Below are 114,599 nucleotides of genomic sequence, written 5' to 3' on the forward strand. Positions count from 1 at the left end.
CCGGCAGCAGGGTGGCCTCACGCTTGATTCCCGACACCGACAGCCACAGCGAGCCGACCGCGGCGCCGGCCACGATGGTGACCGCGATCACGCCGGCGAGCAGGCCGATCAGGACGCGGCGCAGCACCCGAACCACCGGACTGCTCGGCCGGTTTCGGGAACAGGCAAGAAGCTCGCTGATGGTCCGATCCCCCCGGTCGGCTCAGTCATGGACGCCGCGGATCCCCTCCCGAAGGATCAGCCGGCCGCCCCAGAGTACACCGCCGGCAAAGGAGTGCCGGCCCCGCCGGCGTCCACGATGCCCGCGACGGCGGCTCAGCCCAGCCAGCGCAGGACGGCGTCCCGGCAGGCGAACAGGTCCCCCACGGGGCAGAACTCGTCGTCTGCGTGCGCCTTCTCCGGATTGCCCGGGCCGAAGTTCACCGCCGGGACGCCGAGCGCCGAGAACCTGGCGACATCGGTCCAGCCGAACTTCGCCGACGGCTCCCCGCCGACGGCGGCCAGGAATGCCGCTGCCGCCGGGCGGTCGAGTCCGGGACGGGCACCCGCAGCCGCATCGGTGAAGGAGAGCTGGTAGCCGTCCAGCACCTGCCGGCAATAGTCCTGGGCCTGCTCGACGCTGCGGTGCGGTGCGAACCGGTAGTTGACGCTGATCGTGCAGCGGTCGGGGATCACGTTGCCGGCGATGCCGCCCTCGATCCCGACCGCGTTCAGCCCCTCGTGGTAGCGCAGGCCGTCCACCACGGGCTGCTCCGGCTGATGATCGCGCAGCCGCGCCAGCACGTCCACGGCGTCGTGGATGGCGTTGTGGCCGGTCCAGGCGCGAGCCGAGTGCGCGGCCCGTCCGGTGGTCGTCACCGTGAACCGCAGGGTCCCCTGGCAGCCGCCCTCGACGCGGGCGCTGGTCGGTTCCATCAGGACGGCGAAGTCGGCGGCGAGCAGCTCGGGCCGGGTGGCGGCGATCCGGGTCAGCGAGTTCGCCGCGGACTCCACCTCCTCGTGGTCGTAGAAGATCCAGGTGAGGTCGCTGGACGGCGTCTCCAGTGCGACCGCGGCGGCCAGCATCACCGCGACCCCGCCCTTCATGTCGCAGGTTCCCCGGCCGTACACCAGGTCCCCCTCGACCCAGGACGGCAGATTGCCGGCCAGCGGCACCGTGTCCAGGTGACCGGCGATGACGATGCGTTCGGCGCGTCCCGAATCGGTCCGCGCGATCACGGTGTCCCCGTCGCGCAGCACGCTCAGGTGTCCGCAAGGGCGCAGCACCTGCTCGATCTGATCGGCTAGCTCGCGCTCGTTGCCGCTGACCGACTCGATGTCGACGATGGCGCGGAACAGGGCGACCAGGTCGCCGCGGGGGTCCAGGGTCATGCGCCGAGCCTAGCGAGGCAGGCCGTCGTCGAGAGTCGCGGCTGAGCAGTGACCAGCTGACTGTCCGGCGCCACCGGTAGGCTGACCGCCATGACCGACACCCGCTCAGCCTGGGGCTGGGGCCTGGCCAGCGTGCATTCCTCCGGACAGGTGCTCGACACCTGGTACCCCGATCCCCGGCTCGGCACCGCCGATCCCGCGACGCCGCCGAAACACCTGGTCGCGGCCCAGGCCGGCGACGAGGCCCGCGGCGTGCGCACCGAGGTGGTGCTGGTCGAGATCGACCTCGACTCGGCGCCGGCGTCCACCCCCGACGCCTATCTGCGGCTGCACCTGCTGAGCGCTCGGCTGGTCCGGCCGCGGGAGCTGAACCTCGACGGCCTGTTCGGGGTGCTGCCCAATGTGGTCTGGACGTCGCTGGGCCCGTGCGCGGTGGAGGGCTTCGAGCAGGTACGGGCCGCACTCAGGGGCAGCCGTGGCCAGGTGACCGTGTTCGGCGTGGACAAATTCCCGCGGATGGTCGACTACGTGGTGCCGTCCGGGGTGCGGATCGCGGACGCCGACCGCGTCCGGCTGGGCGCCCATCTGGCGTCCGGGACGACCGTGATGCACGAGGGCTTCGTGAACTTCAACGCCGGCACCCTGGGCGCGTCGATGGTCGAGGGCCGGATCTCGGCCGGCGTGATCGTCGGCGACGGCAGCGACATCGGCGGCGGGGCGTCCATCATGGGCACGCTGTCCGGCGGCGGCAAAGAGATGGTCACCATCGGCGAACGCTGCCTGCTCGGCGCCGAGTCGGGCCTGGGCATCTCGCTCGGCGACGACTGCACGATCGAGGCCGGGCTGTACGTGACCGCCGGCACCAAGGTCACCCTGCCGGACGGCGCGGTGGTCAAGGCCCGCGAGCTGTCCGGACGCTCGGGGTTGCTCTTCCTGCGCAACTCGGTGACCGGAACCGTGCAGGCGCGACCCAAGTCGGGCGGGTCGTTCGAACTGAACGCCGCGTTGCACGCGAACTGATGCGCCCGAACTGGCCCCGCCTGATCGTGGTCCTGGTCGCGGTGGTGGCCTTGGCCTCCGGCGCGGTGTGGGCCGGCGCGCTGCTCTGGTCGAACGCGACCAAACAGCCGCTGCCGATGGACGACCAGTGCCGGGCCAGCGTCGGCGGGGCCACCGTCACCCTCACCCCAGTGCAGGCAGAGAACGCCGCGGTGATCAGTTCGGTGGCCCTGGCCCGCGAGCTGCCGAGCCGCGCGGTGACGATCGCCCTTGCCACCGCCTATCAGGAGTCGGGCATCCGGAACCTCGACTACGGGCACGCCGACTCGGTCGGATTGTTCCAGCAGCGGCCGAGCAAGGGCTGGGGCACCGTCAAGCAGATCATGGACCCGTACTACTCCGCGGGTAAGTTCTACGACGCCTTGGTGCGGGTGAAGAACTGGCGCACCCGCGATGTTAACGATGTCGCCCAGGCCGTGCAGCGCTCGGCCCACCCCGACGCCTACCGCAAGCACGTCAGCAAGGCGGAGGTGCTGTCCTCGGTGCTCACCGGCCAGAGCCCCGGCGGCTTCAGTTGCACGGTCGGCACCCCGGGCAGGGCGGACGCCGCCGATCTCGCCGCGTTGCTCGGCAAGTCGCTGAAGTCCCGCGCCGAGGTGAGTACCAGCGGGACGAAGGTGGTCGTCGCCGCCGGCAGTGAGGGCCTGGCCTGGGCGGCGGCCAACCTGGCCATCGCCCACGTCGGCGAGTTCTCGATCAGCCGGGTCAGCGTCGGTGCCGGCGACTGGGTGCACGACCCGCACACCCTGGCTGCCTGGACAGGCATCGGCGGCGGTCGCAGCGTCACCATCGCGGTCACGCCGTAGCGACTCGCTGGTCGACCCTGTCGAAACCCGGACCGGTGCCCCCCGGCAAGCGGTTTCGACGCGCGCAACTCGCGGCGGTCGCGTCCGATCAGCGCTTCTCGGTCGCCAGCCGGGCGGCATTCTCGGTCGCCAGCCGGGCGGCAGCTGCGGCGATCCGCTCGTCGGTGGCGGTGAGTCCGACCCGCACGAAATCGCCCGATTCGGGTCCGTAGAAGTCGCCCGGGGCGACCAGGATGCCGCGCTCGGCCAGCCAGTCGACACTGGCCCGACCGGGCTCGCCGCGGGTGCACCACAGGTAGAGCGACCCCTCGGAGTGCACCACCCGGAAGCCGGACGCCTCCAGCGCCGGCCGCAGCAACGCGCGTCGGCGCTGGTATCGCTCGCGTTGATCGGCGACATGCGCGGCGTCACCCAGCAACGCGGCCATCGCCGCCTGCACCGGGGCGGGCACGATGCCGCCGGCGTGCTTGCGCAGTTCCCGCAGCCCGCTGACCAGTTCGGCGTCCCCGGCCACGAAACCGGCCCGGTAGCCGGCCAGGTTGGAGCGCTTGGACAGCGAATGCACCGCCAGCAGGCCGTCCAGCGAGCCACCGTTGATGTCCGGATGCAGTACCGAGACCGGCTCGGCGTCCCAGCCGAACTCGCCGTAGCACTCATCGGAGGCCAGCACCGCACCGCGCTCGCGGCAGTAGCCGACCCAGCCGGCCAGCTGCGCCGCGGTCAGGATCTCGCCGTGCGGGTTGGCCGGCGAGTTGATCCAGACCAGTCCCGGTCGCAGGTCCTCGATCTCGGCCGGGTCGTCGCAGGGCACCACCTCGGTGCCGGCCAGACGTCCGCCCACCTCGTAGGTCGGGTAGGCGATCCGCGGAATGACGATGCTGTCGCCGGCACCGAGACCGAGCAGATGCGGCAACGCCGCCACGATCTCCTTGGTTCCGATCACCGGCAGCACGCCCTCGTCCGCGATCGGCAGGCTGGCCCACCGGTCGGCGAGATAGTTCCGGATCGCCGTCCGCAGCGCCGGCGTCCCCCATACCGTCGGATACCCCGGGGCGTCGGACGCCTCGGCGAGCGCCCGGCGTCCAAGCTCGGGAGTCGGGTCGACCGGCGTCCCTACCGAGAGGTCGACAATGCCGTCCGGGTGCGCCAAGGCACGGGCCTTGGCCCCCGCCAGCGAATCCCAGGGGAAATCCGGCAGGCTACGGTCGCGAAGCTTCACTCGCCCTGCGGCGGTAGGCCGAGCACATGCGGATGATCCGCGTCGATCGGGCCCATCTTCGCCGCACCGCCGGGCGAGCCGACGGTATCGAAGAACTGCACGTTGACGTCGTAGAACACCTTCTGATCGGCCGGCACATCGTCTTCGTAGTAGATGGCCTCGACCGGGCAGACCGGCTCACAGGCGCCGCAGTCCACGCACTCGTCCGGCTGGATGTACAGCATTCGGTTGCCCTCGTAGATGCAATCCACGGGACACTCCTCCACGCAAGCCAGGTCTTTGATATCGACACAGGGCTGCGTGATGATGTACGTCATCTCGATCCTCTCCGAACCTCGTTGAATCGTGGAACACTCTAGCGTGCGCGGCTGGCAGGAGAGGTGGTGCCCATGGACGCCTTGGACCGCTTGAGCCCCCCGCTGCGGCGTGGCGAACGGGTCAGCCTGCGGCTCACCACCCCAGCCACGGACCTGATCGGCTTCGTGGACGCGCTGGACCCGCTCACCCTTGAGGACCGGCACGGACGAATCCACGTCGTCACCCGCGGAACGGTGCTGGCGGCCCGGCGGGTCGGGGCGTCCCTCGGCCGCGACCCGCGCTCGACGCCACGCCCCTTGCTGGACGCCCTCGCTGAGCGGGCAGGCGTCACCGGCGAGCCGGAACTGCACCGGATCAGCGAGGTGTTGGCCGGACTTCCAGCGCCCGTCGAGGTGTTCGCCGGCCGCGGCGAATGGTCGGACGGCGCCCGCCGAGCCCGAGTCGAGGGCGAATGGCTGACCACTGATGTCACCGAGCCCGCACTGCTGGTCGACCTGGCCTGGTGGGCCACCCGGCAGAACGCCCGCAGCATCCAGGTCCGCCGCTGATCATCGGCGGTCGAGCCTGTCGAGACTTCTCTGATGCGGAGCTTCGCCCCATCCCACCATCCGCGCGCGAAGCCGCGGTCAGCCGCTGGCAACGGGTTTCGACAAGCCCAGCCAGCAAAGCGCCGGATTGGCCAGCCGTGACGTCGAAGGTCAATCGGACTTGCGGCGGCTCCAGCCGTAGACCAGGTTCACCAGCACGATCCCGATCCAGACCACCAGCAGCCCGGCAGGCCCGCGGTGCCACTGCCGATCGCGGTGAGCGGGACGCCGACGCCCAGCGACACGATCGCCAGCACGAACACGGTGCGATCCGGACGTGCCTGCGGCGCCGACAGCCCGGCCTGATGGTGTCCCCCGGCGTACGGGGTGGGGAGCTGCGACGACGAGTGCCGTCCGGCGACCGGCCCGGCCATCGGAGCGCCCGGATTGCCGCCCGGGCCATGTGCCGGGGGCTGGCTCCAGAGCTGGTCATTGGTCGGCTCACGAAAGTCCGAGCTACTCATGCCGGCAAGGGTAGCCCGGTGCCGTCGTCCTCACCCGGCCAGCCGGGTCGCCAGCCGGAGCGCGAGGGCCGCTGTGGTCAGGCTCGGATTGGCGGCGGGCGACGCCGGGAACACCGAGTTGTCGCAGGCGTACAGGTTGTCGTAGGCGAAAAACTTCAGGTCGGCGTCCACCACACCGTTCCCGGTGCCCGACATTCGCAGCGTGCCGACCTCGTGCGCGACACCGCCGATGGCGGCGGTCTGCAGGCCGAGGCCGTCCTCGCCGAGTACCGGCTGGGCTCCGATGGCGGCGAAGAACTGGGCGGCCAGCGCGTCGGTCTCGGCCAGCACCGCCGCGGACGGCCCGGCCGGAAACACGGTGACCTGGACGTCGTCGGCCGGATTCCCGCTGACCGCCACCTGGTGGGCGGCGCCGAGGTCGGCGTAGTGCATGAACACCAGTTCGCAGAGCATCCACCCGGCCCGAGCCTCGCGTTCCAGAGCCAGGTGACCGGGGTTGATGAACCGGCCCTGATTGAAGTCGGCACCAAGCTCGACCACGACGGCGTACGGATGGTCGGCCAGCGTGGCTTGCGGGTGCCGCAGCAGCACCTTCGCCGACTGGGTGGCGCTGGCCAGCGGGGACCCCGGCGGCAGGGTGAAGTGCCGGTAGCGGATGGTGTGATCGGTGAGGCCCTTGCCGATCAGCCCGGCGGGGTCGGCGAGCCCGCTCTGCAGGGCGATCTTGGCCGACTCGATGGTGCCGGCGCTGAGCACCACCTGGTTGGCGGCGAAGGTCCGCTCGCGCTGCCCGAGCAGGTCCCACGCGGTGACCCCGGTCACCCGGGCCGGGTTGGCCGGGTCGACGTCCACCCGCCAGACCGCGGTGTTCAGGTTCACCGTCGGCAGCACGTGGCCGGGATCGTCCAACAGCCGGTCCTGCATCAGCAGGTCGGCGGTGGAGAACAGCCCGGCGCCCAGCGACAACTCGGTCGCGCCCTCGTACTGGACGGCCATCCGGGCGTCCTGCGCAGTGAAGCCGGGCATGGCGGCGGCCAGCGCGGCGCGGCTGGCCGCCTGGTACGGGTCGGCGTCCGGCGCGACGCTGCTCATCGCGGCTTCGGCGGCGGCGAAACCCGTGGTCAGCAGGTAGTCGCGGACGGCGTCCGGCCATTTGGTCAGCTCCCACGCGGCCTGCCGCGGGATCAGCCCGCCCCAGAAGATGGAGCGGCCGCCCAGGTTGAAGCCCTGGCCGCCGGCGTAGGTCGAGCCGGGGGTGTTCTGGTAGGCCTCGACCTTGAAGTCCGGCCACAGCGACCAGATGTGCTTGTCGAACTGGCCAACCTTGAGCCGACGCGGCAGGTTCCCGATGTGGGTCGGGAACAGGTACGAGCCGGCCTCCAGCACCAGGACGTCCGCCCCCGCCCCGGCGAGCTGCGAAGCCAGGATTCCGCCGCCCATCCCCGAGCCGACGACGATCACGTCGTAGACGTGGTCGGGGCTCAGGTTGCGGGTGAAGAACCGCTGCGCCACCACCGGGTTCTCGGTGACCAGTTCGTTGGCGGGCGGGAAGAGCCAGCCGCCGTCGATCGTGTCGGCGTAGTCGTGGACGCCGGCCAGGGCCTCGGGCGCCAGGTAGAAGTTCTCGCCCGCCATCCAGCGGCCCGGGGTGAGGACGAATTTGAAGGCGATCCCGCCGGCGAAGGCGGCCTCGTCCAGGTCGAAGGTCCAGGCGCCGTCGGTGTACACGCCGCCGCGATCCAGGTTCCAGTTGGGTCCCCAGCGCATGGTCACCGTCTGGTTGGGCGCGAACTGTTCGGTGACGAGTCGAATGGTGAACATGGGCGCGGTCCTCTCGGGTCGGAGAACCCGACCGGGCGCCCACGCGCTGCCGGCAGTGCGAAGGCACATCGGCGGGCGTGGCGTCGGAACGCTTGAGGCGAGCATTGCGACTGGTGGTTCGAGCGTCAAGAGGTCCGGCCCGGCGATCGTGATACCGGTACCGGCCGGCTTCGAACGATGCGGCCGCTGAGACCACCAGGTACCGGCTCAGACCACGAAGTACAGATCCGTGCGAAGCGTGGCCGGATCGACGGTCGGCGACGGCTCGGACACGTACACCTCGAAGAACGCCGACATCGGCAACCCGCGCTCCAGCATCGCGTTCGCGAGCACGGCCCATGAACTGCTGAGCGTGTCGTAGGAGCCGACGTGAGTCAGTCCGAGCAACTCTCCGCCGGGCAACTCCGACGCCATCACGGTCAGGTCGCCGACCGTCACAGTGTCGGCCAGCGGTTCCGCGACCGGGAAACCGATGTCGAGATCGAAGGTCTCGGTGGGGTCGCCGTTGTAGACGGCGAAGGCCGGTCCATTCACCTGCGCCCCACTGGCGGCCAGGGCCGCGAAGCCGGCGTCGAACAGGCTCGGCAGCTCATCCATCCGGACGCCACGATGCCGCACGATCGCGGCCGGCTGCGCCTCGCGGGTGACGAGGGTCGGTTCGGTGAGGGGTTCGCTGATCTCCATCAACCGATCCTGCCCGCTCGCGTCCCGGTCGTCCACACCCGCAGCGGCGATGCGGCTTCCCTACACTGGCCGCATGCCTCGCATCTCTTCGGTCCTGGTCGGCGTGCTGGCCGGCACCATCGCCCTGGCCGGCTGCAGTCAGGCCGGATTGTCGGAGAACGACGCCTACAAGGTCGGCTGCCCGGCACTCGACGCGGTGGCGGCGTCCGGCTCGGTGGTCGGCAAGGTCGCGCTGGCCGGCCTGGAGCAGCTCCGCGACTCCGGCAACGTGAGCGGCGACGCCAAGAAGTGGGTGGAGACCACGATCACCTTCCTGTCCGACCCCAGCAAGGTCAACGAGTCGGACAAGAAGTTCATCAAGGACGGCTGCGCCAACCACGGTTATCCACTGAAGAACTTCTGAGGTCGCGGATCGCTCGGGACGCGGCTTTGACAAGCAGCGTCACAGGGTCGCGACCCGATCGACCAGCGAAACCGCCGATCAGCGCCTCGCGCGGCGCTCGGCAGCCTCGACGGTGTTGCGGAACAGCATTGCGATGGTGGTCGGGCCGACTCCGCCGATCCGCGGGGTGATCCAGCCGGCCACCTCGTTGCAGGCCTCGTCGACATCGGGCAGCAGCCGTCGCCCCTCGTAGCGGACGCCCCCGCCCACCACCACGGACCCTGGAGTGATGTGCTCCGGCTTCAGGATTCCGGGCACGCCGGCCGCGGCGATGACGATCTCGGCCGCCCGGGTGTAGTCGCCCCAGTTCGCGACGCCGGTGTGCACCACGGTGACGGCGGCATTGCCGCCCGGGCGCTTCAGCGACAGCAGCATCGACAGCGGACGACCCAGGGTGAAACCACGACCCAGCACCACGACATGGCGGCCCGCGACCGGGATCCCGTAGTGCAGCAGCAGCGCCTCGATGCCTGCCGGGGTGCAGGGCAGCGGGCCCTCCATGCCGAGCGCGAGGCGTCCCATGTTGAACGGGTGCGCGCCGTCGGCGTCCTTGTCCGGATCGAGTTCGGCGAGGGCAGCCTCATAGTCGAGATGGGCCGGTATCGGGTGCTGGATGAGGACCGCGTCCACCGTGGCGTCGGCGTTGAAGTCGCGGATCGCGGCGAGCAGGTCGGCCTGGCTGGCGTCCCCGGGCAGCTGGACGTGGCGTCCGCCGAAACCGAGCGAGGCGGCCATCTCCTGCTTCATCCGGATGTAGCCGGCGGACGCCGAGTCCTCGCCGACCAGGATCGTGCCCAGGCCCGGGTTGTGCCCGGCGCCGCGAAGCGCGGCGATCCGCGGCTCGAGGTCGGCGAAGACGGCATCGGCAACCGGCTTGCCCGGCATCAGCACAGCACTCACGAAGAGGCAGCCTATCGCCGCGCGTCCACCGATCGGGCGGGGCAGCACCTCCAGCGACTGGCCCAGCGACCGGAAGAACCGTCCCCAATGATGCGAAGTTCGAACGAAAAGAACCGTCCCCGGTGATGCGAGATTCGAACGAAAAGAACCGTCCCCCGATGTCGCGGTCAGGGTTTCTTGCCGCAGACCACCGGGGTCAGGGTGTTGTACCGCCAGAAGAACGGCTCGGACTTCACCAGCTTCTTGCCCTGGTAGAACAGCCGGTTGAAGCGGACGTCGAAGCCGCTCATCGCGCTCTGTGGGACACAGCCGGGCGACGAGTCGTAGCGGACCGCGCCGGGACCGCGGTAGTTGCTGCGCACCGGGCTGGACGCCTTCACGGTGTAGCGCTTGGTGGACCACACCCGCACCGTCACCGACCCGGTCTGGCCGACCTTGCCGGTCGTCCAGGCTTGCAACAGCACCCCGTGCGGCGAGTCGTTGCGGAACTTCATGTCGACGCTGACCCAGTCCAGGGTGGCCTCCCGGCCCACCGGGTACCGGCTGAAGTAAAGCGAATGCGGCTTGTGATAGATGTCCTCCAGGCCGGCGAAGAAGATGGCGTTGAAGGTGGTCGTCGTCGCCTGGGAGATGCCGCCACCCAGCAGGGTCTTGATCTGCCCGCCCTCGATGCCGCCGCCGGCCATCCAGCCGGCCGCGGCGGTCCGCTTGCCCAGCGTGGCGTTCATGCTGAAGGTCTCGCCGGGCTTGAGGAAGGTGCCGTTGACCAGTCGGGCCGCCTTGCCGATGTTGTTCACCCGGTAGGCCGACCCCGGGTAGTAGGTGGTGAACGTGCCGGTGATCTCCTTCACCCCGAGCGACTTCGCGTCGTCGGTGCTGAACGCCGCTTTCTGGGTGGTGGCCGGCACGGTGATCGACCGTCCGGCCGGCCGGTCCAGGACGCCGAGCGCGGCGGTGGCAAGCGCCGATGGATCGAGCCCGACGCCGTCGGCGGAGGGGATGATCGTCGGCTTGCCGCCGGCCAGGGTGATCACGGCGTCCTTCGGCTGCTTCAGGCCCAGCCCCTTGATCGGCCCGGCGGCCGCCTTGATCAGCTTGCCGGCGTCCAGCCGGGCTTTCAGGGTGCCCTCGGCGGGCTGGAACGAGAGCCCGGCGGCGATCATCCCCGGGCTCAACTCGAACGAACCGGACGCCCCGGTCCGCACGGTGATCGGCGAGGCCAGCGCCTGCCGTCCGATCGTGTCCGCCACCCGATCGGCCTCGGCGGTGCTGATCCGCGGCTCGGTCCGTACGACGACCGCGGACAGCTCAGTGCTGTCGACGAACTGCGCGGCCAGCGCGTCGGCCGTCTGCGGTCGCTGCACGCTCACCCCGGGCGCGCTCTCGGAGCGGACCACCGTCGTCCCCCGCACGCTCAGCCCGGCATCGGTCGGCTCGACGTCACCCTCCTGCGCCAGCTGATCCACCGCCGAGGCCAGCTTGGCGGTGTCCCGGGTGACGACCGGCCGGTGCTCGCCGCCGCCGGTGAGCGCGGCGACGATCGCGATCGGATTCCAGGACCGGCCGGCCCCCGCGTTCGCGACGGTGGCGGCATAGTCGATGCCCAGCCCCAGCTCGGACGCCGTGGTGCGCAGCGTGTGGTCGCCGGCACTCACCTGCAGCGGACGGCTCAACCGGGGGCCCAACTCCGACCGGAGCTTCTCGGCGGCGGCTTCCGCGGACAGCCCGCCGATCGCCACGCCGGCCACCGTGGCGTTGCGCGGGACGTTGTCACCGGCCAGCGCGTAGCCGGCGAGGTAGGCGCCGCCGAGCACGACCACGGCGCCGCCGCTCACCCACAGGGCTCGGCTACGGCCGCGCGTGGAGGGCTGGTCGGAGGATGTGGACACGGGTGCTCCTGACGGTCTGCAACAGGTGTCGGTTCAGTCTAGGGACCCACTGCGCCGGGGCGGGAGAGCTGTCTCGGCGACCCCGCTCGGTACCACCGGCGCGACCGGCCGGGCGGATGTCAGCGGCCCAGGCCGGCGTCCAGTTCGATCGCGAACGGGAGGCTCAGCGCGCCGGCGGCGGCCAGGCCCAACTCGGCCGCGGCCGACTCGATCATCGCGTCGAGGTCGAACCGGCGGGTCGGCAGCGCGATCGAGGTGGACACCTGCTCGCTCGACTCGGCTGGCCGCAGCTGGCTCAGGAAGCCCAGCTTCGACACTGCCCGCACCGTCACATCGCCGGTCTTCACGCCAGCCAGTGCGGCTGCCCGGTCGATGGCCAGCCCCATCCCGCCCAGGTGGTCGACCAGGCCGCGCTCGCGGGCGTCCACGCCGGTCCAGACCCGGCCGCGGGCCAGCGGCTCCAGTTCGTCCAGCAGCATCCGCCGATCGCTCGCGGCCTTGGCCGTGAAGTCGGCGTAGATCTCGTCGAGCCGGCGATGGAGAGCAGCCCACTGCTGCTCGGTGAAGCGGCTGTTCGGCGACAGGTAGGACGCCCAGGCGCCCGAGCTGACATCGGACAACACCAGGCCGAGCTTCTTCTTCAACTCGGTGATCACGAATTTGCCGGCCACCACTCCGATCGATCCGGTCAAAGTGGTGGGCTGCGCAACGATCTCGTCGGCCGGCATCGACACGAAGTAGCCGCCGGACGCCGCCGTGTCGCCCATGCAGGCCACCACCGGGCGGCCTGACTCACGCAGCCGGAGCACCTCGCGCCGGATCGCGTCCGAGGCGACCGCCGAACCGCCCGGCGAGTCGACCCGGAGCACGACCGCCTTCACCGCGGGGTCGGCGGCGGCTGCTCGAAGGTGCGACCCGACCACGGACAGGGCGGCGACCGGCTGGCTGCTGCCCTGCCGCTGCGGGCGTCCGCTGATGATCGGGCCGCGCACCTCGACGACGGCGATCGCGGGTTTGGTACGACTGGCGACCAGCTCGCGGACAGCCGAGGCCTGGACGTGCCGGTGCACGTAGCGCAGGCCGGCCTGCTGCCCGGTCCAGGCCTCCCGAGCGGCGGCGTACGCCTCGTCGCGGTAGCCGACCCGGTCGATCAGCCCGTGCTCCAGGGCCTCCGCCGCGGTGAGCACCCCGGCATCGACGCTGGCCCAGACCTGCTCGGTGGTGCGACCGCGGCGCTGCGCGATCGCGTCGACCGCCCAGTGCGTGATCGAGTTGGTGATCTGCTGCATCATCTCGGTGTTCGCCGGCGAGATCTCGTGGGCGGCATAGGTGTCGCCGGCCGTCTTGTACTCCTTGCGCTGCCCGAACTGGGGCTCGACGCCGAGCTTGTCGAAGCTGCCGCGCAGCAGGGTGATCTGGGCCCGGACGCCGCCGAGGCCGCACTCGCCGGTGGGCTGCACCCAGATCTGGTCGGCGTGCGCGGCGAGCACGTAGGGCAGCAGCGCGGTGCCGAACTCGCCGAACGACTCGGTGTGCGCCCAGACCGGCTTGTGCTCGCCGAAGGCGGCCAGCAGGTCGGCGAGTTCGCAGCACTGTGCCGCGGTGATCTGGCAGGTCCCGATGTGCACCAGCAGCCCGAGCACCGCGGGGTCGGACGCCGACTGCCGCAACCCGTCGCGAAGGGCCCTCATGGTGGGAGCGTTGATCAGCTTCAGCGCCTCCAGCGGGTTGGCGGGAGCGTTGCTGAGCACCGAGTGATCGAGGTCGAGTTCGAGAATCACCTGCTCGCCCACGGCGGACTTGCGCAGCAAAGAGGACAGCTTGCCGAGAGGATCCATGGCGCCAGCGTATGCGGCCGCCGCGCCGTCCCGGCTGCGGCGAACCCTCGGTGCCCGGCGAACTTTCGGTGCCGGCAGACCATGCCGAATCGGTGGTCGCCAGCGCGTCGGGTCCGCTACCCGGCCGCCCGGGGGCCAGCATGATCAGCGTGACTGGACCCAACAGCCCCCGACCCGGACACCGGTGGGGACGTGCGGCCGTGGCATTGGCCGCCGGAACCGCCACCGCGCTCACCGGATGCGCCAAGACCCCGCCGGTGCTCAACCCGCCGGCCAGCGCGGTGCCTGGTTCGCCGTCGGCGTCCCCGGCAGCCAGTGCGCCGGCGTCGCCGTCGGCCACCCCGTCAACCACACCGCAGGAGACCGCGGCGTCCACGCCCGGCGTCAAGGCGACCGGTTCGCTGACCCTGTACACCGAGGCGAGCACGTCGATGACCGGCACCTGCCGGACGGCCGCCGGGGTGCCGACCCTGGCCGTTGCGGACCGGCGCAACGACTTCTTCGGCAGCATCGAGGCCACCCTGCTGTTGTCAGCGCGCCGCACCACGGTGGCGAAGCTGACCATCGAGTTGGGTGAGGACTCCGAGCTGGTCGCCCGGACGCTGAGCTACGACGCCGCCCAGCCCGGCGCCGGCAGCTCGGTCGACCTGACCGGCAAGGGCTCGGCGTTCACGGTGACCGGCAAACTGACCGCCGTCGCGAACGGGCAGCCGGCCGGCACGATTCCGGTCGCGCTCACCATCGAGTGCTCCGGCGACGACTGGTAGCGGACCGTCGGCGGAGGTCGCCACTCACTTGGCGATCGGCACACCGGTCCTGTACTCGGTGGTCGCGTAACCCGCCTTGCTCGCCCGGACGACCACGCTGACCGTCGTGCCCTTGTCCTTGGCGGTCAGCCGGTAGCTGGTCTTGGTGGCTCCCTTGACCAGGCCGGAGCCGCGATACCACTGGTAGGTGACGCTGACCCCGCCCGGCGACCAGGTGCCGGCGTCCACCTTCAAGGTGTGACCGGATTTGCGCGTTCCGGTGACCTTCGGGGCCTTGCCGGTCAGAATCCCCTTGGCCACGTCGGCGGTGGCGACGGAGACCCGGCTCACCGGCTGGGCACCTTTGAGCGAACCGGTCACCCGCACCGTCAGAGATCCGCCGAGGTCGGCCACCGCCGGGAGATAGACCGGTTTGGTGGCGCCCTTGACGGCCTTGCCGTCGCGGTACCACTGGTAGCCCAGCGAGACTCCGGCCGGTCCCCACTCCCCGGGCTTGGCGGTGAGCGCCACCCCCACCCGGGGGGTCCCGACGATGGTCGGAGCTGCCGCCGTGACGAGCCTCGGGACGGCCGCGGTAGCGGCGGAACTGCGGGTCACCGGCCAGTATCCGAGCTTGGCGGAGGTCACCTGCACGGACAGGGTCGAGCCGGCATCGGCCGCGGTGACCGGATAGTTCGGGTCGGTGGCGCCGGCGACCCGGAGGCTGCCCCGGTACCACTGGTAGGCCAGCGTGACCGGCGCCGGCGTCCAGGTGCCGGGCTTCGCGGTCAGCACCTTGCCGACCTCGGGGGTCCCCACGACGGTGGGGGCGGGCGTGGCCGAGAGGTTCAGCCGCGGCACGGTGGCCGTCGCAGCCGACGTCCGCGCGGTGGTTGTGTACATCCGCTTCGTCCCGGTCACCCGGACGCTCAGCGTCAGGCCGGCGTCGGCCTCGGTCACCCGGTGGCTGGATTTGGTCGACCCGGCGACGGGCTGGCCACCCCGGAACCACTGGTAGGACAGCTCGACCGACCCGGGACCCCAGCCGCCGGCGGCGGCGGTGAGGGTCTGCCCGACCACCGCCTTGCCGCTCACCTTGGGATTGGCGCCGTCCACGGTCATGAACAGAGCGGCCCAGGTCCGCGCATCGACGCGTCCGGTCGCCGCCCGGCCCGCGGTCGCCTGGAAGGCCGACACGGCCTCGGCGACCGCGGTGGTGAAGCTGGAGACGACGCCCGCAGGCTGCCCGCCCGCCGCCAGCAACGCGGACAGTGCGAGCACCGCGTCGCCCTTGGCGCCCGGAGCCAGCGCGGGGGCCAGCGCGGTCAAGGTGATCGGACCGGCCTCGCCGTCTGCCTCGAGCCGCATGGCCTTCTGGAACTTCTTCACCGAGGACACCGTCGCGGCGTCGTAGCGTCCGGTGACACCCACCGGGTAGCCGGCCGCCCTGAGCAGGTACTGCAGCGCGGTCACCTTGGCCCCCGAATCCTTGCCGACGAGCACCAGGGTGAGCGCGATGCTGTCGTAGTCGCGCAGGTCGTGCTCGGCGATCAGAGCGGTCAGCTTGGCCGCGTAGGCTGCGGCGTCCTTGCCGTGCTCGACCTTGGCGATGGCGTTGACATAGTCGGGAAGGTCGCCGATCGCCTTGCGGGCCGCGGCATACCCGGAGTCCCGGACGACGGCGGCCGCATGCGCCGCGAACGAGTCGCTGACCGAGTTGTACTTGGCGTAGCTCGCCTTGCCGATGTTGACGCAGCCGGCCTGGAACGCGCTCGCCGCGGAAGCGGCGATGCCGTCCCTGCCGGCGAGCACGAATGACGACGAGCGGCGTAGGCCGGCGTAGTACTTGCGGGTCTTCCAGTAGCGCAGGGTAGTTCGGACGACCCCGTAGGCGCGGCCGCGTGCCTCGATGATCCGCCAGTCGCCGTTGTCGAGCTTCTTGGTGAGAACAGCGACGTGGCCGATTCCGTTCGATCGTGCCGGATTGTTCCGCAGGAAGACCAGGTCCCCGGCCTTCGGCGAGCCCGTCACTCGCTTGGTCACGTTGTACTGCGCGGCGGCCAGGTCGGTGATCCGGTTCCCGGACCGGGCATAGAGCCACTCCACCAGTTCGGAGCAGTCGAATTTGGCGGGATCGGGGTTGCTCACGACGGCTTCGGCACCCAGGACGTACGGCTTGCCGACCTGGTCCTCGGCGAGGTCGGCGAACTGCGCGGCGGTCATCTTGGCGCCGCAAGCCGTGTCGAAGTAGTTGCGGCCCTTCTGCGCCGCCTCCGAGGTGCCCCAGTCGCTGTCGAGGATCGCTTGGGCGATCGAGACCGAGGCAGGGACGCCGTAGGTCCGCTGCGCCTGCTGTGCCGCGGGAGCCACGCGGGCGATGAATGCCTCCTTCGCATTCTTCGAAACCGTGGCCGCATCGACGCCGCTGACACCGAGCAGTGCGCAGGCGGCTACCAGGGCGAACGCGATGGGGGGTGACATCAGCCTGGGAAGATTTCGCACCCTTGTTAGCTACCGAGATCCTTACCGGAAGAGCAACTGAGAACTTGAGGGTTGACATTTCAGGATTCTCGATCAAACCCCTTCTGACTTGGGCTTATACATCTCATTCTCATCGAGTCAGGCATTCAGGCTCGATCGAGGGTTCATACCTTCGACGACGTCCGTCGAGCAAGAATGGCCGAGGTGCGCCTGCCCTTGTCGGCGAGTGAATTACATCGATGACATTTATCACGCGACCCACAAAGCCCTCCTCATGCAAGCGCTGATCAACGCTGAGTTTCGCTGGTTGAGCCGGTCGAAAACCGTTGGCGGAAGGGTCTCGACAAGCTCGACCAGCGATGACCAGCCCTTGTCGATCAGTTCTGCCCTCCCGTCGACGGGAGGGCAGAACTGATCGCGGAGGGCCTAGAGGCCGGTCCGGCGTCCGGGCTGGATCAGCCGAGCAAGGTCTTGGCCTTTGCGACGGCGGCGTCGGCGGTGATGCCGAACTTCTCGAACAGCAGGGCGCCGTCGGCGGAGGCGCCGAAGTGGTCGATGCCGATCGCCTCGGTGTTGCCGCCCAGAAGGTCCTTCCAGCCGACCCGGACGCCGGCCTCGATGACCACCTTGGGGACCTCGGCCGGCAGCACCTCGGCCTGGTAGTCGGCGTCCTGGGCATGGAACCACTCCACGCACGGCAGCGACACCACGCGCGCCGGGATGCCCTCGGCCTCCAGCGCCTCAGCGGCGGCCACCGCGACCTGCAGCTCGGACCCGGTGCCGATCAGCACCACCTCGGGCTCCGCCGAGGCTTCCTTCAGCACGTAGCCGCCCCGCACGGCGTTCTCGGCGCCGGCCAGGCCGGTGCCCTCGCCACGGTCCAGGATCGGCAGGTTCTGCCGGGACAGGATCAGCGCCGCCGGGTGGTTCTTGGTCCGCAGGATCTGCGCCCAGGCGTGCGCGGTCTCGTTGGCGTCACCGGGCCGGACGACGTCCAGGTTCGGGGTCAGCCGCAGCGCCATGATCTGCTCGATCGGTTGGTGCGTCGGGCCGTCCTCGCCGACGCCGATCGAGTCGTGCGTGTAGACGAAGATGGTCGGCACGTGCGACAGCGCCGCCAGCCGCGGGGTGATCCGCATGTAGTCGACGAACGCCAGGAAGGTGCCGCCGTAGACCCGCGACAGGCCGTCCATGGTGATCCCGTTCAGGATGTTGCCCATCGCATGCTCGCGGATGCCGAAATGTAGCGTCCGACCCCCGGGCGCCCCGGTGAACTCGTGACTGGACCGCTCGGCGGGGATGAACGAGTTCACCCCGGCCATGGTGGTGTTGTTCGACCCGGCCAGGTCGGCCGAGCCGCCCCACAGCTCCGGGACAGCGCCCGCGATCGCCGAAAGCACCTTGCCCGAGGCTGCCCGGGTGGCCATCGAGCCAGGCTCGAAGACCGGCAGCGCGGCGTCCAGATCGGCCGGTGCCTCCCGGGCGAGAACCCGGTCGAGCAACTCGGCCTTCTCCGGGTTGGCCGAGCGCCACGCCTCGAAGCGCGGATCCCACTCGGCCCGCAACTCCTTCGCCCGGGCGGCGGAGTTCGCCCGGACCTCATCGACAACCGCGGTGTCGATCGCGAACGGGGTGTCCTCGAAGCCCAGCTCCTGCTTCAGCCCGGTGATCTCCGCGCCACCCAGCTTGGAACCGTGCACCGAGTGGTCACCGGCCTTGGTCGGCAGCGGCCAACCGATGATCGTGGTCACCTTGATGAAGTGCGGCTTGCCGGCGACCGCCCTGGCCCGCTCGAGGACGTCGTAGAGCTCGGCGACCTTCTCCTCGTAGGTGGTGAACCCATTGGTGAAGTCGACGTGGTGGGTGTCCCAGCCGTAGGCGGCGTAACGGGCCTCGACGTCCTCGGAGAAGGCGATCTTGGTGTCGCCCTCGATCGAGATCCGGTTGTCGTCGTAGATCAGGAACAGATTGCCCAGCTCCTGGGTGGCGGCCAGCGAGGACGCCTCACCCGAGACCCCCTCCTGCATGCAGCCGTCACCGGCGATGCAGTACACATCGTGATCGAACACCGACTCACCCGGGGTGGCCGACGGGTCGTAGAGCTCGCGGGAATGCCGGGCGCTCATCGCGAATCCGACAGCGTTCGCGACGCCCGCACCCAGCGGACCGGTGGTGCACTCCACACCCTTGGTGAGGCCGAACTCGGGGTGGCCGGGGGTCAACGAGTCCCAGGTCCGCAGGCTCTCGATGTCGTCCAACTCCAGCCCGAAGCCGTGCAGGTAGAGCTGGGTGTACTGGGTGAGCGAGGAGTGGCCGGCCGACAACACGAACCGGTCACGGCCCAGCCAGCGCGAATCGGACGGGTCCGACTTCATCAGCTTCGCGTAGAGCAGGTAGGCGATCGGAGCCAACGACACCGCCGTACCCGGGTGACCATTGCCGACCTTCTCGACGGCGTCCGCAGCCAGCACGCGGGCGATGTCGACCGCCTTCGCGTCCTGCTCCGTCCAGGTCAGATTGCTCATCAGAACTTCCTCTCGGATGTCGCGCCTCACTGCGCGGGAGACGACGGGATCGAACAGGCCAACCCTATTGGCTGTCCGCCGCGGTTGGGGAGCGGGCGGTCGGCGGTCTCGCATTGGGTGTGAAAAATCACGGAATGAGTGCGTTCGAAGAAGAGTGTTCGTGTCGTGGGACCACGGTCACCCTTCGAGCGCGCGTCCGGTGTGCTCGGGGAGCACCAGAGCAGCCCCGGCGGCCAACAGGAAGGCCACGCCGAAGACGCCGAAGACCAGCACCATCCCGCCGGCGCCGAGCATCAGCGGCACGCTCAGCGGGGCCAGCATGGACGCGATCCGGCCGAAGGCCGCCGCGGCCCCGGTGCCCTTGCCGCGCACCCCGGTCGGGTAGATCTCCGGCCCGACCGCATACAGCGCCCCCCAGGCACCGAGGTTGAAGAAGGAGAGCGTGCAGCCGGTGACGATGATCAGCGTCTCGGTGGTGGCGAACCCGAACGCGGCGGCGGCGACGGCTGAGCCGGCCAGGAACACCGCCAGGGTGAGCCGGCGTCCCCACTTCTCGATCAGCCAGGCGGCGACGGCATAGCCGGGCAGCTGGGCGAGGGTGATGATCAGGGTGAACTCGAACGAGCGGACCAGCGGGAAGCCGCGCTGCACCAGCAGGGTCGGGATCCAGATGAAGGCGCCGTAGTAGGACAGGTTGATGCAGAACCAGACCGCCCACAGCGCCGCGGTCCGGGCGCGGTAGGCCGGTGACCAGATCGAGTCCGTCGGGGTCGCGGCAGCGGGGGCGGCGTCCGGGCTGGCTACCGGCGGGACTCCCGCGGATGCCTCGAAGCCACGGACCGCGTCCTCGGCCTCTGCGATGCGTCCCTTCGACTCCAGGAACCGGACGGATTCCGGCAACCCCCAGCGGATCGCGGCCGCGTAGGCGGTGGGGACGACGCCGACCGCCAGCGCCCAGCGCCAGCCGTCCGGGGAGGACGGGACGACCAGGTAGCCGATCAGCGCCGCGAGGATCCAGCCGATCGCCCAGAAAGCCTCGAGTGCCACCACCACCCGGCCGCGGATGGCTTTGGGTGCGTACTCGCTGACCAGGGTGGACGCGACCGGCAGCTCGGCACCCAGTCCGATGCCGACGATGAAGCGCAGCACGATCAACATCGCCACGCTGCCCACCAGCGCGGACGCCCCGGTGGCGATGCCGTAGACCAGGAGGGTGAGGGCGAAGACCTGGCGGCGTCCGATCCGGTCGGCGAGCAGTCCACCGACCGAGGCGCCGATGGCCATCCCGACGAAGCCGATCGACCCGATCCAGGACAGCGTGCCGGCGTCCAGCTTCCACTGGGCGGCCAGCGCGGCCATCACGAACGAGATCAGCCCGACGTCCATCGCGTCCAGTGCCCAGCCGACACCCGAGCCGAGCAGGAGCTTGCCGTGTTTGCGGGTGAACGGCAGTCGATCCAGTCGTTCCGCGCGGGTCAGCGAGGTCTCGGTGACGGCGTCAGACATTATTTGTCCTCCCTGCCAATAAGCCGGGCTCAGCTTAGTGACCATGCCCCGGCGAGGGAACCACTGCCCCGCCCCCCGAACCCGGGGGACGGTTCTCCCGGTCACCAGGGACGGTTCTTTCGGTCACCGGGGACGGTTCTCCCGGTCACCGGGGACGGTTCTCCCGGTCACCGGGGACGGTTCCTTTGGTCACCGGGGACGGTTCTGCCGGTCACCGGCGACGGTTCTCCCGGTCACCGGGGACGGTTCTCCCGGTCACCGGGGACGGTTCTCCCGGTCACCGGGGACGGTTCTGCCGGTCACCGGCGACGGTTCTCCCGGTCACCAGGGACGGTTCTCCCGGTCACCGGGGACGGTTCCTTTGGTCACCAGGGACGGTTCTGCCGGTCACCGGCGACGGTTCTCCCGGTCACCAGGGACGGTTCTCCCGGTCACCAGGGACGGTTCCTTTGGTCACCAGGGACGGTTCTGCCGGTCACCGGCGACGGTTCTCCCGGTCACCAGGGACGGTTCTCCCGGTCACCAGGGACGGTTCTTCTGGTCACCAGGGACGGTTCTCCCGGTCACCGGGGACGGTTCTTTCGGTCACTCTGCGTTCTCTTGGTCAACAGTTTGGTCACTGGGGACGGTTCTCCGGGTCGCCTGATCGATGTTGGCGGGCATCTATGCAGCCCGGGGCAGGCGTCCGTCGTGACCAAGGAACCGTCCCCGGTGACCGGGAGAACCGTCCCTCCGAGTGCGGCTACGGTGAAACGATGCGGATCCTGGTCACCGGCAGCAACGGGTTCGTCGGGGGTCGGGTGGCCGCGAAGGCCCGGGACCGCGGTTGGCAGGTTGTCGGACTGGGACGCCAACCGCGTCCGGTCGTCGAGGTGGACGGCTACCACCGGCACGACTTGGCCGACCCGTTGCGGCTCGATGAAACCGTGGACGCGGTAGCGCACTGCGCGGCGCTGGCTTCGCCCTGGGCACGACCCGAGGCCTACCGGCGGGCCAACCTGGACGGCACCCGGCACGTCCTGGAGTGGGCCCGCTCCCACGGCGTCCCGCCGGTGCACTACGTGTCGTCGTCGAGTGTCTTCTACACCCGCCAGGACCAGCTCGGGCTCACCGAGGACTCCCCCATTCCGGCCCCCGCGGACCAGATCAACGTCTACTCGCGCAGCAAGCTGGCCGGTGAACGACTGCTCGAGGCGTACGTCGGCGACTGGAGCATTCTGCGACCCCGGGCGGTGTTCGGGCCGGGCGACACGGTGCTGCTGCCACGCGTGGTGACGGCCGCCCGCGCCGGCCGCCTGCCCCTGCTGGTGCGGTCGAATCCGGACCCGGTGCTGACCGACCTGACTCATGTCGATGTGGTCGCCCACTACGTGGTCGAGGCGGTCGCCCGCGGGGTGACCGGCCCGGTCAACCTGACCAACGGAGAACCCGTCGAGTTGTACCCGTTCCTGTTCGGACTACTGGACGACCTGGGCCTGCCGCGTCCGACCCGGCGAGTACCGGTGGGGGTCGCGATGGCGCTGGCCCGGGCGTCCGAGATCGCCTCAGCGACCGTGCTCGGCTACCGCGAACCCCCGATCACCACCTTCGGGGTGTCGATGTTCGCCCACTCCAAGACCTTTGACGTGGCTCGCTGCCGCACCCTGCTCGGGCCGCCGCTGCTCAGCGTCGAGGACGGCCGGCGCGCTCTGGTGGCGTGGTGGCGCGGACGCCGTCGTCCCGCCCAGTGACCGGGAGAACCGTCCCCAGTGACCAAAAGAACCGTCCCCAGTGACCGAAAGAACCGTCCCTAACCTTCGCGGCGAACGCGGCGCCGTTTCGCCGTCGGGCCCTCCACCGGCCAGGGCATGCCGAAGATCTGGGGTACCACCAGGCCACGCGAACGCAGCAGCCCCTGCAGCGCGAGATGTGCGGAGGCCTGGGCGCGCTGCGGGCGCACCGCCAGCCTCAGGGTGCCGTCGACGCGCTGCAGCAGCCGGAAGTCGGCCACCGCGGGAGCACCCAGGATCGCGATCCGGACGAAGTCTGCGAACAGCGGTCTGGTCTCCCCAGTGCCGGCGGCGAACCGCAGCACATCGTCCGCGCGCCCCTCGATCCGCTCGATCGCGGTGAACACCGACCCACACGGGCAACCACCCGGAGCCGGCACCAGCACGTCGCCCAGCCGGTACCGGATGATCGCCTGGGTGCGCCGGTAGAGATCGGTGACGATCGGCGTGAAACGGCCGCTGACTTCGTCGATCACCTCGCGCTCGACGTGCACCAGATCCTCGTTCAGGTGCAGGGTGCCTTGACTGCAGCTGATGCCCAGGAAGCCCTCGGTGGCTTGGTACACCTGCCGCACGCCGACGCCGAAGCCGGCCTCGACCCGCGCCGCCACATCGCTGTCCAGCACGTCGGCGATCGAGTACACGACCGCCGGCCGCAGCTTCCCGGCAGCAACCGAAGAACGGGCGGCCAGGTCGTCGAGCACCTGCGGAGGTGCGGCCAGCACGGTCGGCGCGAAGTCGCTCAAGTGTTCGGCGATGGCGTCCGGGTCGAGCGCCAGGTCGACGTAGCGGAAAGAGATCCGGCCGCCGTCGACCGCCTGGTAGAGCGGTCCTCCCGAGCGCAGCACCAACGCCACCCGGGCTGGTTCGAGCAGGCTGGGCAGCGCCTTGGCGAGCACGGTGCCGGCCCAGCGGGCGCGTTCGGCCGGCGAGGTCAGGAAGACGCCCTGACGCCCGGAGGTGCCCGACGACAGCCCAACGCCGACACCGCTCAGCGCGGCGTCGAAGCTGCGCCCGCTCTCAGCTGCGCGAGCCGCCTCCAGACACTCCTCGAGTCTCAGCCCGCGATCGTTGAGCTGGTCGAAATGCGCCAGCCAGGCGGCCTTGTTGAGCGTCGGAAAGGCGGCCAATGCGGCGTCCGGGACGTCGGCGTAGTACGGGAAGACCCGGCGAGCGCGGCTCAGCACAGACCGGAGCCGACGTCGCTGGTGCCGCTCGAGCGCCGCTCGGGTGGGGAATCGGCGCAGCCGGGTGCCGAGCGCGGCAGCCAGCACCCGCATCCGGTCAGCCATCGGCGCGGACCCGGTCGAGGATGGCCCTGCAGTGCGACGGCACGATCGCCAACTCCGGCCGCTCAGCATGCAACCGGGCCAACTCGCCGACCACCTGCTCGTAGCGAGGGCGATCGCCACGCAGTTGCGGCAGCGGCAGTTCGCCGTGGGTGAAGGCGCGCTCGTTCCACACCGCATCGCCCACCAGCAGAACGCCGTCCGCTCCGGAACCTGGCAACCACAAGCCCAGATGCCCCTCAGTGTGACCCGGCAGCGGGAGCACGAACGCACTGCCGTCGCCGAACAGGTCATGGCCGTTGCGCAGCCGTCCACCCAGCCCCGTCCTGCCGACCGTCAGCTCGGCCAGCGGCAGCAACCGGTCGTCGATGTCGTCGGGCAGCAGCGCCGGCAGGAAGCCGTGCGCCGTGTTCGTCCAGGCCGATCTGTTCCGCCAGCCGGAGCCGAGTGCGCCGTCGCCGACCACCACCCGGGCCTGCGGAAAGTCGCGCAGTCCGGCGACGTGGTCGCCGTGCAGGTGGGACAACACCACCAGCCGCACCTGCTCGGGGCCGATGCCGCGCTCGCGCAGCTGCGTCACCACCGCGTCCGACTCGCCGCAGCTGACCGGCAGCAGCGCGGCATACAGCCGGTACGGCAGCCGCGCCGTCGCGGTGTGGAAGCGGGGCGCGTAGCCGGTGTCGAACAGTGCGACGCCGCCGTCCGGGTGCGGAATGACGGCCACCGCGGACGGGAACTCGATCGGACGCCACGCTCCCCCGCGCCGGACGAATCGTTCCAGCTGCACGCAGTGTCCGGCGACGATCACGTCGATGCCCTTCATCGCCCTCCCTTCGAGGAGTCCGCGCCGCGGTTCGGCGGGTTCCGCCCGCCAAGAATGCCAGGCGTCAGAACCGCAGCACCGCGCCGCCGAACAGCAGACCGGCGCCGGTCCCGATCAGCAGGCACAGCTGCCCCCGTCCCAGCCGTCCGGACGCGACGGCGTGGGCGAGCGCGGTCGGCATCGACGCCGACACCTGGTTGCCGTGCTCGGCCAGGATGTCGACCACCGCCTCACGGCGCACCGGCAGCCGCTCGCGCAGAAACCGCAACCCCAGGCCGGACGCCTGATGCGGGACCACCGCGTCGATCTGGTCAGCGCGGACACCGGCCTCGTCGAGCAGCCCGTCGAGGAAGCCGGGCATCTCCCGGGCGACCAGTTTCATCATCCCCAGGCCGTCCATCGCGAACAGGTAGTCGGACGGGTCCGGCGGAGGGGTGATGGCGTTCCAGCGGGTGCCGCCGGCCGGAATCCGGCACAGCTCGGCAGCGCTCGGATACGCGGTCAGCCGCAGCGCCAGAATCTCCGACGGCCGCTGATCGAGCGGGTCGGGACCGCTCGCGCCGCCCGGGGTTTCGACCCGCCGCTGGTTGAGCTTGTCGAAACCAACCGTCCCAGAGGTCTCGACAAGCTCGACCGACGGCTTGGCCTCGACCGAGTTCTCCAGCAGCACCGCAGCGGCGCCGTCGCCGAACAGCGCACTGGATTCCAGATCGGCATGGTTGAGGCCCTTGGAAGCAATGTCCACCGCGGCGACTGCGACGCGACTCCAGCGCCCAATCGCGATCCCGAAACACGCCTGCTGCAATGCGGTCAGGAAGCCGAGGCAGGACGCGTTCACATCGAACGCCTGGAGCCTCCCGCCGGTGGCACCGAGCCGAGCGGCAGCCAGGATCGCGGTGGTCGGCATCGGCTGCTCGGGCACCACCGAGGCCACGATCAGCGCGTCCAGGTGGTCAGCGTCCCAGTCGGCCCGATCGAGCGCCTCGCGGAGCGCGCCGACGACCATGCCGAGACTGGTTTCGCCCGCACCGACCCAGTGCCGTTCGGCGACTCCCGAACGGGCGAAGGTGAGGCCGGGAGACCGGCCGTGAGCGGCGTCCAGCTCAGCGGAGGTCACCCGCCGCGACGGGGTGTGGCTGCCCACCGAGACAATCCGAACGGGCCAGGACATGGCCGCAAAGCTAGCAGCCGGGCGGTCCGCCCCTTCGTCGAGTCGAGGTGTTACCGATCACATCCCGCGACACAATTTCATCGGACGAAGAGATACCGATTTCCGCGCTCGATGCGCACGCCTGGGCGGCTAAAACGATTCCAATCGAATCGAGCGCGGAAATCGGCACCTCATCGAGAAGAGAGACTCAGGCGGCGTCACCACGGCCGGACGAAAACCGCGAAGCTGCGGGCGGGAACGCGAGCCCAGGCGCCCTCGACCCTCGCGCCCTTCACGATCACGTCGTGCCCGCGCGCCTGCACCGGGTGCAGCACATGCTGGCCGTCCAGCCCGGGCACCGCCAGCCGCACCGGCAGCGGGGTGGCGTTGAAGACGGCGACCAGGCTGCGCCAGTCGTGCTGAGCCGGCTCGCCGACGGTGTCATCGATCCGCATCACGATGACGCCCGGTACTTGATGGGCGGTGTTCGAGACCGGGAAGGTCAGCTTGGTCCGGATCGCGTGCCCCGAGGCCAGCCGGAACAGCCGGGTGGAGGCGCGCAACCGCAGCAGGTCGAGAGCCTGCGCGTGCGCTTCGGCGATGTCGGACGGGGCGGGCTTCAGCGCCGGATCGGCGAGGAAGGGCCGGAAGAAGTCCCACTTGGGACCGTTGTCCACCTCGGGCGGCAGACCGGCCCCGAAGCCGTTGTCGGTCATCGTCCAGTCCAGGAAGTTGAACCAGTCGCCGGAGTTGTAGGAGTTCCGGTCCAGGCTCTTGCTGCGCAGGATGTCGGTCCCGGCATGCCACATCACCGGCCCCTGCCCGAGCGTTGCCAGCGCCAGGCACAGCGTGTTCAGCCGGATCCGGTCGGCCATCGGCACCTCGGCCGGCAGCTTCAGGGTCAGCGCGTCGAACAGGGTCTCGTTGTCGTGAGCGTCGACGTAGCTGATCACCTCGTCCGGCTCGGACGCGTACCCGGCCGGCCCGCCGCTGTAGTCCAATTCGTCGCCGCGGACGAACATCCGCCGGCTGTTGGACGGCAGCCAGTAGTCGCGCAGGTTTCCGGTCAGTCCCAGCTGGATCAGGTCGGTGTCGGCCAGCAGCCGGTCCCGCTGGTGGTAGCCGTCGCCGTTCACCGCCGCCCCGTTGGACGCCGTGAACAGCCCGGTGCCGAAGCCCTGCCCGCGCGGGTCGTGGTCGAACGGGCGTCCGCCGCGGACGGCGTCCCGCAGCCGGTCGTTGAAGGTGCCGATGCCGGTGCCGCCCAGGTTGCCCTGCCGAGCCTGGACGAACCGGGCGTCGTCGGCCACCTCGCCGAAATTCCAGCCTTCGCCGTAAAGCGTCACGGCACGGCCGTCCACGCCGTCGCGTTGGGGCGTCAGGGCGTCGAGCGCGGTCCGCACGGCGATCATGTTGTCCCGGCTGTGGTGGCCCATCAGGTCGAAGCGGAACCCGTCCACCTTGTAGTCGCGGGCCCACAGCAGCACCGAGTCGACCATCAGCTTCTGTGCCATCGCGTGCTCGGTGGCCACGTTCGGGCAGCAGGTCGAATGCTCGGTGTGGCCCAGCGGTGAGAGCCGGTGGTAGTAGCCGGGGACGATCCGGTCGAGCACCGATTTGGTGTTCTGGCCGTAGCTGGCGGTGTGGTTGAAGACCTGGTCGAGCACCACCCGCAGGCCGAGCCCGTGCAGGGCGCCGATCATCGCGCGGAACTCGTGGACGCGTCCGGAACCCTCGGCGCTGGCCAGGCTGGAACAGTAGGAGCCCTCGACGGCCTGGTAGTGCCACGGGTCGTAGCCCCAGTTGTACGGACTGTTGGCGACGGTGAGCGCGATCAGCCGCTGCTGCTGCGGGCTGTCGGCCGGAGCGGCTCGAAGATCGGACTTCGGCGGGCGATGCTGCCGGTCCTTGGCCTCTTCGACGCTGGCGTTGTCGAAGACCGGCAACAGCTGCACCGTGTTCAAACCTGCGTCGGCAAGGCGTTTCAGGTGCCGGGTGCCGAGGCTGTCGCGGGTGAAGGCGAGGAAGCTGCCGCGCTCGTCGGCCGGCACGCTCTTGTCGCTGATCGAGAAATCGCGCACATGCAACTCGTAGATCACCTGGTCGACGGCGTGGCCGAGCCGGGGCTGAGCGGCCTGACACCACTGCGTGGGCGCGAGCTCGGGATCGGCGAGGTCGACGATCACCGAGTGGGTCGAGTTGACGGTGAGCGCAAGCGAGTACGGGTCGGTGACCTGGTTGGTGACGACGCGGCGCCCGCTGGGGGCGTAGACGGTGACCTCCCAGCGGTAACGCGCGGCCGCCCAGTCCGGACTGCCCGAGATCGACCAGCAGCCGTCGGACTCGCGGGCAGCCGGAAGTGCCTGTCCGGGAGCGCGCAGATCGTCGCCCGCGCGCCAGAGCCGCAGCCGGACGTCTCGCGCGGTCGGCGCCCAGAGCCGCAGCGTCGGCGTCCGGTCGCTCCAGCGGAGCCCGAGCTCGGCCCGGGTGGCGGCGGCGTAGATGTCGTCGAGCACGCCGGGCACCTGCAGCGATCCGGCGTTGACCAAGCGTCCGGACGCCTGGTGCAGGCTGAGCACCACCTGGCCGCGCAGGAGCCGCTCGGCCTGGGCGACGGTCTCCGGATCGAGCCGCAGAGCCAGGTAGCCGCGCAGGTGCGGCCGCTCGGCAAGCACATCGGGAGGCAGCCCGTCCGGGTCGAAGCGAACCTCTGCGGTCGCCCAGCTGACCGGCTCACGGGCGGCGGGGTCGATGCCGCCGTCGGGCGAGGCGTGCAGGCACCAGTCGAGTCCGGACGGGTCGACTCCGGTCGGGACACCGTCGACCGGCCAGGCGATCAACTCGCGGCGCACCCAGTGCCCGGGCGCGAGCATCAGATCGGGTGGGCCCAGCAGTCTGCCCATGACAACCTCATCGTCGAGAATCCGAACCCGCTCATCGTGCCTCGTCACGAGCCGACGAGTGGGCCCGCCTCGCCGCCGGGCAGCGACTCAGCGCAGCTGCTGGCCGCGCGCCTTCGCGTCCGCGATCGACTGCGGGGTGGCACCGGGTTCGCCTTCCGGGATCGGGACGACGGCCACCGCGGTGCCGTAGCAGCACACCTCCGAGAACTGGGCCGCGATCTCGCCGGTGTCGAACCGGCAGGCGACGATCGCGTTCGCGCCACGCTGGGTGGCCTGCTCCCACATCCGGGCCATCACCTGCTGCCGCGAGTCGTAGACCAGCTGGGTGTACTCGTTCACCTCGCCGCCGCCGATGGCGCGGAAGCTGGCGACGAAGTTCGCGCCGATGTTGGCGGAGCGTACGGTCATGCCCATGACCTCGCCGAACACGGCTTCGACACGGTAACCGGGGATGTCGTTGGTGGTGACGATCAGCATTGCTTCATCGTATTGCCCGGACGCGCGGAGCGCCGACCCTCCCGAACCCGACCGATCTCAGACTCCGGCGGCTATTTGGTGGCCGACAATGCCTGCATAGGGTGCGAGCATGGCCGAATCGTTGCACATCAGCGCCGGGGACTACTCCGGTGACCTGCCGATCGCGGAGGGCGCGATTCGCGCGACCGGATTGTCCGCCGTCCCGACCGAGCTGGGCCCGCTGACCTCCTACGACCCTGGGTTCGTGAACACGGCGGCCTGCCGGAGCGCAATCACCTACATCGACGGGGACGCCGGCATCCTGGAACACCGGGGTTATCCGATCGAGGAGCTGGCCGAGCACTCGACCTTCCTCGAGGTCGCCTACCTGTTGATCAACGGCGAACTGCCCACGGCGTCCGAGCTCGAGGGCTGGGACGAAGAGGTCAACCGGCACCGACTGGTGCACGAGAACGTGCACGAGATCATCCGGGCGTTCCGCTACGACGCCCACCCGATGGCCAAGCTGATGGCCTCGGTCGCCTCGCTGATGACCTTCTATCCGTCGTCACGGCGGATCTCCGACGCGGAGTCGCGCAAGCTGAACTCTTTCCGGCTGCTCGGCAAGATGCCCACCCTGGCGGCCGCGGCGTTCCGTCATTCGATCGGTCGCCACCCGGTCTATCCCAGCGACGAGCTCGGCTATGTCGAGAACTTCATGGCGATGCTGTTCCAGTCGCAGCAGCGGGTCTGGCGGGCCGATCCGCGGCTGACCCGCGCGCTCGAGGTGCTGTTCATCCTGCACGCCGACCACGAACAGAACTGCTCCACCACCGCGGTGCGCACGGTGGCCTCGTCCGGCAACGATCTCTACACCTCGTGCGGCGCCGGCATCGGCGCCCTGTTCGGGCCGCTGCACGGCGGCGCCAACGAGGCCGTGCTGCGGATGCTGCGCGAGATCGGCAGCCTCGACCGGGTGCCCGAGTTCATCGAGGGGATCAAGGGCGGCAACGGCCGGCTGATGGGCTTCGGCCACCGCGTCTACAAGAATTACGACCCCCGCGCCAAGGTGATCAAGAAGGCCGTCGACGACGTGTTCGAGGTTCGCGGCACCAATCCGCTACTCGACATCGCGCTCGAACTGGAGAAGATCGCGCTCAACGACGAGTACTTCGTCTCGCGCAAGCTCTACCCCAACGTCGACTTCTACTCCGGGCTGATCTACGAGGCGCTCAACTTCCCGAGCGAGATGTTCACCGTACTGTTCGCGGTGCCGCGGACGGCCGGCTGGATCGCCCACTGGCAGGAGCAGCTGACCGACCCGGACCAGCGCATCATCCGGCCCAAGCAGCTCTACACCGGCTCTGATCGTCGCCCCTACCTGCCCGTCGGCGACCGGTGAAGCAGACCTGGGTCACCCCGGTCAGCCTGACCGGCTGGGGCGTCCGGCTGGCGCCGCTGACGTCCGAGCACGCGTCCGGGTTGGCGGCAGCGGCGGCCGACGGCGAACTGTGGACGCTGCGGGTGACGAGCGTGCCGGCGCCGGGCGAGGAGGCGGGCTACATCGCCGAGGCGCTGGCCGCACCGGACCGGGTGCCGTTCGCGGTGCTGCACGACGCCACCGGACTGGTCCTGGGCAGCACCAGCTACCACGACATCGTTGCGGACGTCCGCCGGCTGGAGATCGGCTACACCTGGTACGGACGCAGCGTGCAACGCACCCACGTGAACACGGCCTGCAAACTGCTGCTGCTCAGCCATGCCTTCGAGACCCTGGACGCCGCCGTGGTCGGCTGGCGCACCGACCACGAGAACTACGCCAGCCAGAAGGCGATCGAACGGCTCGGCGCCGAGCGGGACGGCGAACTGCGGCACCACAAGCGGCGTCGCGACGGCTCGGTGCGCAACACGGTGATGTACAGCATGCTGGCCGACGAGTGGCCACCGGTGAAGGAGCGGCTGACCGCCCGGCTGCGGGCATAGCGGGGCCGGCCCGGCCACGCCACTACGCTGTCCCGCGTGGCTTTGACAATCGGCATCGTCGGGCTGCCCAACGCGGGCAAGTCCACCCTGTTCAACGCGCTCACCCGCAACGAGGTGCTGGCGGCGAACTACCCCTTCGCGACCATCGAACCCAACGTGGGGGTGGTCGGGGTGCCGGACGAGCGGCTGCCCCAACTGGCGAAGCAGTTCGGCTCCGAGCGGATCGTGCCGGCGACGGTCAGCTTCGTCGACATCGCCGGCATCGTGAAGGGTGCGTCGGCGGGTGAGGGCATGGGCAACGCGTTCCTGGCCAACATCCGTGAGGCGGACGCGATCTGCCAGGTCACCCGGGTGTTCCGCGACCCGGACGTCACCCACGTCGACGGCGCGGTGAACCCGGGCAACGACATCGACACCATCACCACCGAACTGATCCTGGCCGACCTGCAGACCGTCGAGAAGGCACTCCCCCGGCTGGAGAAGGAAGCCCGGATCAACAAGGACCGCCGCGAGACCCTGGCCGCCGTCCAAGCCGCCCAGCAGGTGCTCGACTCCGGACGCGGCATCTACGCCGCCGGCGTCGACCGGGAACCGCTGCGGGAACTGTTCCTGCTCACCGCCAAGCCCTACATCTACGTCTTCAACTGCGACTCCGACGAACTCACCGACACCGCCCTGCTCGACCGGATGCGCGAACTGGTGGCACCCGCCGAAGCGATCTTCCTGGACGCCAAGATCGAATCCGAGCTGGTCGAGATGGAGCCGGACGAAGCCCGCGAATTCCTGGTCGAGATGGGCATTGACGAGCCCGGCCTGGACGTGCTGGCCCGGGTCGGCTATGAAACCCTCGGCCTGCAAAGCTACCTGACCGCCGGCCCCAAGGAATCCCGGGCCTGGACGATCCGCAAGGGTGCCACCGCCCCTGAGGCCGCCGGGGTGATCCACACCGACTTCCAGAAGGGCTTCATCAAGGCCGAAGTGGTCTCCTTCGACGACCTGATCCGGCTGGGCGGCATGCAGCAGGCAAAGGCGGCCGGCAAGGTCCGGCTGGAGGGCAAGGACTACGTGATGGCGGACGGCGACGTGGTGGAGTTCAGATTTAACGTCTGACGTTATTGACGTGATGCGTTAAGCGCGTCCTGCTGGTTGTGCGATCAGATCGTTCACCGACCGTAACACTGGGAAGATCTGGCGGCGTGAACCGGCGAAGCGCCTGGATATCGTTGTGCACTTCTGGGAGTGGTGGTCGGGTCCGGGTTGGGATGCGCCCGGCCACGCGAGCAGGCCCCGCACCTGATGGGCGACGAGATCACCGAGCGGGAGTTCGTCAGTTGGGTACACACCCATGTGGTCCACCCGGGCCACGGCCTCATCGACTTGGTTGAGCTGGACTACGAGTACGACCCGATCGACTTCCCGACAAGGACCGCGAATCCCCCGAGGCCGAGTCGGTCCGAAGTTGGGTGCGGGACACCACCGGGCGGCTGTTGGCTGAGGGATGAGTGGTCGAGTTCCGCTTCTTTATGTAGCGCGGGTGCTACGATTGGTGCATGAGTGCGATCGAGCCACAGACAGAGAGACTCTCGCAGCGTGAACTACGCAACGAGTCCGGCCGTGTGCTTCGCGCTGTCGGCGAAGGGCAATCGTTCGTGCTGACAAACCGGGGGATCCCTGTCGGACGCATTGTTCCCCTCGATGCGCCCGCACCCACGCTACCGATAGCTCGGGCTGCCAAACGCGTCGGCGGCTGGGCCGCTCTCACGCCGCAGCCAACGGAAAACGATCGCCCGATGTCTCGTATTATTGACGAGTTGCGAGAGGATCGAGGTTGAGCAGCGTTCCGTTGGTCTATGTCGATACGTCCGCTTTCGGGGCGCTTCTCGTGTCACAGGCGCAGACTGAGGCGCTGGTCAAATGGCTGGATGCAGCAAATGTCAGGCTCGTTTCAAGTGATCTGCTTGAAACCGAGTTGCGTCGGATGGCCGTGCGTGAGGGGCGGGATCAGGCAAGAGTCAGTGCGATCCTCGACGGGGTTGCGCTTGCAGCGCTCGACCGGGCGACTTATCGTTCTGCGGGTTTCCTGCCGTTGCCGTACCTGCGCACGCTCGACGCTCTGCATCTGGAGGCGGCCATACGGCTCGATGCTGATGCCATCCTCACCTACGATCACCGGTTGGCTGAAGCGGCTGCAACGACCGGACTCGACGTCATCGCTCCCAGTGCTCCGAATGTCAGCCAACGAGCGAGCTGGTCTTCGACTGGGACGTGTTCCGGCACGCCAGCGCACCGGAGCGGCAACTGATGGTGAACCTCGTCCGCGAAGGCTCCGAGACCGCGGAGCGGCTCGGCCGGCTGAAGGCACAATCCCCACACTGAGTGTGATGCCTGTGTCGGAGAGATCGTTCCTAGGAACGATTGGAGACTGGTACGCAGTGTCATCCGCCGACAGCATGGACAGTGATCGATTCGGCGGGCCGTCCCCGGGTGCCGCCCCCACTCCAACTGTTAGGAGCCTCGCAGTGAGCGACTCGAACTTCACCGTCACCGCCGTCAAGATCCCCGCTGTGGCCTGGGATCTCGCGGCCAACGTGTACTTCCCCGAGGGCCTGGACACGACCGAGAAGCACCCGGTCGTCATCTCCGCTCATCCCACCGGCAGCGTCAAGGAGCAGACCGCGGGCAACATCTACGCCGCCGGCCTGGCCAAGCAGGGCATGGTCGCGATCACGTTCGACGCCAGCTTTCAGGGCGAGAGCGGCGGCGAACCCCGCCTGACCGAGGACCCCTCGTTCCGGACCAGCGATTTCAGCTACGTGATCGACTATCTGGTCGCCCAGCCCTGGGCCGACGAGGAGAAGATCGGCGTTCTCGCCATCTGCGGCGGCGCCGGCTATGCCGTGGCAGCCACGATGATCGACCGCCGGATCAAGGCGCTGACCACGGTGGCCGGCTCGAACGTGGGGCGACTGATGCGCGAGGGCTTCTCCGGGTACGACCCGATCGGCATGCTCGAAGCGGTCGCGGCTCAGCGCACCGCCGAGGCACGCGGCGGCAAGCAGCAGATCAACGACCTGCTGCCGCCGTCGGTCGACGTCGCCAAGGACAACGGTTTGACCGACGTCGACGTCCTCGAGGCGACCGAGTACTACAAGACTGACCGGGGCGCACACGAGAACGGCTGCACCAGCTTCAACTTCGCTCGTCAGGGTGTGTTGGCCACCTGGGACGCCTACGCCCACGCGGAGACCTTCCTGACCCAGCCGCTGCTGGTGGTGGTCGGCGACAAGCCGGGTGCGTTCGCCTCCTACCGGCTGGGCATGGAGCTCTACGGCCGCGCGGCGTCCAAGGACAAGGAACTCAAGGTCCTCGAAGGTGTGACCCACTACGAGTTGTACGACCAGCCGGAGGCGACCGGTGAAGCGCTGAAGGCCGCCATCGCGTTCTTCCACAAGTACCTCTGAGCGACCGACCCGGCTACGGCGGGCCCGCCGCCGGCGGGAGAACCTCGACCTCCAGGGCGTGCTCGGAGAGTGGACGGCCGTGCTCCCACGGACGTTGCTGAACGAGATGCAGGACCACCCGGCCGGGAGCGACGGCGGTGATCAGCAGCCGCTCCGGTGCGCTGGCACCGGCCGGGCGGCGTTCGTCACCGGCTGGGAAGCCGCGGCGCCAGTCCAGCTCGACGATGCCGGCTTCGCCGTCGACGGCGTCACTCCACCGGCAGCCGGCGGTGCCCAGCCCGGGCAGTACGAGTTCGCGCGTCTGCGCTACCTGCAGGGCGATTGCGGCGGGTAGCTCCCCTTCGGCCATCAGGCGCCGTCCAACGAGACGATCGTGGCCGGCTCCCCGGTGAGCACACCCCCGACATTGCCGAAGCCGGACTGCCAGCTGCCGTCCGGTTTCCGCAGCGTGTGCCACGGCTTTCCCGCCGCGGTGCCGAGGACGTGCAGGGTGGCACCGACGTCGGCGCAGGCGATACCGCTGAACGTGCTCCCCTGGCCGGCCCCTGGAAGCTGGCGGAAGTTGCCCCAGGCTCCGGCAGCGGATCGCTCCAGGAGCCACGGTTTGCCCTCGCTTAGCGCCACCAGATTCAGCCGGCCTTCCACCACCGCGGCGCCGACCGCGGTGAAGGCGCCGGGCAGCACCCCGTTCGAGGGACTGATCGGGGCCGGGGCCTTCCAGCTACCGTCCTTGTTGCGGGTGATCAGCCACAGCGTGCCGCCGGCGACGGCAACGACATTGGTCTCGCTGCCGCGCGCCAGGCAGCTCAGCGCGGCGAACGATCCCGCTGCGGTGTTGCTCGCCGCGGCCTTGGTCCAGGCCTGCTGCCAGTCACCCTTGGCCGTCCGCAGGGTGTGCCAGATGGCGCCGCCGGCCAGCGCCGTGACGTGCACGGCATCCCCGACCGCGGCGCAACCGATCGCCGTCCAGGACTTGACCCCGGACGGCAGGGCGGAGGACGGCCGTTCCCAGGTCGCCCAGCCGGCATCGCTGCGTTTGCGGGAATACCACAGCGTGCCGCCGACCAGGCCGAGGACGTGCAGCCGGTTGATGGTCGCGGCCGCAGTCACCGCGGAGAAGTCGCCGGGGTCGCCAGGGCTGCCGGAGTCCAGCCGGACCACCGGCGACAGCCAGCTGCCCGCCTTGCTGCGGGCGGTCTGGAAGACGTTCCCGGCGCCGGCGAGCAGCACCCGCAGCTCGGTCCGGATCAGCGGTGAGGTGATGGTGCCGTTGATCCCCCACATCTCGGCGTCGATGCCGGCGCTGCCGTAGGCGATCCGGAAGTAGCCCTCCTCGCCCCAGCCGGTACCCCAGCTGTTCTTCGCGATCCAGCACTTCTTGGCGTCGTCGTAGCCGATGATGGCGACGCAGTGGCCGCCGATCACCTCCCCGGCGGTCGCGGCCCGGTACTTGTAGATGCCGCCGGTGTAGAAGTAGAAGAAGTCCTCGTAGATGGTGAAGCAGGCGACCAGCGGTCCGACCGTCGACAGGTAGGCCTTCATCGCACTCACCGAGGTCTTGCGGGTGAATCCGGCGAACTTCGTCAGCCGGGATTTCCAGTCGGAGCCACGCCGGCAGGGCTGGGCCTTGTCGGTGTAGGGATAGTTCGCGTCATCGGTGACGCCGGACCGCATCGCGGTCAGTGCCTGGTGCGGCCACCAGCCGCCGTCGGGGCATGGGATGGCGCCGTTGGACGCGCCGAGGCAGTGATACACGTAGGCCTCGGACAGGTTGACCGCCAGCCCCGGCTGCTTGGCTGCGATCCGCACCATCGACTCCAGCACCGCGACGGTGCCGAAGGCGACACACGAGCCACAGCCCGCCTGGTCCTTGATGCTGGTCACGTAGTTGGCTCCGGCGACGTTGCGCCAGTCGTGCCTGGGTGGTGCCGCGGCGGCGGCGGACGGCGCCGCCAGCCGCGCGGTCGCGGCCTGCTCGCGAGCCTGCAGCCGCGCCAGGCCACCGGGCGGGACGGCGCCGAGCCGCGACCGAGCCCGTAGTGACGACAAGCCCGAGTTGGCCGTCTCGCCGGGCCGCCAGCCGATCTCCGAGGCCAGCGCCGCCCCTCGCAGCGTGGCAAGTTCGAGCACCATCGGGCCCACCCTTCCTTTCAGCCAGCCGGCGCCGGCACCCGTCCGAGGCAGTCGGGATTGAAGACCCGCACCGTGCTGGCCGGGTTGTGGCGGAGTGCCTCGGCCGGACGCACCGGGCGGCGGACCAGCTCACCGGCACAGTTCGGGCAGATCATCCGGTGCACGTCGCGGGCGCAGGAGCCGCACCAGGTGCATTCGAAGGTGCAGATGTAGACGTCTGGGTCGGCCACGGCCAGATCCCGGTCGCAGCACTCGCAGTTCGGTCGCAGGTCGAGCACGCGCTCACCGTACCCCGTCCGAGGCGGCACCGGACGGGGTGGGCGACGAGAGCATTCCGGCACCGGACCACGGTGGGCCCGGTGTTGCTTACGCTGAGGGCATGCCGGACCAGAAGGACGACCAGCCCGACCTGGGTCCGGCGATCGACGAGACCGTCGCCGTGCGCGGTGCCGACACCCAGCGGCGCAGGCTCGAGTTCAGCCTGTTCGGGCTTGCCCTGGCGCTGCAGGTGACCGCGATCGTGCTGCGGATGTCGGGCAGTGGTTTCGTCGAGGTGGTGGTCTCGAACTGGGCGGCGATCGGGGCTTACCTGGTCGCCCTCGGCGCGATCTTCGCGCGTTACCGGGGCTGGGACGTCCGCAAGGCCGATCCGCGCAACCACACCTATTACCTGCTGCTCTCGCCGCTGGCCGGCATCGTCGTCGTCGCAATGGTGGGCGCCGACCGGGAATCGGGGTTCACCAACACGGCGGGGCTGGTGCCGGGCCTGATCGCCTCGAGCCTGGCCTGGGGCTGGGCACACAACAGCCGGATGGCGGCCAGGGCCGAGTTCGTCGAGGCAACCGAAACCGCGCGGACCATCTTCTGGGGCTGGAGTTCGATCGCCGTGCTGTCGCTGATCGAGCGGATCACCCACGAGCTGCGCGGCACCCCGTACGTGATTCCCGACCTGGTCTACTCGTTGATCTCGCTAGGCGCCTTCCTGATCCTGGTCTCGACCGGCTACACCCAGTACATCCGGGCTCAGGAGCAACTGCAGCACGGCGTGGATCGTGCTGAACGGCGGCGCAAACACCGACGCCGACGGACGCGCAAGCTACCGATTCCGGAATCTCACCAGGCCCGCTGACCGGGGTCGACGGAACCGGTTCGGGCTCAGGCCTGCGCAATGTCGGTGGCGGCGAAGTCGCGGCCGTTGAACAGCAGTGGCTCACCGCGGGTTACGGCCAACGCGTAGCTGAAAGTGTCTCCGAGATTGAGCCCGGCCGGATGCCGACCCTTGCCGAACCGCCGCCAGGCGGATGCTGCGACTTCGGCCTGGCCCTCGTCGAGGGCAACCACCTCGGCCTCCAGATCAGCGAGCAGTGCGCCCAGATCGGTTGCGGCCTCCGGCCCCTGCCGCGCCTCGACGACGATCAGCGCCTCGGTGAGGCATGCCGCGGACACCGACAGGGTCGGCGCCGCAGCCATCGCCTTCAGGTACCCCTCTGCGTCGGGTTCGCCCAGGATCACCGCAACCAGTGCTGACGTATCGGCGATCATTGCGGCAGCCCGTCGTCGTCGTAGCCCAGAATCTCGTCCACAGACCGGTCGTCGAGAACCGCGCGTTGCCGACCCCGCTCGATGTAGCGCTGCAGATCGCTGGTGCGCCGACCGATCGACGCTTGCCGGCGGACCCGCGCCAGCCGTTCGCCGAGCGCGATCCGCAATGCCACCGTGATGCTCTCGCCGGTCTCCCGGGAGAGCTCACGGGCCAGCGCGTCGGTTGCCGGATCCTTGATGTTGAGCGCCATCCATCCACCCTAACAGGAAGACAGATGCCCCAATGGGAAGAATCTTCAGCCGTCAGATCGCGTGGTTGGCCAGCAGCCGATGGCACGGGTCGACTGACTCCCGTACCGCCTGCAGCCGCCGCCAGGCCAGCGGCGAGTACCCCGCCGAGGTGTCCACGGCGTTGTCGTCGAAGTTCAGGTACCGGCCCGCGTCCGCCCATGGGACGAGCGCCTCGACGGCACGGTCGGCGTCCGCTCGACCCAGCGCGGCCAGGTCGGGCGTCGGGGCGATGGCCAGGAAGAAGCCCAGGTAGTTTCCTGGCAGCCGGGCCAGGGCAGCGTCGCCGGGACGTCCGAGCGCCCCGCCCAGCTGCCGGATCTCAGCGACCAGCAGCGAGCTGCCGGAGTCCGGACCGGCGATCCGCAGCAGCGCGTCGACCGCGTCGGACGGCAACTCGGCCAGCGCCGTCGCGTTCGCCACCGAGGGGGTCGGACCCTCCGGATCCATGTGGATTCGGGTGAGAGCTGCCGCCGGCATCCGTCCGAAAGTGTCCATTTCGGGACCCAGGTCACGCAGCGGGGCGAGCAGTTCGGCGGCCTGCTCATCGGAGCCCAGGACGGCCCCGTCGATCACCACCAGCCGTCGCCCGCTCAGGAACGGCGGCAACTCCGGCAGCGGCGGGAAGCTCATCAACCGCAGGGAGGTGGTGACGGCGTCCGGAGCGGTGCGCGTCCATTCCGCCCAGCGGTGAGTCACCTCCGCGGCCTTCTCGGCCGGCCAGAGCAGCATGCCGGCGTAGACGTCCGCGATCGGCAGCAGCTCGAACTCCAGCGCGGTCACGACGCCGAGGTTGCCGCCGCCACCCTTGAGCGCCCAGAACAGGTCCGGCCGGTGATCGGCGTCGGTGCGCACCAGGCACCCGTCGGCGAGCACCAACTCAGCGGCATGCAGGTGGTGTGCGGCCAGCCCGTGCTGGCGTCCGTACCAGGACAGCCCGCCGCCCAGGGTGTAGCCAGCCACCGCCACATCCGGCGACGAGCCGTGCAGCGCGGCCAGGCCGTGTGGTGCAGCTGCCTCGACCACCGTCTGCCACAGGGTTCCGCCGAGCACCCGGGCAAGCCGGCGCTCGGGGTCGATGCTGACTCCGGTGAACTCGTTGAGCCGGACGAGCACCACGTCGGAAAGGTCAGCGCCGAGGAACGCCCCGGCGCCGTGACCGCTGCTCTGCGGAGCGATCCGCAGCCCGGCCGCGCCGGCGGCACGCACCACGTCGGCGACTTCCTGCGCCGAGTGCGGCACCGCCACGGCGGCCGGCCGCTGGTCGACATGGACGGCCCACGGCGTCCTGGCCAGGTCGTAGCCAGGGTCGCCCGGCAGGTAGACGCGGCCCTCACACAGGCCGCGCAGGACAGTTGCGGGCACCTCGGTCAGCTCACTGGTCATGGATTGTTCCTCCTTGTGGGATACGAGTTCTGCGGTACGGGCGGTCGCCCCCACCGCGATGGTCATGCCCGCCTGGCCGAGCCAGGACACCTCGTGGACGCCGATCGCGGGACGTACCTCGTGCTCGGCGAGGCGCTGGGTCAGCACCTCGGCGGCATCGTCGAAGAGCCGCCGGTTCGTGGTGCTGATACGGATCGCGACCAGATCGGCCGGAGCCAGCCCGGACGCCCCCAGCGCCCGTTCCAGGTTCTCCAGGGCCAGCGCCAACTGGGCGACGTGATCGTCCTCGTGCAGCAGCAGGCCGTCCGCGCCGACCGGCCGCTGCACCGGAATGGTGATCTCTGCCATGGCTCAACCGTGACGTCGGGGACTGACAGGACCCATCCCCGATTGCTGGGGATCGGGCGGCCAGGCGAAGGGGGGCGAGCCGCCCCCAGGGTTCTGGGATTCCGCGGTCGGCGCAGAGGGCGCACAATGGCTGCCATGCCGGGTGGACTGCTGGCCGAACGGGTTCGGCGCGATGTCGAGGTGGTGGCGCACGGGGGGCTCGACCTCGACACCTTCCTGAGTGAGGTGCTGCTCTCATTGCAGCGCGCCGTCCCGTTCGAAGCGGTCTGCTTCGGCACCGTCGACCCGACCACCCGGCTGCTCACCGGCACCCGCAAGTACGGCAGCCTCAAGGGCCGTGACGAGCGCGACCACGACTGGGGCCTGATCGAGTACGGCGACCGCGAGACCACCACCTTCACCGAACTCGCGGACGCCGGACACCGCGCCGCCGGCGTCCACCAGGCCACGTCCGGGCGCCTGGACGAGTCAACCCGGCTGCGCGAACTGATCGGGCCGGCTTACGGCTACGGCGACGAACTCCGGTCGCTGTGCTTCGACCGGGACCATCTCTGGGGCGTCACCGCCTACTTCCGGTCTTCGGACGACCGCCCGTTCGACGCCGGCGAGGTCGCCTTCATGGCGTCGCTGTCGAGTGTGATGGGCGCCGGCGTCCGGGCCGGACTGCTGGCTTCATTGGCGGCGACGGCGCCCTTCGACTCGCCGGTCGGCCCCGCGGTGATGATCGTCGGGGCGGACGACGCCGTCGTCCAGGTGAACTCGGGAGCCGACCGCTGGCTGGCCGAGCTGGCGATGGGTGGCACCGGCACCTCCGCGGCCGGGGTGATCGGTTCCCTGGTCGGCGCCGCCCGGCGGTACGCCCGGGGTGACTGGCCGAGTCCGCCCCGGGCCCGGATCCGGACCGCGAGCGGCCTGTGGCTGGTGCTGCACGCCACCCCACTCAGTCCGCGGGACGGCGTCCAGGGCGATGTGGTGGTGACCATCGAAGAGGCACGGCCGCCGGAGGTCGTCCCGCTGGTGGTCGCCGCGTTCGGGCTCACCGCACGCGAACGGGACGTCGTCGCGCTGGTGCTGCAGGGATTGGACACCAAGGAGATCAGCGGCCAGCTGTACCTGTCCGCCTGGACGGTGCAGGACCACCTGAAGTCGATCTTCGAGAAGGCATCGGTGCGCAGCCGCCGCGAACTGATCGCCCGGGTCTACTTCGACCAGTACGTTCCCCGGCTCAGCACCGGCGTCGGTCCGGGTGGCTGGTTCTCCGCCTGAAGGCGAGCTGATCTGTGTCAGATCGGGCACCGCTAGCGGTGCTCGATCTGACACTCTTCACACTCAAGCGCCGGCGTAGAAGGCGCGCATGGCGTCAGCAAGCCAGCCGGGGTCGCGGACCCCGCACAACTCGCGTGCCGAATGCATGCTGAGCAACGCAATCCCGACGTCGACGGTGCGGATGCCCAGCCGGGTCGCCGACAACGGGCCGATGGTCGACCCGCAGGGCACCGAATTGTTCGAGACGAAGTCCTGGGTCGGGACGCCGGCCGCGGCGCAGGCCCGGCGCCAGACGGCCTCACCCACCGCGTCGGTGGCATAACGCTGGTTGGCGTTGAACTTGATCAGTGGGCCGGCGTTCGGCAGCGGGCGGTGATCGGGGTCGTGCAGCTGCGGATAGTTCGGATGGACGGCGTGGCCGGCATCCGCCGACACCAGCACCGAGCGAGCACGGGCCGCCGCGGCGTCCTGGATGCCCCAACCGAGCGCGTCGGCGATCCGGATGAGCACGGTCTCGAGCAGCGGCCCACTGGCCCCCGTGGCGGTGCCGGAGCCGACCTCTTCGTGGTCGAAACAGGCCAGCACCGTGATCGCGTCGGAGTCGGTGGTGGCGGCCAGCGCGGTCAGCCCGGCGTGCACGCTGGCCAGGTTGTCCAGCCGCGCGGACGCGAACAGGTCTCCGCCCAGCCCGATCCTGGCCGGCGGCTCGGTGACGAAGGCGCACAGGTCGTGGCCGAGCACGTCGCCAGGTCGCAGCCCGGCCAGCGCCGCCACTTCGGCGAGCAGGTCGGCGCCGGGGCGTCCGACCGCGAACACCGGCTGCAGGTGCTGCTGCCGGTCGAGCACCAGCTTCTCGTGGACACTGCGGTCCAGATGCGGGGCGACCTGCGGAATGCGTAGCCACGGCCCGGTCGAGACCAGGGTGCTGGCGCCGTCGGCGGTGACCAGCCGTCCGGCCAGGCCGAACTCGCGATCCAGCCACGAGTTCGGCAGCGGACCTCCGTAGACCTCCATGCCGGCCTGTTGCCAGCCCAGGAACGTCGACGTGGGCCGCGGCTTGAGCACGAAGCCCGGCGAATCGGTGTGCGCGCCGACGATCCGGAACGCTGGCGCCGCCAAGCGTTCGGGGATCCGCCAGGCCAGCACCGAGCCGTCCTTGACCAGCACGTAGCCGCCGGGTAGCGAGCTGAACGGCTCGACCTCGGTGACCTCGACGAAGCCGGACGCCAGCAGCAATTCGGCGGCGCGGTTCGCGGCGTGGAAGGACGACGGGCTGGCTGTCACGAAAGCCGCGAGATCGTCCAGGTGGGCCGATCCATCGCTCGGCCCCGGTCGGTACGAATCCATCTGGACGGTTCCTTCAACTGTGCTGGGTGGCTGCCGGCAGCCTAGCCCGCGCCACGGACCCCGCTGATCGAGCCCGTCCGCGATCCGATTGGGTGCTCACACCGGGTCGGTCACGAGTTTTGTCAGAGCCTCCCGGCAAGATCGTCGGCATGGAGATGGTTGTCCTGGCCCTGGTCGCGGTGATGCTCGGTGGGCTGCTGGGCGGCCTCGTCACCCGAGCGGTGTCGCTGGCCCGGCAGAACACCGACGAGGCTGTGCGCGACGCGGCCGCCGCGACCGCCCGCACCGAGGTCGCCGATGCCCGGCGTGAGGCGTCCGACGCCCGAGCCGAGGCCGCCGATGCCCGAGCCGAAGCGGCTACCGCGCGGGCCGAGCTGGCACGGTCGGGCACCGAGGTGGAACGCGCCCGGGTCGAGGCGGCCGATGCCCGGGCACTCGCCGCCGCCGCCCAGGCCGAGGCGGCCGAAGTATCGGCAAGTCTTGCGGCCGCGCTGGCCCAGCGCGAATCGGCCGTCAAGCGCGCCGATGAGCTGGCCGCCGACCGAGAGTCGCTGATCGCCCAGTTCAAGGTGCTCTCCGCCGAAACGCTGGAACGACAGGGCAAGTCGGCCGACGACAGCGCGGAGAAGCGGCTGCGGGCCACCGAGTTGCTGCTGAAGCCGGTGCACGAGACGCTCGAGGCGTTCCGCGCCCGACTGGGCGAGGTCGAGCAGCAGCGGGCCGTGCTGGCCACCGAACTGGCCAACCAAGTCCGCAACGTGCAGGCCACCGGCGAGCAGTTGCGGCTCGAGACCCGGGCCCTGGTCACCGCCCTGCGCAAGCCGCACGTCCGGGGTAACTGGGGCGAGCAGCAGCTGAAGCGGGTGGTCGAGTTGGCCGGCATGGTCGAGCACTGCGACTTCGTCACCCAGCAGACCACCAGCACCACCGCCGATCAGGTGATCCGGCCCGACCTGAAGGTGCTGCTCGAGGGTGACCGGTTCGTCTGGGTCGATTCCAAGGTGCCGCTGGCCGCCTTCCTCGACGCTAACGAGACCGAAGACGAGAGCACCCGCGAGCAGGCGCTGAAGCAGTTCTCCAAGAATGTTCGCACCCACGTCGACCAGCTGTCCGGCAAGGCCTACTTCAAGTCCGATCTGGGCACGCCCGAGTTCGTGGTGATGTTCGTGCCCAGCGAGGCGCTGGCCGCGGAGGCGCTGAGCCGGCAGCCCGACCTGCACGAGTACGCCTCGCAGCGCAACGTGATCCTGGCCACCCCGACCACCCTGATCGCCCTGCTGCGGGCCGTCGCCTACGGCTGGAAGCAGGCCGCGCTGGCCGAGTCGGCGGCCGAGGTGTCCGAGCTGGCCCGCGAGCTGTACGACCGGCTCGGCACCCTGGGCGGGCACTTCGACCGGGTGGGGCGCTCCCTCTCCGCCTCGGTGTCCGCCTACAACCAGGCGGTCGGATCGATCGAGGGCCGGGTCTTCCCCACCGCCCGCCGGTTGCGCGACCTGCATGTCACCGGGAAGGAGCTGGCTACGGTGAACGCGGTCGATGCCGCCGTCCGCCCGCTGACCGCGCCCGAACTGGTCGAGGACGCCGTCCAGGTCACCCCGATGATCGGCGGACGCGCTGAGGATCCCGAAGGACTGCACCGGCCGCAGCCCGCGCTCGATGAACTGCTCGATGCCGATGTCGCGCCGGCCACCGCGTCTCGGCGCCGCCGGACCGCGGGCTGAATCGCGACCGAGCGGCGAGAATGGTCCGATGAGCGTCACCGCGCACAGCATCAGCACCGGGGTCACCGCACAGAGCATCGACGAGGCGGCCGACCGGCTCGCCGGCGTCATCGTCGAGACCCCGCTGCAGTTCAACAAGCGACTCTCCGACGCCACCGGCGCCCAGGTCTGGCTCAAGCGTGAGGATCTGCAGCCCGTCCGGTCCTACAAAATCCGCGGCGCCTACAACCTGATCAGCCAACTCACCGCTGAGGAACGGGCCGCGGGCGTGGTCTGCGCCAGCGCCGGCAACCACGGCCAAGGCGTCGCCTTCGCCTGTGCCCGGCTCGGCATCGAGGCCAAGATCGTCGTCCCCACCACGACCCCGCGACAGAAGCGGCAGCGGATGCGCCAGCTCGGCGAGGGTTGGACCGAACTGATCGTCCATGGCGAAACCTATGACGAAGCGGCCGCCCGCGCCGACGAGATCGTCGCGACCGAGGGTCGCACGATGGTGTCGGCCTTCGACGACGTCCGCACCATCGCCGGTCAGGGCACGGTTGCCGCCGAGATCGTGCGCCAGTTGGGCCGCGCGCCCGACACCCTGATCGTGCCGGTCGGCGGCGGCGGCATGATCGGCGGCTGCCTGACCTGGTTGGCCGAGCATCATCCGGGCACCAAGGTGGTCGGCGCCGAGCCGTCCGGGGCCGCGTCCATGGCGGTCGCTCTTGAGGCTGGACGCCCCCGCGACCTGGTCAAGCTGGACACCTTCGTTGACGGCGCCGCCGTTCGCCGGGTGGGCGAGCTGACCTTTGACATCGCCCGCCGGCTCAAGCCGCACATGTTCTCGGTACCCGAGGGCCGGATCTGTTCAGAGATGCTGGAGCTCTATCAGGTGGACGGCATCATCGCCGAGCCGGCAGGCGCCCTTGCCAGCGCCGCACTCGGTATCTACAAGCCGTCGCCGGGACGCACGGTGGTAGCCATCGTGTCCGGCGGCAACAACGACCTGTCTCGTTACGCCGAGATCTCTGAACGCGCACTCGTCTACGAGGGCCGCAAGCACTACTTCCTGGTGAACTTCCCGCAGGAACCGGGTGCGCTGCGCCGGTTCCTGGACGATGTGCTCGGGCCCGACGACGACATCACCCTGTTCGAGTACGTGAAGCGCTCCAACCGGGAGACCGGGCCGGCGCTGGTCGGAGTCGAACTCGGCGATCCGGCCGAACTCCAGCGACTGCTGGACCGGATGCGGAATAGCCGCTTGACTGTCGAACGCATCCCACCTGACAGTCCCTTCTACAGATTCCTGGTCTGACATGTACCTTTACGCACCGCCGTCATGGAAGCTCGTCCGCCAGATCGTGCTCGACGCACTCGTGATCGGCTGGTGCTGGGCGTGGTGGGCAATCTCCCGTGCCTCGGACGAGTACGTCCGGCGGCTGGCCGGGCGGGCGCGGGCAGCCGAGGAGTCAACCCGTCAGATCCATACCAGCGTCACCGACGCGGCGGATGCGGTGGGAGCGATCCCGTTCGGGAGTGCCCTGCGCGGGCCGCTGGACGCGATGGCCCGGGCCATCGACCCGCTGGTGGCCAACTCCTCCGGGCTTGCCGCCCAACTGGATTCCCTGGCCGCCGACCTCCGCCTGTGGGGACTGGTCATTCCGGTGCTGCTGGTGGTGCCGTTCTGGATCTGGCACCGGGTGTGCTTCTGGCGCGATTCGGCCGCCGTCGCCGCCCTGATGCGCGCGGGTGCCGACGACGCCGTGCTGGCCCTGCGGGCGCTGGCCAGCCAACCCGTCCGGCGGCTGGCCCCGATCGCCGCCGACCCGGCGGCGGCCTGGCAAACCGGCGATCCCGAGGTGATCGGACGGCTGGCTCACCTCGAGCGGCGAACGCACGGTTGGCCCCGGCCCGCACGAAAGGTGGCCTGAGCGAGTCCCGGCGGAGCGCTGCCCCGCTCAGTAGTCGATGCGCATCCTGGTTCAGGCGCGGGCGCGCATGTCCCTACGCAACTCGGGAGGCAGCGCAAACACCAGGTTTTCCTCGGTGAGCCGTTCCTCGACGGCGGCCGGGTAACCCCGCTCTTCGAGGAAGGCCAGCACACCCTGGACCAGGTCGTCGGGCACCGAGGCTCCGGACGTCACCGCGACACTCTCCACCCCGTCGAGCCAGGATTCGTCGATCTCGCCGGCGTTGTCGACCCGGTAGGACGCCTTGGCACCGGCCTCAAGAGCCACCTCGACCAGCCGCACCGAGTTGGACGAGTTGCGCGAGCCGACGACGATCACCAGGTCGGCGTCCACCGCGATCTGCTTCACCGCCGACTGACGGTTCTGCGTCGCGTAACAGATGTCGTCGCTGGGCGGGTCGATCAGCTGCGGGAACTTCTCCCGCAGCTTGCCGACCGTCTCCCAGGTCTCGTCCACACTGAGCGTGGTCTGCGACAGCCAGGCCAGCTTCGACGGGTCGGCCACCTCGACCTTCGCGACGTCCTCGGGGCGTTCGACCAGCGTGATGTGCTCGGGCGCCTCACCGGCGGTGCCCTCGACCTCTTCATGGCCGGCGTGCCCGATCAGCAGGATCTGCAGGCCCTGGTTGGCGAACCGCCGCGCCTCGTTGTGCACCTTGGTGACCAGCGGGCAGGTGGCGTCGATCGTCTTCAGGCTGCGTTCGGCCGCCTCGGCGTGCACCGCGGGCGACACTCCGTGCGCCGAGAACACCACGGTCGAGCCCTCGGGCACCTCGTCCAGTTCCTCGACGAAGATCGCCCCACGGGCCTCCAGGTCTTCGACCACATGCCGGTTGTGCACGATCTGCTTGCGCACGTAGACCGGCGGACCGTACAGGTCCAGCGCTCGCTCGACGGTGACCACCGCTCGGTCGACGCCGGCGCAGTACCCGCGCGGAGCCGCAACGACGACGCGTTTGGAATCGGTCATGGGGGCCAGTCTATCGATCGCGTCCCGTACCCCCGTCCCCCGCCATCCGCGGTCCACCCCCCTCCCCGCTCGCTCGCCGAACTATCTGGGGCTCGCTGAGTTCAGCGAGCCCCGAATAGTTCAGCGAGCGCGGGAGGCGGTGCGGGTGGACAGCCATGCTGTCGGCGCGGGCCGTTAGGGTCGGGCCATGCCGTTGACCAGCAGCCCGGAACAGCCGCAGCCGCTGCGCGCCATCGTGGCCGCAACCAAGAGTTGGGTCGAGCGGCTCGGCAGCGTCTGGGTGGCCGGGCAGCTGATCGAACTGAAGCGTCGCTCGGGCGCGGCCACCCACTTCCTCACCCTGCGCGACCCGCTCGCCGAGGTGTCGGTCACCCTCACCGCCTCCACCGGAGTCCTGGACGCCGCCGGCCCGGTCGCCGAGGGCATGGAGGTGGTCGCCCTGGTCCGGCCCACGGTGTGGAGTCGCTCGGGGTCGCTGACCTTCGAGTGCGGCGATTTGCGCGCCTCCGGTGAGGGACGGCTGCTCGCCCAGATCGAGCAGCGCAAGCGGATGCTGCAGGCCGAAGGCCTGTTCGACCGGGCGCGCAAACAGCCGCTGCCGTTTCTGCCGAAGACCGTGGGCCTGATCACCGGCGAGGGCAGCGCAGCCGAACGCGACGTTCTGCAGGTGGCCCGCAGGCGTTGGCCCGGCGTCCGGTTCGTGGTCAAGCACGCACTGATGCAGGGCACGTCCTGCGTTGAGCAGGTGCGCGACGCCCTCACCACGCTCGACCGCGATCCCGACGTCCAGGTGATCGTGATCGCCCGTGGCGGCGGCTCGTTGCAGGACCTGCTGCCATTCTCGGACGAGTCCCTGGCCCGCGCCGTCTTCGCCTGCCGGACGCCGGTGGTCAGTGCCATCGGTCACGAGCCCGACACCCCGATCCTCGACCTGGTCGCCGACCTACGGGCCGCCACCCCGACCGACGCCGCCAAGCGGGTGGTTCCCGATGTCGCCGACGAGCGGGCCCGGGTCGTCCAGGCCGGTCAGCGGGTGCGGGCCGCGATGCTGCGGCTTATCGACCGCGAAGCGCACGTGTTGGCCACGATGCGCTCGCGTCCGGTGCTGGCCGACCCGATCGGACCAATGAACGTGCAGGCCGGCCAGGTCCGCGAGCTGCGCGCCCGGGGCGAGCGGGCCGTCCGGGCTCGGTTGCGCGAGGAGGCAGCCTGGGTCGAGCACGCGCTGAGTCGGGTGCGTGCCTTGTCGCCCCGGGCCACCCTGCTGCGCGGCTATGCGATCGTCAGCACCGAGGCCGGTCAGCCGGTCGACTCCACCACGATCGTCTCGCCGGGGGACGCCGTGGTCACCATGCTCGCCGACGGCCTGTTCCGGGCCGAGGTCACCGAAGTCGAAAGCAGGAGGGAATCCGATGGCTGATCAGCCGCAGAGCTACGAACAGGCCCGCCAGCGACTGGTCGAGGTGGTCCAATCCCTTGAGGCCGGCTCGGTCCCATTGTCGAAGGCGATGGAGCTCTGGCAAGAGGGCGAGGCGCTGGCGCGTCGCTGTGAGGAATGGCTGGACGGCGCCCGCGCCACCATCGAGGCGTCTGCCGCCGGATCCCCCGCTGATCGGGCCAACTCCGCGGACTGAGCCACCCCGCTGGTCGAGCTTGTCGAGACCCCCTCCGCTGGTCGAGCTTGTCGAGACCCCTCCGCTTGCGGTCGCCGTGGTCGCCTCTGGTCGCCGCGGTGGTGAGGGATGGCCGCGCCGCCCCCTTACGGCCCGCTGACGCGTGCCTCCAGACGCCCACCTACCTGCCGCGACCATCCCCCACCACCGCTTCAGCGTTGCGTGCGCAGTACTCGATCCGGCGTTGGTTGAGCTTGTCGAAACCCACGCCTCCACATTGGCACCTCGGAGGTCTCGACAGGCTTGACCGGCGTTGGATGAAGGACTCGACCAGCGGTGGCACACCTGTCGTCATGCAGCTGCGCTGCGATACTCGGTGGGTGCATGGACGAACGATCGGCAGCCGGGCTCGCCTGCTGACGATCGGGATCGCGATTGCGGCGGTGATGCTGACCGGGTGCACGGCGGGCTCGACCCCTACAACGATGCCCCCGGCATCGCCCGCGCCGACCACCGTGAGCAGCCCACCGTCGGCAGGTCCGGCGTCCGTTCGGTTCGGCACGACCTACCGCTGGCCGGACGGGCTGTCGATCACGATCGGGAAACCGAAGCGGTTCTGGCCGAGCGGCTGGGTGCGGACGGTCAACAGCTTCAGCCACTACGTGCAACTGAAAGTCACCATTCGCAACGGCACCGCCGCCCGCTTCGACGTCAGCCGGCTGGCGATCACCGCCCGCTCCGGCGGCAAGGACGCCGACGGCGTCCACGACCCCGGGAAGCTGGGCGGTTCGCCGCCGCGCTCGGTTGCCACGGGACGCGCGGTGGCCTACCGGATCGCCTTCGGCGTCCGGAAACCGGCGGACGTCACGATCGCGGTCGTCGCCCGTCCCGGACTCGCACCAGTGCGGGTGACACGGTGAAGGACACCCGCCGGATACTGTGACGCGGTGCCCGAATTGCTCGACCGCGTCCCCGACCTAGTCCTGCTACAACGGCGGACGCTGTGGGTGCTGTCCGCCGGACAGGTGCTGAGCGGGATCAGTTTCGGCGCCACAGTGTCGCTCGGTGCCGTGCTGGCCGCCCGGATCTCCGGCGATGACGGTCTCTCCGGCCTGGCATCGGCGGCGATCACCCTGGGCACCGCACTCACCTCGATGCCGCTCGCCGCATTGGCCGGACGCCGGGGCCGGGGCCTCGCGCTGGCCTCCGGGATGGCGGTCGCACTGCTCGGCGTCGGACTCGTGATCGTGGCTGTGCCCACGGCGTCCTTCGCGATGCTGCTGACCGGCTTCCTGCTGATCGGCGCCGGGCAGGCCGCCAACCTGCAGGCCCGGTTCGCGGCCACCGACCTGGCCACGGACGCCTCCCGTGGCCGCGATCTGTCGATGGTGGTGTGGGCCACCACCATCGGCGCGGTGCTGGGGCCGAATCTGGTCGGTCCGGGTGAGGAACTCGGCGCAATCGTCGGGATGCCGGCGCTCACCGGGCCCTACCTGTTCACCTTGGCCGGGCAACTGGGCGGCATCGTGCTGTACCTGACCGCGCTACGCCCGGACCCACTGCTGCTGGCCCGTGCCGACGCCCTGACCCGGCCGCAGGCGTCCGGTCTGATCGCCCGCCCGGACCGGCCGGTCGCCGCCGGCTACGCCATGCTCACCGTGGTCGGCGCGCACACCGTGATGGTCTCGGTGATGGCGATGACCCCGATCCACCTGCTGCACCACGGGGCGACGCTGACCGTCGTCGGGCTCACCATCAGCCTGCACATCGCCGGCATGTTCGCGCTCTCCCCCGTGTTCGGCATGCTCGCCGACCGCTGGGGACGGCTGCGGACGATCGCGCTCGGCTTCGCCATCCTGGCCGCCAGCGCCGCGGTGATCGCGCTGGGGGCGTCCGACCCGACGTGGGTGACGGTGGCGCTGATCCTGCTCGGACTCGGCTGGAGCGCCGCGACGGTCGCCGGCGCGGCCCTGCTCACCGAGACGTCCGCGGCCGAACTCCGGGTCCGGCGCCAGGGCCGCAACGACGCCGCGATGAGCCTGATGGGTGCCCTGGGCGCGGTCGCCGCCGGCGGCGCGCTCGGCTGGGTCGGTTTCGAAGGGCTGGCCCTGTTCACCCTTCCGGTGATCGTGGTGGTGGTCGTCCTGCTCCCGCTCGGACGCCGCTGAGCATCGTCCCGGTCGAGGCTGGCCGTGACGTCCCCGGTAGTCGGGTTTCGACCCGGCTCAACCAGCGACGGCCACTCGAAGGTGAGCCGAAGCCTCAGTCCTCCAGGGTGGTCAGGTCGCCCTCGTCCTGGCCCAGCGCCCGCGCCTTCAGCACCCGGCGCATGATCTTGCCCGACCGGGTCTTCGGCAGCTTGTCCGGGAAGTCGATGGCGTCCGGCTTCGCGATCGGCGACAGATGGGACGCCACGTGCGCCCGCAGCTGTTCGGCCAGCTCCTGGCTGCCGGCCGCGCCGACCCGCAGGGTGACGAAGGCGTGGATGGCCTGGCCCTTCACCTCGTGCGGCAGCCCGACCACGGCCGCCTCGGTGACGTCCGGGTGCGACACCAGCGCCGACTCCACCTCGGCGGTGCCGAGCCGATGGCCCGACACGTTGATCACGTCGTCGGTGCGGCCGATGATCCAGAAGTAGCCGTCGGCATCGCGGCGGGCGGCGTCCCCGGCCAGATAGACACCCGGGTACTTCGACCAGTAGGTGTCGATGTAGCGCTGATCGTCGCCGTACAGGGTCCGGAACATCGCCGGCCACGGGTTCTTCAGCACCAGGAAGCCCTCGTCGCCGTCCGGCACCTCGTCACCGGCCTCGTTGACGATCGCGGCGTCCTGGCCGAAGAACGGCTTGCCGCCCGAGCCGGGCTTGTGCGGTTCGCCCGGTACCTGGGTGATCTGGAACATGCCGGTCTCGGTCTGCCACCAGGTGTCGATCACCGGGCAGCGCTCCTTGCCGATCACCCGGTGGAACCAGTGCCACGCCTCCGGGTTGATCGGCTCGCCCACCGATCCCAACAGCCGCAACGAGCTCAGGTCGTGCCGATTGGGCCAAGCCTCACCGAACCGCATCAGCGACCGGATGGCGGTCGGCGCGGTGTAGAACTGGGTGATCCCGTAGTACTCGACCAGCTGCCACCAGCGGCTCGGGTAGGGATAGGTCGGGCCGCCCTCGAACATGAACGTGGTGGCGCCGGTGAGCAGCGGCCCGTAGACCAGATAGGAGTGCCCGGTCACCCAGCCCGGGTCCGCGGTGCACCACCAGCGGTCCTCGGGGCGCATGTCGAAGGAGTACTTCAAGGTCGTGTAGGTGCCGACCATGTAGCCGCCATGCGTGTGCAGGATCGCCTTCGGCTTCCCGGTCGAACCCGACGTGTAGAGGATGTACAACGGATGCTCCGAGTCGAGCCGCTCGGTCGGGCAGCTGCCCTTGGCGATCGGCAGCGCCTGCAGGTCGTGGTACCAGTGGTCGCGCAGCGGGTCCATGGTCACCTCGGAGCCGGTGCGCTTCACCACGATCACGTTCTCGACGGTCGGCGAGAACTTCACCGCCTTGTCGACGATCTCTTTCAGCGGGAAGACCTTGCCGTTGATCCACGACCCGTCGGCGGTGATCACCAGCTTCGACTTGGAGTCGTCGATCCGGTCGGTCAGCGCGTCGGAGGAGAACCCGGCGAAGATCACCGAATGGACGGCGCCGATCTTGGCGCAGGCCAGCATCGCGAAGAACACCTCGGGAATGCGCGGCAGGTAAATGGTGACCCGGTCACCCTTGACCACCCCCATCGCCTTGAGCACATTGGCCATCTGGTTGACCTGACGATTCAGCGAGAAATAGCTGAAGGTGCGGTGCTCCTTGCCGTCCTCGCTCTGCCAGATCAGCGCCAGCTTGTTCTTGTTCGGTCCGGTGACGTGCCGGTCGAGGCAGTTGTGCACGATGTTGACCTCGGCGCCGGTGAACCATGTGAAGAACGGCGCGTTCGAGTCGTCGACGACCTTCTCCCAGGGCTTGAACCACTCCAGTTCGCGGGCCCGGTCGGCCCAGAAGCCCGCCGGATCGGCGAGCGCCTCAGCGCGCAGCCGGTCGGGGTCGGGAACGTGCGATTCGGCGGCGATCGACGGATCGGGGTAGACGACGTCGCCTTCGAGCTGTGCCATTGCGGCATCTCCTCCGTTGGAGTCTGGTCGGTCATGGCGAGACTAATCGCGCCGAGCCGCCCGGCGAAAGGGATCCCTCCCAGCTTCGGGCCGGCTCGGGGCTCAGACCGGACAGGGTCAGGCCAAGGTGGTGGCGAACGCCTCCAGCGCCTCGTAGGGCAGGTCGCCGCTGACCACCACCGTGCGTTCCGCGTCGGTGCGGGCCAGCGAACGCGTCCGGTCATCGTCGCTGACGTAGCGCTGCCAGGACGTCCCGCCGAGCGTGCTCTCGCCGTCCGCCGACCCGCCGCGGCTGGCGTCCCGGATCAGCCCCTGGGCGTCGGCGTCGCGCTGGTCGAGCCCGATATACATCCGGTTGGGAGTGAGGAAACCCAACTGCACGGTGTTGCCGACCGCCGCCTTCTGGTCCAGGCCGGGTTCGCCCCGCGGCGTCCACCGCGCCCGGACGGCCGTCCAGGTCGGCGGCAGGTCCTTCGGCGCCAGCACCGGATACGGCGCCTCGGCCCGGGCCTGGGCGATCACCGGCTGCCAGTCGACCGCCCGCGCCTCAGGCTCGGGGATGCGGCTGAACCACAGATAGATCAGGACCACCGGCACCAGCAATGCCGCCACCGCGATCAGCATCTGGGGCACGGTCGGACTCGGACGACGGGCTGCCACCCGCCCATTGTCCACCACTACGCTCACCGTCATGTCCCGGGTCCTGCGCACCGCCGCCACCATCGGCTCGCTGATCGCGGTCAATGCCCTTGCCGGACGGCTGATCACCGGCCCGCTGCGGGATCTGCCGGCCGAGCACCGGCTGAACCACGACCTGCGGCGAGCCGGCGGTACGGCTGCCGCGCGCTGGGCCTCAGCGGTGTCGCGCAGCTCGGACACCTCGCGGGCGGTCGCCGTCGGCCTCGGACTCACCGCCACCTTGCTGGCGCTCGGGCGCCGCCGCGAGGCTGCTGTCCCCGCCTTGGCAATGGGCCTGGCCTCGCTGACCCACGTGGCCAGCTCGACGCTGGTGGGACGCCCGCGGCCCGCGGTTGAGCGGCTCGGCACTCGGCAGCCGACCTCCAGTTTCCCCAGCGGGCACGTCGGCGCGATGACCGCCCTGGCCGTTGTGCTGGGCCGGGCGGCCCGACTCCTGCCGCGGCCGGCTGCCGTCGGCGTCCGCGCCGTCCTGGCCGGCTACCTGGGCATGCTTGGCTGGTCCCGGCTCTACAACGGCCAGCACTACGCCAGCGATGTGCTGGCGGGCTATCTCAACGGCACCGTGTGCGGTGTGATCGCACTGTGTGCCATCCGACCCGCGTCCGACGAATGAGCGAGGTCGTGGCCGGGCCCGGCGGCCTCCCGGCGGCCGCGGTGGTCGCCCGGGCGACGACTCCCGCGGGAGAGATCGCGCTGCGCCGACGCGGCGAGATCGTCGAACTGATCGTCAACGGCGTGTTCGCGATGGACTCCTCCGAGGTGACCAGCGAGATCGCGCTCGCCGACGCCGCCGGCCCGGCCCCCGGGCGGGTACTGGTCGGCGGGCTGGGGCTGGGCTACACCGCGGCCCGGCTGCTGGACAACGGCGTCCGCCGCCTCGATGTCGTGGAACTGGCGGAACCGCTGATCGACTGGGCCGTGGCGGGCATCACCGGCCAGCTCGAGCGGGTCGCTCACGACCCGCGCGTCCAGCTGCATCACGGCGACATCGCCGAGTGGCTGCCGCGTCGCACCGAACTCTTCGACGCGATCCTGCTGGACGTCGACAACGGGCCGGGCTTCTTGATCCACGACCGCAACGCGCGCGTCTACGCCGCCGATTGGTTGCGGACGGCGGCCGAGCGGCTCAGCCCCAACGGGCTGCTGGCGATCTGGTCCGAGGACGCCGCCCCGGAGCTGGGCCGCGCCCTGGCCGGCCTGGGCATCCTGACCGAGACGGTGATCGAGGTGGAACGTGAAGGACGCCGGTTCGGCTACGCGCTCTACCTGCTGCGCCGGACGGCTCCTGCCGGATGACGTGGGCCCGGCCACTGGTGGTCCGTTCCACTAGCGTGAATCCATGACAGCCATCCGTGGAGCCGTGCTCACCGTCTCGGACCGGGCCAGCTCCGGCAGCTACCAGGACCGGTCCGGCCCACTCGCGGTCGAGTTGCTGGCGGGCCACGGCATCGATGCCGGCCTGGCCGTGGTGCCGGACGACCCGGCCGAGATCCGTCGCGGCATCCGGACGGCGATCAAGGGCGGCGCTCGGTTCGTGTTGACCAGCGGTGGCACCGGGATCGGGCCACGCGACGTGACCCCGCAGGTCACCGCCGAGATGCTGACCCTGGCCCTGCCGGGCGTGGTGGACGAGATCCGCCGGCGGAGCGCCGAGCACGTCGCCAGCGCGGTGCTGTCCCGGGCCGAGGCGGGCATCGTCACGTCCAAGAAGCGGCCGGCCGCGTTCGTGGTGAACGCGCCGGGATCGATGGGCGGCGTCCGGGACACGGTCGCCGTCGTCGGCCCGCTGGTCGCCCACATCGTCGATCAGCTGGACGGCGGCGATCACAACCCCTAGCAACGCAGTCACTCACCGCATCCCTAGCGCTGGTTGAGCTCGTCGAAACCCCCTATCGGCCGTTGGCGGTCTCGACGAGCTCGACCAACGAATGCTCGACCAACGGTTCCGGCGAAGTGGTTCAGCGCGTCCAGTCGCCGCTACGCCCGCCCGATTTGGCCACGATCCGGCAGTCGGCGATGGCCGCGGACCGGTCGACTCCCTTCACCATGTCGACGATCGCCAGCGCCGCCACGGTCACCGCGGTGAGCGCCTCCATCTCGACACCGGTCCGGTCGGCGGTCCGGACGGTGGCGGTGATCGCCACCCCGGCATCGGTGATCGCCAGGTCGAGCACGACGCCGTGCACGCCGATGACGTGGGCGAGCGGCAGCAGATCCGGCACCTTCTTGGCGGCCGCGATCCCCGCGACCCGGGCCACCGCCAGCACGTCCCCCTTGGGCACCGTGCCGCTGCGCAACGCCTCGATCACCTCGGCCGAACATCTGACCAGGCCGGTTGCCCGCGCCTCGCGGACGGTGGGCTGCTTGCCGGTGACGTCGACCATCCGCGCCGCGCCGGAGTCGTCCAGATGGGTGAACCGCATCCGCTCACACTGCCATGACTTCGAGCCGATCGCCGACGGCGACGGCCAGCCGGTCCTCCGGCACGATGGCCAGCGCGTCCGCCCGGTGCAGCGACGCCGCCAGATGCGAACCCGACCCCAGCCGATGGGTCAGCCGGACGCCGTCGGTCTCGGTGATCACCGGCACGTACTGGCGCCGGCCGCCGGGCGAGCGCCAGCCGTCCAGCGCCACGGCGAAACGTCGGGCCACCGTCCGCCGAGCCCCGGTCAGCGCGTCCAGCAACGGGCGACCGAGAACGTGGAACGAGACGAAGGAGCTGACCGGATTGCCCGGGAACGCGACCAGCGGGACGCCGTCGATCAGCCCGCAGCCCTGGGGCTTGCCCGGCTGCATGGCAACTGAGCAGAACTCCAGCTCGGCACCGAGCTGCCGCACCGGCTCGTAGACGCCGGCGGAGACTCCCCCGCTGGTGAACACCGCATCGACCCGCGGCAGGTCGGTGAGCAGCCGGGCCAGCGCTCGCGGGTCGTCCCCGCTGCGCGCCACCGTCACCACCTCGGCCCCCGACGCCGCGGCGAGGGCCGCGATCATCAGCGAGTTGGAGTCGGGGATCTCGCCGTCGGCGAGCGGACGCCCGGGCTCGACCAATTCGGCACCGGTGGCAATCACCGCGACCCGCGGGCGGACCCGCACCTGCAGTTCGCCGTACCCGACGCTGGCCGCCGCTGCCACGGCAGCCGGGGTGAGCACCGTGCCGGCCGGCAGGACGAGGTCTCCGGCGGCCAGGTCGTCGGCGGCCCGGCGGACGTGGCGGCCCGGCGGAACCGACTCCAGGATGCGGACCTGCCTGGGCAACGGTGCGACGCCCGCGGGCTGATCGGTGAGCTCGACCTGCACCACGGCGTCGGCGCCGGGCGGAATCCGCCCCCCGGTCATCACCCGAACGGCCAACCCCGGCCCGACCGCGGGAATCTCGCCGGCGACGGCCGCGCTCTCCCCGGCCACCGTCAGGGCGACCGGCGGGCTGTGCACATCGGCGGCCCGGACCGCGAAGCCGTCCATCGCGGAGTTGTCGAACGGCGGGACGGCGAATCGGGCCACCAGATCGGCGGCCAGCACCCGGCCGGACGCCTCGGCCAGCCCGACCCGCTCGACGGCGAGGTCACGTCCGGCGGCCAGTGAGACCACCCGCTCGCGGTACTCCTCGACCGAGACCATCCGCCCACCGCCGGCGGGCCCGGGTTCGGCCGGTGCGCGCGCATCCATGGCTCCACCTTGACCAGCGGAGCGGCCGCCGACCAGCCTGACACGCCGCGGGCACGCCGCGGTTTCCGGAGCGCCGCGATAGGGTGGCCAGGATCGAGGAAGGGAGCAACAGTGGCGACGAGGGTCGGCATCATTCTGGCCGGTGGCACCGGTGCACGGGTGGGACTTTCGATTCCCAAACAGCTCATCAAGATCGCCGGCAAGACCGTAATGGAACACACGATCGAGATTTTCCAGAACTCGGACGCCCTCGATGAGATCTTCGTCCTGATGCATCCCGACCACCTCGACGTCGCCGAGGAGATCGCCGCCAAATACTCCAAGGTGACCAAGATCATCGCCGGCGGCGAAACCCGGAACGAAACCACCCAACGCGCACTCGCGGCGCTGGAGGGCTACCCCGCGGACACCAAGCTGATGACGCACGACGCCGTCCGTCCGTTGCTGGCCGACCGGATCATCAGCGACTGCATCGATGCCCTCGACCGCTACGACGCCGTCGACGTGGCCATCGCCTCGGCCGACACCATCATCGAGGTCGACGACAACCGGGTGATCACCGAAATCCCGCCCCGGCACCGGATGCGACGCGGGCAGACCCCGCAGGCCTTCCGCCTGGGCACCCTGCTCGACGCCTACGAGCGGGCCTGGCAGGATCCCGACTTCGTCGCCACCGACGACTGCACCGTGGTCCTTCGCTACCGTCCCGACAAGCCGATCTACGTGGTCGAAGGCTCCGACCACAATGTGAAGATCACCGAGCCGATCGACATCTTCATCGCCGACAAGCTGTTCCAGATCGGCTCGAGCGCCGCACCCGCGCACACCAAGCCGAGCGAGTACCACACCGCGCTGGCCGGCAAGGTCCTGGTGGTGCTGGGCGGCTCGTACGGCATCGGCGCCGACATCGCCGAACTGGTCGCCGGCTTCGGCGGGACGGCCCATTGCTACAGCCGGTCCGGCACCGGCACCCACGTCGAGCGGGCCGAGGACGTCGAAGCCGCGTTCGCCGACGCGTTCGAGAAGTCCGGACGGATCGACTACATCGTGGTCACCGCCGGCATCCTGAACCGGGGCCGGCTGGCCGACGTGGCCATGGACGACATTCTCAGCGGAATCGGCGTCAATTACCTGGCCCCGGTGTTCGCGGCCCGTTGCGGGCTCAAATATCTCGAACAGACGCACGGACAGTTGCTGTTCTTCACGTCCAGTTCCTATACCCGCGGCCGGGCCTCGTACTCGATGTATTCGTCGGCCAAGGCCGCCGTGGTGAACCTCACCCAGGCCCTTGCCGACGAATGGTCGGACATCGACGTCCGGGTCAACTGCATCAATCCGGAACGCACCTCGACCCCGATGCGGACCAAGGCGTTCGGCGCCGAGCCGGCGGGTTCGCTGCTGTCGTCCAAGGCGGTCGCCCTGACCTCGATCGACGTCCTGTTGTCCAGCCTGACCGGTCACGTGGTGGACGTGCGGCGACTGGACGGCGAGGGTGGCCTGTCGCGCACCGAGCTGGAGGCCCGCCGCATCTCCGAGGCCCTGGCCAAGGCCGAGGCCGGCGAAGGCTTCGATTCCGATTTCTGATCCCGAGGGCAGGCACTGGCCGGAGACTGAGGAGCGTCCACGATGAACCTGAGTGGGGTGCTGCGACCCAAGGTGCTGGAAGCCTTGCTCGCGGTCGTCTGCAACACGCTGGGCGTCATCACCATCCTGGCGGCGATCGTCGCCCCGACCTGGGTGGGCACGCACATCCTGATGTGGGTGCTGGTCATCGCCGTGCTGTGCGGACCGATCCAGGAACTCTGGGAGCCGGTCCGCAGCGGGGGTGCACTCCCGCTGGTGATGGGCACCATGAGCTTCGCCCGGATCGACGTGCTGCTGGCTGCGCTGGTGGTGGACTACTACGGCCGCGGTGTCACCCTGGGGGTGGCGGGCGTCACCCTGGCCTCGTTGTCGATCCTCGCCGAACAGGTCACCCGGCCACTGATCCGCCGGGCCGTCCCGGTGGTGTCGGGGATCTCCGGCTGGGAGGTGCCGGTGCCGTCGCTGCGGCTGGCCAACCTGCTCTACCTGGTCAACCTGTTGGCGATCGTCACCGCGACGCTCTCGTCGACCTTCGACTTCTCGCAGGCCTGGCTGCTGCTGCTGGTCGCGGTCAGCGCCGTGCTCACCTTCGTCCTGCTCGTCCAGGTCGGCCGGTACTACCTGCAGCGGTCGCGCTTCGAGCGGAATCTGCCCGCCATCATGTCGCAACTGGCGCCCGCGTTCGCGTTCCACTGGCATGCTCCGGCCGGCACCGCGTACCAGGCCTCGATGTGGCTGCCGTACCTGGCGCGGCTGGGCACCCCGTACTTCGTCCTGGTCCGGACGGCCGCCAACTTCGAAGAGATCGTCCGGCTGACCGACGCCCCGGTGATCATGCGTGCCGCCCTCACCGATCTCGACGATGTCATTCCCAGCTCCCTGCGGGTGGTGTTCTACGTGAACACAGCGGTGCGCAACTCACACATGATCCGCTTCCCGCACCTGACCCACATCCAGCTCAACCACGGCGACAGCGACAAGATCACCAGCGTCAGCCCGACCTTCCGCCAGTACACCCGCAATTTCGTCGCCGGGCAGGCTGCGATCGACCGCTTCGCCAAGCACGGCGTGGAGGTCCATCCCGACCAGTTCGTGATCGTCGGCCGTCCCCAGCTGGAGGGCATGACGATCGCCACCCGGCCGATCGCGGCGATCGCGGCGCCGACCGTGTTGTACAGCCCGACCTGGTCGGGCTTCTACGAGGACTCCGACTACAGTTCGCTGCGCGCCGGCCCGGAGATCGTTCGCTGGCTCCTGGACCGCGGCTGCACCGTGGTGTTCCGGCCGCACCCGTACGCACGCCGGCATGTCGCCAACGCCAACGCCTGCGACCAGGTGATCGCCATGCTCGCCGAGGACGCCAAGGCCAACGGACGGCAGCATGTCTTCGGACCGGCCGCCGAGACCACGATGTCGGTCGTCGACTGCTTCAACGCGGCGGACGCGATGGTCTCCGACGTGTCCAGCGTGGTGTCGGACTTCCTGTTCTCGGGCAAGCCGTTCGCGATGGCCGCCGTCTCCACCCACGGCCAGGCGTTCCGCGACGAGTTCCCGCTCTCGGCGGCGGCCTATGTGTTCGAGGTGTTCAGAGACGGGCACACCACCTCTCTCGAGGCCGCCCTGGGCGACATGCTCGGCGCCGACACCCTGGCGCCGACCCGGCAACGGCTGCGCACCTACTACCTCAGCGATGCCGACCCCGAGCACTACGCGGAGCGTTTCCTGAGTGCGGCCCGCGGCTTCCTGGTCGAGGACGCCACAACCCCCGCCGGGGACCCGCGTTCGTGACCCGGGGGAAAGAACCCAGACGGCTTCCTGAACCTTAAGAAAGTCTGATAGCCTCCGGCAAATCCTCAGGTTTACCCCCCGAACCCGAGGTTTGCCTTCCGAAGGAGCAGAGCCATGGCTCTTCGCAGACTTGTCAGCGTCCCCCTGCTCACCACGTTCGCACTGGGAGTCGTCGCCGTACCGGCCGGCGTCAGCCCCACGGTGGCGGACGCGGCGGCCAAGTCCTCCGGCGGCCCCGCGCTCCGGGTCGCCAGTTACAACATCCTGTGCTACACCTGCGGCGGCCCGTCCTGGGCATCGCGACGCTCGGCGGTGGCGTCCACGATCCGCAACCAGAAGCCGGACGTCGTCGGCATCCAGGAGGCGTCCCAGGGCAAGATGCCCGGCAAGGACGTGAACCAGTTCATGGATCTGCTGGCGGTGCTCGGCGGACCCTACGCGGCGGCCAACAGCAAGGGCTACAACTGCGTCCGCTCGCACACCCCGAGCAAGTGCGACTACAAGGATCAGGGCGCCAGCCAGGGCACCCGGATCATCTACAACTCCAGCACCGTCAAGCTGCTGGACGAGGGGTCGAGGAAGCTCACCTCCGCCGCCGGAGCCGGCGACCGCTACGTGGTGTGGGCACGGTTCCAGCAGCGCAACAGCGGCGAGAAGTTCCTTTTCGTCAACACTCACCTGGAGCACCGCAAGGGCGGCTCGTACTACGAATTGCGCAAGACCCAGACCAAGCAGGTGCTGGCAACGGTCGCACAGCACCGCGGCTCGCTGCCGGTGGTCCTGGTCGGCGACTGGAACTCGGACAAGTGGGCGAAGCCGTCCAACGCGCCCTCGGACCTGATCCAGAAGGCGGGATTCGTCGACCCGCTCGGGCACGTCTACCGATCCAAGGCGATCGGCAAGAACGCCACCGTCGAGAAGCGGATTCGGACCAACTACTGGAGCGTCAACCATCTCAAGCGGACCGCCCAGCATTACCCGGCGGGCACGAACGGGGTGAACATCGACCAGATCTACGTCAGCAGGATGCGGGTCTCCGAGTTCGAGGTCGTCGTCAAGCTGGACAGCAAGGGCCGGTTCGTCGGAACCATCCCGTCCGACCACAACATGCTCCGGGCGACCGTGCACCTGCCGTAGTCGATCCGCCGCCTCCGCGGGCGGGGTCAATCCTGGCCGAGAACCACCAGGCCGGGCCGGCTCTCCCGGAGCGCGGCGACCTGGTCGGCGTCCACGCCGGTGTCCTGCAGGTCGATCTCGGCCAGCCGTGGCAGCTCGCGCAGGGCGGACAGGTCGCGGACGCGGGTGCCGGCCAGGCTGAGCTCCCGCAGTCCGGTGACGCCGGCGAGCGGCCTCAGGTCGACGACCGGGGTGTTGTCCAGCCGCAACACCTCCAGGCCGGCCAGCCCTTCCAGCGGACCGAGGTCACGCACCGCGCTGTTGAACAGGAAGACCTCCTCGGCCTTCCGGGCTCGTTCGACGCCGTCGATGGATCGCAGCGCCGTGCCCGACAGATCCAGCCGCCGCACGGCGGCGAACCAGGGCAGGTCGACCAATCCGGACAGTGCCGTGATCGGGATGTCGTCCACCGAGAGGGTTGTCAACCGCGACAGGGCGGCCAGCGGGCCGAGATCGGCGACGGACGTGCCGGACAGGTGCAGTTCGGTGAGCTCGGTCAGGCCGGCGATCGGCGACAGATCGGAGACCGGGGTGTGCGCGATGTCCAGCACGCGCAGCGCGGTGAGATCACGAAGTGGTTCGAGGGTGCGCACACCGGTCGCCCGGGCCTTGAGCACCCGCAGCCGCTCGGCGCCCTGCACAGCCGAGAGGTCGTCGACAGCTGTGCCGCTGACGTCGATCTCGCGTAGCTCGGGCAGGCCGCGCAGCGGTGCGAGGTCGTGCACAGGGCGTCCGGGCACCGCGAGAACCTGCAGCGCGGCTGCGGCGGAAAGCGGCCCGAGGTCGAGCGGCAGGCCGCCCGGCGTGCGGTGCGGGTTGGTGTGCCGCAGGCGCAGTTCGCGCAAGCCCGGCAATCCGCGCAGGGGTTCCAGGTCCGGCGGCGAAACATTGACCAGGTCGACAATCTCGGTGTCGGCGGCGAACCGCTCGCCCCCGAAGTCCACACCGCCGGCGGCATCGTCTCGCGACGCGTTGGTGGTGTTCATGGCGGGCTCGGCAGGCTGCGGAAGTGGGCGGCCAGCCAGTCGACCAGGGCCTTGTCCCGCGCGGGGTTCTTGAGCAGTTGACCGTACTTCTTGATCGCCTCCGCAACCATCACATCGGCGGCACCCTTGTCCGAGAATGGCCCGGCCGGAAGGGGTTCGGCGGTCACCAGATTCCCGATCAGACCCATCGCCCGGACGATGCTCTCGATGATCACCACATCCAGCGAGGTGATTCTGGCGTGTGCCGCGGCCTGCTGGTGCACGGTCATGTCGGAGAACCTGGACAGTTCCAGGATGAGCGCCTTGTCCGTGGTGAATGGCGTCGTGTCCTTCTTGGTCAGCCACGACGTGCGCACCCCCCGCACCCACATGTGTGCGTCGGAGGCCGCGTCCCAGGCGTGCTGCAGGTGGTCGCTGGCGATCTTGCGGACGATGTCCAGCCGGGTGACGGCGCCGCCGCCCTTCTTGGTGCCGGGCGTGAAGGTGTGCCCGGCGAACGCGCTCACCCCGAGCAGCCGGCGCGGCAGCTCCTCGTAGTGGGCGGCGTTGTTCACCTTGTCGGCCTCGCTCATGGCCTCGAACGCCGGGGTGCCGTAGTAGCCGAGGTCGTCGACGGATCCGTGACCCAGATGCGACGCCTCGTGCACCAGGGTGGCCTTGCTCTCCGGCGGGTCGGTTCCCTTCACCACCGACGCCAGCAGGTGCATCATCTGGGTCGAATGCTGGGCCCAGCCACCCAGGAAGGTCTCCGGGTCGTCGAGGTTGTAGTCGGTGGTGACGTGCTTGTCCAGGTCCGCGGCCGCAGCGGCCAGGGCGGTGCGGCCGCTGGCATACCGGGCCTTGGCCACGGCGGCCTGCCCGCCGAAGACCGCAGCCAGCCCGGCCGCGTCACCGGACGCCTTGGCCATCAGGTCGCCGGCGTCCTTCATCAACACCTTGAGCTTGGCGGCGTCGGCCTTCTTGATGGTGGTGTGCGCATCCAGCACCGTTTGGTAGATCTGGGTGCGGTCGGCCGGATCGAGGGCCTTGTTGAATGCGGCCTCGCTGATCTTTCCGGGCGCCGGGAAGATCTTCGCTACGAGGGTCGGGACCGGGTCCTTGCTCTTGAGCCGGTTCTCCTTGGCCATCCGGTCCAACAGCTGAGTGACCGCGGTCTTGATCACCGCTTCCGGGATCCGCAGCTTCTTGTCCGTCAGCGCGGCGCGCAGGTCGGCGAACCGAGGCATCCGAGCCCTGACATCGGCAGCGTCCAGCATCGCCAGGCCGCGATGCTGGCGACCGGGCACCACCAGCTCGACGGTCCGCCCCGACCTGGAGGTGACCCCGGTGACGACCGCCTGGTTGCCGGCCAACCGCTGCATGGCCAGGATCGGCGGCGCCTTCTTCCCCCCGGCCGGCGGGGTGCGCCGGGGCGGCCGACGGGGTCGGTCCGAGCCCGGTTCGTGCCGGGGAACGGACGGGTGCACCATGCGACCGACTGTACGAGCCACGATCCCGCCCGCCTAGGAGCCGCTGCGCAGTTGCTGACGCCCGAAAGGGCAGGTTGATGCCGGAACGGGCAGCTCGCCGAGGGCTCGGACGACCGCCTGCCGCCGGGGCGGACCGCCAGTCATCACCCACAGCGGTGGATGCGCACCGCGGGTCGCGGCCCGGGGCACCGACCCGCTCGACCCCGGGAATCGGCGCTGGGTCAGCCGCACAGCCGCTTCGAACGGCTCTCGATGTCGTCCATCGCCTTGTTCAGCGTGGGCAGCTGCTTCAACTGCGCGCGGGTCGCATTCCAGTCGCCGGTGTCGAAGGTGATGATCGCGTCCTTGAGGTAGCGGATCACCTTGGCGTAGCGCGGCCGCAGGTCGGCCGGGGCATGTGCGGACGCGGCGGTGTAGCGCTCCAGCCACTTCGCGAACGTGGCGGAGAGCGAGCCGGGGTCGGGCGACCCCTCGTCGTCGGGCGGGTCCTCGGACGGCCCGCCGCCACGGATGGCCAGGTAGTCGCGGCAGTACGGGGTGAGCTTGCGGGTCGAGGTGGGCGTCGGACGGGCCGAGGGAGAATTGCTCGGTTCCGCGCTCGGGGTGGCTCCGACGGTGGCCGCGGAGGTGCCGGTCGCCGCCGGATCGCCGGCGGACGGCTGTGATCCGCGGACGGACCAGATCACGCCCGCCAGCACGGCCGCCGCAAGCACCGCACCGACCGCGATCCACCACCATGGACGCCGGCGGGGCGGCTTCGACACCGGTTCGTCGACTTCAGACATTGCACCTCCTGGCCATGGTCAGCCTATGCGGCCGGGGAGGCGGCTGCACTCGGGTCGCCGCCCGGGACTGCGAAACAGGTCGCATCCTCCGCTCGACACCTCCCGAGGGAGGTTCGCCGCAGGAGCGACGCGTCCTACCATGAGGACGCACCCCTGACCGCAGACCGAAGGACCCCCGTTGCCTCCCTCAGAGGTCAAGATCTCCGTCGTGATCCCCGCATATCGCTCCGGCGCGGGAATCGATCGAGTGATCGGCTCACTAGACGCACAGACGTTGCCGGCGAGCGAGTTCGAGGTGATCGTGATCGACGACGGTTCGCCCGATGACACCTTCGACCACCTCCGCGCCCTTGCCGCCGGCCGGCCGAACCTGAGGGTCGACCGGATCGAGAACTCGGGCTGGCCCAGCCGGCCGCGCAACATCGGCACCGACCTCGCCCGCGGCGAGTACGTGCTGTACATGGATCACGACGACTCGCTCTATCCGGACGCGCTGCGCCGCGCCTACGAGTACGCCCACGGCGCCGGCTCCGATGTGGTGAACGTCAAGGAGTCGAAGACTTCCGACGCCTGGTGGTGCATGCCGGCGCTGGCCCGCGGCAACGCGCCCGACATCAAAGCCGAGCAGCAGATCGACCGGATGCTGCCGATGGTGCCGCACAAGCTGTATCGCCGCCAGTTCCTGGCCGACCACGCCATCCGGTTCCCCGAGGGCCGGCGGATGCTCTGGGAGGACATCTACTTCAACATCGAGGCCTACGCGAAGGCCGAGCGGGTGTCGGTCCTGGCCGACACCCCGATCTACCTGTGGCACGCCTCGGACAGCAACAACTCCGCCACCTATGGCCCCCGTGACGAGGAGTTCTGGGACCGGCTGGACGATCTGCTGAGGTTCATCGACCGGACGCTCAGCGGACCCGATCTCGAATCGGCGCGCCGGCAGGCGTTGCTGCACCAGTACCGCGGGCGCGTGCTGCGTCGGCTCGGCCGGGCGCTCAAGGACGCCGCGCCGGAGGTGGCCGAGCGGGCGATCCGGCGCGCCCGCGACATCCAGGACCAGTTCATCGATCCGGAATGGGAGCTGGCCCTAGGGGTGTTCGAGTGGCCTCGCGCCCAGCTGTTGCGGGCCGGACGGGCCGACCTGCTGGCCCTGCTGCACTCCCACTACGCCCAGATCAAGGGCCGGACGACCGCCACCCGGGTGGGCTGGCGCGACGGTCTGCTCGAGCTGGACCTGGTGGCCCGCTGGCTGGACGCCGAGGGGAACCCCCTGCGCTTGGGCCACCTGGACGGACGGCTGCTGCTCAGGCTCCCGGAGGCGCTGGCCGAAGCTCTGCCGGCCGAGCGCCTCGACGTGACCGACGCGGTCAGCCGGTTCGTGCTGCGGGTCGCGGTGAAGGCCCGCGCCGAGAAGATCACCTGGCAGCTGTTCCCGGAGGACTTCGAGGTGTCGGTGGATCCCTTCGAGGACGGCACCGCGGGCCTCAGCGTGCACTCCCGCAACCGATTCGACCCACAGACCTGCGCGCTGGGCGTCCCGGTCGCCGACACGGTCTGGGACGCCGTGGCGGTGTCGCGCTGGGACGGCCTGTCCCAGGCTGGTGCCGTCCGGACCGAGACCGAGCCGCTCCCGGCGCTGCTCAGCGGGCGGCCCGCTGTCGCGTACCGCAACAAGTCCGGGAATCTGAGCATCGACCTGGCCCAGCGGCATCGCAGCGTCGCGCGGGACGGGTTGGCCGAACAGCCGATCGCGGCGCCCGGTGCCAGCTTCGCGCTGCCCGGCGTCCACGTGCACGGCCACACCGATGTCGCGCAGCCGGTGCGGATCGGGGGACGCCTCCAGCAGGGCCGGCTGATCGGCGGCGCGGACGGCGCCCACGTCCGGTTGTCCGGGCCTCCCGGGCCGGGGCCGGTCACCTTCGAGGTCGGGGACGAGAGCTTCCCGTCCGGCCTACGGGTGGCGTCCGACGAATCCGGGCTGAGACTCCTCCCTCAACCGGCCGAGCGAACCTCGGGCGCGGCGGCTTTCCTGCAGCGGGCCGTCAAGAAGCTGCTCAGGCGTCCCGGCAAGGGACAATAGCTCGCCAAAGCGAGCAGGTGCCGGTCGGTTACAATCACAGCCATCAATGCTGTCTTTGTCGGGAGATCACCCATGCCCCAAACTCTGAGGCTGCTGACGGCCGCCCTGACGTTCGCCCTGGTGTGGGCGTCGACGGCATTCCCCGGCTCGGCGGCCGCGCTGCCCGGCCCGGCCGCGCCGGCCATCCTCCGTCCGGCCGACCCCTCGCCGAACAACGCGCCGGCTCCGGTCGCTCCGGACGCGGTGACGACGACCGCGGCCGGCCAGCGGGTGGAGATCTACGGCTCCATCGGCAATCTCGACGGCGATGCCGACTGGCGGCCGATCAACGCCTACGCCTACCTGGTGTCCTCGGTACCCAAGTACCAGCACATCTACTCCACGATCTACAACGCGTACTGGGACGGCCGCATACCGCGGCTCGACCCGGTGACCAACAAGTGGGACGTGTACGACCCCGCCGATGCCGGCGGACCGCCGCTGACCGCACTCTTCGCCCCGACCGCAGCCTTCCGCGATCAGCTCAACCAGTACGACAACGATGCCGATCGCAAGCGGTACATCCACACCATCGGCAACCGGATCACCATTCAGGACGCCCTCAACAACAACAGCAGCCTGGCCACCATGCTCACCAAGGCAGGGGTGATGAAGTTGTGCACCTACGGCAGCGGCTCGTGCCTGTCGCGGGTCAAAGAGGCCTTGTTCCACGACAAATTCGCGCTGTTCTCCCAGGCCAAGGATTCCACCGGCAAGCTCTGGAACAACGTGGTGTGGGTGACCTCGTCCAATCTCAACGGCGCGAGCGGCGGCAACAAATCGAACATCAGCTTCGCGATCTACGGCGACCAGACCGGCTACAACAATCTGCTCAACAATCTCTGGACCCCGAGCATGAATCAGACCGTGACACCGGCCTTCACGGCGGCGGCCAGCGGCGGTTTCGGTTCCTCGTCGACCGACATCGTCTACTATCCGTCGCCCCGCACCACCGACTTCGAGGGCACCCTGCTCGGTACGCAGACCAACTCCAAGCTGGGCGGCAAGAAGAGCGGCTGCAAGGTCTACGTGGTGCATTCGCTGTTCAGCATGGCGCGGCAGAAGGTGGCCGATGCGCTGGCCGCGCTGAAGAAGGACGGTTGCTCGGTGAAGGTGGTGGTCGGTCCCCCGTCGGTTCAGGTGATCACCGACACCTATTTCGCGATGAGCAAGAAGCTGCGCAAGCTGATCGACAACTTCGAGTTCGCCAACGTCCACGACAAGACGGCGACGATCTCGTACACCCTCAACGGCGTGAAGCGGTCCTACGCGTTCGGCGGCTCGGCCAACTTCAACGGCACCAGTCTCAGTGGGGACGAGCTCGCCGTCCGGTTCACCAACGCCGCGGTGGTCCAGGCTGTGGAGGACCGCTCGCAGTTCGTCTACACCTTGGCCAAGGCGGGCACCAAGCGAATCCCCGTGGTCAGTGTCGGCGTCTCGCCGTCGACCGCCATGGTGATGGCCGGCTCGAACATCACGCTCAAGGCCGGTGTGCTGCCGACCAACGCCTCGGTCCGCTCGGTGAACTGGCGTTCCAGCGACACCTCGGTGGCCCGCGTGGACGAGGCGGGCGTGGTCACCACCCTGAAGCCCGGCATCGTGACCATCTCGGCCGTCTCGGTGTCAGGTTCGAAGACCGGTACGGCAACCCTCAACGTCACTCCGGCGGCCGCGCAGATCAACGATTTCGATGGTGACGGTCAGGTCGACACCGCCGTCGTCCGTCCGGGCAGCGATTCGGCCCGTGGCTCCATCGAGATCCGCTACGGCAAGGGCACCACCCAGACCGTCCGGCCCAGCCAGCACGGATTCAACGAGTCGTCGGCGATCCACTACCGACAGGTCGTTGCCGCCGACGTGAATACCGACGGCTACGCCGACCTGGTCGTCGGCGCACCCGCGACGAACTCGGCGACGAGCACCGAGGCCGGCCGGGTCTATGTGATCTACGGCTCGGACGCCGGGCTGCGGACAGACACCATCAAGCGCCTCGACTCGCCGGTCGACTCGGCTCCGGACGCCAGCGGAGCGAACCTGGGCGGTTTCGGCACCTCGGTGGCGGTGGCGAGCACGCCCTATCCGGTGATCCTGGTCGGTGACCCGTGGGCGAAGACCAGCACCGGGCTCGCCGGCGGTCTGGTCCATGGCTTCCCGGTGACCAACGGCAGCTACGGGGACCCGATCGCCATCTCGCAGAACTCCCCCGGCGTCCCAGGTGCCGATGAGGCGGGCGACGCCTTCGGCTACTCGCTCGCCGCCAGCGGCAACAACGCCCTGGTCGGGATTCCGGACGAGGCGATCGGCACCAAGACCAAGGCCGGCTCGGTGCTGCTGTTCCGGTTCACTCAGACCTCGTTCAAGGTGTCCGGATTCGACCAGAACGTGGCCGGCGTGCCGGACTCGGTGGAGACCGGAGACCGCTTCGGGCTGACCTTGTCGATGGCCGGCAACAATGCGGTGATCGGGATCCCCAACGAGGCGGTGGGCAGCAAGCGCGACGCGGGTGCTGTCCAGCCGCTGACGATCACGCCGACGTCGGTGAAATGGCCGGCGTTGATCACCCAGGACACCAGCGGCGTTCCCGGCGGCACCGAGGCCGGGGACCTGTTCGGTCGTTCGGTCCAGGTGGCCCGCCAGTGCTCCGGGAAGCCGTCCTATCTGGTCGGGGTGCCCGGTGAGGACCTGGGCACCGAACTGGATCGTGGCGTAACCCAGTTGATCCCCCAGGGCATCACGTCGAGCTGCAAGGTGATCGAGTACACCAACGGCACCGGACGCCTCGGCGGGCCCGCGCTGGCCGGCGAGCAGGTGCCGACCAGCCTCTCGGTGATCCGCGCCTCGGCCGCCGCCACCACCGACACCCTGGTGATCGGTGGCCGCGACAACCTCCATCTGGTCCGGACGCCGTTCACGACGGTGGCCAGCCGGATTGCGATCTCCGCAGGCAGCTACCTGGTCGGTCCGCTCGGCTGAGTTCGCCAGGCGTCGGATCGATCAGGGTTTCGCTGGTTGAGCTTGTCGAACCCCCGTTGCCAGAGGTCTCGACCAGCTCGACCGACGGTGATCTGCGCGGATCGGCGGCTGAGACTCAGCGCGGCTGTGCGGCGAGCCGCCGGGTGGCTGCGATGAAGGTGGCGGTCGGGCCGTGCGGGTGTTCGCCCAGCACATAGCCGGCGATCGCCGTCCGCCCGGGAAGGCCGGGGTCGTCGCCGAGCGCCAGGTCGATGATCTGGTCGATCTGCTCCGGGGCCGTCAGCAGGTAGTTCGCCGATTGGCTGGGGTAGCGGCGGGCGAATTCTTCGGCCGTGAGTGCCCGCGGATTGCCGGCGATGATCGGCCGGAGCGTCCAGAGGAAATCACTGGCCACGCCGGAAACGTCGGCGATCAGCACATCGGCGGCGTCGAACGCCTCCTGCAGCGGGCGTCCGACCTGGGTGTGGGAGCCGAGATGGTCGCCGCCGCTCTCACTCAGCAGCCGGTCCACCTCGATCCGGGCCGCCCGCATCCCCGGCCGGAGCAACCCGGTCGAGGCGTGCGGCCGGAAGCAGATCCGGACGGCCGGACGGTGCGCCAGCAGCCTGCGGACGATCTCGGGGCCCATCGTCTCCAGCGAGGTGTAGTTGGTCTCGTCGAGGTAGCCCTCGAAAGTGGGCGCGTAAAGCACGGTGGGTGGCTGCTGGCCCAGCGGACCGCGGCGCAGCTGCTCGACCTGGGGGCGTCCGACGATCACGAACCGGTCGGCCGGCAGGTCGACGCCCGCGGCCGCGTACCGGTCGATGGCGGCCTGGCCGGCCACCCAGATCTGGTCGTAGACCCGGGCCATCGGATTGGCGCTCGGGGATTTGTCGCTGTCGCCGTGGCCGAGGAACACGTGCCGCAGGTTCGGGTACCGCTGCAGGTCGATGTTCTTGGCGCTGTTGCCCAGGAAGAAGGCGACCCGCAGGCTCGGCACGATCGCCCGCTCCAGGTTCCGCGAGGTCGGCGCGTACACCACCCGCAACGAGGTGGCTTCCAGCGTCGCGAGGTGACTCGCCTCGCGGACGACGATCAGGCAGCCGTCCGGCAGCGCTTCCAGAGTCGGCAACCACGGCGAGAGCAGGTGCCGGCCCTGCCCCGTTCCGGCGGTGATGTAGACCAGCGCGGTGGGGGCTTCGCGGGTGATGTCGTCGACCAACTGCTGCTCCGCGGACGCCGCCGAGGCGAGCACCCGGCGGGCCCGCAGCAACAGCACCCCGCCGACGGCGACCAGCAGCACGGCCAGCAGGCCGAAGGCGAGCCCGGTGACCCGGTCGGACAGCAGCGTGACCAGGGCCGCGGCGAGCTCGAAGTAGAGCAGCACGACGCCGGCCTCGTAGCCGCGGATCGCGGCGAAGGCCACCGTCGGGGACGGCTGCCGGGCCGCGCCCGGAACGAAACCGGCGAGCGGCTGGCGTGATCCGGCGAAGACGCCGAGCGCTCCGAAGCCCAGCCAGGTCAGCTGGATCAGCGCGACCGCCAGCATCAGCGGGACCAGGGTGTCCGGTTCGGCGCGTGCCGTCACCACGACCAGCAACAGGTCGCGGACCAGCGCGCGCACCTGCCGCGTCCAGCCGGACAGGGTCAGCAGCGTCTCCAGCGGCGAGACGACCCGGGCGGCGGCCCAATCGCCGGCGAGCACCGCCGCGAAGCACAGCACGCCCAGCCACGGCCAGGCGCCGAGTGCCGCGGCCACCAGACCGGCCAGCCCGACCACGGTGAGGGGCAGGTACCAGCCCGCCACCGTGGCTATCCACGGCGCGGGCGGACGGCCCACCGCGCTGCGCAGGGCCTCGGGTTCAGGCCTGGGCAGGTTGCGCGGCACCAGGCCGGCGAGTCGCGCCGACAAGGGGTCCATGGCGTTCATCCGAGGGTCTCCGGCTTCTACTTGCAGACTTCGATGATGCGTTCGGCGATCAGCTCGGCCGCCCGGCCCGACTCCGCCGAGCCGAACTCGCGCAGGTGGAAGCGGGCGGCCGCACGATACTGCTCGGGCTCCCAATCGGCGATCGTGCGGTGCAGATCGGCGTTGGAGCCGGCCAGCGGAAGGCCCCAGCACGCCGGGTCGACATAGAACCCCGGCTGCTGCCTGAGCTGGTCCAGGTCCGGGACGTAGAGCAGGCACGGCTTCCCGGTCAGGATGAAGTCCCAGATGGTCGACGAGTAATCGCTGACCAGGACGTCGGCGAGGCTGAGCAGCTCCTGCATGTCGGGGTAGTCGCTCACCTCCAGCACGCGTCCGCCGGTCGGCGCGGCACGGTCCGGCCCGGTCAGCTTGTGCTGCCGGCGCAGGATCCACCACTCGCCGCCGTAACGGCGCTCCAGGGCTGCGAGCAGGGCGTCCGGATCGAACGGTTCCGCGGGATCGTCGGCGGCGCGCACCGTCGGCGCCACCAGCACCGTCCGTGCGTCGGGAGCCAACCCCAGCCGGTCCCGGGTCCGGGCGTCCACCGCCGAGCGGTCGTGGCTCAACAGCAGGTCGTTGCGGGGCATCCCCACCTCGGCGACCTCTCCGGCATAGCCGAAGGCGCCGCGGACCAGTTCGCGGGTGAACACGGTGGAACTCGACACGAACAGATCGGTCACCTTGGAGCTTCGCCGTTGCTTCAGCCGTAACAGCGGGTCGGCTCCGGGCTGGTCACCGGGCAGCCGCTTGTACGCGCCGCCACCGTGCCAGGTGTTGATCACGAACTGCCGGTCGCCGAAGGGAAACCACATCAGGTAGGCGCCGTTGGACACGACGACCTGGGCGGTGAGCAGTTCCCGGAACGCCGCCGGAGAGCCGTGCGCCACCAGCCGGACGCCGAGATCGGTCAGTTCGGGGTAGGCCTGCGGGTCCTCGACCGCCCAGACCAGGTCGAGGTCCGGATCCAGCGCGCGCAGGGCGAGGAGCACGTACTTGGGATTGCAGGAGAACTCGTGCCGGGCACCGCCGCCGTAGGCGATGAAGGCGACCGTGCGGGAGCGCGGCGGACGAATCCGCCAGGGCAGCGCCGCGACCGACAACACCGGTCCCAGCAGGGCCGTGCCCCCGGTCCGGGCGGCTGCCGCGACCCGTCCGGCCAGCTCCGCCGCGGCCCTCCGCCAATCGTGGCCGGGCCGGGCCGGCCGGATCACTGCCCGCGGGACGCCTCGTAGGCGTCCACCACCTCGGCGGTGGGGCCGTCCATCCGCAGCGTGCCGCCGTGGATCCACAGCGTCCGATCGCAGGTGCTGCGAATCGATCCCATCGAGTGCGACACCAGGAAGATGGTGCCGGCGGCGTCCCGCATCTGCCGGATCCGTTCCTCGCTGCGAGCCCGGAACGCCTTGTCACCCACCGCGAGAGCCTCGTCCACGATCAGGATCTCGTGCTGCTTGGCGGTGGCGATGGAGAACTTCAGCTTGGCCTGCATGCCCGAGGAGTAAGTCCGCATCGGCAGATCGATGAACTCCTCCAGCCCCGCGAACTCGACGATCTCGTCGCGCAGCCGCAGCACCTCGCGCTTGGAGAAGCCCATCGCCAGGCCACCCAGCAGAATGTTGTTCTCGCCGGAGAGGTCGGGCAGCAGGGCGGCGCCGATGCCGAGCAGGTTCGGCCGCGAGGCGGCGTAGACCGCACCCGACTCTGGCGGCGTCAGACCCGTGATCGTCCGCATCAGGGTCGACTTGCCCGAGCCGTTGTGACCGATCACGCCGATCGACTCGTTCTCGTAGGCGGTGAAGGTCAGCCCTTTGAGCGCGTGCACCGTCCGGACGCCGCGGGTCCGGGTGAGCAGTCCCGACCGGCCGGCCGCTCCGGCGGCGCGACCGCCGGCGAAGACCCGGTACCGCACGTGCAGGTCGTCGACGATGACCACCGGCTTGCCGCGGTGCCCCCCGTCCAGCGCGTCAGTCCCGGCCATAGCGCTCCTCGGCGACCCAGAAGAACAGCAGCCCGACGACGAACACCACGACCGACCACAGCCCGAAGAAGACCCAGTACTGCGGTTCGTAGTGGCCCTGGTTCATCAGCAGCCCGCGAGCGATCTGCAACACCTGATAGAGCGGGTGGAAGTCGTAGAGCGCCACCGCCCAGGGGTGATCGCGAAGGATCCGGTCGACCGCGAACAGCACACCCGAGGTGTAGAACAGGATGCGGTTGACGAACGGCAGAATCTGGGTGAGGTCCCGGACGTGCACGGTCAGCCGGGCGGCGATCATCGCGACCCCGGTGTTGAACAGCGTGTACAGCGCCAGCAGCGGGATCATCAGCAGCCAGTCCCAGGCCGGCGGGTGGCCCAGCACCAGCAGCGCCAGCACCATCACCCCGAGCATCGGCACCAGCGCCATGAAGTTCTCCAGCACCACCGCGACCGGCAGGGTCAGCCGCGGGAAGGCCAGCGACTGCACCAGGGCACGGTTACCGGTGATCGACTTGGCTCCGTTGCTCAGCGATTTGGAGAAGAACTCGAACAGGAAGACGCCGATCACCACGAAGGCGGCGTAGTCGGGAGGACGGTTGGCCGCGGTCTGCAGAAGGCCGAAGATCAGGCCGTAGACCACCGCGTTGAGCGACGGCTGCAGCACCAGCCAGAGCAGGCCCAGCCGGTTCCGTTCCTGGCTCGCCTGGATCCGGAACCGGGCCATCGCGATCGGGAAGTCCCGGCGGTCCCAGGACTGCTTGAGATAGCTCCACAGCCGGGGGCGCGCGCCCACTCGATGCAAACCGTGCTGGTCGGCGTAGTCAGCCAGGCTCATCGATGTACGGCTTCCTCTCGCTTCGCGGCACGGCAGTCAAACATCCCGATTCTAGCCACGCTTCAGATCCGGACGTGCGGCGCCCGCGCCCGACTCACCGGGCGCGGGCGCGGATGCTCAGGAGCGGTGCGCCAGGTAGTAGCCGACCAGGGCCTTGGTGGAGGGATCCTGGGCCTCCAGCGCGGCGGCGTCGCCGGCGACTGCGGGCGCGATCTGCAGCGCCAGCTGCTTGCCCAGCTCGACGCCCCACTGATCGAAGCTGTCGATCCCCCAGATCGAGCCCTGGACGAAGGTGATGTGCTCGTACAGGGCGATCAGCTGGCCGACCACCGAGGGGGTCAGCGCCGGCGCCATGATGGACGTGGTGGGCCGGTTGCCCTTGAACACCCGGGCGCTGACGATCGCCTCCGGTGTGCCCTCGGCCCGGACCTCGTCGGCGGTCTTGCCGAAGGCGAGCGCCTTGGTCTGGGCGAAGAAGTTGGCCAGGAACAGTTCGTGGACGTCGGTGCCGCCGTCCGAGATCGGGTGCGCCGGGTTGACCACCGCGATGAAGTCGCCGGGAATCAACTGGGTGCCCTGGTGGATCAGCTGGTAGAACGCGTGCTGGCCGTTGGTGCCCGGCTCGCCCCAGAAGATCTCGCCGGTCTCGGTGGTGACCGGCGAGCCGTCCAGCCGGACGCCCTTGCCGTTGGACTCCATGGTCAGCTGCTGCAGGTAGGCGGCGAACCGGTGCAGGTACTGCGCATACGGCAGGACGGCGTGCGAGGCCGCCTTGAAGAAGTTGACGTACCAGATGTTCAGCAGGCCCATCAGCAGCGGCACGTTGCGGCTCGGCTCGGTGTTGACGAAGTGCTCGTCGATGGCGTGGAAGCCGGCCAGGAAGTCGGCGAAGTTGTCGGGACCCAAGGTCAGCACCAGTGGCAGCCCGACCGCGGAGTCGACCGAGTACCGCCCGCCCACCCAGTTCCAGAAGCCGAACGCGTTGGCCGGGTCGATGCCGAACTGTTCCACCTTGTCCAGCGCGGTCGACACGGCGACGAAGTGCTTGGCGACGGCGTCCGCGCGCTGCTCGTCGGAGCCGTCGATGGCTCCCGATTCGGTCAGCGCGGCCAGCAGCCAGTCGCGGGCCATCCGGGCGTTGGTCAGCGTCTCCAGGGTGGTGAAGGTCTTCGATGCGACGATGAACAGCACGGTTTCCGGATCGACGCCCTTGGTCTTCTCGGCCACGTCGGTGGGGTCGATGTTGGAGATGAACCGGGCCTCGAGTCCGGGCGCCACGTAGGGCTTCAGCGCCTCGTAGACCATCACCGGGCCGAGATCCGATCCGCCGATGCCGATGTTGACGATGGTGCTGATCTTCTTGCCGGTGACACCGAGCCACTCGCCGGAACGGACCCGTTCGGCGAAGGCGTACATGGCGTCCAGCACCTCGTGGACGTCGTCGACCACGTTGACGCCGCCCACTTCGAGGACGTCGCCCTTGGGCCGCCGCAGCGCGGTGTGGAGCACCGAACGGTCCTCGGTCACGTTGATCCGTTCACCGGCGAACATCGCGTCGCGGTGCGCGGCGACCCCGGTCTGTTCGGCCAGCTGGACCAGCGCGTCCAGCACGTCGTCGTCGATCAGGTTCTTCGACAGGTCGACGTGCAGGTCGGCGGCGTCGAAGGAATACCGGGAGGCCCGCTCGGGGTCGGCGGCGAAGGCGCCGCGCAGATCGGGTACCAATCCCTGATGGAGCTGGCTGAGCCGTTGCCAGGCCGGAGTCGTGGTGGGGTCTACGGGAGTCTGCATGGCCGCAGCCTAACCAGCTGACCTATACCGGTCACGCCCACTCGGCCGATCTTCCGGTCGCTGAACCTCAGTGACTCGACGATCGGCCGCGGTGGCCGAGGCTCAGGGCTTCACCGCCACATGGACGTGATCCATGTGGTTCGCCGTGGCGCTGCCCCGGTCGGCCATGTGCCGCCAGGTCGGCCGGTACGGCGTCCAGATCCGCTGCCGGTAGATGATGTGATCGACGCCGAACTCCTTGGCGTGCGCGACCAGGAACGCGGCGATGGAGTTGCCCTGGGACACGTTGGAGTAGGTCATGAAGTCGATGGCCCGGCCGAACTGGTGCACCGACAGGCTGTGTGCCCGCCAGCCGCCGACGTTCTTCACGTTCCAGCGGGCCATCACCGCACGGTAGACCACCATCGCCACCGGCTTGAGGCCGAGCACCGAGCCGGACGGCACCTTGCGCTTGGCTGCCGGGGCCTTGGCGTCGGCCACCTTCTTGGGCGACGGCTTGGTGTTCGCCAGGGCGGTCTTCAGCACCCAGGCCTGCCGGCCCTTGTACTGCACCATCCGGTAGTTCCCGTTCACCTCGGGGGTGACGCTGACCTTGGTCGCGATGGCCAGGCCGGCCAGCTTGTCGGCGCTTGCGGACGCCGCCGCGAGCACCGGCAGCTTGGCCTTGGTGGTGTACATCGTCCGGGTGGGCTTCAGCGCGGGGTTGACCGCATCGGTGGGGGCGGCGGCCACGGCGAGGATGTCCTCGGCGGCGATCTGCGGCCGGTTGGTGTCCCGGGAGACCGAGGCGTCGCGCAGCGACACGTCAGGAGTGGTCACCGGCGCGGCGACCGGGGCCGCGACGGCGGTGCCCGACATCAGCAGCGCACCGGCGGTAGCGGTCACCGCCAGGCCCAGGAATGCGGTGCCGATCCGATCGGTAGCGCTCATCGACCAGGCGCGAGCCATCCCGCGCACGCCTGCGGCGCCGGCTTGATCGGGTGCGTCCAGTTGCGACTCGGCGGCATCTCGGCCACCGGCCCGTCGCGGCTGGTACATAGGGCAGAACCTCCTGAGAAATCTGGGACGGTTTCTAAAGTTAGTCTAAGGATTCGTGGTCCCCCAAATCGGCCCCACTCGTCGCCGGTATGCGGCGATCCTCCGGCAGCCCCCGCGCGACCCGTGGTGCGGTGCCGCAAGCGAGGCTCCCGCCGGGCTCGGCGACCCTGCGATCAGCTGAACCGGTAGCCCTGGCAGCGGTGCCGGAGCTGGGCGAGATCGGGCTCGGCGATGTCGTCGGCCCCGATCGCCGCGGCCGGGCAGACCGCGAGCGCACCGGCGTCCAGCCACATCTCGCACTGGAACCGCTCGAGCCGGCCGGTGGCGATCAGCGGCGCCCCGGCGAACATCCCCAGCAGGGTCCGGGCGTACAGCGAGCCCAGGGCGTCGCACGGGACGACCTGGACGGCCGCGGCGCCGAGGTCGAGCGCCCCGGCCACCTCGGAGGGCGTCAGTCCGCCCAGCACCATCGGGACGGCGCCGGCCGCGTCCAGTAGGCCGGGGGTGGCGAACGGGGCGAGCATCAGGTCGGGCTGGTCGGCGGCAGCGACCGCCACCTGCTCGGGTGTGCGCAGATCCGCCACGCCCAGCCGCACCCGGCGTCCGAACACCTCGCGCAACCGGGTGAGTTCGGCCCGCCGCTCGAACGGCACCGTCCAGGCGTTCAATCCCTCCTGAATCAGCACCTCGCCCGCGGCGAGCTGATCGTCGACGTCTCCGTCCGGCAGTTCCACGATCACCCGGCTGCCCGCGAGCACCTCCAGCCATTCCATGGCCCAAGGTTAGGGTGGCGCCATGGAACTGAGCAGCGCCGCCATCCCAGCCGGCTCGACCATCGAGCCCACCTTCGCCGAGCCGTCCTGCGGCGGGGAGAACATCAGCCCCGACCTGGCGTGGTCGGACGCCCCGGACGGCACCGCCGGCTACGCCGTCACCTGTTTCGACCCGGACGCCCCCACCGGCAGCGGCTGGTGGCACTGGATCGCCTTCGACATCCCCGCCGAGGTCACCCGGCTGGAAGCCGGAGCCCCGCTGCCGGCGCCCGCTCGCGAGTGGACGAACGATTACGGCTACGCCGGTTACGGCGGACCGTGTCCCCCACCCGGCCCGGCGCATCGCTACGTGTTCACCGTCCACGCCCTGGACGTCGACAGGTTGCCGGTGCCGGAGGACGCCACCAGCGCGGTGTGCCGGTTCACCCTGCTGGCGCACGCCATCGGCAGCGCCTCGTTCACGGCGACCTTCGCGGTGCCGCGGTCATGACCGCCGTCCCGCCGGCGCTGCCCGAGGACACCAAGGACTGGACCTGGGTGATCGAGCAGGGCTGTCCCGAATGCGGCTGGACGCCGCCCGGGGCCGCGGAGATCGCCGCTCGCGTGCGGGCCACCATCCCGCGCTGGAAAGCGGTGCTGTGGCGACCCGGGGTCGCTGTCCGGGACCGGGCGGACCGCTGGTCGGCGCTGGAGTACGGCTGCCACGTCCGCGACGTCTGCCGGATCTTCGGTGGCCGGCTGACCCAGCTGCTCACCGAGGACGGCCCCACCTTCGCCAACTGGGACCAGGACGCGGCCGCCCGCGACGGCCGCTACTTCGACCAGGACCCGGTCCGGGTGGCCGGCGAGTACGCGATCGCCGCCGGGGATACCGCGGGACTGTTCGCGGCCGTCCGGCCCGACCAGTGGCAGCGGCCCGGCGCCCGCAGCAACGGATCGGTGTTCACCGTGGCGAGCCTCGGCAGCTACTTCCTGCACGACCTGGAACACCACCTGGCCGACGTCGCGGGCTGAGCGGCTGCGGCTCGGGCCGGTCGAGACGCCCGCGGCCGGCCCTCCACGACGGTGCTACGGTTATTGAGATTTCAAGAAAGGCCTCCCGTGAGCGCACCCCTGCTTCAGGTCATCGTCGCCAGCACCCGGCCCCGCCGGGTCGGCCGGATGGTCGCCGACTACATCGTCGAACGCCTGGCCGAACAGGGCGGCTTCGCAGTCGAGGTGGTCGACCTGGCCGAGGTCGCGCTGCCGTTGCTCGATGAGCCCTACCACCCGCGGCTGGGCCGCTACGAGCACGCCCACACCAAGGCGTGGAGCGCCACCATCAGCCGGGGTGACGCTTACCTGCTGGTGATGCCCGAGTACAACCATTCGTTCACCGCCCCGTTGAAGAATGCGCTCGATTACCTCAACGCCGAGTGGCGTGGCAAGCCGGTCGCGGTCGCCAGCTACGGCGGCATCAGCGGCGGCACCCGGGCGGCGGCGGCGATCACCGAGGTGCTGGTGACGCTCGGCATGGTGGTCTCCAGCGTCGCGGTGGCGATTCCCTCGGTTCAGTCGCATCTCGCCGACGGGCGCTTCGTGGGCTACCCGCAGGCCGACCATGCGATCGACGCGACCCGGTCGGCGCTGCTGAGCCTGCTCGGGCCGCGAAGCGACGCCTGAGCGTGGCCGTCCTCCTCGACCCACCCCGCTGGCCGGCGCACGGCACCGAGTTCGGCCACCTGGTCTCGGACTCCTCCTTGGACGAGTTGCACGCCTTCGCCCAGGCTGCCGGCATTCCGGCCCGTGCCTTCGACCACGACCACTACGACGTCCCACTCGCCCGCTACCGCGACCTGATCGACGCCGGCGCCGTCCCGGTGAGCTCCGGGGAACTGCTCCGCCGGCTGGTCGACTCCGGTCTGCGTGTCCGCCCCAGGGACCGGACGCCGAAGCGCCCGGCCGCGCTCGCGCTGGCCCGGACGGCCTGGCTGGCGACCCTGCCCGAAGCGCCCGAACTCGGCGAGGAGCTGCTGCAGCGCTGGTCGGAGCCGCATCGGCGCTACCACGACGTCCGGCATCTGGCCCAGTGCCTGACCGCGCTGGAGCAGTTGGGTGCCGCGCTGCCCGCCGAGCGCCCGGCTGTGCTGGCCGCCTGGTTCCACGACGCGGTGCACAACGGCGAACCTCGCTCCGACGAAGAGGCGTCCGCCTTGTTGGCTCAGCAGCGGCTCACGCCGCTGATCGGTCCGGACGAGTCCGCCGAGGTGGCCAGGCTGGTCCGGACGACGATCGCCCACGACCCCGAGCCTGGCGACCGGGCCGCCGCGCTGCTGGTGGACGCCGACCTTTCCGTCCTCGGTCAGCTGCGCGGGCGCTACCACGTCTACCTGCGCGATGTCCGCGAGGAGTACGCCCGCTACGACGACGAGGACTTCCGGGCCGGCCGGCTGGCGGTGGTCTCCGGACTGCTGGCCCGGCGCCCGCTGTTCGCCACCGCGACCGGACGCCGGCTGTGGGCGGCCCGCGCCGAGATCAACCTGACCGAGGAACGCAACCGGCTGCTCGGCTGAGGGTCACGATTCCAGCCAGCACTACTCGCAACGGTATTCACGATTGGAGAACGGCTGGAGCATCGGCGTCGCGGATGAAGGGAAATACGCACACGGCATTCTTCGGCTGACGCGAAACCCAGTCGGCGACGGCCGACTCGGCGCGGACGACCTCGACAATTGCGAGATCTCGCCCGTCACCAACCGACCACCCGCTAAAGGAGATCAGGTCCCAATCGTCCGGTATCGTCAAGCTGATCTGATATTGGTATGAGTCCTCTGTAGGTATGCCGACTGAATCTGGGACCGCCGATGGAGTGCCGGGCACTGCCGAATGTTGTATCCATGACGTCACCATCAGCCGATTGCCGACCAGTTCACCTGTCACCGACGCGTAGCAACCGTGCGGCGGCAGCGAGTCGCCGCTCATCAAGACGAGCAACTCGGGCCGCGGAACTTCGCCGCCCTGCGGGTTCGGCGGCAACAATCCCGGGACATCACCGGCGGCAACGACCTCACCGCAGACAGTGGTCAGCCGCACGTCCGTCCGAGCAGTCATCAGGTTACTTCCAATACGGAGAGTCGCCATGGCCGGTTGGGATCAGGCGGCCAAGACGAATAAGTGCATTTGTAGGCGAGCACGACCGGAATGGTCCGCTGCAACTCCGCCCCCATCTGCCGGCACTTGGGCTCAGTCTCGTACCAACCCCACGGATACCAAGCCGAGGCACAGCAAATTCGGTGATGCCGCAGTCGCGGCGGGGTTTCGCCACTGCAACACGGGCCGGCGTGGAAAGCACTACGAGGAGAGTGACAAGCAGGAACAACCACTGCCGCCCGGTTCCCGTCTTCCTCGCCCGAGGCATCACGTTGTCCTGATCAGTGGATCCCACCGTATTCTCCTTCCGTTTCTTCCGTTCCTTCGGACCAGTTGCATTGATAATGACTCCCCAGATCCTGCATGTCAACGGCGGAGCTCACAGAATTCTCGGGTGAAGACCGCGATGCGCAATTCATTCGATCCTGACGGTGCCTGAACCCACCTGCTGGCGCGAGTGCGGCTGGTCACCGCTGAGCCAGCGGACCGGTTGCCCTCGAGGGTGGACGCCGCTCGATCGGCCCTCGGCCCCAACTGCGCGCGTCCAGGAGTCCTGATCCGCGAGACAGACCTCGGTCCAGCTATCTCCCGATCTGTGGCGCGCGTCCCGCGGCGTGCACCCGTTGGTCCCTCCCGGCCCTTCCCACCTATCGTTGCCGCGTGCCACTTCGCCACCTCGTCCGGACTACGGCGATCGGCATCCTGATCGCTCTTGCGGGCTGTGCCGCGGTCCCCGCCGGCGCCCCCTCCCCCGCTGGGACGGCCCCGACCGCGTTCAGCCCGGCGCCGCCGTCGACCCCTGCGCAGTCTTCTGCGCCGCCGTCCACCACCAGCCCAAGCGGCCCCGCGCCGCAGCCGACGGCCACCGGTTCGAGCCGACCCGGGACCGACGCTCCGACACCGAAGCCCAGGGACCGGCGCACGTCCGCCCAACGCAACCGGGCGTTCACCGTGGACGGCATCCCGGTGGTCTCCAAGCAACATCCGATCAATGCCGGCTACCGGCGGAGCAGCATCAGTTCCCCCTATGGCCTGACCCGGGAGACCCAGCGGGCACTGACCCGGATGATCGCGGCCGCGCGTGCCGGCGGCGTCCGGCTCCGGGTCCGCAGCGGCTACCGCAGCTACGCGTTGCAGGCGCAGATCCTGAGCAGCAAGATCCGCGAATACGGCAGTGAGACCCTCGCCCGCCGCTACAACGCGGCCCCGGGCCGCAGCGAGCACCAGACCGGGCTCGCCGTGGACCTGTGGGACGGTGTCACCTGGGGCGTCGGCGTCCGCAACACCAGGGCGGGCAGGTGGCTGTGGGCGAACGCCTGGCGTTACGGCTTCATCCTGCGCTACCCCGCCGGCAAGGAGACGATCACCGGTTACGCCTTCGAGCCGTGGCACTACCGCTACCTCGGCACCGGGCCGGCGAGGGCGTTCGGGCCCAACAGCTACCGCACGCTGGAGGAGTATCTGGGCCTGGCCCCGGCCTGAGAACGTTGGCGAGCCCGGGAAGGACGCCGGGTGCGTTGCTAGGGAACGCGGCCGACCTACCACCCTGCTGCCGGCTCTTGGTTGAGTCACTTCCCAGGCTCAATAGATGTGACTGTAGACGCGCGGCATCGCGTAACCAAGGAAAGCGGACAGACCTTGGCGAACTCACAGGAACCCGGCGACGGGGGCGCAGCTGCCCTGCCCGGATGGCCGCCGCTGGGCTGGCTTCGTGGCCATCATCACTAGTCAGATTAGGAATGTCGGCTGCCAGGCGGACCGGCTGCGTCCACCGTCGGCGACCAGCCCGGACGCCGCCCGGTATCCTGCTCGGACCCGTCCAGCAGGAGTGCCGATGACCAGCGAACCGATTGCGGCCGAGGTGCTGGCCGTGATCGTGGCACTCGTCGACGGCGAGCCGTGCGTGCTGACTCTCCCGGACGGGCAGCGGCTGCCGGCCGGCCCGGTGCTTCCCGGCCATCGATCACTGCAGACCGCGGTCAGGGCCTGGGTCGAGGAGCAGACCGGCCTCAACATCGGGTATCTCGAGCAGCTGTACACCTTCGCCGACCGGGATCGCGAACACGGCGGGACCCGGACCATCTCGGTCTCCTACCTCGGCCTGGTCCGTGGGCTGCGGGTCCGGTCGGGGCAGTGGCGGCGCTGGTACGCGCTCTTCCCCTGGGAGGACCAGCGCGCCGGTGCCGAACTGCTGGCCGGTGCGGTGACGCCGGCGCTGACCTCGTGGGCGCGGCAGGGCGATCGGACCCGGCGGCAACGCTGCGCGGTCACCTTCGGCCTGGACGGCCGCCCCTGGCAACCCGACCTGGCCCTGCAGCGCTACGAGACGCTCTACGAAGCCGGCCTGGTTCCGGAGTCACCACCAGGACAGCGCAGCGAGACCCTGCCGCCCGGGGAGCGGCTGGACGGCGACCACCGCCGCGTCCTCGCCACCGGCATCGCCCGGCTGCGGGCGAAGATCCAGTACCGCCCGGTCGTCTTCGAACTCCTGCCCGCCCAGTTCACCCTCGGCCAGCTGCAGGGGTGTGTCGAGGCGCTGGCCGGACGGGTGGTGCACACCCAGAACTTCCGGCGGCTGGTTGAACAGCAGCAACTCGTCGAGGAGACCGGCGCGCGTGCCGGCACCGGCGGACGTCCGGCCCGGCTCTACCGGTTTCGCCGAGACATCCTGCAGGAACGTCAGGCCGCCGGCACCAAACTGCCCGCACCTCGGAGTCGGTAAGCCCGTCGACTCGTCGCCCGAGCCTGCTTCTCGGCTCGTCGCGCGACCCTCCTCCCGGACACGTCCGGCGATGTCGAGATCGCTCGCCGATGGAGGGCTTCGCCGCGGGATTTCGGGTCCTGACGCGAAATCGGCGAGGTTCCCCCGATCGGACGGCGATGTCGAGATCGCCGAGACCCGGCACCACCGGACGGGGGGTTTGCAGACCCTTTTGCTCATATGTAGCATAAGAGGGCTGCCGCACCGAGGAGGAGCAGATGAGCACCACCCTGATCAGCGCCGAGGACCTCTACCGCCGGGTCGACCACGTCGTCCCGGCCGCCGAGTGGGCGATCATGTCCGACGACGTGAACGCCATCCTGCGGCTCAAGCGCGAGCGGAACGCGGTGATCCTGGCGCACAACTACATGCGTCCGGAGATCTTCCACGGCGTCTCCGACATCGTCGGCGACTCGCTTGCCCTGGCCCGCGAGGCCACCACGGTCGAGGTCGATGTGATCGTGCTGGCCGGCGTCCACTTCATGGCCGAGACGGCCAAGCTGCTCAACCCGTCCAAGACCGTGCTGATCCCCGACCTGCGCTCGGGCTGCTCGCTGGCCGAGTCGATCACCGCCGCGGACGTCCGCGAACTGCGCCGGCAGCACCCCGGCGTCCCGGTGGTCACCTACGTGAACACCTCCGCCGCGGTGAAGGCCGAGAGCGACATTTGCTGCACCTCGGGTAACGCGGTGCGGGTGATCGAGAGCCTGGGCGTGCCCGAAGTCATCATGATCCCCGACCAGTTCCTGGCCGCGAACGTGGCCCGGCAGACCGGGGTGAAGGTGATCACCCACCCGGGCGCCTGCGAGGTGCATGAGCGGTTCACCCCGGCCGACATCCGGCAGATCCGCGCCGACTACGCCGGCGACGTGACCGTGCTGGCCCATCCGGAGTGCCCGCCCGAGGTGGTCGACGAGGCCGACTACGCCGGCTCGACCGCCCAGATGATCGGCTTCGTCGCCGACCGCCGTCCGAAGCGGGTGGCGCTGATCACCGAGTGCTCGATGAGCGACAACGTCGCCCAGGAGTACCCCGAGGTCGAGTTCGTCCGGCCGTGCAATATGTGCCCGCACATGAAGCGCAACACGATGGCCGCGATCCGGCGCGCCCTGGAGACGATGACCCATGAGGTCACCATCGACGCGGCCGTCGCCGACCGGGCCCGGCTGGCGGTCGAGCGGATGCTCGCGGTGGGAGCGAAGTGAGCCGCGAGGTCGTCGTCGACGCCCCGGTGATCATCGGTGGCGGTCTGGCCGGGCTGAGCTGCGCCATCGAACTCGCCCCGGCGCCGTGCCTGGTGCTGTCGGCCGGCGCGCTCAGCACCGGCACGTCGACCGGCTGGGCGCAGGGCGGGGTCGCCGCCGCGGTCGGCCCGGACGACTCCCCCGCCGACCATGCCGCCGACACCCTGGCCGCCGGGGCCGGGCTGTGCGACGAGGACGTGGTTGCGGCGATCACCGCCGCCGGACCGGACGCCATCGACTGGTTGACCCGGCACGGGACGCGCTGGGACCGCAACCCCGACGGCTCGCTGCGGCTCGGTCTCGAAGGTGCCCACGGACGCCGTCGGATCGTCCACGCCGGAGGCGACGGCACGGGTGCCGAACTGCTGCGCACCGTGGTGGACGCCGCCCGCGCGCTGCCGTCGGTGACCGTCTGGGAGCATTCGCCGGCCCGCCGGATCGTGGTCGAGGACGGCCGGGTCGCCGGCGTCGAGGTGGACACCCGCGGCGGTCCGGTACTGGTCCGGACCCGCTCGGTGGTGCTCAGCACCGGCGGGATCGGTGGCCTGTACAGCCACACCACCAACCCGCTGAGCTCGCGCGGGCAGGGCCTGGCGCTGGCCTTCCGGGCCGGTGCGGTGCTGCGCGATCTCGAGATGGTGCAGTTCCATCCGACCGCGCTGGACGTCTCGATCGACCCGATGCCGCTGGTCAGCGAGGCGGTCCGCGGCGAGGGCGCGATCATCGTCAACGAGCGCGGCGAGTGGGTGCTGGCCGACCCGCTGTCGGCCCGCGATGTGGTCTCCCGCGCCGAGTGGGCGCAACTGCGGGCCGGCCACCGGGTGTTCCTGGACGCCCGCAATGCCCCCGGAGAGCGGTTCGCCCAGCTGTTCCCCTCGATCAACGCCACGGCGGTCGCCGCCGGCCTCGACCCGTCCCGCGACCTGTTGCCGGTCCGGCCCGCGGCGCACTACCACATGGGTGGGGTGCTGGTGGACCTGGCCGGGCGGAGCACCGTGCCGGGCCTGTACGCGGCCGGCGAGGTGGCGTCCACCGGGCTGCACGGAGCCAACCGGCTGGCATCCAACTCGCTGCTCGAAGCGGTGGTCTGCGGACGCTGGGTCGGCCAGGAACTGCGCGCGGTCGGCGACCAACCTCTGGCAGAACTGACGCCGCTGATCGAGCGGCCCACGCTGGTCGAGCCGGTCGAGACCCCCTTCGCCCACCAGCCGGGGGTGATCGACCACATCCGCGAGGTCGTCACCGCCGGCGCCGGCGTGCTCCGGGACGCCGCCGGCCTGCGCCGCGCGCTGGCCGAGCTGCGTCCCCACCTGGACGACGACGCCGGACTGGTCGGCTACCTGCTGGCCCATGCCGCGCTCAGCCGCACCGAGTCTCGTGGTGGGCACACCCGCACCGACTACTCCGGCCTGGACGCACCCCGGCACACTCTGGTCTCCGGCGCGGATCTGCCGGGCCTGACCCAGCCGCAGGGAGCGGTGGCGTGAGGGAGCTTCCGCGGCTGCTGATCGAGCCGCTGGTCCGGGCCGCGCTGGCCGAGGACCTGGGCCGGGCCGGGGACCTGACCACCGACAGCATCATCGGCCCGGACGCCATCGCCACCGTGCAACTCGTCGCGCGCGACCCCGGCGTGGTGGCCGGCCTGCCGCTGGCCCGGCTGGCCTGGGAACTCCTCGACCCCCGGATCGAGTGCGAGGTGCACCTGCACGATGGCTCGCGCGTCCAACCGGGCAGCGTGATCGCCACCGTGCGCGGACCGGCCCGCGGGCTGCTCACCGGCGAACGGGTGGCGCTGAACTTCCTCGGCCACCTGTCCGGGGTCGCCACCGGCACCGCGACCATCGCCGACGCGATCGCGCACACCACGACAAAGGTCGCCGACACCCGCAAGACCATCCCCGGGCTGCGGGCGGTGCAGAAGTACGCGGTGGCCTGCGGCGGCGGCTCCAACCATCGCTTCGGCCTGGACGACGCGGTGCTGATCAAGGACAACCACATCGCGGTCGCCGGCGGCGTCCGGGAAGCGGTCGAGGCGGCCCGCGCCCACGTCGGCCACCTGGTGAAGATCGAGGTCGAGGTCGACTCGCTGGCAATGCTGGCCGAACTGCTCGAGGTGGGTGCCGACGTGGTGCTGCTCGACAACATGACCCCGGAGGTGCTGCGCGAAGCGGTGGCGATGGTCGGCGGCCGGATGGTGACCGAGGCGTCCGGCCGGATCACCCCGCGGACCGCGGTACCGATCGCCGAGGCCGGCGTCGACCTGATCAGCGTCGGCTGGCTGACCCATAGCGCGCGGGTGCTGGACATCGGGCTCGACCACGTCCCCCAGCGAGCTGGGCACAGTCGCTGAATCCTTTGCCAGCGCGGCCGCCGGGCTCGGTAGGCTCAGCCAGCGAACCGACGGGTTCCGGTCCGGCACAAGGAGCTGCGGATGGATCAACTCTGGCGTTATCTGTCCGGCATGTTCGAACTCATCGCACGTGCATACCGGCTCGATCCGGCCGCGCTGGGCTGGGTGCGCGATCATCCGTTCGCGATCTGGCTGGCCGTCGGGGTCGCACTGCTGGCCGGCGTCTCGGTGATGGCCGGGCAGGCGGTGATCCTGCTCGTGAACCGGGTCACCGGCTGGCGGTTCGCGGTCGGCCTGCTGCTCAGTGCCACCTGGCTGGTGGTGTTGCACGCGATCGAGTCGGTGGTGCTGTGGGGGCTCGGCCGTGTCGTCAGCGGCGCCGAGGTCTCGTACTCCATCGTGCTGGCCGGCGTGCTGGTCGCCACCGCACCGCAGGTCTGGGGCTTCCTGGCCCTGATCCCCTACCTGGGGACCGCGCTCAGCCGGTTCCTCTCGGCCTGGAGCGCGATCGTGCTGTGGGCGGTCACCGCCGGCACCTTCGAGGTCGGGCGCTGGACGGCACTGGCGTTGGTGGCGGCGTCCTGGCTGGTGATGCATCTGCTCTCCACGCTGTGTGCGCCCTGGGTCTCCCGGGCGATGGCGCGGCTGTTCCAGCGGGTCACCGGACGCCCCTTCCGGGTCTCCGGCGCCGACGTGCTGAACGGACGCCCGATGATCACCTCGGAGGTGGCGGCATGATCCTCGGTGATCTGCTCGTCCTCGTCCTGGCCCTGGTGGTGGTCGCCTTGGTGTTGGCGCCGCTGGAATCGCTGCACTGGTGGGCGACCCGCGAGGTCGAGGAACCCGACACCGGCCCGGCGCCCACCTCGCTCGAACTGGCGGCGTCCGCGCCCGACGTGCTGCCGAAGCGGTTCGTGGTCTATCTATCGGGGATCGGCGCCATCTCGGGCCAGGATGTGCCCGAAGAGGAGACGCCGTTCATCCGCGATCTGCATGAACGGCTGCCCGGATACACGGTGGTCGACGATGTGTTTCCCTATGCGGTGGACAACCGGGGGCTGACCTCGGAGCGGGTGCTGGGCAGACTCTGGCGACACCTGGAACAGCTCCGGTTGAAGAACCCCAACACCCTGCTGGCGGTGCTGATCAACCTGCGCAACCTGATGCAGTTGTTCGTCTGCGCCGACCGGCGCTACGGACCCACCTACAACATGGGCACCGCCCGGGAGATCCATCGTTCGCTGGTGCGGCACGGTCACCGCCCGGGCAGCCCCGACCAGGTGGTGCTGCTGGGCTGGAGCGGCGGCGGCCAGATCGCGCTGGGCGCGACCTGGTACCTGCACGCGCTCGGCCTGCGCACCTCGGTGCTGTCCCTGGGCGGCATGCTGTCGGACGACATCGCGCTGAGCCGGGTGGACCACCTGTGGCACTTGTACGGCACCAAGGACTTCCTGCAGGCCTCCGGCAAGCTGCTGTTCGCCGGGCGCTGGCCGATCTCGAAGGGGTCTCCCTGGAACGAGGCGATGCGGGACGGCACCATCACGATGATCGAACTCGGCCCATACAACCACAACATCAAGGAGCACTACTTCGACTACGAGTCGAAGCTGCCCGACGGCCGCAGCTATGCCGGCAAGGTGATCGACACCATCGAGGACATCCTGGAACACCGGGTGCCCTGAGCGGTCACCGGGGACGGTTCTCCTGGTCACCGGGGACGGTTCCCACGGTCACCAGGGACGGTTCCCACGGTCACCAGGGACGGTTCCCACGGTCACCAGGGACGGTTCCCACGGTCACCAGGGACGGTTCCCACGGTCACCGACTAGCGTGACGGCATGAGCGGCCCCGGCAGCGTGATCGTGGTCGGCGGTGGGCCGGCCGGGATGGTGTGTGGGCTGCTGCTGGCCAGGGCCGGGCTGATCGTGACCGTGCTGGAGAAGCACGACGACTTCTTCCGGGACTTCCGCGGCGACACGGTGCACCCCAGCACGCTCACCCTGTTGGACGAACTGGGCCTCGGCGCCGCGTTCGACCAGGTGCCGTACAGCAAGCTGGAGCAGGTCCGGCTGCCGATCCGGGGTGGTGGTCCGGACGTGGTCGTCTCCGACCTGACCAGGTTGCGGCTCAGCCGCCCCTACATCGCGATGACGCCCCAGTGGGACTTCCTCAATGTGCTCGCGGACGCCGGCCGGGAGGAGCCGACCTTCACCCTGCGGATGGGTACCGAGTTCGTCGAACTGCTCCGTTCCGCGGGCCGGGTGATCGGCGTCCGGTGTCGCGGGAAGGGCGGCGAGGAGGAGTTGCGCGCCGACCTGGTGGTCGGCTGCGACGGCCGCTGGTCCGGCGTCCGGGCGGACGCCAAGCTGGCGTCGATCGAGCTTCCGGTCGGCTTCGACGCCTGGTGGTTCCGGTTGCCCACGGAGGTGAACGTCGGTTCCAGCCTGCTGCCGCGGAGCGCGCCGGGGGCGGTCTTCGTGATGATCCCGCGACGCGGCTATGTGCAGGCGGCCCGGCTGATACCCAAGGGCAGTGACAGCGAACTGCGGGCCGCCGGCATCGACGCCTTCCGGGACACGATCGCGGCGGCGGCGCCCGAGTTGGCCGACGCGGCGTCCGGGCTGCAGTGGGACCAGGTGAAGTTGCTGGATGTACGGGTCGACCGGTTGCGGCGTTGGTGGGCGCCGGGCTTGCTCTGCATCGGGGACGCCGCCCACGCGATGTCGCCGGCCGGCGGCGTCGGGGTCAATCTCGCCGTCCAGGACGGCGTCGCGGCGGCCCGCCTGCTGGCCGCGCCGCTGCGGGGCGGCCGGCTCACCGACGCGCATCTCCAGGCGGTGCAACGGCGCCGCGCCTTCGCGGCCCGTGCCACCCAGGCCGGGCAGCAGCTGGTCCATCGCGGCATCGACGCCCTGCTCACCGGCGGCAGCCCGCTCGAGGTCCCTCGCGGCGCCGCCGCGGTGCTCCGCCGGCTGCCCTGGCTGGCGGCCCTCCCCGCGCAGCTGGTCGGCGTCGGCGTCCGGCCCGAACATGCGCCCTGGTTCGCCCGGCGGTGACCTCGTCGGCGGATCGGCAGGCCGGGTGGCGCCCGCCGGCCACGGCGCCGTGACCGCCTGCGGCTATTGACGTCGTCGCCCCGCGCGGCGTAGATTGCGACCCTCGATTCTCGCGCCGAGAGGAGGCCACCGATGATCAATGACACGACGCTCACAACGGCGTTCGCCGCAGCCGTGCCCACGCTGGCCGCCACACTCGATGCCCGCCCGAACGGCCGCGGTCACGCGCATCGCTGACCTGTTCAGGGGAGAAGTCCGCCCAGTTCCGGCTCAGACCTGAGTCTGATCGGCTGCACCGGGCGACTCCCTTTCCGGATCGCCACGCAACCCACTGACACCCGTCACCCATCCCGCCACGGATCGGCCTTCAGGGCCACCGGCTGAGGATTCCCTGTGCAGGACGCCGCCAACGAGCGGCAGTGCGAGAAAGAACAACCATGACCGTCACCACCGACATCCGTCCGACCATCCGGGACCTCGAGTTCCGCCCGTTGACAATCCCGGCATCCGTGGACGCCCCGGACGCCACCGACTTCCTGGCCATGACCGAGACCCGCAACCGGGTCTATCGCGAGATCAGCGGACATGACGACGACTACTATTCGGCCGAAGCCCTACTGCCGCACTATCTGCCCGACGACTACGAGTTGCGCCTGGTCTGGCTGGCGGTGCTGGAGGGCCGCGTGGTCGGCCGGGTCGGCGTCGATGTCCCCCTGGAGGCTGGGTCGCGGGCCGCGTACTGGCTGGTCGAGTTGCTTCCTGAGGTCTGGGGCCGAGGCATCGGCAGCGCCGCCTACCAGCTCGTCGAGCGGGCCGCCCGCGCCCACGGCCGGACGGTGCTGCAGTCCTGGGCGCAGCACCCGGACGCGCCCGGTGAGCGGCTCGACCCGCCGACCGGGTTCGGATCGATCCCGCTCGACCACGGCGCCCGGTTCTTCCTCCGGCACGGCCATGCCCTCGAACAGATCGAGCGCCGGAGCGTGTTCGATCTCAACGGGTCGTTCGACCAGGTCGAGCGGCTCCTCGGCGAGGCATGCGACGCGTCCGGCGGCTACCGGGTCGTGCAGTGGCTGCTGCCGACCCCGGCGGAGTATGTCGACGGCTACGCCTGGATGAAATCCCGGATGTCCACCGACGTGCCGGCAGCAGCGCTCGAGTTCGACGAGGAGAGCTGGGACGCGGCGCGGATCGCCGTGCACGACGACCGCTACCTCAGCGGTGGGCAGACGGTTCAGGTGACCGCCGCCCAGCACATCGCCACCGGCGAGCTGTGCGGATTCAACGAACTCGTGATCGGTGCTGACCGGAGCCGGGCCACCCACCAGGAGGACACCCTGGTGCTCAAGGAGCATCGCGGCCACAAGCTGGGCTTGCTGGTGAAGTGCGCCGGACTGCTCTCCTGGCGAACCGTGGCGCCGGAGTCGCCACGGGTGGTCACCTACAACGCCGAAGAGAATCGGCCGATGCTGGACATCAACGAGGCCATCGGCTTCGTGCCGGCCAGCTACGAAGGCGCCTGGAAGAAGGTGCTGGAGGCCACCGACGACAGCGGCAGTACCGACTAGAGCGATGCCGGGTGGCTGGGCCGGAGATGTCCGGCTCAGCCGACCGGGCGGGTGATCGCATTCGTGCTCCAAGCGACCACCGGACAGCAGAAGAGCCTCCGACAGGGTCACTATGATCCCTTGTCGGAGGCTCTTGTCTGGTGCGCCTTGTGGGATCCCTTTCCAACCTGAGCGCCGCCGTTCGGCGCGCGGCCGATACCCAACAGGCCACGCGTACACGGGAGTGCGCGCTCGAGACACTCCCTCGGTTCCACGGACCCACCGCAAGCTCAACGAGACCGAGCGGGTAGAGCTGGTGATCCTGTTTGGCAAAGGAGCGTCGTTACACGAACTTGGTCGTCGCTACGGCATCCATCCTCAGACTGCCCAGCAACATCTGCTCCGAGCCGGCGTCGTCGTCGGGCAACTCGGCAGCCGTGTCGACCTGGCCACCCGCCGCGAGATCCTCCAACAGCACCGCACCGGACACAGCGCTCAAGACATCGCGGACAAGGTCGACGTGTCACTCTCAACTGTTGCCCGGATCCTCGGTGTGGCACGGCAGGCAGAGTAACTACCCCTTTGCTCGCCCTGCCCGCGCTTGGTGTGCTTCGATCCGGAGGTCGATTGGCAAGTAGCAGAGTGGTCGCCTGTCGTGACTGCAGCACCGCGGTATCCGTAGCACCTGGCGACGGGCCAACAATCAGGTCCCCGTCGACACTCGAATAGACTCCAGCGAGCCACAGTTGATGCTTAGACAGTGAAAGGCGTCCGCGTTCCGCGTAAAGACGTACGACCCATAGGAGCCTGAGATCGGGAAGACAACTGCTTCATGGATGAGGCACACGAAGGAGGCGACCTGATATACGAGTACCGCCGCCCCTCCATCGTTCTATCACTACGCCGTACGAGATGGGGCCAGCAGACCAGCACAGAGGATTGGCGACAGAGTGGCTGATCTCAATGCGCCCGTAGGTCGGAGCCATCGTGGAGCCTCTGAACTTAATGCCGGCCGAACTGGCTCTCTTCCGTTCGATCACCCGACCGTTGTCGTCTAGCCTTTTGGTTTCAGAGACATTCTTAGTGGTTGAAATAACCTTGCGCCTCCAATCAAAAAACACGCTGGCCCTCGTGCGGTTAGACGCTGAGTAGTATGTCGAGAAGCCACGATTGTCACCCGCGAACCGACCGCCGAAGTTCCAGCCACACAGAAAGGGAGGGAAGGAGACGGAGGCTGGCCCTATGAGCGTACGGTAGCGGACCACCGACTTCGGAAGCGTGGGAAGCGCGTTCGGACGAGCCTCTTTCGCCAAACTTGCTCGATCTGGAAAATCAAAGCTGGCGCCGCTTTGAGTTGAGACTTGCTTCGCGGAACTAGCGTTTCCGCTCACGCACACCCCGGACACCTGATCAGCAGCCCACACTTCCGTACTGTCAGCCAGTGAGTACTCAGCTAGCTGCGAGCCGGACTTCGTCAACATCACCGCGAAAGGAACCACGACACCGACGGATGATGATGTCGTTTCGTCTACGATATCGCCCTCGTCGTCCGACGCATCGGTCGTAGTGCTCTCGTTGAAAGACCGCTGCGCAAGCGCAGGAAACTCGCCTTCCATCTCCTGCGCCCGGGTGCCGACAACTGAGTCCCGCATGCCTCCCCAGACCTGGACAAGGACGCCGCCGGGACCGTCGTAGGTACTGTAAGCCGAGTCGCCAAACCTATAGGCAAGGGATACCGGTGACCCCGCTGAGGTGCGAAGGGTGGGGGTGCCATTGGGTGCAGTGAACACATAGGCACAACTGGACGCAGCAGCCGGGGAGGGGGTACTGAGACATAGCGCAATGATGGACACCGCGCTGATGGCGGCCAGGACTTTTCTCACGAGAGGAACGTAGAGGTGCTTCGTGCTCGTCAGCTAGTAGTGACCGGCACTTCTTAACCTTGCTCTCAGAGTCTGGGCTCGGACCGAGTCTTCTCGCACTATCGAACCTCGCGTAGCCTCGGTACGCTAGAAGCATCGATGCACGGGTATTGCTAGAGAAGGTGAGGCTGATGTCGACGCAAGGCTACGCGAAGTGGGTTGCGATCGTAGGGGTACTTGGACTCACGCTTGCCCTCTTTAACGGGTTGGTCGCATCGTCAGTACCTTGGCTTGTTCTGTATGGCCTTCTGATCGTCCTATGCACCGCGCTGTGGGCTCTGGATGCATGGGAAATTCCTGTAACGATCAGCGTCCACTTTCTCTTGGTGGGAGCTGTCCAGGCAGGGGGAATCTCCTGGATGGAAGATGGAACTACTGCAACTGTTGCAACATACTTTGCGGGCGCCCTCCTTGGTCTTTTGCTATCGGTTCCCATTGCTGGTGTGTGGGTCACGCTCGCTTGGATCGCAAGGTGGCTAGAGCGCCGCGCTTTGCAATCTTGGAGGCAAAGAGTGACTGCCAGTAATCGTGGCTAGCCGCCAAGCTGCTCGCTGAACGGCAAGCAGCCCAGCTCACCACCCTCCTTGGCACCACCGCTCACGAAGCCGACATTGCGGCGTTGCCACGGCTGCGCATTGTCCGTGAAGCCTTGCCGACCAGTGGCCTCAGCTACTGGAACGGGAGGGAATGGATCATCGCGCTGAGCGACAGTGACTCGCTAGCTCGGCAGCGCCACACGCTGCTGCATGAGTTCAAGCACATCATTGACCACGGAGCGGCCGGACGCCTGTACCGCAGCCAATGGGAAGCCGAACGCGCCGCCGACTACTTCGCCGCTTGCGCACTCATGCCAAAACCTGAACTCAAGCGAGTCTTCTGCACCATTACCCAGAGCCTGACGGCCCTGGCTCAACACTTCGGGGTCAGCCAGACCGCTATCCGTGTCCGTCTCGAACAAACCGGGCTGGTTGATCCAGCCAGCTTCACCCGGCAACGCTGCGCCCGGCCAGTCTCCACCCCCTGGCACGAAGAGCAGCGCTTTGTGCCAGTCGCGATGAGGAGAGCGGCGTGACCGCGGAAGCAAGGGCAGAGACGAAAACGGCGGTGCTGTATCTGCGAGTAAGTACCAAGGAGCAAGCCACCAAAGGTGGTGAGAAAGAGGGCTTCTCAATTCCGGCGCAGCGTGAATCCTGCCGACGCAAGGCCGAAGCGCTCGGTGCCACGGTCCTCGGCGAGTACGTGGATGCAGGCGAAAGCGCACGCTCAGCCAACCGTCCGGAACTTCAGCGCATGCTCCGAGACCTCCGCGGGCGGTCGGCCGACTACCTGATTGTGCACAAGGTCGATCGGTTAGCCCGCAATCGCATGGATGATCTCGAGATTCACAGTGCTTTGACTGCCGCCAGCGTCACCCTTGTGTCCTGCAGCGAGAACATCGATGAGACCCCGAGCGGCATGCTGCTGCACGGCATCATGAGTTCCATCGCCGAGTTCTACAGCCGCAACCTCGCAGCCGAAGTCTCCAAAGGTATGGGGCAGAAAGCCAGCGTGGGCGGTACACCCGGTCGCGCACCGATCGGCTACCGCAACGCAGCAGTGCAAGGACCGGATGGCCGTGAGACCCGTGGTGTCGTTTTCGACGACCAACGAGCGCCGCACATCAGGTGGGCGTTCGAGCAGTACGCAACCGGTCAGTGGACTCTGGCATCGCTTGCCAGTGAACTGGTCCAGCGCGGTCTGACCACCGTTCCGAGCCCGAAGCGGCCGGCTAAGCCCGTCCGTTTCACGCAGTTGCACATGATTCTGACCAATCGCTACTACCTCGGTGAGGTCAGCTGGCGAGGTGCCATCTATGAGGGCAAGCATGAGCCACTCGTCAGTGGCCAGGCTTTCGAGGCCGTGCAGGCGGTGTTGGAGTCACATCGCAACGGTGAACGACAGCGCGAACACACGCACTACTTGAAGTCCACCGTGTTCTGCGGTGACTGCGGCGAACGCATGACCGTGACACACGCCACCAACCGCTACGGAACGGTCTACCCCTACTTCGTCTGCCTTGGCCGCCACCAAGAACGCCATCGGTGCGAGCGACAGGCCGTCTTGATCTCAACGCTGGAGACGCTCGTCGAAGAGCTATATGAACGCATTCAGATTCGTCCAGAGCATCGCGCCGCCATCCAAGAGGCCGTCCATGGTCACTTCGCCACCTTTACCCAAGAAGCCGAACAAGACGCGCGCCGCCTCGCCCGCGGCCGGCACCGTCTTCTCGATGAGCGCACCAAGCTGCTGCAGGCGCACTACGCCGGTGCCGTACCGCTTGACCAACTGAAGGAGGAGCAGGACCGGATTGGATCCCGCCTCCGCGTCATTGAGGAGCAAGAACAGGTTGCACGTTCCCGTACTGGTGATCTCGACGCTGCCCTGGCCAAGGCATTGGACCTCCTGGAGCATTGTCACGATGCCTATCTGCGTGCCAGCGACCACGAACGCCGACTGCTGAACCAAGGACTCTTCACGCGCATCTGGGTGCACCGCGACTACACCGAGGCTGAGCTCGCGGAGCCCTTCAATCTGTTGATCCACCCGGACCTTCTCAGACTCCTGACCGGCGAGGGGGAGATGACTCCACTGGCGACGAACCCCCGCGAAGCAAGGTCTCGGCAAGCGGAACCGGTCGAAGCTCGGAGTACGTCCAAAATGAACAAACCTTCACCCGGGGGTGAAGGTTTGAATACGGCAACTTTGGTGCGCGAGAGAGGAGTTGAACCTCCACGTCCTTTCGGACACACGGACCTGAACCGTGCGCGTCTGCCATTCCGCCACTCGCGCGTGTCGCCTCAGGGCGACCCGGAAGAGACTAGCACAGCGGCCGGGGTCCGCTTGACCACCGGCGCTGCCCGCTCCCCTCGACCCGGGCTCTAGACCGCGGACACCGCCACGGGCTCACCCCGGGGCGTTCCACTACTCTGTGCGCTATGGGAGTCTTCGATCGCGTCGAGAAGAAACTGGAGGGCGCCGTCAACGGCGTCTTCGCGCGCGCGTTCAAGGGCGACGTCCAGCCGGTCGAAATCACCGCGCGATTGCAGCGCGAACTCGACTCCGAAGCGAAGCTGCTCACCCGCGAGCGTCGGCTAGTTCCCAATGACTTCACCGTGCGGTTGTCCCGGCATGATCACGACCGGCTCGCGCCGTACTCGAAGATGCTGAACTCCGAAGTCATCCCCCAGCTCAACGAGTACGCCTCGGCCAAGGGCTACATCTTTAACGGCCCGGTCACCATCGACTACGAGTTGGACGCCAGCCTGCCGACCGGCCGGTTCACCGTGCACAGTGCGGCCGTCGCCGGCGTGGACGGCTCGGACGCGTCCGCGACCCAGATCCGACGGGCAGCGCTGGTGCTCGAGGTCAACGGCGTCCGGCACCCGCTGAACCCGCCCGGTCTGGTGATCGGACGCGGCACCGAGGCCGATCTGCGGATCAACGACCCCGGGATCTCCCGCAAGCATGCCCGGATCGTCGTCCAGGGCGAGGGCGCCGACCAGCTGATCGCCATCGAGGACCTGGGCTCCACCAACGGGATCGTGATCGACGGTCACCGCGTCCGGCACGCCGACCTGGCGGCCGGCAGCCGGATCGAGATCGGCTCCACCCGGATGTCCATCACCTCACCGGGCTCTGATGTCTGATCTCGTCGTCCTCGCGCTGAAGCTGCTCTTCCTGGCGCTGCTGTGGCTGTTCGTGCTGTTCGTCGGCAACGTCATCCGCACCGACATGTTCGGCCGCAAGCTGGCCACCGACGATGCCGGTGAACTGCGGCCGGTGCGCGAACTCAAGAAGCAGCAGAAGCGCCGCGCCGCACGTCCGGCGAAGAAGCTGCCGAGCCGGCTGCGGGTCTCCCGCGGCAAGCAGGAGGGGCTGACCCTGCCGTTGGGCGAGGGCATCAAGATCGGCCGGGCGGCCGACTGCCAGCTGATCCTGGACGACGACTACGTCTCCACCCGGCACGCCCAGATCGTCCGCACCGACACCGGCTATCTGGTCGAGGACCTCGGCTCGACCAACGGCACCTATCTCAACAACGAGCGGATCACCGCCGCCACTCCGTTCGGCACCGCCGACACGCTCCGGATCGGGCGCACGCTGATGGTGGTGGAGAAGTAGCCATGGCCCTCACGTTGTCCTATCTGGCCCGCTCCGAGGTCGGCCTGGTCCGCAAGAACAACCAGGACTCGGCCTACGTCTCGCCGACCATGCTGATGGTCGCCGACGGCATGGGCGGAGCCGCCGCCGGGGACTTGGCCTCTGCGGTGGCGATCGGTGAACTGCGCGACGCCGACGGGGACTTCACCGGCGCGGACATGCTCGAGGTGGCGTCCGGGGCGATCGCCGAGGCCAACGACCGGATCCGCGAACTGGTTGCGCACGACCCGTCCCTGGACGGCATGGGCACCACCGTGTGTGGCCTGCTGTTCGACGGCGAACGGCTGGCCATCGCCAACATCGGCGATTCGCGGGCCTACCGGCTGCGCGATGGCCACTTCGAGCGGATCACCCGCGACCACTCCTGGGTCCAGACCCTGGTCGACGACGGCCGGATCACCGAGGCCGAGGCGCTGGTGCACCCGCACCGCTCGCTGATCCTGAAGGTGCTGAACGGCCAGTCCAGCCACCAACCCGATCTGGAGATGGCCGAGATCGCCCTCGGCGACCGTTATCTGATCTGCTCCGACGGCCTGTGCGGCATGGTCACCGACGAGGCCATCGAGCAGGTGCTCGGCGGCGACGACCCCGAGTCGGTCGTCGAGGAACTGATCCGGATCGCCTACGCCGAAGGCGGTCTGGACAACATCACCATCGTCTTGGCCGACGTCGTCGAGGACGCCCCGCCCGGCGAGGTGCTGGTGCTCGGCGCCGCGGCCGAGATCGACACCGAGCTGCCCACCGACGACGTGGCCGAGGACACCCGTCCGTTGCCGGTCGAGGGCGACGAATCCGACCCGAAAGCCGGAGAGCGGGCCGAACTGGCCCGCTACCAGCCGACCACCCGCGGCCGGGCGTCGGCCTGGGTGAAGGTGGTGCTCGGCGTCCTGATCCCGTTGCTCGTCCTCGGCGGCGGCGTCTTCGGCTGGTATTCGTTCACCCAGAGCAAGTACTACGTGGGCGACTCCAACGACCTGGTCGCGGTCTTCCGCGGCGTCCCCGACACCGTGCTCGGGATCAAGCTCGGCACCGTGCTCGAGGTGCACAACACTCACGTCAACGACCTGCCGCTGTTCTATCAGGAGAAGGTGCGGGCGGCGATCCCCGTCAACGACCTGGAGGCCGCCCACACCACCACCGAGGAGTTGCGCGCGATCGCCCAGCGCTGCATCGAGCAGCGCGAGCGGCGAGCCCGGTCCACCGCGACGCCGACCCCGCAGAACCCGGCGGTGAGCCCGACCCCGACGACCACCGCCCCGTCCACCGCGTCCCCGTCGCCCGGCGCGTCACCGACGATCAGCCCGGCGCCGACCGCCGACACCACGCCCAAGGCTCCCGAGGGCTGTTGACCATGGGCGAAGTCGTCGTCTTCCGCAAACGACGCGGAGTCGAACTGGTGATGCTCATCATGGGGATGGGCCTGGCCGTGGGCGGCTACCTGCTGGTGGACGTGAACGCCACCGGCGAGTTGCCCGCCGACTGGTACCGGACGCCGGGGCTGTACGTGCTGCTCGGGCTGGCCGCCCATGCGGTCATCCGCTGGCGGGTGCCCTACGCCGACCCGTTGCTGTTCCCGCTGGTCTACCTGCTGAACGGCCTCGGGCTGGTGATGATCCACCGGCTCGACCTGGGCGGTACCGAACGGACCCACTCGGCCGAACTCCAGCTCACCTGGATGGCCATCTCAATGGCGGTGTTCGCCGCGGTGCTGTTCCTGCTGCGCGACCACCACGTCCTGCAACGCTTCCCCTACCTGACTTTCCTGGCCGGCCTGGTGATCCTGCTGATGCCGCTGCTGCCGGTGATCGGCTTCGAGAACCACGGCGCCCGGATCTGGATCAAGGTGGGTCCGTACAGCTTCCAGCCGGCCGAACTGGCCAAGATCGTGCTGACCGTCGCCTTCGCGTCCTACCTGGTCGAGAAGAAGGACGTGCTGGCGCTGGCCGGCGCCAGGGTCATGGGCATCGACCTGCCGCGCGCCCGCGATCTCGGTCCGATCATCATCATGTGGCTGGCCAGCCTGGCGGTATTGATCTACCAGAAGGACCTGGGCACCTCGCTGCTGTTCTTCGGCCTGTTCGTGATGATGCTGTACGTCGCCACCGAGCGACCCAGCTGGCCGATCCTGGGCACCCTGCTGTTCGGCGCCGGCGCGTTCCTGGGCTGGCTGACCTACTCGCACGTCCAGACCCGGGTGTCGGCCTGGCTCGACCCGTTCGCGCATTGGGACCAGAACTACCAGATCATCCAGGGCCAGTTCGGGATGGCCTGGGGTGGCCTGTTCGGCACCGGCCTCGGGCTCGGCCGGCCGAATCTGACCCCGCTGGCCAAGAACGACTTCATCGCGGCGGCGATCGGCGAGGAACTCGGGGTGGCGGGGCTGATGGCGGTCATCGTGCTGTACGGGGTGATCGCGATGCGTGGCCTGCGGGCCGCGCTGACCGCCACCGAGCCGTTCAGCAAGCTGCTCGCCGCCGGGTTGTCGTTCGTCTTCGCGCTGCAGGTGTTCGCGATCGTCGGCGGCGTCACGCGGCTGCTGCCGCTGACCGGGCTGACCACGCCGTTCGTCTCCCAGGGCGGCTCCTCGCTGATCGCCAACTACGCGATGATCGCCTTGTTGATGGTGGTCACCCACCAGGTCCGGCGGCCGGCCGCACCGGTCGAAGAGCCGATGCAGTCGCTGGCGCACGACACCACTCAGGTGATCAGCGTGCCCAGCCGGACGCCCGAGCCGCGTCCCGCCGCGCCGGTGGCCGTGCCGGCCGGGGCGTCCGACCTCACCGCTCCGGTTCGGACGCCGGTGAGCGCCAGCGAACCGACCGTCGCGATCCCCGCACCCTCGGGTCCCGATGCGCCCACCGCCGCGATCCCCACACCTTCGGGCCCCGACGATCCGACCACCGCGATCCCGGCGGGCGGCTCCCCGGCGTCCGGCAACGACGTCTGGCCGGGCGGGAGGCAGTCATGAACCATCCGATCCGCCGCGTCACCCTGGTAGCGATGCTGATGAGCCTCGCCCTGCTGGCCAACCTCTGCGTCAGCTACCTGGCCCGGCAGGAGTCGCTGAACGCGAACTCGCAGAACCGGCGGGCCACCGACGCCGCCTTCGCCCAGGACCGCGGGGCCATCCTGGTCGGCAACACCCCGATCGCCGAGACCGTCGCCAGCAAGGACCAGTTCAAATTCCAGCGGCGCTACCCGCAGGGTGAGCTGTACGCCCCGGTGACCGGATACTTCTCCTACCTCTTCGGGGCGTCCGAGCTCGAACAGACCTACGGGTCGCAGCTCTCCGGCACGGACAGTTCCCAGTTCGTTAACCGGCTGCTCGACCTGGCCACCGGGGCCAAGCCCAAAGGCGCCAGCGTCCAGACCACGTTGAACGCGCGGGCTCAGCGGGCCGCCGCCAACGCGCTCGGGGACAAGAAGGGCGCCGTGGTGGCGCTGAATCCGAAGACCGGCGCCGTGCTGGCGATGGTTTCCTCGCCCACCTTCGACCCGAACAGCCTGGCCACCCACGACCAGGCGAAGTCCCGGGCGTCCTGGCAGAAACTGACCGGCGACAAGACCGGCAAGCCGATGGCCAACCGGGCCACCCGCGAGATCTTCCCGCCCGGCTCGACCTTCAAAGTGGTGGTCTCCGCCGCCGCCCTCGAAGCCGGCTACGAGCCCGACAGCCAACTCGACACCTCGTCCTACCGGCTGCCCGGCACCAACACCACTATTCGCACGACCTGTGGAAATCAGCAGACCCTGCGCCAGGCACTGGCCCGGTCGTGCAACTCGGCGTTCGCCCGGCTCGGGGTGAAGCTCGGCAAGGACGCCCTGCGCGAGCAGGCCGAGAAATTCGGCTTCGGCACCAAGCCGCTGTCCGACATCGGCTCGGTGGCCAGCCGCTTCCCGGACGAGATCGACACCCCGCAGACCGGGCTCGCCTCGATCGGCGGATTCGAGGTCGCGGCCACCCCGCTGCAGATGGCGATGGTCGCGGCCGCCGTCCGCAACGACGGCGTTGTCATGCAGCCCTACCTGGTCGAATCGGTGCGTTCGGCCGACCTGCAGGTGCTCAGCCAGACCCGGCCGTCCCAATTGCGGTTGGCGACCAGTTCGGCCAACGCCGCGAAGCTGCGGCAGATGATGGTGGACGTGGTCACCAGCGGCACCGGATCCCGGGCGCGAATCCAAGGGGTGACGGTGGGCGGCAAGACCGGCACCGCCAATTCCGACAATGTCCGGACGCCGTACGCCTGGTTCATCGCCTGGGCGGACGACCCCGAGGTCGCCGTCTGCGTCTTCGTGCAGGACGCCGAGATGCCGGCAACCGACGTCGCCGGCGGCCGGGTGGCCGCCCCGATCGCCAAGTCCGTGATCGAGGCGCTCCGGTGACCGGCCGCGCCGACTCGGCCACAATGGACACTCCGACGACGAGGAGACAACCCCATGGGTGACGAACCCAGGATGCTCGGCGGCCGCTACGAACTCGGCTCTCTGCTGGGACGCGGTGGCATGGCGCAGGTTCGCCGCGCCCGAGACATCCGGCTCGGCCGCCAGGTCGCAGTCAAACTGCTGCGCACCGACCTGGCCGGCGATCCCACCTTCCAGGCCCGGTTCCGCCGCGAGGCACAGGCCTCGGCCGGCCTCAACCACCCCAACATCGTCGCCGTCTACGACACCGGCGAGGAGCCCGATCCCGCCACCGCGGTCTCGGTGCCCTACATCGTGATGGAACTGGTCGAGGGTCACACGCTGCGCGAACTGCTGCGCGACGGACGCAAGATCCTGCCCGAACGTGCGCTCGAGTTCACCGCCGGCGTGCTGGACGCGTTGGCCTACTCGCATCGGGCCGGCATCGTGCACCGCGACATCAAGCCGGCGAACGTGATGCTGACCAACTCCGGGACGATCAAGGTGATGGACTTCGGCATCGCCCGTGCCGTCGCGGACACCTCGGCCACCATGACCCAGACCGCGGCGGTGATCGGCACCGCGCAATACCTGTCGCCCGAACAGGCCCGCGGCGAGACGGTGGACGCCCGCTCGGACATCTACTCGGCCGGCTGCATGCTCTACGAACTGCTGGTCGGCCACCCCCCGTTCCGCGGCGACTCGCCGGTGTCGGTGGCCTACCAGCACGTCCGCGAGCATCCGGTGCCGCCGAGCCAGCTCGACCCCCTGGTCACCACCCAGATGGACGCGATCGTGCTGAAGGCGCTCGCCAAGGACGCCGGCGACCGCTTCCAGACCGCGTCCGAGATGCGCGACGACATCAACCGGCTGCTGGCCGGAGAGAAGATCGAGGCCGTCCTGCGGCCACCCGAGCCGGCTCCGACCAGCATTCTCGCGGCCACCCAGGTGCTCAACGGTGCCCCGGAGTCACCCGCCCATGCGGCGTCCCCGGTCGCGCTCGAGCGCAGCGACACCGGGACGCTTCCACAGCGCGCGATCGAGGAGCCGCGGAATCGGCAGCGGGCCTGGCTGTGGGGGCTGGTGGCCTTCCTGCTCGTGCTCGGCCTCGGCTACGGCACCTACCTGCTGGTCAACCCGGGAGCGCGGGTCGCCCAGGTCGAGGTACCGAATGTCTTCGGCCGCAGCCGCGACCTGGCCGAGCAACAACTGCAGGAGGCCCAGCTGAGCGTGGTGGTCAAACCCATCAACGGTGCTGAAGACGCCACCGTCAACCGGGTGACCGGGCAGGATCCGCCCGGTGGCGCGAAGGTGCCGGCCGGTTCGACGGTCACCATCGAGGTGAACGTCGGGCCTAAGAAGGCGACCATTCCCACCAATCTGGTCGGCATGACGGCCACCGAGGCGGACAAAGCCCTCAAGGATCTCGGCTTCACCAACGTGAAGCGCGCCGCGGACACCAGCAACCCGAGCGCCAAGGCGAATACCGTCACCAACGTGAATCCGACGCCCGGGATCACCATCCCTCTGGACACCCCGATCATCCTGTACGTGGCCTCCGGAACCGGAACGGTGCCGAACTTCCTCGGACTCACCAAGTCCGGCGCGCAGGCCCAGGCCGACCGGCTGGGATTCGACGTGACCTTCACCGAGGAGGAGACCACCGAGGCGGTGCCTGGCCAGGTATTCAAGCAGAGCCCGCAGACCGGCGACGAGATCAAGCGCAGCCAGAAGATCAAGCTGGTGCTCGCGAAAGAGCCGGGCCCGACGACGACGCCCACCTCGACACCGACGACCACGCCGACCAAGACGCCCTAGCATCGCCGGTCGAACCCCGGACGGCCCCGGCTGCCCGGACCCGCGCGAGCCGCGGGTTCGGGCCGAGCCAGTCGGGTCCGCTTGGGCGGCAGCCCTCAGCGCAAGGCCATCAACGGCGTCAGTCCCACCGCGCGGGCCGGAGCGTCGGCGTCCCCACAGACGGCCAGCCAGTTGGCCAGCATCTGGTAGCCGCCCTCGGTGAGCACCGACTCGGGGTGGAACTGCACCGATTCGACCGCCAGGCTGCGGTGCCGCACCGCCATGATCACCCCGGACGCGGTGGCCGCCGTCACCTCGAGCTCCTCGGGGACGGTCGCCGGATCGAGCGCCAGCGAGTGGTAGCGGGTGGTGGTCAACGGGCTGGGCAGGCCGGCGAACACGCCGGCCCCCTCGTGCAGCACCTCGGAGGTCTTGCCGTGCAGCAGTTCCGGGGCGCGTCCGACGACGCCGCCGAACGCCACCGCCATCGACTGCAGGCCCAGGCAGACCCCGAAGATCGGCAGCTTGCCGGCGTGGGAGCGGACCACGTCGATGCAGACTCCGGCCGACTCCGGCGTGCCCGGTCCCGGTGAGATCAGCACGCCGTCGTAGCCGTCCGCCCAGTCGGGAGTGTCGAACCGCGGGTCATCGTTGCGCCAGACGTCGACCTCGGCCCCCAACTGGGCCAGGTACTGGACGAGGTTGTAGACGAACGAGTCGTAGTTGTCGATCACCAGGATGCGCGCCATGGCGCCATTCTCCCCCATCTGCGCGACCGGGCCAGGCGTGCTCAGCCGATCCTGCGAGCCTCGACGTCCAGGCTGCCGCGGTAGGCGGGCATGGTCACCGCGTTCTCCCGGCGCTGGCTGTAGCCGAGCCCGTACGCGGTGACGTACTGGCGGTAGACCTGCACCGCGGGAGATCCGGCCAGGGCGCGTTCGAGCTTGTCCTGATCGCCGATGGCGGCGATCTCATACGGCGGCGCATAGGGGACGCCGTGCAGCACCACCGAGTTCCCGACGCATTTCACCCCGGTCCGCGAGGTGACCCGTTGGCCCTGGATGGTCATCGCCTCGGCACCACCCGACCACAGCGCGTTGACCATCGCCTGAATGTCCTGCTGGTGCACCACCAGCAGTTCCGGGCTCACCCCGGGCGGCTGGACGCCGGACCGCGCGTCGTCGATCACCACCACGACGGCTGGTCCCTTGACCGGGGTCTGGCCGGCGACGACGGCGGCGGCCCGCAGGTCGTTCTCGGCCACCCCGCCCCCGTCGTCCTTGGCCAGCGCGTCCACGTCGCGGCGCAGCTTGGCGACCCGGTCGGCGAGGTCGGCGTTGCGCTTCGACTCGGACTGGATCAACCCGGCCAGGTCGGTGTTCCGGTTCGGGCGCAGGTCGCCGCCGCCGGCGTTGATGGCGCTGGTGGCGATCATGAAGCCGGCCAGCACGCAGACCGCCAGGCTGGCGATCCGGCGGCCCACCCGGACTTCGCCGGCCCGTCCGGACGCCCGGCGCAGTCGCGCCCTCGCCCGCGCCCAGCCTCGCTTCATGCCGGCGAGTCTAGAAGGCGTTCGGCCGCCGAGCGTCTGACGGTAAGATGCTCCCCATGCCGGAGTCCAGAATGCGCAAGCAGGCCGCGGACAAGAAGAAGAGCGCCTCTGCCGAGGCGGCGTCCGAGGCCCGCAAAGAGCGTCAACGCCGGGTTGCCGCGCCCGGGAGCCGACGCTGGGTACCGCCGGCCTTCATCACCGTCGGGCTGCTCGGCGTGCTCTGGCTGGTGGTCTATTACATCGCCGGGCATCTGATCCCGGTGATGAGCGATCTGGGCGGCTGGAACGTGCTGATCGGCATGGGCTGCATGGCGGCGGCGTTCGCTCTCGCCACCCTCTGGAAGTAGCTTTCGCGACCGACGGTCGACCTTGTCTGCCTTTGCTGTCGGGAGCGACCGGGAGTGTGTCGCTTTCCCCCTTGCGATTTCCTCAGCTTCCCCGCGTCGAGACTCCTCGTCCTGGCGGCTCTGACCGTCACACGATCTCGGGATCCTGCGACAGTTTCGGGTTCGGTGCAGGACTTCGCGTTCGAACGCGACATCCTCCTGCTCAGGCGAAACCGTGTGACGATCCCGAGATCGTGTCGCAGGTAATGTCGCGGTTTCGGCAGGCGCGAACGGGACTCAGCCCTGGGGCTTGAGCAGCGGGAACAGGATGGTTTCGCGGATTCCGGCGCCGGTGAACAGCATGATGGTGCGGTCGATGCCCAGCCCCATGCCGCCCATCGGCGGGGCGCCGAACTCCAGGGCTCGCAGGAAGTCCTCGTCCAACTGCATAGCTTCGGGGTCGCCGGCTGCGGCCTTGAGCGATTGGGCGACCAGGACGTCCCGTTGAATGACCGGGTCGATCAGCTCGGAGAAGCCGGTGCCGCGTTCGACGCCGCCGATGATCAGGTCCCAGGCCTCGACCAGGCGGGGGTCGTCGGGGTGGTTGCGGGCCAGCGGCTGGGCGATCGCCGGGTAGCCGTTGACGAAGGTGGGCTGCACCAGGGTGGGTTCGACGATCTCGCCGAACAGCTCCATCACCAGCTTCTGATCGATCCAGGCCGGGTCGTACTCGACGCCATGGGCATCCGCGATGGCGCGCAACCGCTCCACGGTGGTGTCCGGCGTGATCTCCTCGCCGAGCGCGTCCGACAAGCCCGGATAGACGCTCAGCCAGCTCCACTCGCCGGTCAGCTGCACCTCGCCGGCCGGAGTGTGCACCGATTCGACGCCGAGTTCGGCGGCGGCGTTGACGATCAGGTCGCGGGTCATTGCCGCGATGGTGAACTGGTCGCCCCAGGACTGGTACGCCTCCAGCATGGTGAACTCGGGCGAATGCGACGAGTCGACGCCCTCGTTGCGGAAGATCCGGCCCATCTCGTAGACCCGGTCGACCCCGCCGACGATGGCCCGCTTCAGGTAGAGCTCGATCGCGATCCGTAGCGTCATCGGGATGTCGAAGGCGTTCAGGTGGGTGTGGAACGGCCGCGCGGACGCCCCGCCGTGCACCAGTTGCAGGATCGGGGTCTCGACCTCGAGGTAGCCCTGGTCGCGCAGGGTCTGCCGGATCGAGCCGACGATCGCGGCCCGGGTGCGCACCATGTCGCGGGCCTCCTCGCGGGCGACCAGGTCGACGTAGCGCTGCCGCACCCGGGTCTCCTCGCCGAGGTCCTTGTGCAGGGTGGGCAGCGGACGCAGCGCCTTGGACGCCAACCGCCACTCGGACGCCAGCACGGACAGCTCGCCGCGCCGCGACGAGATCACCCGGCCCTTGACGAAGACGAAATCGCCGAGGTCGACGTCCGCCTTCCAGTTGGCCAGTCGTTCCTCCCCCACCTCGGCCAGCGAGATCATCACCTGCAGCCGGGTGCCCGAATCGGACGCGGTGAAGCCGTCCTGCAGGGTGGCGAAGCACAGCTTGCCGGTGTTGCGGACGAACACCACCCGGCCGCCGACGCCGACCACGTCCTGGGTCTCTTCACCGGTCTCGAGCTGCCCCCACTGGGCGTGCACCTCAGCCGCGGAGTGCGTCCGGCCCACGCTGATCGCGTACGGGTCGTTGCCGGCCTCGATCAGCCGGGCGCGCTTCTCGCGGCGCAACCGGAGCTGTTCGGGCAGGGCAGCATCATCGTCGGGCGTGGTCACCGCAGGATTGTAGCGAGCGACGACGTACTCCCTCGTTCCTCGCGCCGGGATACCGGACGACGCGGACCGCGGGGACGGTTCTCCCGGTCACCGGGGACGGTTCCCCCGGACACCGGGGACGGTTCCCCCGGACACCGGGGACGGTTCCCCCGGACACCGGGGACGGTTCCCCCGGACACCGGGGACGGTTCCCTTGGTCACCTGAGGCGGTTCCCTTCGGTCCGTCAGACGGCAAACGGAACGAAGAACCGTCCCCGGCATGTCGAAAACGGAACCAAAAGAACCGTCCCCGGCGTGTCGAACACGGAACCAAAAGAACCGTCCCCGGCGTGCCACTCAGCGCAGGAGATCGCCCAGCACCGAACCCAGCTTGGTGCCGATGCACAGGCTCGCGAAGGTGGCCATCGCCGCCGTCAGGGCCCGGACGTCGGCGGCGGCCAGGGCGACCAGGGCCACCGAACCGGGCACCAGCAGCAGGAAGGCCGGCAGGAACGACACCATCGTGGGGACGGCCACCGTGCGCTTCTCGAGCACCCGGGCGAGCAGCAGGACGACGCCCGACGTCGCACCGGTCGCGACCACTCCGCCGAGGGACGGGGTGAGCAGCACCAGCAGCGAATAGGTCAGCGCCATCACCACCACGATCAGCCCGGTCAGGGCCGGCCCGGCGGCGAAGGCGAGTCCGACTCCGACACCCAGCACCGCGATGCCGACCCAGGACACCCATAGCGGCGGCAGCGCGGCCCAGCCGGTGGCATCGGTGGCGAGCCGCGGCACATCACCGACCAGGGCGGCCGACGCGGCGTCCAAATGTAGGCCGGTGAGGACGGCTCCGGCGGCGATCCCGGCCGCCATGAAGGCCAGCACGACAAGCCCGTACACCAGTCGCGCCGAGCCGGTCAGGATGTCGGTCGCGGTCAGCTCGAGCAATCCGTTGGTGATCAGCGCACCGGGCACCAGGACGGCGATCGGCGCGCAGACCGCCAGCAGCGGCACCGCCCCGACGTCGAGCCGGGTGGCGGCCAGTCCGAGTAGCGCGGTGGAGAGCAGGCTGGCGACGAATGGAGCCAGGGCGGCCGCACCACGGACCCGTTGCGCCAGTGCGACCAGCAGTCCGACCAGGCCGCCGATCGCCAGGCTGACCAGGATCGCCCACCACGGGCAGCGGAACAGCACCGCCAGCCCGCCGGCCGACAACACGCTGCCGAATACCCAGCGCACCAGCGGGTGACCAGCGCTCTCGCGGCGGATCTCTTCGATCCGGGAGGTCGCCTCGACGAGCGGGACGACCCCGGCGCGCAGCTCACGAACCAGCCGGCCGGCGCGTCCGGACTGCCGGAACGACAGCTCGCCCTCGCCGGCCGGCACCATCATCGCGGCGCCGGTGGTGCGCCGAGTGACCATCACCAGTTCGGGCAGGACGCCGACCCGGATGTCCTCGGGCAGTGCTGCCTGCCGGATCGCGTCCAAGGTGTCCCGCACATCGGTCACCGACGATCCGGCGTCCAGCAGCAGCGCACCCAGGCGGCCGAGCGCCAACGCCTCGTCCTCGCCGCCGGGCTCAGCGCCCGACCTCGGGGGTGGGAGGGCTGCCATGGATTCAGTGAACCCTCTCGACGCTCACCGAAGCACGCGGACGCGCGGGACCTCGGCCGAACGCGGTCCGGGATGACGATGGAGGCGACGTGGTGACCAAGAGAACCGTCCCCACGGTCACGTGGTGACCAAGAGAACCGTCCCCACGGTCACCGGGGACGGTTCCTCCGGTCACTTTGGGATCTCGACAGGCTCGACCAGCGGCTGTTCAGCGGCTGGCGGGCGCGGCCTCTACGCGGACCTCGGCACGATTGCCGGACGTCCGGGTGAACCGCCACCGGGTGACCGCACCCAGGGCGTCCAGCAGGGTGCGGTCGTGGGTGACGATCAGCAGGGTGCCGGCGAATCCGGCCAGCGCTTCCTGCAACTGGTCGATGGCGGCGGCGTCCAGGTGGTTGGTCGGTTCGTCCAGGACGACGACGTTGACCGACCGGCCCTGCAGCAGCGCCAGGGCGGCCCGGGTGCGCTCGCCCAGCGACAGGCTGTCGCAGGACCGCTCGACGTGCTCGGCGCCCAGCCCGAACTTCGCCAGCAGGGTGCGGACGCCGGCAGCACCGGTGGTGCCCAGCGCGGCCGCCACGGCGTCCAGCAGCCGCTCCGAGCCACCGATCTCGCCGCGGGCCTGACCGAGGGTGCCGAGCGCCACCCGGGTGCCCCAGCTCACCCTCCCGACCTCAGCGGGACGACAGCCGAGGATCGCCTCCAGCACGGTGGTCTTGCCCGAACCGTTGTCGCCGAGCAGCGCCACCCGCTCACCGCGGACCACCTGTGCGCTGATCGGGCCGACCACGAAATCACCGTTCCGGGCGACCACCCGGTCGAGGGTGAGCACCACGTCCGACGACGGCGCGGCCTCGGCGATCGTGTACCGCAGCTGCCACTCCTTGCGGGGCTGCTCGACCTCCTCGAGGCGTTCGGCGGCGTCCCGGACGCGGGCGGCGCGCTGGTCCATCCGGCGGGCCCGGTCCTCTTTGGCCTTCTTCTCCAGCTTCATGCCGGGTCCGAGTCTCGCCGCTTTGGCGCGTCCGGTCCGGGCCCATTCGGTCTTGCGGCGGGCCTGTTCGACGAGCGCGTCTCGGGTGTCGGTGTACTCGGCGTAGGCGGCCTCGGCCTGCTCGCGAGCCAACTGCTTGGCGGCCCGGTAGTCGCTCCAGCCGCCGGTGTAGTGGTTCACCTGCTGCTGGGCCTCGTCGAGCTCGAGCACCGAGGTCGCCACGGCGTCCAGGAATGCCCGGTCGTGCGAGGCGATCAGCACCGGTGCGCGCAGCGAGGCGACGAAGTCGGTCAGCGCGGCAAGCCCGCGGGCGTCCAGGTTGTTGGTCGGTTCGTCCAGCAACAGGACGTCGTAGCGGCTGACCAGAATGGACGCCAGCGCGGCCCGGGCGGCCTGACCGCCGGACAGCGAGCCGAGCGGCCGGTCGAGCTCGGCGTACAACTCGAGGTCGGCCATCACCTCGGCCAGCCGGACGTCCAGGTCGGCCCCGCCCAATGCCAGCCAGTTGGCCAGGGCGCGGTCGTAGCGTTCGGCGGCGTCCGGAGAGACGGGCGTTCGCGCTGCCGACGAGTAACCGGACGACGGCTCGTCGCCGAGGCGTGCGGACTCCGTCCCATCACCGGCCAGTGCGGCGGCCGCCGCCTCGAAGGAGTCCTGGGCCGGCCCCACGCCGGTGCGCCGCCGAGCGTAGTCAAGGATCGTCTCGTCCGGCGCGGGCGGCTGCTGCGGCAGGTAGCCCAGGGTGGCGTCCGGCGGCGCGAACCGGATGGTGCCGGCGTCCGGGCTATGCAGGCCGGCGACAATCCGCAGCAGGGTGGTCTTGCCGGCGCCGTTCGGGCCGACCAGTGCGGTGACGTCCCCGGGCGTCAGCCGGAGGTCGAGCCCGGCGAACAGCGGACGGGCGCCGAAGGATGCGGCGACGCCGGAAAGGAAGAGTGATGCGGACATGAGAGAACCTCGATCGCTTGGGTGAGCAGGGCGAGAGGGTCAGATCCACATGGGCACCAGGGTGCCCCAGCCCCGCCGGGGAATCAACTCGGACAGTGCGCCAACTGCCGCCGGTCAGCTGCCGCGCGAGGAGACGAGCGTTATGAAGACGGCTCCGACCGCGCCTGGCCCAGCGCGCGCCGAAACGAGCGTTATCGGGGTCGCGTCACGTCGGCAGAACGCTCGTTTCCGCGCGGGGAGTCCTTCAGCCCACGGAGACCCGGTGATAACGCGAACTTCTCGGCGCGCATCCCTCGACGACCGCGAACTTGAATGAGTGAGCACTCACTCATACACTCGTGCCTCGTGAGCAGAGCACATCCGATGAACCCGGACGAGCGGCGGCGGGCGCTGATCGACGCCACCCGTCCGCTGCTCCTCGAGCACGGGCTGACCATCACCACCCGGCAGATCGCCGAGTGCGCCGACGTCGCCGAGGGGACGATCTTCCGCGCCTTCGGCACCAAGCAGAACCTGATCGAGGCCGTGGTGGAGGACTGTTTCGCGCCCGGACCGGTGATCGCCGCGATCGACGACATTCCCGCCGAGTTCGGCTTGGAGGACTCGGTGACCTGGATGGTCCAGATCCTGCAGGGCCGGATCCAGCAGGTTCGCTCGCTGATGGCGGCGATCAGCCCGGGACGGCCGCACGGCACCCGTCCGAAACCGCCGCATCGCGACTTCCACAAGGCGATCGACGAGGCACTGTCCCGGATCCTGGGCCGCTTCGACGACGAACTCACCGTCGGCACCCCGACCGCCTGCTGGGCGATCTCGGCGATGGCGTTCGCCGCTGTGATGCCGCTCGCCGACCATCCGGACGCCGCCGACCCGCGTCAGCTCGCCCGGCTCATCCTGCACGGCATCGCCGTCGACCCCACCACCGCCCAACCCAGTGAGGACACCCCATGCTGATCCGCATCCTGCGTGACTATCTGCGGCCCTACTACGGGCAATTGGCGCTGGTCATCGTCCTGCAATTGGCCGCCAACGCCGCCGCGCTCTACCTGCCCACCCTGAATGCCCGGATCGTCGACGACGGTATCGCCACCGGCGACACCGGGCTGATCCTGAGCCTGGGCGCCGTGATGCTCGGGGTCACCGTGATCCAGATGGCGGCCCAGATCGCCGCGGTCTGGTTCGGCGCCCGCTCGGCGATGGCGTTCGGACGCGACCTGCGCGCCGCGATCTTCGCCCGCACCCTCGACTTCTCGGCCCGCGAGGTCGCCAAATTCGGCGCCCCGAGCCTGATCACCCGGACCACCAACGACGTCCAGCAGATTCAACAGCTGGTGATGATGACGGCGTTCATGATCGTCGCCGCCCCGATCATGATGGTCGGCGGCATCATCATGGCCTTCCGCGAGGACCCGGGCCTGACCTGGACGATCGCCGTCGCGGTGGTCATCCTCGGCGTCCTGATCGGCGTCATCGTCCAGCAGATGATGCCGCTGTTCGCCACCCAGCAGGTGCGCATCGACACCATCAACCGGGTGCTGCGCGAGCAGATCTCGGGCCTGCGGGTGATCCGGGCGTTCATCGCCGAGCCGCGCGAGACCGATCGGTTCGCGGTGGCCAACGCCGAACTCACCGAGACCGCCACCAAGGTCGGCCGCCGGATGATGACGCTGTTCCCCACCGTGTTCTTCGTGATGAACGTGTCCACCATCGGCGTCACCTGGTTCGGAGCCTTCCGGGTCGCCGAGGGACACATGCAGACCGGTCAGCTGCTGGCCTTCATCCAGTACCTGATGACCATCCTGATGAGCGTGATGATGGCCACGATGATGCTGATGATCGCACCGCGCGCGGTGGTCAGCGCCCGCCGGATCGCCGAGGTGCTGGACACCGAGTCCTCGGTCGTGCCGCCGGCCAACCCGGTCCGCGCGGTGACCGCGCACGGCCGGGTCGAGCTGCGGGACGTCGAGTTCAAGTACCCCGGCGCCGAACAGCCGGTGCTGACCGGCATCGACCTGGTCGTCCGGCCCGGCGAGACCACCGCCATCGTCGGCTCCACCGGCGCCGGCAAGACCACCCTGGTCAGCCTGATCCCGCGGCTGTTCGACGTGACGCAGGGACGCGTCGAGGTGGACGGCGTGGACGTCCGCGAACTCGATCC

Annotated in this window: 99 protein-coding genes, 1 tRNA gene and 2 pseudogenes (2 of these 102 cut by a window edge); 54 read left to right on the top strand and 48 right to left on the bottom strand. The window is 69.5% G+C overall.

The features are described from left to right. Together QM711_RS16360 and dapE are read right to left on the bottom strand one after the other, a co-directional pair. On the bottom strand, positions 1 to 127 hold the 5' portion of the coding sequence (locus tag QM711_RS16360; RefSeq protein WP_415101247.1) for an LCP family protein. The gene continues 776 nt to the left of window position 1, outside the view; 127 of the gene's 903 nt are visible here — the first part of the coding sequence; it begins with the start codon at positions 125 to 127; the stop codon falls past the left edge of the window. Positions 128 to 315: 188 nt separating this feature from the next. Next, positions 316 to 1,371 carry a succinyl-diaminopimelate desuccinylase gene (gene dapE, locus QM711_RS16365; protein WP_415101249.1) on the bottom strand — a complete coding sequence of 352 codons (1,056 nt, stop codon included), beginning with the start codon at positions 1,369 to 1,371 and terminating at the stop codon, positions 316 to 318. A 90-nt stretch (positions 1,372 to 1,461) separates the two neighbouring features. On the opposite strand from dapE, the gene dapD reads away from it, so the two are divergent. Further along, a complete protein-coding gene (gene dapD / locus QM711_RS16370; RefSeq protein ID WP_415101251.1) occupies positions 1,462 to 2,391 on the top strand; it encodes a 2,3,4,5-tetrahydropyridine-2,6-dicarboxylate N-succinyltransferase in 930 nt (309 codons plus the stop codon). Continuing rightward, positions 2,391 to 3,236, top strand: coding sequence for a hypothetical protein (locus tag QM711_RS16375; RefSeq protein ID WP_415101253.1), 846 nt, complete (start codon positions 2,391 to 2,393; stop codon positions 3,234 to 3,236). Before dapD ends, QM711_RS16375 begins: the two co-directional genes overlap by 1 nt. A gap of 88 nt (positions 3,237 to 3,324) precedes the next feature. Here the strand turns inward: QM711_RS16375 and dapC are convergent, their stop codons facing one another. Next, a complete protein-coding gene (dapC, locus tag QM711_RS16380; RefSeq protein WP_415101255.1) occupies positions 3,325 to 4,455 on the bottom strand; it encodes a succinyldiaminopimelate transaminase in 1,131 nt (376 codons plus the stop codon). Beyond that, positions 4,452 to 4,772: a ferredoxin gene (gene fdxA / locus QM711_RS16385; protein WP_415101257.1), complete on the bottom strand. Its 321-nt coding sequence runs from the start codon at positions 4,770 to 4,772 to the stop codon at positions 4,452 to 4,454. Before fdxA ends, dapC begins: the two co-directional genes overlap by 4 nt. Before the next feature lie 72 nt (positions 4,773 to 4,844). Between fdxA and QM711_RS16390 the strand changes: the two genes are divergently transcribed. Then, complete coding sequence (locus QM711_RS16390) at positions 4,845 to 5,321, top strand: hypothetical protein (protein ID WP_415101259.1); 477 nt, start codon at positions 4,845 to 4,847, stop codon at positions 5,319 to 5,321. 188 nt (positions 5,322 to 5,509) lie between these two features. Here QM711_RS16390 and QM711_RS16395 read toward each other — a convergent pair whose 3' ends face one another. The 3 genes from QM711_RS16395 to QM711_RS16405 all read right to left on the bottom strand — a co-directional run bounded on the left by QM711_RS16395 (position 5,510) and on the right by QM711_RS16405 (position 8,329). Further along, a complete protein-coding gene (locus tag QM711_RS16395; RefSeq protein WP_415101261.1) occupies positions 5,510 to 5,824 on the bottom strand; it encodes a hypothetical protein in 315 nt (104 codons plus the stop codon). Positions 5,825 to 5,854: 30 nt separating this feature from the next. Further along, complete coding sequence (locus QM711_RS16400) at positions 5,855 to 7,645, bottom strand: GMC oxidoreductase (protein ID WP_415101263.1); 1,791 nt, start codon at positions 7,643 to 7,645, stop codon at positions 5,855 to 5,857. Positions 7,646 to 7,852: 207 nt separating this feature from the next. Further along, positions 7,853 to 8,329: a GyrI-like domain-containing protein gene (locus QM711_RS16405; protein ID WP_415101265.1), complete on the bottom strand. Its 477-nt coding sequence runs from the start codon at positions 8,327 to 8,329 to the stop codon at positions 7,853 to 7,855. Between the two features lie 73 nt (positions 8,330 to 8,402). Here QM711_RS16405 and QM711_RS16410 point away from each other — a divergent pair, with 73 nt between their 5' ends. After that, a complete protein-coding gene (locus QM711_RS16410) occupies positions 8,403 to 8,732 on the top strand; it encodes a hypothetical protein (protein WP_415101267.1) in 330 nt (109 codons plus the stop codon). A gap of 78 nt (positions 8,733 to 8,810) precedes the next feature. Here the strand turns inward: QM711_RS16410 and QM711_RS16415 are convergent, their stop codons facing one another. The 3 genes from QM711_RS16415 to sppA form a co-directional block, all read right to left on the bottom strand. Beyond that, entirely contained in the window at positions 8,811 to 9,671 is an 861-nt protein-coding gene (locus QM711_RS16415; RefSeq protein ID WP_415101269.1) for a bifunctional 5,10-methylenetetrahydrofolate dehydrogenase/5,10-methenyltetrahydrofolate cyclohydrolase, read from the bottom strand. A gap of 167 nt (positions 9,672 to 9,838) precedes the next feature. Beyond that, positions 9,839 to 11,560, bottom strand: coding sequence for a VanW family protein (locus QM711_RS16420; protein WP_415101271.1), 1,722 nt, complete (start codon positions 11,558 to 11,560; stop codon positions 9,839 to 9,841). Positions 11,561 to 11,679: 119 nt separating this feature from the next. Then, positions 11,680 to 13,398, bottom strand: coding sequence for a signal peptide peptidase SppA (gene sppA, locus QM711_RS16425; protein WP_415101273.1), 1,719 nt, complete (start codon positions 13,396 to 13,398; stop codon positions 11,680 to 11,682). Between the two features lie 149 nt (positions 13,399 to 13,547). Here sppA and QM711_RS16430 point away from each other — a divergent pair, with 149 nt between their 5' ends. After that, complete coding sequence (locus QM711_RS16430; protein ID WP_415101275.1) at positions 13,548 to 14,165, top strand: lipoprotein LpqH; 618 nt, start codon at positions 13,548 to 13,550, stop codon at positions 14,163 to 14,165. Between the two features lie 24 nt (positions 14,166 to 14,189). On the opposite strand, the gene QM711_RS16435 is transcribed toward QM711_RS16430, so the two are convergent. The 3 genes from QM711_RS16435 to QM711_RS16445 form a co-directional block, all read right to left on the bottom strand. After that, positions 14,190 to 16,625 (bottom strand): peptidoglycan-binding protein, encoded by a 2,436-nt coding sequence (locus QM711_RS16435; protein ID WP_415101277.1) that lies wholly within the window; start codon positions 16,623 to 16,625, stop codon positions 14,190 to 14,192. A 455-nt stretch (positions 16,626 to 17,080) separates the two neighbouring features. Next, on the bottom strand, positions 17,081 to 19,153 hold the full coding sequence (tkt, locus tag QM711_RS16440; RefSeq protein ID WP_415102292.1) for a transketolase: 2,073 nt from the start codon (positions 19,151 to 19,153) through the stop codon (positions 17,081 to 17,083). 174 nt (positions 19,154 to 19,327) lie between these two features. Then, complete coding sequence (locus QM711_RS16445; RefSeq protein ID WP_415101279.1) at positions 19,328 to 20,656, bottom strand: MFS transporter; 1,329 nt, start codon at positions 20,654 to 20,656, stop codon at positions 19,328 to 19,330. Between the two features lie 755 nt (positions 20,657 to 21,411). Here QM711_RS16445 and QM711_RS16450 point away from each other — a divergent pair. After that, positions 21,412 to 22,386 carry an NAD-dependent epimerase/dehydratase family protein gene (locus QM711_RS16450; protein ID WP_415101281.1) on the top strand — a complete coding sequence of 325 codons (975 nt, stop codon included), beginning with the start codon at positions 21,412 to 21,414 and terminating at the stop codon, positions 22,384 to 22,386. Positions 22,387 to 22,445: 59 nt separating this feature from the next. On the opposite strand, the gene QM711_RS16455 is transcribed toward QM711_RS16450, so the two are convergent. From QM711_RS16455 to QM711_RS16475, 5 genes are all read right to left on the bottom strand, one after another. After that, positions 22,446 to 23,717, bottom strand: coding sequence for a F390 synthetase-related protein (locus QM711_RS16455; protein WP_415101283.1), 1,272 nt, complete (start codon positions 23,715 to 23,717; stop codon positions 22,446 to 22,448). Then, positions 23,710 to 24,537 carry an MBL fold metallo-hydrolase gene (locus QM711_RS16460; protein ID WP_415101285.1) on the bottom strand — a complete coding sequence of 276 codons (828 nt, stop codon included), beginning with the start codon at positions 24,535 to 24,537 and terminating at the stop codon, positions 23,710 to 23,712. Before QM711_RS16460 ends, QM711_RS16455 begins: the two co-directional genes overlap by 8 nt. 64 nt (positions 24,538 to 24,601) lie before the next feature. Continuing rightward, positions 24,602 to 25,708 carry a 3-oxoacyl-ACP synthase III family protein gene (locus QM711_RS16465; RefSeq protein ID WP_415101287.1) on the bottom strand — a complete coding sequence of 369 codons (1,107 nt, stop codon included), beginning with the start codon at positions 25,706 to 25,708 and terminating at the stop codon, positions 24,602 to 24,604. 197 nt (positions 25,709 to 25,905) lie between these two features. Beyond that, positions 25,906 to 28,590, bottom strand: coding sequence for a pullulanase-type alpha-1,6-glucosidase (gene pulA / locus QM711_RS16470; protein ID WP_415101289.1), 2,685 nt, complete (start codon positions 28,588 to 28,590; stop codon positions 25,906 to 25,908). A gap of 87 nt (positions 28,591 to 28,677) precedes the next feature. Then, positions 28,678 to 29,067 (bottom strand): YbjQ family protein, encoded by a 390-nt coding sequence (locus QM711_RS16475; protein ID WP_415101291.1) that lies wholly within the window; start codon positions 29,065 to 29,067, stop codon positions 28,678 to 28,680. Positions 29,068 to 29,176: 109 nt separating this feature from the next. Between QM711_RS16475 and QM711_RS16480 the strand changes: the two genes are divergently transcribed. From QM711_RS16480 to QM711_RS16505, 6 genes are all read left to right on the top strand, one after another. Further along, positions 29,177 to 30,448, top strand: a complete 1,272-nt coding sequence (locus tag QM711_RS16480) for a citrate synthase (RefSeq protein WP_415101293.1) — start codon at positions 29,177 to 29,179, stop codon at positions 30,446 to 30,448. Next, a complete protein-coding gene (locus tag QM711_RS16485; protein ID WP_415101295.1) occupies positions 30,445 to 31,029 on the top strand; it encodes a GNAT family N-acetyltransferase in 585 nt (194 codons plus the stop codon). The genes QM711_RS16480 and QM711_RS16485 overlap by 4 nt, the downstream gene beginning before the upstream one ends. Positions 31,030 to 31,065: 36 nt before the next feature. Next, positions 31,066 to 32,139 carry a redox-regulated ATPase YchF gene (ychF, locus tag QM711_RS16490; RefSeq protein ID WP_415101297.1) on the top strand — a complete coding sequence of 358 codons (1,074 nt, stop codon included), beginning with the start codon at positions 31,066 to 31,068 and terminating at the stop codon, positions 32,137 to 32,139. Between the two features lie 440 nt (positions 32,140 to 32,579). Further along, a complete protein-coding gene (locus tag QM711_RS16495; protein ID WP_415101299.1) occupies positions 32,580 to 32,861 on the top strand; it encodes a type II toxin-antitoxin system Phd/YefM family antitoxin in 282 nt (93 codons plus the stop codon). After that, positions 32,858 to 33,331: a type II toxin-antitoxin system VapC family toxin gene (locus QM711_RS16500; protein WP_415101301.1), complete on the top strand. Its 474-nt coding sequence runs from the start codon at positions 32,858 to 32,860 to the stop codon at positions 33,329 to 33,331. The genes QM711_RS16495 and QM711_RS16500 overlap by 4 nt, the downstream gene beginning before the upstream one ends. A gap of 217 nt (positions 33,332 to 33,548) precedes the next feature. Then, positions 33,549 to 34,490, top strand: coding sequence for an alpha/beta hydrolase (locus QM711_RS16505; RefSeq protein ID WP_415101303.1), 942 nt, complete (start codon positions 33,549 to 33,551; stop codon positions 34,488 to 34,490). Between the two features lie 13 nt (positions 34,491 to 34,503). Here the strand turns inward: QM711_RS16505 and QM711_RS16510 are convergent, their stop codons facing one another. Genes QM711_RS16510 through QM711_RS16520 form a run of 3 tightly spaced genes read right to left on the bottom strand, consistent with a single transcriptional unit; the run spans position 34,504 to position 36,901 of the window. Beyond that, on the bottom strand, positions 34,504 to 34,839 hold the full coding sequence (locus tag QM711_RS16510) for a protease inhibitor I42 family protein (RefSeq protein WP_415101311.1): 336 nt from the start codon (positions 34,837 to 34,839) through the stop codon (positions 34,504 to 34,506). Further along, positions 34,839 to 36,623 (bottom strand): C1 family peptidase, encoded by a 1,785-nt coding sequence (locus tag QM711_RS16515; protein ID WP_415101314.1) that lies wholly within the window; start codon positions 36,621 to 36,623, stop codon positions 34,839 to 34,841. Before QM711_RS16515 ends, QM711_RS16510 begins: the two co-directional genes overlap by 1 nt. 17 nt (positions 36,624 to 36,640) lie before the next feature. After that, on the bottom strand, positions 36,641 to 36,901 hold the full coding sequence (locus QM711_RS16520; protein ID WP_415101316.1) for a DUF1272 domain-containing protein: 261 nt from the start codon (positions 36,899 to 36,901) through the stop codon (positions 36,641 to 36,643). Positions 36,902 to 37,002: 101 nt separating this feature from the next. Between QM711_RS16520 and QM711_RS16525 the strand changes: the two genes are divergently transcribed. Continuing rightward, positions 37,003 to 37,752, top strand: coding sequence for a hypothetical protein (locus tag QM711_RS16525; protein ID WP_415101318.1), 750 nt, complete (start codon positions 37,003 to 37,005; stop codon positions 37,750 to 37,752). Positions 37,753 to 37,778: 26 nt separating this feature from the next. Here the strand turns inward: QM711_RS16525 and QM711_RS16530 are convergent, their stop codons facing one another. From QM711_RS16530 to QM711_RS16540, 3 genes are read right to left on the bottom strand one after another with little or no spacing between them, the layout of a single operon-like run. Then, positions 37,779 to 38,165: a type II toxin-antitoxin system VapC family toxin gene (locus QM711_RS16530; protein WP_415101320.1), complete on the bottom strand. Its 387-nt coding sequence runs from the start codon at positions 38,163 to 38,165 to the stop codon at positions 37,779 to 37,781. Next, the gene (locus QM711_RS16535; RefSeq protein WP_415101322.1) at positions 38,162 to 38,416 is read right to left on the bottom strand and encodes a type II toxin-antitoxin system VapB family antitoxin; all 255 of its coding nucleotides are present in this window, start codon (positions 38,414 to 38,416) and stop codon (positions 38,162 to 38,164) included. The genes QM711_RS16530 and QM711_RS16535 overlap by 4 nt, the downstream gene beginning before the upstream one ends. A gap of 52 nt (positions 38,417 to 38,468) precedes the next feature. Then, positions 38,469 to 40,187 (bottom strand): FAD-binding protein, encoded by a 1,719-nt coding sequence (locus tag QM711_RS16540; protein ID WP_415101324.1) that lies wholly within the window; start codon positions 40,185 to 40,187, stop codon positions 38,469 to 38,471. Between the two features lie 135 nt (positions 40,188 to 40,322). On the opposite strand from QM711_RS16540, the gene QM711_RS16545 reads away from it, so the two are divergent. Next, positions 40,323 to 41,453 carry a helix-turn-helix transcriptional regulator gene (locus QM711_RS16545; protein WP_415101326.1) on the top strand — a complete coding sequence of 377 codons (1,131 nt, stop codon included), beginning with the start codon at positions 40,323 to 40,325 and terminating at the stop codon, positions 41,451 to 41,453. Positions 41,454 to 41,516: 63 nt separating this feature from the next. Here QM711_RS16545 and QM711_RS16550 read toward each other — a convergent pair whose 3' ends face one another. Further along, positions 41,517 to 42,800 carry a M18 family aminopeptidase gene (locus QM711_RS16550; protein ID WP_415101328.1) on the bottom strand — a complete coding sequence of 428 codons (1,284 nt, stop codon included), beginning with the start codon at positions 42,798 to 42,800 and terminating at the stop codon, positions 41,517 to 41,519. A gap of 149 nt (positions 42,801 to 42,949) precedes the next feature. Here QM711_RS16550 and QM711_RS16555 point away from each other — a divergent pair, with 149 nt between their 5' ends. The 3 genes from QM711_RS16555 to QM711_RS16565 are packed head-to-tail and all read left to right on the top strand — an operon-like array spanning position 42,950 to position 46,434. Further along, positions 42,950 to 44,521, top strand: coding sequence for a DNA recombination protein RmuC (locus QM711_RS16555; RefSeq protein WP_415101330.1), 1,572 nt, complete (start codon positions 42,950 to 42,952; stop codon positions 44,519 to 44,521). Between the two features lie 28 nt (positions 44,522 to 44,549). Continuing rightward, complete coding sequence (gene ilvA, locus QM711_RS16560) at positions 44,550 to 45,818, top strand: threonine ammonia-lyase IlvA (protein ID WP_415101332.1); 1,269 nt, start codon at positions 44,550 to 44,552, stop codon at positions 45,816 to 45,818. 1 nt (position 45,819) lies between these two features. Continuing rightward, the gene (locus QM711_RS16565; RefSeq protein WP_415101334.1) at positions 45,820 to 46,434 is read left to right on the top strand and encodes a hypothetical protein; all 615 of its coding nucleotides are present in this window, start codon (positions 45,820 to 45,822) and stop codon (positions 46,432 to 46,434) included. A gap of 51 nt (positions 46,435 to 46,485) precedes the next feature. On the opposite strand, the gene QM711_RS16570 is transcribed toward QM711_RS16565, so the two are convergent. After that, complete coding sequence (locus QM711_RS16570; RefSeq protein ID WP_415101336.1) at positions 46,486 to 47,442, bottom strand: 4-hydroxy-3-methylbut-2-enyl diphosphate reductase; 957 nt, start codon at positions 47,440 to 47,442, stop codon at positions 46,486 to 46,488. 187 nt (positions 47,443 to 47,629) lie between these two features. On the opposite strand from QM711_RS16570, the gene xseA reads away from it, so the two are divergent. The 4 genes from xseA to QM711_RS16590 all read left to right on the top strand — a co-directional run bounded on the left by xseA (position 47,630) and on the right by QM711_RS16590 (position 51,223). Beyond that, positions 47,630 to 48,862 (top strand): exodeoxyribonuclease VII large subunit, encoded by a 1,233-nt coding sequence (gene xseA / locus QM711_RS16575; protein WP_415101338.1) that lies wholly within the window; start codon positions 47,630 to 47,632, stop codon positions 48,860 to 48,862. Then, on the top strand, positions 48,855 to 49,076 hold the full coding sequence (locus QM711_RS16580; protein ID WP_415101340.1) for an exodeoxyribonuclease VII small subunit: 222 nt from the start codon (positions 48,855 to 48,857) through the stop codon (positions 49,074 to 49,076). The genes xseA and QM711_RS16580 overlap by 8 nt, the downstream gene beginning before the upstream one ends. A 359-nt stretch (positions 49,077 to 49,435) precedes the next feature. Next, on the top strand, positions 49,436 to 49,975 hold the full coding sequence (locus QM711_RS16585) for a hypothetical protein (protein ID WP_415101342.1): 540 nt from the start codon (positions 49,436 to 49,438) through the stop codon (positions 49,973 to 49,975). A gap of 27 nt (positions 49,976 to 50,002) precedes the next feature. Continuing rightward, positions 50,003 to 51,223 carry an MFS transporter gene (locus QM711_RS16590; protein ID WP_415101344.1) on the top strand — a complete coding sequence of 407 codons (1,221 nt, stop codon included), beginning with the start codon at positions 50,003 to 50,005 and terminating at the stop codon, positions 51,221 to 51,223. Between the two features lie 94 nt (positions 51,224 to 51,317). Here the strand turns inward: QM711_RS16590 and acs are convergent, their stop codons facing one another. Then, complete coding sequence (acs, locus tag QM711_RS16595) at positions 51,318 to 53,207, bottom strand: acetate--CoA ligase (RefSeq protein ID WP_415101346.1); 1,890 nt, start codon at positions 53,205 to 53,207, stop codon at positions 51,318 to 51,320. A gap of 117 nt (positions 53,208 to 53,324) precedes the next feature. Next, positions 53,325 to 53,900, bottom strand: coding sequence for a DUF4245 domain-containing protein (locus QM711_RS16600; protein WP_415101348.1), 576 nt, complete (start codon positions 53,898 to 53,900; stop codon positions 53,325 to 53,327). On the opposite strand from QM711_RS16600, the gene QM711_RS16605 reads away from it, so the two are divergent. Genes QM711_RS16605 through QM711_RS16615 form a run of 3 tightly spaced genes read left to right on the top strand, consistent with a single transcriptional unit; the run spans position 53,899 to position 55,743 of the window. Continuing rightward, on the top strand, positions 53,899 to 54,519 hold the full coding sequence (locus tag QM711_RS16605) for a phosphatase PAP2 family protein (RefSeq protein ID WP_415101350.1): 621 nt from the start codon (positions 53,899 to 53,901) through the stop codon (positions 54,517 to 54,519). The genes QM711_RS16600 and QM711_RS16605 overlap by 2 nt on opposite strands. Continuing rightward, positions 54,516 to 55,202 carry a hypothetical protein gene (locus QM711_RS16610; protein ID WP_415101352.1) on the top strand — a complete coding sequence of 229 codons (687 nt, stop codon included), beginning with the start codon at positions 54,516 to 54,518 and terminating at the stop codon, positions 55,200 to 55,202. Before QM711_RS16605 ends, QM711_RS16610 begins: the two co-directional genes overlap by 4 nt. Positions 55,203 to 55,245: 43 nt before the next feature. Then, positions 55,246 to 55,743: a MogA/MoaB family molybdenum cofactor biosynthesis protein gene (locus QM711_RS16615; protein WP_415101354.1), complete on the top strand. Its 498-nt coding sequence runs from the start codon at positions 55,246 to 55,248 to the stop codon at positions 55,741 to 55,743. Between the two features lie 121 nt (positions 55,744 to 55,864). Here QM711_RS16615 and moaC read toward each other — a convergent pair whose 3' ends face one another. Together moaC and glp are read right to left on the bottom strand one after the other, a co-directional pair. After that, on the bottom strand, positions 55,865 to 56,329 hold the full coding sequence (gene moaC, locus QM711_RS16620; protein ID WP_415101356.1) for a cyclic pyranopterin monophosphate synthase MoaC: 465 nt from the start codon (positions 56,327 to 56,329) through the stop codon (positions 55,865 to 55,867). Between the two features lie 4 nt (positions 56,330 to 56,333). After that, the gene (glp, locus tag QM711_RS16625; RefSeq protein WP_415101358.1) at positions 56,334 to 57,575 is read right to left on the bottom strand and encodes a gephyrin-like molybdotransferase Glp; all 1,242 of its coding nucleotides are present in this window, start codon (positions 57,573 to 57,575) and stop codon (positions 56,334 to 56,336) included. A 111-nt stretch (positions 57,576 to 57,686) separates the two neighbouring features. Here glp and QM711_RS16630 point away from each other — a divergent pair, with 111 nt between their 5' ends. The 3 genes from QM711_RS16630 to QM711_RS16640 all read left to right on the top strand — a co-directional run bounded on the left by QM711_RS16630 (position 57,687) and on the right by QM711_RS16640 (position 62,084). After that, positions 57,687 to 59,159, top strand: coding sequence for a D-ribitol-5-phosphate cytidylyltransferase (locus QM711_RS16630; RefSeq protein WP_415101360.1), 1,473 nt, complete (start codon positions 57,687 to 57,689; stop codon positions 59,157 to 59,159). 42 nt (positions 59,160 to 59,201) lie between these two features. Next, a complete protein-coding gene (locus QM711_RS16635; RefSeq protein WP_415101362.1) occupies positions 59,202 to 60,947 on the top strand; it encodes a CDP-glycerol glycerophosphotransferase family protein in 1,746 nt (581 codons plus the stop codon). A 114-nt stretch (positions 60,948 to 61,061) separates the two neighbouring features. Next, positions 61,062 to 62,084 (top strand): endonuclease/exonuclease/phosphatase family protein, encoded by a 1,023-nt coding sequence (locus QM711_RS16640; RefSeq protein WP_415101364.1) that lies wholly within the window; start codon positions 61,062 to 61,064, stop codon positions 62,082 to 62,084. 26 nt (positions 62,085 to 62,110) lie between these two features. Here QM711_RS16640 and QM711_RS16645 read toward each other — a convergent pair whose 3' ends face one another. The 3 genes from QM711_RS16645 to QM711_RS16655 form a co-directional block, all read right to left on the bottom strand. Beyond that, complete coding sequence (locus QM711_RS16645; RefSeq protein ID WP_415101366.1) at positions 62,111 to 63,109, bottom strand: leucine-rich repeat domain-containing protein; 999 nt, start codon at positions 63,107 to 63,109, stop codon at positions 62,111 to 62,113. Further along, positions 63,106 to 64,578 carry a hypothetical protein gene (locus tag QM711_RS16650; protein WP_415101368.1) on the bottom strand — a complete coding sequence of 491 codons (1,473 nt, stop codon included), beginning with the start codon at positions 64,576 to 64,578 and terminating at the stop codon, positions 63,106 to 63,108. Before QM711_RS16650 ends, QM711_RS16645 begins: the two co-directional genes overlap by 4 nt. 221 nt (positions 64,579 to 64,799) lie before the next feature. Then, positions 64,800 to 65,363, bottom strand: a complete 564-nt coding sequence (locus QM711_RS16655; RefSeq protein WP_415101370.1) for a hypothetical protein — start codon at positions 65,361 to 65,363, stop codon at positions 64,800 to 64,802. Between the two features lie 208 nt (positions 65,364 to 65,571). Here QM711_RS16655 and QM711_RS16660 point away from each other — a divergent pair, with 208 nt between their 5' ends. Together QM711_RS16660 and QM711_RS16665 are read left to right on the top strand one after the other, a co-directional pair. Beyond that, entirely contained in the window at positions 65,572 to 67,443 is a 1,872-nt protein-coding gene (locus QM711_RS16660; protein ID WP_415101372.1) for a glycosyltransferase family 2 protein, read from the top strand. Positions 67,444 to 67,515: 72 nt separating this feature from the next. Next, positions 67,516 to 70,455 carry an Ig-like domain-containing protein gene (locus tag QM711_RS16665; protein ID WP_415101374.1) on the top strand — a complete coding sequence of 980 codons (2,940 nt, stop codon included), beginning with the start codon at positions 67,516 to 67,518 and terminating at the stop codon, positions 70,453 to 70,455. Between the two features lie 115 nt (positions 70,456 to 70,570). On the opposite strand, the gene QM711_RS16670 is transcribed toward QM711_RS16665, so the two are convergent. From QM711_RS16670 to QM711_RS16700, 7 genes are all read right to left on the bottom strand, one after another. Then, entirely contained in the window at positions 70,571 to 72,364 is a 1,794-nt protein-coding gene (locus tag QM711_RS16670; RefSeq protein WP_415101376.1) for a hypothetical protein, read from the bottom strand. Between the two features lie 17 nt (positions 72,365 to 72,381). After that, positions 72,382 to 73,614 carry a CDP-glycerol glycerophosphotransferase family protein gene (locus tag QM711_RS16675; protein ID WP_415101378.1) on the bottom strand — a complete coding sequence of 411 codons (1,233 nt, stop codon included), beginning with the start codon at positions 73,612 to 73,614 and terminating at the stop codon, positions 72,382 to 72,384. Then, on the bottom strand, positions 73,611 to 74,381 hold the full coding sequence (locus tag QM711_RS16680; protein WP_415101380.1) for an ABC transporter ATP-binding protein: 771 nt from the start codon (positions 74,379 to 74,381) through the stop codon (positions 73,611 to 73,613). The genes QM711_RS16675 and QM711_RS16680 overlap by 4 nt, the downstream gene beginning before the upstream one ends. Next, positions 74,368 to 75,216, bottom strand: coding sequence for an ABC transporter permease (locus QM711_RS16685; protein ID WP_415101382.1), 849 nt, complete (start codon positions 75,214 to 75,216; stop codon positions 74,368 to 74,370). Before QM711_RS16685 ends, QM711_RS16680 begins: the two co-directional genes overlap by 14 nt. Before the next feature lie 117 nt (positions 75,217 to 75,333). Next, positions 75,334 to 77,007 (bottom strand): glucose-6-phosphate isomerase, encoded by a 1,674-nt coding sequence (gene pgi, locus QM711_RS16690; RefSeq protein WP_415101384.1) that lies wholly within the window; start codon positions 77,005 to 77,007, stop codon positions 75,334 to 75,336. A 102-nt stretch (positions 77,008 to 77,109) separates the two neighbouring features. Further along, positions 77,110 to 78,045, bottom strand: a complete 936-nt coding sequence (locus QM711_RS16695; RefSeq protein WP_415101386.1) for a hypothetical protein — start codon at positions 78,043 to 78,045, stop codon at positions 77,110 to 77,112. A 173-nt stretch (positions 78,046 to 78,218) separates the two neighbouring features. Further along, on the bottom strand, positions 78,219 to 78,818 hold the full coding sequence (locus tag QM711_RS16700) for a hypothetical protein (RefSeq protein ID WP_415101388.1): 600 nt from the start codon (positions 78,816 to 78,818) through the stop codon (positions 78,219 to 78,221). Positions 78,819 to 78,840: 22 nt separating this feature from the next. Here QM711_RS16700 and QM711_RS16705 point away from each other — a divergent pair, with 22 nt between their 5' ends. The 4 genes from QM711_RS16705 (at position 78,841) to QM711_RS16720 (ending at position 81,370) form a co-directional block, all read left to right on the top strand. After that, positions 78,841 to 79,308, top strand: coding sequence for a YbhB/YbcL family Raf kinase inhibitor-like protein (locus tag QM711_RS16705; RefSeq protein ID WP_415101390.1), 468 nt, complete (start codon positions 78,841 to 78,843; stop codon positions 79,306 to 79,308). Then, positions 79,305 to 79,832, top strand: a complete 528-nt coding sequence (locus QM711_RS16710) for a DinB family protein (protein ID WP_415101392.1) — start codon at positions 79,305 to 79,307, stop codon at positions 79,830 to 79,832. The genes QM711_RS16705 and QM711_RS16710 overlap by 4 nt, the downstream gene beginning before the upstream one ends. 87 nt (positions 79,833 to 79,919) lie before the next feature. Then, complete coding sequence (locus QM711_RS16715; RefSeq protein ID WP_415101394.1) at positions 79,920 to 80,480, top strand: NADPH-dependent FMN reductase; 561 nt, start codon at positions 79,920 to 79,922, stop codon at positions 80,478 to 80,480. Between the two features lie 2 nt (positions 80,481 to 80,482). Then, on the top strand, positions 80,483 to 81,370 hold the full coding sequence (locus QM711_RS16720) for a DUF4031 domain-containing protein (protein WP_415101396.1): 888 nt from the start codon (positions 80,483 to 80,485) through the stop codon (positions 81,368 to 81,370). A 37-nt stretch (positions 81,371 to 81,407) separates the two neighbouring features. On the opposite strand, the gene QM711_RS16725 is transcribed toward QM711_RS16720, so the two are convergent. Further along, on the bottom strand, positions 81,408 to 81,908 hold the full coding sequence (locus QM711_RS16725; protein ID WP_415101398.1) for a hypothetical protein: 501 nt from the start codon (positions 81,906 to 81,908) through the stop codon (positions 81,408 to 81,410). A 699-nt stretch (positions 81,909 to 82,607) separates the two neighbouring features. On the opposite strand from QM711_RS16725, the gene QM711_RS16730 reads away from it, so the two are divergent. The 12 genes and pseudogenes from QM711_RS16730 to QM711_RS16785 all read left to right on the top strand — a co-directional run. After that, a complete protein-coding gene (locus tag QM711_RS16730) occupies positions 82,608 to 83,429 on the top strand; it encodes a D-alanyl-D-alanine carboxypeptidase family protein (RefSeq protein WP_415101400.1) in 822 nt (273 codons plus the stop codon). Positions 83,430 to 83,781: 352 nt separating this feature from the next. Beyond that, the gene (locus QM711_RS16735; RefSeq protein WP_415101402.1) at positions 83,782 to 84,669 is read left to right on the top strand and encodes an NUDIX hydrolase; all 888 of its coding nucleotides are present in this window, start codon (positions 83,782 to 83,784) and stop codon (positions 84,667 to 84,669) included. Positions 84,670 to 84,926: 257 nt separating this feature from the next. After that, entirely contained in the window at positions 84,927 to 85,913 is a 987-nt protein-coding gene (gene nadA / locus QM711_RS16740) for a quinolinate synthase NadA (RefSeq protein ID WP_415101404.1), read from the top strand. Then, entirely contained in the window at positions 85,910 to 87,439 is a 1,530-nt protein-coding gene (locus QM711_RS16745; RefSeq protein WP_415101406.1) for an L-aspartate oxidase, read from the top strand. Before nadA ends, QM711_RS16745 begins: the two co-directional genes overlap by 4 nt. Next, positions 87,436 to 88,302 (top strand): carboxylating nicotinate-nucleotide diphosphorylase, encoded by an 867-nt coding sequence (gene nadC, locus QM711_RS16750; RefSeq protein ID WP_415101408.1) that lies wholly within the window; start codon positions 87,436 to 87,438, stop codon positions 88,300 to 88,302. The genes QM711_RS16745 and nadC overlap by 4 nt, the downstream gene beginning before the upstream one ends. A gap of 81 nt (positions 88,303 to 88,383) precedes the next feature. Then, positions 88,384 to 89,040, top strand: coding sequence for a hypothetical protein (locus QM711_RS16755; protein WP_415101410.1), 657 nt, complete (start codon positions 88,384 to 88,386; stop codon positions 89,038 to 89,040). After that, positions 89,037 to 89,984 carry a hypothetical protein gene (locus QM711_RS16760; RefSeq protein ID WP_415101412.1) on the top strand — a complete coding sequence of 316 codons (948 nt, stop codon included), beginning with the start codon at positions 89,037 to 89,039 and terminating at the stop codon, positions 89,982 to 89,984. Before QM711_RS16755 ends, QM711_RS16760 begins: the two co-directional genes overlap by 4 nt. A gap of 156 nt (positions 89,985 to 90,140) precedes the next feature. Next, positions 90,141 to 91,358: an FAD-dependent oxidoreductase gene (locus QM711_RS16765; RefSeq protein WP_415101414.1), complete on the top strand. Its 1,218-nt coding sequence runs from the start codon at positions 90,141 to 90,143 to the stop codon at positions 91,356 to 91,358. A gap of 437 nt (positions 91,359 to 91,795) precedes the next feature. Next, positions 91,796 to 92,923 (top strand): GNAT family N-acetyltransferase, encoded by a 1,128-nt coding sequence (locus QM711_RS16770; protein WP_415101416.1) that lies wholly within the window; start codon positions 91,796 to 91,798, stop codon positions 92,921 to 92,923. A 295-nt stretch (positions 92,924 to 93,218) separates the two neighbouring features. Next, positions 93,219 to 93,476, top strand: coding sequence for a helix-turn-helix domain-containing protein (locus tag QM711_RS16775; RefSeq protein WP_415101418.1), 258 nt, complete (start codon positions 93,219 to 93,221; stop codon positions 93,474 to 93,476). A 1,967-nt stretch (positions 93,477 to 95,443) separates the two neighbouring features. Beyond that, the gene (locus QM711_RS16780) at positions 95,444 to 95,896 is read left to right on the top strand and encodes an ImmA/IrrE family metallo-endopeptidase (RefSeq protein WP_415101420.1); all 453 of its coding nucleotides are present in this window, start codon (positions 95,444 to 95,446) and stop codon (positions 95,894 to 95,896) included. 32 nt (positions 95,897 to 95,928) lie between these two features. Beyond that, positions 95,929 to 96,948: pseudogene (locus QM711_RS16785) on the top strand (recombinase family protein); the annotation flags it as partial. A 9-nt stretch (positions 96,949 to 96,957) separates the two neighbouring features. On the opposite strand, the gene QM711_RS16790 reads toward QM711_RS16785, so the two are convergent. After that, a complete protein-coding gene (locus QM711_RS16790) occupies positions 96,958 to 97,407 on the bottom strand; it encodes a hypothetical protein (RefSeq protein WP_415101422.1) in 450 nt (149 codons plus the stop codon). Positions 97,408 to 97,567: 160 nt separating this feature from the next. Further along, positions 97,568 to 97,653, bottom strand: a tRNA-Leu gene (locus QM711_RS16795). 146 nt (positions 97,654 to 97,799) lie between these two features. Here QM711_RS16795 and QM711_RS16800 point away from each other — a divergent pair. From QM711_RS16800 to pknB, 6 genes and pseudogenes are all read left to right on the top strand, one after another. Then, positions 97,800 to 98,510 (top strand): FhaA domain-containing protein, encoded by a 711-nt coding sequence (locus QM711_RS16800; RefSeq protein WP_415101424.1) that lies wholly within the window; start codon positions 97,800 to 97,802, stop codon positions 98,508 to 98,510. Next, a complete protein-coding gene (locus QM711_RS16805; protein WP_415101426.1) occupies positions 98,503 to 98,985 on the top strand; it encodes an FHA domain-containing protein in 483 nt (160 codons plus the stop codon). The genes QM711_RS16800 and QM711_RS16805 overlap by 8 nt, the downstream gene beginning before the upstream one ends. A gap of 2 nt (positions 98,986 to 98,987) precedes the next feature. Beyond that, positions 98,988 to 100,373 (top strand): PP2C family protein-serine/threonine phosphatase, encoded by a 1,386-nt coding sequence (locus tag QM711_RS16810; RefSeq protein WP_415101428.1) that lies wholly within the window; start codon positions 98,988 to 98,990, stop codon positions 100,371 to 100,373. Positions 100,374 to 100,375: 2 nt separating this feature from the next. Beyond that, positions 100,376 to 101,722, top strand: a pseudogene (locus tag QM711_RS16815) (FtsW/RodA/SpoVE family cell cycle protein); the annotation flags it as partial. A 266-nt stretch (positions 101,723 to 101,988) separates the two neighbouring features. Beyond that, positions 101,989 to 103,407: a peptidoglycan D,D-transpeptidase FtsI family protein gene (locus tag QM711_RS16820; RefSeq protein WP_415101430.1), complete on the top strand. Its 1,419-nt coding sequence runs from the start codon at positions 101,989 to 101,991 to the stop codon at positions 103,405 to 103,407. A gap of 54 nt (positions 103,408 to 103,461) precedes the next feature. Continuing rightward, complete coding sequence (pknB, locus tag QM711_RS16825; protein ID WP_415101432.1) at positions 103,462 to 105,243, top strand: Stk1 family PASTA domain-containing Ser/Thr kinase; 1,782 nt, start codon at positions 103,462 to 103,464, stop codon at positions 105,241 to 105,243. 95 nt (positions 105,244 to 105,338) lie between these two features. On the opposite strand, the gene QM711_RS16830 is transcribed toward pknB, so the two are convergent. Both QM711_RS16830 and QM711_RS16835 read right to left on the bottom strand, forming a co-directional pair. Then, on the bottom strand, positions 105,339 to 105,971 hold the full coding sequence (locus QM711_RS16830; protein WP_415101434.1) for an aminodeoxychorismate/anthranilate synthase component II: 633 nt from the start codon (positions 105,969 to 105,971) through the stop codon (positions 105,339 to 105,341). A gap of 41 nt (positions 105,972 to 106,012) precedes the next feature. Next, on the bottom strand, positions 106,013 to 106,774 hold the full coding sequence (locus QM711_RS16835; RefSeq protein WP_415101436.1) for a DUF881 domain-containing protein: 762 nt from the start codon (positions 106,772 to 106,774) through the stop codon (positions 106,013 to 106,015). Between the two features lie 56 nt (positions 106,775 to 106,830). On the opposite strand from QM711_RS16835, the gene QM711_RS16840 reads away from it, so the two are divergent. Beyond that, positions 106,831 to 107,121: a cell division protein CrgA gene (locus QM711_RS16840; RefSeq protein ID WP_415101438.1), complete on the top strand. Its 291-nt coding sequence runs from the start codon at positions 106,831 to 106,833 to the stop codon at positions 107,119 to 107,121. Between the two features lie 276 nt (positions 107,122 to 107,397). Here the strand turns inward: QM711_RS16840 and lysS are convergent, their stop codons facing one another. The 3 genes from lysS to QM711_RS16855 form a co-directional block, all read right to left on the bottom strand. Then, positions 107,398 to 108,903: a lysine--tRNA ligase gene (lysS, locus tag QM711_RS16845; RefSeq protein WP_415101440.1), complete on the bottom strand. Its 1,506-nt coding sequence runs from the start codon at positions 108,901 to 108,903 to the stop codon at positions 107,398 to 107,400. Between the two features lie 336 nt (positions 108,904 to 109,239). Next, positions 109,240 to 110,499, bottom strand: a complete 1,260-nt coding sequence (locus tag QM711_RS16850) for a threonine/serine exporter family protein (RefSeq protein ID WP_415101442.1) — start codon at positions 110,497 to 110,499, stop codon at positions 109,240 to 109,242. Between the two features lie 208 nt (positions 110,500 to 110,707). Next, positions 110,708 to 112,441, bottom strand: coding sequence for an ABC-F family ATP-binding cassette domain-containing protein (locus QM711_RS16855; protein WP_415101444.1), 1,734 nt, complete (start codon positions 112,439 to 112,441; stop codon positions 110,708 to 110,710). Positions 112,442 to 112,786: 345 nt separating this feature from the next. On the opposite strand from QM711_RS16855, the gene QM711_RS16860 reads away from it, so the two are divergent. Both QM711_RS16860 and QM711_RS16865 read left to right on the top strand, forming a co-directional pair. Continuing rightward, positions 112,787 to 113,395: a TetR/AcrR family transcriptional regulator gene (locus tag QM711_RS16860; RefSeq protein ID WP_415101446.1), complete on the top strand. Its 609-nt coding sequence runs from the start codon at positions 112,787 to 112,789 to the stop codon at positions 113,393 to 113,395. After that, positions 113,389 to 114,599 carry the 5' portion of an ABC transporter ATP-binding protein gene (locus QM711_RS16865; RefSeq protein WP_415101448.1) on the top strand. The gene runs 526 nt beyond the window's last position, so 1,211 of the gene's 1,737 nt are visible here — the first part of the coding sequence; the start codon lies at positions 113,389 to 113,391; its stop codon lies off the right edge, out of view. Before QM711_RS16860 ends, QM711_RS16865 begins: the two co-directional genes overlap by 7 nt.

The sequence above is a fragment of the Micropruina sp. genome (assembly GCF_047602385.1).
In the GTDB taxonomy this organism is placed as follows: domain Bacteria; phylum Actinomycetota; class Actinomycetes; order Propionibacteriales; family Propionibacteriaceae; genus Micropruina.

Bases quoted from the DNA above. Each gene is read 5' to 3' on its own strand.
- QM711_RS16555 (WP_415101330.1), top strand. From the start codon at position 42,950: ATGGAGATGGTTGTCCTGGCCCTGGTCGCGGTGATGCTCGGTGGGCTG.
- QM711_RS16855 (WP_415101444.1), bottom strand. From the start codon at position 112,441: ATGTCCGCATCACTCTTCCTTTCCGGCGTCGCCGCATCCTTCGGCGCC.
- QM711_RS16570 (WP_415101336.1), bottom strand. From the start codon at position 47,442: ATGACCGATTCCAAACGCGTCGTCGTTGCGGCTCCGCGCGGGTACTGC.
- QM711_RS16770 (WP_415101416.1), top strand. From the start codon at position 91,796: ATGACCGTCACCACCGACATCCGTCCGACCATCCGGGACCTCGAGTTC.
- moaC (WP_415101356.1), bottom strand. From the start codon at position 56,329: ATGCGGTTCACCCATCTGGACGACTCCGGCGCGGCGCGGATGGTCGAC.
- dapE (WP_415101249.1), bottom strand. From the start codon at position 1,371: ATGACCCTGGACCCCCGCGGCGACCTGGTCGCCCTGTTCCGCGCCATC.
- fdxA (WP_415101257.1), bottom strand. From the start codon at position 4,772: ATGACGTACATCATCACGCAGCCCTGTGTCGATATCAAAGACCTGGCT.
- QM711_RS16375 (WP_415101253.1), top strand. From the start codon at position 2,391: ATGCGCCCGAACTGGCCCCGCCTGATCGTGGTCCTGGTCGCGGTGGTG.
- dapD (WP_415101251.1), top strand. From the start codon at position 1,462: ATGACCGACACCCGCTCAGCCTGGGGCTGGGGCCTGGCCAGCGTGCAT.
- QM711_RS16820 (WP_415101430.1), top strand. From the start codon at position 101,989: ATGAACCATCCGATCCGCCGCGTCACCCTGGTAGCGATGCTGATGAGC.
- pgi (WP_415101384.1), bottom strand. From the start codon at position 77,007: ATGCAGACTCCCGTAGACCCCACCACGACTCCGGCCTGGCAACGGCTC.
- glp (WP_415101358.1), bottom strand. From the start codon at position 57,575: ATGGATGCGCGCGCACCGGCCGAACCCGGGCCCGCCGGCGGTGGGCGG.
- QM711_RS16580 (WP_415101340.1), top strand. From the start codon at position 48,855: ATGGCTGATCAGCCGCAGAGCTACGAACAGGCCCGCCAGCGACTGGTC.
- QM711_RS16510 (WP_415101311.1), bottom strand. From the start codon at position 34,839: ATGGCCGAAGGGGAGCTACCCGCCGCAATCGCCCTGCAGGTAGCGCAG.
- pknB (WP_415101432.1), top strand. From the start codon at position 103,462: ATGGGTGACGAACCCAGGATGCTCGGCGGCCGCTACGAACTCGGCTCT.
- QM711_RS16710 (WP_415101392.1), top strand. From the start codon at position 79,305: ATGACCGCCGTCCCGCCGGCGCTGCCCGAGGACACCAAGGACTGGACC.
- QM711_RS16525 (WP_415101318.1), top strand. From the start codon at position 37,003: ATGCCGGACCAGAAGGACGACCAGCCCGACCTGGGTCCGGCGATCGAC.
- QM711_RS16540 (WP_415101324.1), bottom strand. From the start codon at position 40,187: ATGGCAGAGATCACCATTCCGGTGCAGCGGCCGGTCGGCGCGGACGGC.
- QM711_RS16800 (WP_415101424.1), top strand. From the start codon at position 97,800: ATGGGAGTCTTCGATCGCGTCGAGAAGAAACTGGAGGGCGCCGTCAAC.
- QM711_RS16390 (WP_415101259.1), top strand. From the start codon at position 4,845: ATGGACGCCTTGGACCGCTTGAGCCCCCCGCTGCGGCGTGGCGAACGG.
- QM711_RS16655 (WP_415101370.1), bottom strand. From the start codon at position 65,363: ATGTCTGAAGTCGACGAACCGGTGTCGAAGCCGCCCCGCCGGCGTCCA.
- QM711_RS16700 (WP_415101388.1), bottom strand. From the start codon at position 78,818: ATGGAATGGCTGGAGGTGCTCGCGGGCAGCCGGGTGATCGTGGAACTG.
- QM711_RS16455 (WP_415101283.1), bottom strand. From the start codon at position 23,717: ATGGCTGACCGGATGCGGGTGCTGGCTGCCGCGCTCGGCACCCGGCTG.
- QM711_RS16610 (WP_415101352.1), top strand. From the start codon at position 54,516: ATGAGCGAGGTCGTGGCCGGGCCCGGCGGCCTCCCGGCGGCCGCGGTG.
- QM711_RS16670 (WP_415101376.1), bottom strand. From the start codon at position 72,364: ATGAACGCCATGGACCCCTTGTCGGCGCGACTCGCCGGCCTGGTGCCG.
- QM711_RS16645 (WP_415101366.1), bottom strand. From the start codon at position 63,109: ATGAACACCACCAACGCGTCGCGAGACGATGCCGCCGGCGGTGTGGAC.
- QM711_RS16530 (WP_415101320.1), bottom strand. From the start codon at position 38,165: ATGATCGCCGATACGTCAGCACTGGTTGCGGTGATCCTGGGCGAACCC.
- QM711_RS16735 (WP_415101402.1), top strand. From the start codon at position 83,782: ATGACCAGCGAACCGATTGCGGCCGAGGTGCTGGCCGTGATCGTGGCA.
- QM711_RS16550 (WP_415101328.1), bottom strand. From the start codon at position 42,800: ATGGATTCGTACCGACCGGGGCCGAGCGATGGATCGGCCCACCTGGAC.
- QM711_RS16810 (WP_415101428.1), top strand. From the start codon at position 98,988: ATGGCCCTCACGTTGTCCTATCTGGCCCGCTCCGAGGTCGGCCTGGTC.
- QM711_RS16665 (WP_415101374.1), top strand. From the start codon at position 67,516: ATGCCCCAAACTCTGAGGCTGCTGACGGCCGCCCTGACGTTCGCCCTG.
- QM711_RS16640 (WP_415101364.1), top strand. From the start codon at position 61,062: ATGGCTCTTCGCAGACTTGTCAGCGTCCCCCTGCTCACCACGTTCGCA.
- QM711_RS16410 (WP_415101267.1), top strand. From the start codon at position 8,403: ATGCCTCGCATCTCTTCGGTCCTGGTCGGCGTGCTGGCCGGCACCATC.
- QM711_RS16545 (WP_415101326.1), top strand. From the start codon at position 40,323: ATGCCGGGTGGACTGCTGGCCGAACGGGTTCGGCGCGATGTCGAGGTG.
- sppA (WP_415101273.1), bottom strand. From the start codon at position 13,398: ATGGATCCTCTCGGCAAGCTGTCCTCTTTGCTGCGCAAGTCCGCCGTG.
- QM711_RS16705 (WP_415101390.1), top strand. From the start codon at position 78,841: ATGGAACTGAGCAGCGCCGCCATCCCAGCCGGCTCGACCATCGAGCCC.
- pulA (WP_415101289.1), bottom strand. From the start codon at position 28,590: ATGGGCAGACTGCTGGGCCCACCCGATCTGATGCTCGCGCCCGGGCAC.
- QM711_RS16605 (WP_415101350.1), top strand. From the start codon at position 53,899: ATGTCCCGGGTCCTGCGCACCGCCGCCACCATCGGCTCGCTGATCGCG.
- QM711_RS16515 (WP_415101314.1), bottom strand. From the start codon at position 36,623: ATGGTGCTCGAACTTGCCACGCTGCGAGGGGCGGCGCTGGCCTCGGAG.
- QM711_RS16400 (WP_415101263.1), bottom strand. From the start codon at position 7,645: ATGTTCACCATTCGACTCGTCACCGAACAGTTCGCGCCCAACCAGACG.
- QM711_RS16450 (WP_415101281.1), top strand. From the start codon at position 21,412: ATGCGGATCCTGGTCACCGGCAGCAACGGGTTCGTCGGGGGTCGGGTG.
- QM711_RS16760 (WP_415101412.1), top strand. From the start codon at position 89,037: ATGATCCTCGGTGATCTGCTCGTCCTCGTCCTGGCCCTGGTGGTGGTC.
- QM711_RS16460 (WP_415101285.1), bottom strand. From the start codon at position 24,537: ATGAAGGGCATCGACGTGATCGTCGCCGGACACTGCGTGCAGCTGGAA.
- QM711_RS16835 (WP_415101436.1), bottom strand. From the start codon at position 106,774: ATGAAGCGAGGCTGGGCGCGGGCGAGGGCGCGACTGCGCCGGGCGTCC.
- QM711_RS16495 (WP_415101299.1), top strand. From the start codon at position 32,580: ATGAGTGCGATCGAGCCACAGACAGAGAGACTCTCGCAGCGTGAACTA.
- QM711_RS16435 (WP_415101277.1), bottom strand. From the start codon at position 16,625: ATGTCACCCCCCATCGCGTTCGCCCTGGTAGCCGCCTGCGCACTGCTC.
- QM711_RS16445 (WP_415101279.1), bottom strand. From the start codon at position 20,656: ATGTCTGACGCCGTCACCGAGACCTCGCTGACCCGCGCGGAACGACTG.
- QM711_RS16395 (WP_415101261.1), bottom strand. From the start codon at position 5,824: ATGAGTAGCTCGGACTTTCGTGAGCCGACCAATGACCAGCTCTGGAGC.
- QM711_RS16765 (WP_415101414.1), top strand. From the start codon at position 90,141: ATGAGCGGCCCCGGCAGCGTGATCGTGGTCGGCGGTGGGCCGGCCGGG.
- xseA (WP_415101338.1), top strand. From the start codon at position 47,630: ATGCCGTTGACCAGCAGCCCGGAACAGCCGCAGCCGCTGCGCGCCATC.
- QM711_RS16405 (WP_415101265.1), bottom strand. From the start codon at position 8,329: ATGGAGATCAGCGAACCCCTCACCGAACCGACCCTCGTCACCCGCGAG.
- QM711_RS16650 (WP_415101368.1), bottom strand. From the start codon at position 64,578: ATGGTGCACCCGTCCGTTCCCCGGCACGAACCGGGCTCGGACCGACCC.
- nadA (WP_415101404.1), top strand. From the start codon at position 84,927: ATGAGCACCACCCTGATCAGCGCCGAGGACCTCTACCGCCGGGTCGAC.
- QM711_RS16615 (WP_415101354.1), top strand. From the start codon at position 55,246: ATGACAGCCATCCGTGGAGCCGTGCTCACCGTCTCGGACCGGGCCAGC.
- QM711_RS16680 (WP_415101380.1), bottom strand. From the start codon at position 74,381: ATGGCCGGGACTGACGCGCTGGACGGGGGGCACCGCGGCAAGCCGGTG.
- QM711_RS16600 (WP_415101348.1), bottom strand. From the start codon at position 53,900: ATGACGGTGAGCGTAGTGGTGGACAATGGGCGGGTGGCAGCCCGTCGT.
- QM711_RS16725 (WP_415101398.1), bottom strand. From the start codon at position 81,908: ATGACTGCTCGGACGGACGTGCGGCTGACCACTGTCTGCGGTGAGGTC.
- QM711_RS16565 (WP_415101334.1), top strand. From the start codon at position 45,820: ATGTACCTTTACGCACCGCCGTCATGGAAGCTCGTCCGCCAGATCGTG.
- acs (WP_415101346.1), bottom strand. From the start codon at position 53,207: ATGGCACAGCTCGAAGGCGACGTCGTCTACCCCGATCCGTCGATCGCC.
- QM711_RS16840 (WP_415101438.1), top strand. From the start codon at position 106,831: ATGCCGGAGTCCAGAATGCGCAAGCAGGCCGCGGACAAGAAGAAGAGC.
- QM711_RS16850 (WP_415101442.1), bottom strand. From the start codon at position 110,499: ATGGCAGCCCTCCCACCCCCGAGGTCGGGCGCTGAGCCCGGCGGCGAG.
- QM711_RS16685 (WP_415101382.1), bottom strand. From the start codon at position 75,216: ATGAGCCTGGCTGACTACGCCGACCAGCACGGTTTGCATCGAGTGGGC.
- QM711_RS16635 (WP_415101362.1), top strand. From the start codon at position 59,202: ATGAACCTGAGTGGGGTGCTGCGACCCAAGGTGCTGGAAGCCTTGCTC.
- QM711_RS16535 (WP_415101322.1), bottom strand. From the start codon at position 38,416: ATGGCGCTCAACATCAAGGATCCGGCAACCGACGCGCTGGCCCGTGAG.
- QM711_RS16480 (WP_415101293.1), top strand. From the start codon at position 29,177: ATGGCCGAATCGTTGCACATCAGCGCCGGGGACTACTCCGGTGACCTG.
- QM711_RS16475 (WP_415101291.1), bottom strand. From the start codon at position 29,067: ATGCTGATCGTCACCACCAACGACATCCCCGGTTACCGTGTCGAAGCC.
- QM711_RS16805 (WP_415101426.1), top strand. From the start codon at position 98,503: ATGTCTGATCTCGTCGTCCTCGCGCTGAAGCTGCTCTTCCTGGCGCTG.
- QM711_RS16695 (WP_415101386.1), bottom strand. From the start codon at position 78,045: ATGTACCAGCCGCGACGGGCCGGTGGCCGAGATGCCGCCGAGTCGCAA.
- QM711_RS16830 (WP_415101434.1), bottom strand. From the start codon at position 105,971: ATGGCGCGCATCCTGGTGATCGACAACTACGACTCGTTCGTCTACAAC.
- QM711_RS16465 (WP_415101287.1), bottom strand. From the start codon at position 25,708: ATGTCCTGGCCCGTTCGGATTGTCTCGGTGGGCAGCCACACCCCGTCG.
- ilvA (WP_415101332.1), top strand. From the start codon at position 44,550: ATGAGCGTCACCGCGCACAGCATCAGCACCGGGGTCACCGCACAGAGC.
- QM711_RS16755 (WP_415101410.1), top strand. From the start codon at position 88,384: ATGGATCAACTCTGGCGTTATCTGTCCGGCATGTTCGAACTCATCGCA.